This is a genomic window from Kitasatospora cinereorecta, from assembly GCF_024172095.1.
GTDB lineage: Bacteria > Actinomycetota > Actinomycetes > Streptomycetales > Streptomycetaceae > Kitasatospora > Kitasatospora cinereorecta.
On record NZ_JAMZDX010000002.1, the window covers coordinates 909,229 to 1,024,221 of the forward strand.

General features: G+C 74.4%; 94 protein-coding genes and 1 pseudogene (2 of these 95 cut by a window edge). 66 read left to right on the forward strand and 29 right to left on the reverse strand.

Translation table 11 applies throughout. The annotated features are described in order from the left end of the window. A protein-coding gene (locus FHR36_RS11070; protein WP_253796051.1) for a Re/Si-specific NAD(P)(+) transhydrogenase subunit alpha crosses the window boundary here: on the reverse strand, positions 1–799 show its 5' portion. 758 nt of this gene lie to the left of the window's left edge; the window shows 799 of its 1,557 coding nt (coding positions 1–799); the start codon lies at positions 797–799; the stop codon falls past the left edge of the window. A 169-nt stretch (positions 800–968) separates the two neighbouring features. Beyond that, positions 969–3,827, reverse strand: coding sequence for an FAD-binding and (Fe-S)-binding domain-containing protein (locus FHR36_RS11075; protein ID WP_253796053.1), 2,859 nt, complete (start codon positions 3,825–3,827; stop codon positions 969–971). Positions 3,828–3,915: 88 nt separating this feature from the next. Here FHR36_RS11075 and FHR36_RS11080 point away from each other — a divergent pair, with 88 nt between their 5' ends. Then, complete coding sequence (locus FHR36_RS11080; protein WP_253796055.1) at positions 3,916–4,530, forward strand: HIT family protein; 615 nt, start codon at positions 3,916–3,918, stop codon at positions 4,528–4,530. Positions 4,531–4,543: 13 nt separating this feature from the next. Here FHR36_RS11080 and FHR36_RS11085 read toward each other — a convergent pair whose 3' ends face one another. The 3 genes from FHR36_RS11085 to FHR36_RS11095 form a co-directional block, all read right to left on the reverse strand. After that, positions 4,544–5,200: a hypothetical protein gene (locus tag FHR36_RS11085; protein ID WP_253796056.1), complete on the reverse strand. Its 657-nt coding sequence runs from the start codon at positions 5,198–5,200 to the stop codon at positions 4,544–4,546. A gap of 82 nt (positions 5,201–5,282) precedes the next feature. Then, a complete protein-coding gene (locus FHR36_RS11090; protein ID WP_253796057.1) occupies positions 5,283–6,275 on the reverse strand; it encodes a glycosyltransferase family 2 protein in 993 nt (330 codons plus the stop codon). 161 nt (positions 6,276–6,436) lie between these two features. After that, on the reverse strand, positions 6,437–7,231 hold the full coding sequence (locus tag FHR36_RS11095; protein WP_253796058.1) for an aggregation-promoting factor C-terminal-like domain-containing protein: 795 nt from the start codon (positions 7,229–7,231) through the stop codon (positions 6,437–6,439). Positions 7,232–7,923: 692 nt separating this feature from the next. Here FHR36_RS11095 and FHR36_RS11100 point away from each other — a divergent pair. Further along, positions 7,924–9,159, forward strand: coding sequence for a metallophosphoesterase (locus tag FHR36_RS11100; protein WP_253796749.1), 1,236 nt, complete (start codon positions 7,924–7,926; stop codon positions 9,157–9,159). Here FHR36_RS11100 and FHR36_RS11105 read toward each other — a convergent pair. From FHR36_RS11105 to FHR36_RS40275, 3 genes and pseudogenes are all read right to left on the reverse strand, one after another. Continuing rightward, positions 9,125–9,922 (reverse strand): leucyl/phenylalanyl-tRNA--protein transferase, encoded by a 798-nt coding sequence (locus FHR36_RS11105; RefSeq protein WP_253796059.1) that lies wholly within the window; start codon positions 9,920–9,922, stop codon positions 9,125–9,127. The genes FHR36_RS11100 and FHR36_RS11105 overlap by 35 nt on opposite strands. Continuing rightward, positions 9,919–12,972, reverse strand: coding sequence for a non-ribosomal peptide synthetase (locus FHR36_RS39250; RefSeq protein ID WP_308199277.1), 3,054 nt, complete (start codon positions 12,970–12,972; stop codon positions 9,919–9,921). Before FHR36_RS39250 ends, FHR36_RS11105 begins: the two co-directional genes overlap by 4 nt. Before the next feature lie 105 nt (positions 12,973–13,077). Then, positions 13,078–13,302, reverse strand: a pseudogene (locus FHR36_RS40275) (MbtH family NRPS accessory protein); the annotation flags it as partial. A 64-nt stretch (positions 13,303–13,366) separates the two neighbouring features. Between FHR36_RS40275 and FHR36_RS11125 the strand changes: the two are divergent. Then, complete coding sequence (locus tag FHR36_RS11125) at positions 13,367–16,486, forward strand: putative bifunctional diguanylate cyclase/phosphodiesterase (RefSeq protein WP_253796060.1); 3,120 nt, start codon at positions 13,367–13,369, stop codon at positions 16,484–16,486. 95 nt (positions 16,487–16,581) lie between these two features. Further along, positions 16,582–19,245 (forward strand): SpoIIE family protein phosphatase, encoded by a 2,664-nt coding sequence (locus FHR36_RS11130; RefSeq protein ID WP_253796751.1) that lies wholly within the window; start codon positions 16,582–16,584, stop codon positions 19,243–19,245. Here FHR36_RS11130 and FHR36_RS11135 read toward each other — a convergent pair. The 7 genes from FHR36_RS11135 to FHR36_RS11165 all read right to left on the reverse strand — a co-directional run bounded on the left by FHR36_RS11135 (position 19,208) and on the right by FHR36_RS11165 (position 26,755). Continuing rightward, a complete protein-coding gene (locus FHR36_RS11135) occupies positions 19,208–19,648 on the reverse strand; it encodes an SRPBCC family protein (RefSeq protein ID WP_253796061.1) in 441 nt (146 codons plus the stop codon). The genes FHR36_RS11130 and FHR36_RS11135 overlap by 38 nt on opposite strands. Before the next feature lie 116 nt (positions 19,649–19,764). Continuing rightward, a complete protein-coding gene (locus FHR36_RS11140) occupies positions 19,765–20,109 on the reverse strand; it encodes a tetratricopeptide repeat protein (RefSeq protein ID WP_253796062.1) in 345 nt (114 codons plus the stop codon). Between the two features lie 62 nt (positions 20,110–20,171). Next, positions 20,172–21,611, reverse strand: a complete 1,440-nt coding sequence (locus FHR36_RS11145) for a hypothetical protein (protein ID WP_253796064.1) — start codon at positions 21,609–21,611, stop codon at positions 20,172–20,174. 198 nt (positions 21,612–21,809) lie between these two features. After that, the gene (locus FHR36_RS11150; protein ID WP_253796066.1) at positions 21,810–22,220 is read right to left on the reverse strand and encodes a Zn-ribbon domain-containing OB-fold protein; all 411 of its coding nucleotides are present in this window, start codon (positions 22,218–22,220) and stop codon (positions 21,810–21,812) included. Between the two features lie 185 nt (positions 22,221–22,405). Further along, the gene (locus tag FHR36_RS11155) at positions 22,406–23,677 is read right to left on the reverse strand and encodes a hypothetical protein (protein ID WP_253796067.1); all 1,272 of its coding nucleotides are present in this window, start codon (positions 23,675–23,677) and stop codon (positions 22,406–22,408) included. A 106-nt stretch (positions 23,678–23,783) separates the two neighbouring features. Next, positions 23,784–24,542 carry an LmeA family phospholipid-binding protein gene (locus FHR36_RS11160; RefSeq protein WP_253796069.1) on the reverse strand — a complete coding sequence of 253 codons (759 nt, stop codon included), beginning with the start codon at positions 24,540–24,542 and terminating at the stop codon, positions 23,784–23,786. Then, on the reverse strand, positions 24,539–26,755 hold the full coding sequence (locus tag FHR36_RS11165; RefSeq protein WP_253796071.1) for an MMPL family transporter: 2,217 nt from the start codon (positions 26,753–26,755) through the stop codon (positions 24,539–24,541). The genes FHR36_RS11160 and FHR36_RS11165 overlap by 4 nt, the downstream gene beginning before the upstream one ends. 266 nt (positions 26,756–27,021) lie before the next feature. On the opposite strand from FHR36_RS11165, the gene FHR36_RS11170 reads away from it, so the two are divergent. From FHR36_RS11170 to efeU, 5 genes are all read left to right on the forward strand, one after another. Next, positions 27,022–27,708, forward strand: coding sequence for a response regulator transcription factor (locus FHR36_RS11170; RefSeq protein WP_253796073.1), 687 nt, complete (start codon positions 27,022–27,024; stop codon positions 27,706–27,708). Then, positions 27,705–29,075, forward strand: a complete 1,371-nt coding sequence (locus FHR36_RS11175) for a sensor histidine kinase (protein ID WP_253796074.1) — start codon at positions 27,705–27,707, stop codon at positions 29,073–29,075. Before FHR36_RS11170 ends, FHR36_RS11175 begins: the two co-directional genes overlap by 4 nt. A 320-nt stretch (positions 29,076–29,395) precedes the next feature. Next, complete coding sequence (efeO, locus tag FHR36_RS11180; protein WP_253796075.1) at positions 29,396–30,529, forward strand: iron uptake system protein EfeO; 1,134 nt, start codon at positions 29,396–29,398, stop codon at positions 30,527–30,529. 46 nt (positions 30,530–30,575) lie between these two features. Beyond that, positions 30,576–31,889 (forward strand): iron uptake transporter deferrochelatase/peroxidase subunit, encoded by a 1,314-nt coding sequence (gene efeB, locus FHR36_RS11185; RefSeq protein WP_253796077.1) that lies wholly within the window; start codon positions 30,576–30,578, stop codon positions 31,887–31,889. Positions 31,890–31,955: 66 nt separating this feature from the next. Then, positions 31,956–32,810 (forward strand): iron uptake transporter permease EfeU, encoded by an 855-nt coding sequence (gene efeU / locus FHR36_RS11190; RefSeq protein ID WP_253796079.1) that lies wholly within the window; start codon positions 31,956–31,958, stop codon positions 32,808–32,810. Between the two features lie 79 nt (positions 32,811–32,889). On the opposite strand, the gene FHR36_RS11195 is transcribed toward efeU, so the two are convergent. Further along, on the reverse strand, positions 32,890–33,819 hold the full coding sequence (locus FHR36_RS11195; RefSeq protein WP_253796080.1) for an alpha/beta hydrolase: 930 nt from the start codon (positions 33,817–33,819) through the stop codon (positions 32,890–32,892). A 119-nt stretch (positions 33,820–33,938) separates the two neighbouring features. On the opposite strand from FHR36_RS11195, the gene FHR36_RS11200 reads away from it, so the two are divergent. The 6 genes from FHR36_RS11200 to FHR36_RS11225 all read left to right on the forward strand — a co-directional run bounded on the left by FHR36_RS11200 (position 33,939) and on the right by FHR36_RS11225 (position 39,821). Beyond that, a complete protein-coding gene (locus FHR36_RS11200; RefSeq protein WP_253796081.1) occupies positions 33,939–34,385 on the forward strand; it encodes a MarR family winged helix-turn-helix transcriptional regulator in 447 nt (148 codons plus the stop codon). 59 nt (positions 34,386–34,444) lie between these two features. Beyond that, positions 34,445–35,347 (forward strand): pseudouridine-5'-phosphate glycosidase, encoded by a 903-nt coding sequence (locus tag FHR36_RS11205; RefSeq protein ID WP_253796082.1) that lies wholly within the window; start codon positions 34,445–34,447, stop codon positions 35,345–35,347. Next, the gene (locus FHR36_RS11210) at positions 35,344–36,249 is read left to right on the forward strand and encodes a carbohydrate kinase family protein (RefSeq protein WP_253796083.1); all 906 of its coding nucleotides are present in this window, start codon (positions 35,344–35,346) and stop codon (positions 36,247–36,249) included. The genes FHR36_RS11205 and FHR36_RS11210 overlap by 4 nt, the downstream gene beginning before the upstream one ends. Positions 36,250–36,350: 101 nt before the next feature. Next, entirely contained in the window at positions 36,351–37,397 is a 1,047-nt protein-coding gene (locus FHR36_RS11215) for a sulfite oxidase (RefSeq protein ID WP_253796084.1), read from the forward strand. Between the two features lie 62 nt (positions 37,398–37,459). Further along, a complete protein-coding gene (locus FHR36_RS11220) occupies positions 37,460–38,869 on the forward strand; it encodes an MBL fold metallo-hydrolase (protein WP_253796085.1) in 1,410 nt (469 codons plus the stop codon). A gap of 91 nt (positions 38,870–38,960) precedes the next feature. After that, entirely contained in the window at positions 38,961–39,821 is an 861-nt protein-coding gene (locus FHR36_RS11225) for a sulfurtransferase (protein ID WP_253796086.1), read from the forward strand. A gap of 57 nt (positions 39,822–39,878) precedes the next feature. On the opposite strand, the gene FHR36_RS11230 is transcribed toward FHR36_RS11225, so the two are convergent. Then, positions 39,879–40,787, reverse strand: a complete 909-nt coding sequence (locus FHR36_RS11230) for an ABC transporter substrate-binding protein (protein WP_253796087.1) — start codon at positions 40,785–40,787, stop codon at positions 39,879–39,881. A 240-nt stretch (positions 40,788–41,027) separates the two neighbouring features. Beyond that, the gene (locus tag FHR36_RS11235; RefSeq protein WP_253796088.1) at positions 41,028–42,032 is read right to left on the reverse strand and encodes a PucR-like N-terminal domain-containing protein; all 1,005 of its coding nucleotides are present in this window, start codon (positions 42,030–42,032) and stop codon (positions 41,028–41,030) included. A 449-nt stretch (positions 42,033–42,481) separates the two neighbouring features. Here FHR36_RS11235 and FHR36_RS11240 point away from each other — a divergent pair, with 449 nt between their 5' ends. From FHR36_RS11240 to FHR36_RS11260, 5 genes are all read left to right on the forward strand, one after another. Then, the gene (locus FHR36_RS11240; RefSeq protein ID WP_407660814.1) at positions 42,482–43,426 is read left to right on the forward strand and encodes an esterase/lipase family protein; all 945 of its coding nucleotides are present in this window, start codon (positions 42,482–42,484) and stop codon (positions 43,424–43,426) included. A 364-nt stretch (positions 43,427–43,790) separates the two neighbouring features. Continuing rightward, positions 43,791–45,203, forward strand: coding sequence for a family 2B encapsulin nanocompartment shell protein (locus tag FHR36_RS11245; protein WP_253796090.1), 1,413 nt, complete (start codon positions 43,791–43,793; stop codon positions 45,201–45,203). Between the two features lie 111 nt (positions 45,204–45,314). Further along, the gene (locus FHR36_RS11250; protein ID WP_253796091.1) at positions 45,315–46,010 is read left to right on the forward strand and encodes a hypothetical protein; all 696 of its coding nucleotides are present in this window, start codon (positions 45,315–45,317) and stop codon (positions 46,008–46,010) included. A gap of 46 nt (positions 46,011–46,056) precedes the next feature. After that, a complete protein-coding gene (locus FHR36_RS11255; protein WP_253796093.1) occupies positions 46,057–46,821 on the forward strand; it encodes a bestrophin-like domain in 765 nt (254 codons plus the stop codon). Between the two features lie 295 nt (positions 46,822–47,116). Then, the gene (locus FHR36_RS11260; protein WP_253796095.1) at positions 47,117–47,668 is read left to right on the forward strand and encodes a hypothetical protein; all 552 of its coding nucleotides are present in this window, start codon (positions 47,117–47,119) and stop codon (positions 47,666–47,668) included. A gap of 209 nt (positions 47,669–47,877) precedes the next feature. Here the strand turns inward: FHR36_RS11260 and FHR36_RS11265 are convergent, their stop codons facing one another. Both FHR36_RS11265 and FHR36_RS11270 read right to left on the reverse strand, forming a co-directional pair. Further along, the gene (locus tag FHR36_RS11265; protein WP_253796100.1) at positions 47,878–48,906 is read right to left on the reverse strand and encodes a 2-dehydropantoate 2-reductase; all 1,029 of its coding nucleotides are present in this window, start codon (positions 48,904–48,906) and stop codon (positions 47,878–47,880) included. 14 nt (positions 48,907–48,920) lie between these two features. Further along, positions 48,921–49,754 (reverse strand): class II aldolase/adducin family protein, encoded by an 834-nt coding sequence (locus FHR36_RS11270; protein ID WP_253796101.1) that lies wholly within the window; start codon positions 49,752–49,754, stop codon positions 48,921–48,923. A 138-nt stretch (positions 49,755–49,892) separates the two neighbouring features. On the opposite strand from FHR36_RS11270, the gene FHR36_RS11275 reads away from it, so the two are divergent. Beyond that, on the forward strand, positions 49,893–50,510 hold the full coding sequence (locus FHR36_RS11275) for a TetR/AcrR family transcriptional regulator (RefSeq protein WP_253796103.1): 618 nt from the start codon (positions 49,893–49,895) through the stop codon (positions 50,508–50,510). A gap of 168 nt (positions 50,511–50,678) precedes the next feature. Next, positions 50,679–51,812: a TIGR03364 family FAD-dependent oxidoreductase gene (locus tag FHR36_RS11280; protein WP_253796104.1), complete on the forward strand. Its 1,134-nt coding sequence runs from the start codon at positions 50,679–50,681 to the stop codon at positions 51,810–51,812. Positions 51,813–51,897: 85 nt separating this feature from the next. On the opposite strand, the gene FHR36_RS11285 is transcribed toward FHR36_RS11280, so the two are convergent. The 3 genes from FHR36_RS11285 to FHR36_RS11295 form a co-directional block, all read right to left on the reverse strand. Continuing rightward, positions 51,898–53,334, reverse strand: coding sequence for a vWA domain-containing protein (locus FHR36_RS11285; protein ID WP_253796105.1), 1,437 nt, complete (start codon positions 53,332–53,334; stop codon positions 51,898–51,900). Beyond that, entirely contained in the window at positions 53,331–54,203 is an 873-nt protein-coding gene (locus FHR36_RS11290) for an AAA family ATPase (RefSeq protein WP_253796106.1), read from the reverse strand. Before FHR36_RS11290 ends, FHR36_RS11285 begins: the two co-directional genes overlap by 4 nt. A 217-nt stretch (positions 54,204–54,420) precedes the next feature. Next, positions 54,421–55,116 carry a type 1 glutamine amidotransferase domain-containing protein gene (locus tag FHR36_RS11295; RefSeq protein ID WP_253796107.1) on the reverse strand — a complete coding sequence of 232 codons (696 nt, stop codon included), beginning with the start codon at positions 55,114–55,116 and terminating at the stop codon, positions 54,421–54,423. 138 nt (positions 55,117–55,254) lie between these two features. Here FHR36_RS11295 and FHR36_RS11300 point away from each other — a divergent pair, with 138 nt between their 5' ends. From FHR36_RS11300 to FHR36_RS11330, 7 genes are all read left to right on the forward strand, one after another. Next, the gene (locus tag FHR36_RS11300) at positions 55,255–56,163 is read left to right on the forward strand and encodes a LysR family transcriptional regulator (RefSeq protein WP_407660815.1); all 909 of its coding nucleotides are present in this window, start codon (positions 55,255–55,257) and stop codon (positions 56,161–56,163) included. A gap of 113 nt (positions 56,164–56,276) precedes the next feature. Continuing rightward, positions 56,277–57,398 carry a DUF3103 family protein gene (locus tag FHR36_RS11305; RefSeq protein ID WP_253796109.1) on the forward strand — a complete coding sequence of 374 codons (1,122 nt, stop codon included), beginning with the start codon at positions 56,277–56,279 and terminating at the stop codon, positions 57,396–57,398. Positions 57,399–57,770: 372 nt separating this feature from the next. Continuing rightward, a complete protein-coding gene (locus FHR36_RS11310) occupies positions 57,771–59,000 on the forward strand; it encodes a branched-chain amino acid ABC transporter substrate-binding protein (protein WP_253796110.1) in 1,230 nt (409 codons plus the stop codon). Between the two features lie 174 nt (positions 59,001–59,174). Beyond that, a complete protein-coding gene (locus FHR36_RS11315) occupies positions 59,175–60,149 on the forward strand; it encodes a MarR family transcriptional regulator (protein WP_253796112.1) in 975 nt (324 codons plus the stop codon). Further along, positions 60,146–60,613: a roadblock/LC7 domain-containing protein gene (locus tag FHR36_RS11320; RefSeq protein WP_253796114.1), complete on the forward strand. Its 468-nt coding sequence runs from the start codon at positions 60,146–60,148 to the stop codon at positions 60,611–60,613. The genes FHR36_RS11315 and FHR36_RS11320 overlap by 4 nt, the downstream gene beginning before the upstream one ends. Before the next feature lie 29 nt (positions 60,614–60,642). Beyond that, positions 60,643–61,047, forward strand: coding sequence for a hypothetical protein (locus tag FHR36_RS11325; protein WP_253796116.1), 405 nt, complete (start codon positions 60,643–60,645; stop codon positions 61,045–61,047). A 154-nt stretch (positions 61,048–61,201) separates the two neighbouring features. Beyond that, the gene (locus FHR36_RS11330; RefSeq protein WP_253796117.1) at positions 61,202–62,563 is read left to right on the forward strand and encodes a dihydrolipoyl dehydrogenase family protein; all 1,362 of its coding nucleotides are present in this window, start codon (positions 61,202–61,204) and stop codon (positions 62,561–62,563) included. A gap of 43 nt (positions 62,564–62,606) precedes the next feature. On the opposite strand, the gene FHR36_RS11335 is transcribed toward FHR36_RS11330, so the two are convergent. Continuing rightward, positions 62,607–63,893 (reverse strand): COG1470 family protein, encoded by a 1,287-nt coding sequence (locus tag FHR36_RS11335; protein WP_253796118.1) that lies wholly within the window; start codon positions 63,891–63,893, stop codon positions 62,607–62,609. Positions 63,894–64,073: 180 nt separating this feature from the next. Between FHR36_RS11335 and FHR36_RS11340 the strand changes: the two genes are divergently transcribed. The 20 genes from FHR36_RS11340 to FHR36_RS11440 all read left to right on the forward strand — a co-directional run bounded on the left by FHR36_RS11340 (position 64,074) and on the right by FHR36_RS11440 (position 89,249). Next, positions 64,074–64,724, forward strand: a complete 651-nt coding sequence (locus tag FHR36_RS11340) for a response regulator transcription factor (protein WP_253796119.1) — start codon at positions 64,074–64,076, stop codon at positions 64,722–64,724. A gap of 109 nt (positions 64,725–64,833) precedes the next feature. After that, positions 64,834–68,415, forward strand: coding sequence for a hypothetical protein (locus FHR36_RS39255; protein WP_301329982.1), 3,582 nt, complete (start codon positions 64,834–64,836; stop codon positions 68,413–68,415). Between the two features lie 5 nt (positions 68,416–68,420). Continuing rightward, entirely contained in the window at positions 68,421–69,047 is a 627-nt protein-coding gene (locus FHR36_RS11355; RefSeq protein ID WP_253796120.1) for a Pvc16 family protein, read from the forward strand. Between the two features lie 114 nt (positions 69,048–69,161). Beyond that, on the forward strand, positions 69,162–69,794 hold the full coding sequence (locus FHR36_RS11360) for an eCIS core domain-containing protein (RefSeq protein ID WP_308199280.1): 633 nt from the start codon (positions 69,162–69,164) through the stop codon (positions 69,792–69,794). Beyond that, the gene (locus FHR36_RS11365) at positions 69,751–71,880 is read left to right on the forward strand and encodes an ATP-binding protein (RefSeq protein WP_308199281.1); all 2,130 of its coding nucleotides are present in this window, start codon (positions 69,751–69,753) and stop codon (positions 71,878–71,880) included. The genes FHR36_RS11360 and FHR36_RS11365 overlap by 44 nt, the downstream gene beginning before the upstream one ends. Beyond that, positions 71,877–72,686 carry a hypothetical protein gene (locus FHR36_RS11370; RefSeq protein ID WP_253796121.1) on the forward strand — a complete coding sequence of 270 codons (810 nt, stop codon included), beginning with the start codon at positions 71,877–71,879 and terminating at the stop codon, positions 72,684–72,686. Before FHR36_RS11365 ends, FHR36_RS11370 begins: the two co-directional genes overlap by 4 nt. Positions 72,687–72,750: 64 nt before the next feature. Further along, entirely contained in the window at positions 72,751–76,212 is a 3,462-nt protein-coding gene (locus FHR36_RS11375) for a hypothetical protein (protein ID WP_253796122.1), read from the forward strand. Positions 76,213–76,336: 124 nt separating this feature from the next. After that, positions 76,337–77,902 (forward strand): phage tail sheath family protein, encoded by a 1,566-nt coding sequence (locus tag FHR36_RS11380; protein ID WP_253796124.1) that lies wholly within the window; start codon positions 76,337–76,339, stop codon positions 77,900–77,902. Between the two features lie 94 nt (positions 77,903–77,996). Beyond that, positions 77,997–78,440, forward strand: a complete 444-nt coding sequence (locus FHR36_RS11385) for a phage tail protein (protein WP_253796126.1) — start codon at positions 77,997–77,999, stop codon at positions 78,438–78,440. Positions 78,441–78,447: 7 nt separating this feature from the next. Beyond that, positions 78,448–78,912 carry a hypothetical protein gene (locus tag FHR36_RS11390; protein ID WP_380231919.1) on the forward strand — a complete coding sequence of 155 codons (465 nt, stop codon included), beginning with the start codon at positions 78,448–78,450 and terminating at the stop codon, positions 78,910–78,912. Then, positions 78,909–79,064 (forward strand): DUF6760 family protein, encoded by a 156-nt coding sequence (locus FHR36_RS11395; RefSeq protein WP_253796128.1) that lies wholly within the window; start codon positions 78,909–78,911, stop codon positions 79,062–79,064. The genes FHR36_RS11390 and FHR36_RS11395 overlap by 4 nt, the downstream gene beginning before the upstream one ends. 1,225 nt (positions 79,065–80,289) lie before the next feature. Further along, positions 80,290–81,687: a hypothetical protein gene (locus tag FHR36_RS11400; protein WP_253796129.1), complete on the forward strand. Its 1,398-nt coding sequence runs from the start codon at positions 80,290–80,292 to the stop codon at positions 81,685–81,687. A 17-nt stretch (positions 81,688–81,704) separates the two neighbouring features. Further along, a complete protein-coding gene (locus FHR36_RS11405; RefSeq protein ID WP_253796130.1) occupies positions 81,705–82,139 on the forward strand; it encodes a phage tail protein in 435 nt (144 codons plus the stop codon). 17 nt (positions 82,140–82,156) lie between these two features. Further along, the gene (locus FHR36_RS11410) at positions 82,157–82,912 is read left to right on the forward strand and encodes a CIS tube protein (protein ID WP_253796131.1); all 756 of its coding nucleotides are present in this window, start codon (positions 82,157–82,159) and stop codon (positions 82,910–82,912) included. Positions 82,913–82,942: 30 nt separating this feature from the next. Further along, on the forward strand, positions 82,943–84,796 hold the full coding sequence (locus FHR36_RS11415; RefSeq protein ID WP_253796132.1) for a VgrG-related protein: 1,854 nt from the start codon (positions 82,943–82,945) through the stop codon (positions 84,794–84,796). A gap of 81 nt (positions 84,797–84,877) precedes the next feature. Then, the gene (locus tag FHR36_RS11420; protein ID WP_253796133.1) at positions 84,878–85,159 is read left to right on the forward strand and encodes a PAAR domain-containing protein; all 282 of its coding nucleotides are present in this window, start codon (positions 84,878–84,880) and stop codon (positions 85,157–85,159) included. An 8-nt stretch (positions 85,160–85,167) separates the two neighbouring features. Beyond that, entirely contained in the window at positions 85,168–85,593 is a 426-nt protein-coding gene (locus FHR36_RS11425) for a GPW/gp25 family protein (RefSeq protein WP_253796134.1), read from the forward strand. Then, positions 85,593–87,536, forward strand: a complete 1,944-nt coding sequence (locus FHR36_RS11430; RefSeq protein WP_253796135.1) for a putative baseplate assembly protein — start codon at positions 85,593–85,595, stop codon at positions 87,534–87,536. Before FHR36_RS11425 ends, FHR36_RS11430 begins: the two co-directional genes overlap by 1 nt. After that, a complete protein-coding gene (locus tag FHR36_RS11435; protein WP_253796137.1) occupies positions 87,533–88,099 on the forward strand; it encodes a phage tail protein in 567 nt (188 codons plus the stop codon). The genes FHR36_RS11430 and FHR36_RS11435 overlap by 4 nt, the downstream gene beginning before the upstream one ends. Further along, a complete protein-coding gene (locus FHR36_RS11440) occupies positions 88,086–89,249 on the forward strand; it encodes an NADase-type glycan-binding domain-containing protein (RefSeq protein WP_253796139.1) in 1,164 nt (387 codons plus the stop codon). The genes FHR36_RS11435 and FHR36_RS11440 overlap by 14 nt, the downstream gene beginning before the upstream one ends. Here FHR36_RS11440 and FHR36_RS11445 read toward each other — a convergent pair. Continuing rightward, positions 89,236–91,029 (reverse strand): AfsR/SARP family transcriptional regulator, encoded by a 1,794-nt coding sequence (locus tag FHR36_RS11445; protein WP_253796141.1) that lies wholly within the window; start codon positions 91,027–91,029, stop codon positions 89,236–89,238. The two genes, FHR36_RS11440 and FHR36_RS11445, sit on opposite strands and share 14 nt — an antisense overlap. Before the next feature lie 259 nt (positions 91,030–91,288). Here FHR36_RS11445 and FHR36_RS11450 point away from each other — a divergent pair, with 259 nt between their 5' ends. From FHR36_RS11450 to FHR36_RS11460, 3 genes are all read left to right on the forward strand, one after another. Further along, on the forward strand, positions 91,289–91,816 hold the full coding sequence (locus FHR36_RS11450) for an NUDIX hydrolase family protein (RefSeq protein ID WP_253796756.1): 528 nt from the start codon (positions 91,289–91,291) through the stop codon (positions 91,814–91,816). Between the two features lie 21 nt (positions 91,817–91,837). Beyond that, a complete protein-coding gene (locus FHR36_RS11455; RefSeq protein WP_253796143.1) occupies positions 91,838–92,371 on the forward strand; it encodes a TIGR00725 family protein in 534 nt (177 codons plus the stop codon). An 81-nt stretch (positions 92,372–92,452) separates the two neighbouring features. Further along, positions 92,453–94,243, forward strand: a complete 1,791-nt coding sequence (locus FHR36_RS11460; protein WP_253796144.1) for a serine/threonine-protein kinase — start codon at positions 92,453–92,455, stop codon at positions 94,241–94,243. A 65-nt stretch (positions 94,244–94,308) separates the two neighbouring features. Here the strand turns inward: FHR36_RS11460 and FHR36_RS11465 are convergent, their stop codons facing one another. The 3 genes from FHR36_RS11465 to FHR36_RS11475 form a co-directional block, all read right to left on the reverse strand. Further along, positions 94,309–95,691 (reverse strand): MFS transporter, encoded by a 1,383-nt coding sequence (locus FHR36_RS11465; protein ID WP_253796145.1) that lies wholly within the window; start codon positions 95,689–95,691, stop codon positions 94,309–94,311. Between the two features lie 13 nt (positions 95,692–95,704). Further along, a complete protein-coding gene (locus FHR36_RS11470; protein WP_253796146.1) occupies positions 95,705–96,517 on the reverse strand; it encodes a glycerophosphodiester phosphodiesterase family protein in 813 nt (270 codons plus the stop codon). Between the two features lie 152 nt (positions 96,518–96,669). Continuing rightward, positions 96,670–98,334 (reverse strand): serine/threonine-protein kinase, encoded by a 1,665-nt coding sequence (locus tag FHR36_RS11475; RefSeq protein WP_253796147.1) that lies wholly within the window; start codon positions 98,332–98,334, stop codon positions 96,670–96,672. A 193-nt stretch (positions 98,335–98,527) separates the two neighbouring features. Between FHR36_RS11475 and FHR36_RS11480 the strand changes: the two genes are divergently transcribed. The 6 genes from FHR36_RS11480 to FHR36_RS11505 all read left to right on the forward strand — a co-directional run bounded on the left by FHR36_RS11480 (position 98,528) and on the right by FHR36_RS11505 (position 105,427). Continuing rightward, a complete protein-coding gene (locus FHR36_RS11480) occupies positions 98,528–99,106 on the forward strand; it encodes a TetR/AcrR family transcriptional regulator (protein ID WP_253796148.1) in 579 nt (192 codons plus the stop codon). Between the two features lie 145 nt (positions 99,107–99,251). Continuing rightward, complete coding sequence (locus FHR36_RS11485; protein ID WP_253796149.1) at positions 99,252–100,289, forward strand: agmatine deiminase family protein; 1,038 nt, start codon at positions 99,252–99,254, stop codon at positions 100,287–100,289. A 77-nt stretch (positions 100,290–100,366) separates the two neighbouring features. After that, a complete protein-coding gene (locus tag FHR36_RS11490; protein ID WP_253796150.1) occupies positions 100,367–101,521 on the forward strand; it encodes an agmatine deiminase family protein in 1,155 nt (384 codons plus the stop codon). Between the two features lie 7 nt (positions 101,522–101,528). Continuing rightward, complete coding sequence (gene ureA / locus FHR36_RS11495; protein ID WP_253796152.1) at positions 101,529–102,239, forward strand: urease subunit gamma; 711 nt, start codon at positions 101,529–101,531, stop codon at positions 102,237–102,239. Then, the gene (locus FHR36_RS11500) at positions 102,236–103,942 is read left to right on the forward strand and encodes an urease subunit alpha (protein WP_253796153.1); all 1,707 of its coding nucleotides are present in this window, start codon (positions 102,236–102,238) and stop codon (positions 103,940–103,942) included. Before ureA ends, FHR36_RS11500 begins: the two co-directional genes overlap by 4 nt. A 69-nt stretch (positions 103,943–104,011) precedes the next feature. Then, complete coding sequence (locus FHR36_RS11505) at positions 104,012–105,427, forward strand: APC family permease (protein WP_253796154.1); 1,416 nt, start codon at positions 104,012–104,014, stop codon at positions 105,425–105,427. Positions 105,428–105,466: 39 nt separating this feature from the next. Here FHR36_RS11505 and FHR36_RS11510 read toward each other — a convergent pair whose 3' ends face one another. Continuing rightward, a complete protein-coding gene (locus FHR36_RS11510) occupies positions 105,467–106,051 on the reverse strand; it encodes a TetR/AcrR family transcriptional regulator (RefSeq protein ID WP_253796155.1) in 585 nt (194 codons plus the stop codon). Between the two features lie 254 nt (positions 106,052–106,305). On the opposite strand from FHR36_RS11510, the gene FHR36_RS11515 reads away from it, so the two are divergent. From FHR36_RS11515 to FHR36_RS11550, 8 genes are all read left to right on the forward strand, one after another. After that, positions 106,306–107,484, forward strand: a complete 1,179-nt coding sequence (locus tag FHR36_RS11515; RefSeq protein ID WP_253796156.1) for an agmatine deiminase family protein — start codon at positions 106,306–106,308, stop codon at positions 107,482–107,484. 98 nt (positions 107,485–107,582) lie between these two features. Next, entirely contained in the window at positions 107,583–108,590 is a 1,008-nt protein-coding gene (locus tag FHR36_RS11520; RefSeq protein ID WP_253796157.1) for an agmatine deiminase family protein, read from the forward strand. 24 nt (positions 108,591–108,614) lie between these two features. Next, a complete protein-coding gene (locus FHR36_RS11525; protein ID WP_253796158.1) occupies positions 108,615–110,261 on the forward strand; it encodes an ABC transporter substrate-binding protein in 1,647 nt (548 codons plus the stop codon). Next, a complete protein-coding gene (locus FHR36_RS11530; RefSeq protein ID WP_253796159.1) occupies positions 110,258–111,217 on the forward strand; it encodes an ABC transporter permease in 960 nt (319 codons plus the stop codon). Before FHR36_RS11525 ends, FHR36_RS11530 begins: the two co-directional genes overlap by 4 nt. Next, complete coding sequence (locus tag FHR36_RS11535; RefSeq protein WP_253796160.1) at positions 111,214–112,074, forward strand: ABC transporter permease; 861 nt, start codon at positions 111,214–111,216, stop codon at positions 112,072–112,074. The genes FHR36_RS11530 and FHR36_RS11535 overlap by 4 nt, the downstream gene beginning before the upstream one ends. Beyond that, a complete protein-coding gene (locus FHR36_RS11540; protein WP_253796161.1) occupies positions 112,071–113,048 on the forward strand; it encodes an ABC transporter ATP-binding protein in 978 nt (325 codons plus the stop codon). Before FHR36_RS11535 ends, FHR36_RS11540 begins: the two co-directional genes overlap by 4 nt. Next, on the forward strand, positions 113,041–113,874 hold the full coding sequence (locus FHR36_RS11545) for an ABC transporter ATP-binding protein (protein ID WP_253796162.1): 834 nt from the start codon (positions 113,041–113,043) through the stop codon (positions 113,872–113,874). Before FHR36_RS11540 ends, FHR36_RS11545 begins: the two co-directional genes overlap by 8 nt. A gap of 200 nt (positions 113,875–114,074) precedes the next feature. After that, a protein-coding gene (locus tag FHR36_RS11550) for an agmatine deiminase family protein (protein WP_253796163.1) crosses the window boundary here: on the forward strand, positions 114,075–114,993 show its 5' portion. 257 nt of this gene lie beyond the right edge of the window; 919 of the gene's 1,176 nt are visible here — the first part of the coding sequence; the start codon lies at positions 114,075–114,077; the stop codon falls past the right edge of the window.

Sequence of the window (114,993 nt, forward strand, 5' to 3'; positions counted from 1 at the left end):
CGGGGATCAGCGCCGTGGTGACGACGATGTCCACGTCCTTCGCCTGCTCGTGGTAGAGCGCGGCGGCGGCCCGGTCGTAGTCGGCCGAGGTGGCCTTGGCGTAGCCGTCGGTGCTCGCCTCCTGGGCGACGTTGACCGGCAGGTACTCGCCGCCCAGCGACTTGACCTGGTCGGCGACCTCCGGACGGGGGTCGGTCGCCCGGACGATCGCGCCCAGGCTGGAGGCGGCGCCGATGGCGGCGAGGCCGGCCACACCGGCACCGGCCACCAGCACCTTCGCCGGCGGGACCTTGCCGGCCGCCGTCACCTGGCCGGTGAAGAAGCGTCCGAACACGTGGGCCGCCTCGATCACCGCCCGGTAGCCGGCGATGTTGGCCATCGAGCTGAGCACGTCCATCGACTGCGCGCGGGAGATGCGCGGCACCGCGTCCAGCGCGAGCGCGGTCAGCGGACGCTCGGAGAGCGCCTCCAGCAGATCGGGCCGCTGCGCGGGGGAGAGCAGGCCGACCAGGGTCGCGCCGTCGGACAGCCGGGCGATCTCGCCGGTGGACGGGGCGTTGACCTTCAGTACGACGTCGGCGGACCAGGCCTCGCCGATGGTGGCGCCGACCTCGGTGTAGGCCGCGTCGGTGAACCCGGACGCCGAGCCGGCCCCGGACTCGACGACGACCTCGTAGCCGAGGGCGAGCAGCCCACGCACCGTCGACGGGGTCGCCGCGACCCGGGTCTCCCCGGGGGCGGATTCGGTGACCACACCGAGGCGCTGCGGGGGGTGGTGCGTGGAGTCGTCTGCGGACATCTCTGGTGTCTTCTCTCGTCGGGGGAGCGATTGACGGGCGATCTGTCTACTGGGGGTCTCCCCCCTTGGACGCAGGAACCTACACGTCCGGGCCCGACTGGGGGACGGGGAAAAGCCGTGACATGTTTCACCAGTTCGCGTACTGGCGGTGACGGCGCCCGGGTGCCGTTCAGCCCTGGTCCAGGGCGCGCAGCACCACCTCGGCGAGGTGCAGCGGGCGTCGCCCGGGGGCGAGTTGGGCGATCTGGGTCCGGCAGCTGAGGCCGTCGGCCAGCAGCAGGGTGTCGGGGTCGGCGGCCCGGACGGCGGGCATCAGCACCCGTTCGGCGGCGGCCACCGAGACCTCGAAGTGGCCCCGGGTGAAGCCGAAGTCGCCGGCCAGGCCGCAGCAGCCGGAGTCCAGCACCCGGTTGGCCAGGCCGAGCCGGGCCTCGATCCGGCGGTCCGCGTCGGTACCGAGCACGGCGGTGTGGTGGCAGTGCACCTGGGTGAGCGCCCGCCCGCCGAGCCGCGGCAGCGCGACCTGCTCGCCGTCCAGGAACTCGGCGAAGGTCCGTACCCGATCCGGCAGTCCGCGCTCGCCGATCAGCCGGGGCCACTCCTCGCGCAGCGCGGCGGTGCAGCTCGGCTCCAGGCCGATCACCGGCAGCCCCGGCGGGACGGCGCGCAGGCTGCGGCGCATCACCCGCCGGGCGAGGGAGAGTTGACCGGTGGAGACCAGGGTGAGCCCGCAGCAGACCGGCCCGGCGGGCAGCCGGACGGCGTAGCCGAGCCGCTCGAGTGCCCGGACGGCGGCCTGCGCGGGGGCCGGGTCGAGCAGCTCGGCCATCGAGTCCGGCCACAGCAGCACCGGGGTGGCACCGGGCGGCTCGGGGTGTGCCGTCCGGTACTGCCGGAACCACCGGCGGAAGGTCTGCGGCGGCAGCGCCGGCAGCTCGCGGCGCGGGTCGATCCCGCCGAGCCGGCGCAGCACCGCGGACCCGGCCGGGTCGGCGAACAGGCGGTTGACCAGCGCCGGGGCGAGCGCCGCGGCGCGCAGCCACAGCGGCAGCCAGCCGAGCGAGAGGTGGGCGAGCGGGCGCAGCCGCCGCCGGTAGTGCTGGTGCAGGAACTCCGCCTTGTAGGTCGCCATGTCGACCTGGACCGGGCACTCGCCGGCGCAGCCCTTGCAGCCCAGGCACAGGTCGAGCGCCTCGCGGACCTCCGCCGACCGCCAGCCGTCGGTGATCACCTCGCCGCGCAGCATCTCGGCGAGCAGCCGGGCGCGGCCGCGGGTGGAGTGCCGCTCCTCGCCGGTCGCCATGTAGCTGGGGCACATCACGCCGGTCGACGTGTCCACGCACTTGCCGACGCCGACGCAGCGGTGCACCGCCCGCAGCAGGCTGCCGCCGTCGCGCTCGTACGGGAGGGCGAGCGGCAGGTCGCGGCCGGTGAAGCGCAGGTCGGCGTCGAGCGGGCGCGGGTCGACCAGGGCGCCCGGGTTGAGCAGGTTCTCCGGGTCCCAGATCCGCTTGAAGCGGCCGAACAGCTCGATGATCTCCGGCGGGTACATCCGGGGCAGCAGCTCGGCCCTGGCCTGGCCGTCGCCGTGCTCACCGGAGAGCGAACCGCCGTGGGCCACCACCAGGTCGGCCGCCTCCTCCAGGAACGCCCGGAAGGCGCCCGGCCGCCCGGGCAGCGGGAAGTCCAGCCGCAGGTGCACGCAGCCCTCGCCGAAGTGCCCGTACGGCACGCCGCGCAGGTCGTGCCGGGCGAGCAGGGCGCGCAGCTCCCGCAGGTAGTCGCCGAGCCGCTCGACCGGCACCGCCGAGTCCTCCCAGCCGGGCCAGGCCTCGGTGCCGCCGGCCGGGGCGTCGGGGTGCGCGGCGTCCGGGGGCAGCCGGCTGACGATCCCGGCCCCGGCCTCCCGGACCGACCACAGCTGCCGCTGCTCGCCCGGGTCGGTGACCAGGACCGCGGTGGCAGGGCGCTCCCGGCGCACCGCGGCGGCCAGCGTGCCCGCGTGCTCCAGCGCCTCGGCGGCGGTGGCGCCGCCGGCCTCCAGGAACAGCCAGCAGGCCCCGTCCGGCAGCCGGTCCAGGGCGGGTGGGCGGCGACCGGCCGCGACCAGCGCGGCGACCAGGTCGGCGGCCATCCCCTCCACGGTGAGCGGGCGCAGCGGCAGCAGCGCGGGCACCGCGTCGGCCGCCGCCGTCTCGTCCGGGTAGCCCGCCACCACCAGCGCGGTGACCGCCGGCGCCTTGACCAGCCCGACGGTGGCGCCCAGCAGGACGGCGCAGGTGCCCTCGGTGCCGGTGACCGCCCGGGCCAGGTCGTAGCCGTGCTCGGGCAGCAGGGCGTCCAGCGGGTAGCCGGAGGTGCGCCGCGGCAGGTCCGGCATGCCCCGGCGGAGCACGGCCAGGTTGTCGGCGGCCAGCGACTGCAGCGCGCGGTGCAGTTCGCCGACCCGGCCGGGGAGGGCGGCCAGCCGGGTCCGCTCGGCGGCGGGGACCGGGCCGGTCACGGTCAGCCCGGTGCCGTCGGCGAGCAGCAGGTCCAGCGCGCGCAGGTTGTCGCCGGTGCGGCCCCAGACCACCGAGTGCGCCCCGCAGGCGTTGTTGCCGATCATCCCGCCGAGGGTGCAGCGGCTGTGCGTGGACGGGTCGGGCCCGAAGCGCAGCCCGTACGGGCGGGCCGCCCGCTGCAGGTCGTCCAGCACGGTGCCGGGCTCGACCCGGGCGGTCCGGGCGTCCGGGTCGACGGCGAGGACCCGGCCGAGGTGCCGGCGGAAGTCCAGCACCACCGCGCCCGGGCCGATCGCCTGGCCGCCCACGCTGGTGCCGGCCCCGCGCGGCACCACCGGCACCCCGTGCTCGCGGCACAGCGCGACCGCGGCCCGGACGTCGTCCAGGTCGACGGGCTTCACCACCCCGAGCGGCAGCTGCCGGTAGTTGGAGGCGTCGTGGCTGTACACCGTCCGCTCGGCGACACCGAAGCGCACCTCGCCGCGGACGGCTGCGGACAGGGCGCGGGCGAGCTCACTGGCCATGCCTCCGATCATCGCAGCACCGGAGCCGGGCGCGCGCGAACCACCCCGGCGTCGGCTGACCCGGCGTCATCCGGCATGCTTCGGTGGCATGATCGATGAGCACGGCACCACCCCGAGCCCGTACGTCGCGCGCCTGCCGATCGGCGAGCGCATCCCCATGCCCGAGGGCGGCATCCCGTTCTGGGAGGTCTTCCCCTACGAGGGCGACCTCAGGATCCGGGTCCTCGAGGAGCCCGAGGTCCCCGAGCCGCCGCGCGACGGCGAGCACGGGCCCGACACCTGCAGCCAGTGCGCCCGCGCGGACGGCGAGTTCCTGTGGACCGACGAGCACTGGCGGCTCGGCGCCCTCGCCGAGCCCACCGCACTGCCCGCCATGCTGCTGCTCCAGCCGCGCGCCCACCACGACCTGCTCGACCTGCCCGGCGACCTCGCGGCGCAGCTCGGTCCGATGCTGCAGCGGGTCGAGCGGGCCGTGCTGTCGCTCGGCGGGATCGCCCGGGTCCACGTCAACCGGTGGGGCGACGGCGGCGCCCACCTCCACGTGTGGCTGATCGCCCGCCCCGAGGGCATGATGCAGCTGCGCGGCACCTGCCTGCCGCTGTGGGAGGACGTGCTGCCCAAGCTGCCCGAGGGCGAGTGGCGCGAGTACGGCCGCCGGATCGCCGCGGCGATGGCCGCCGGGGGCGGCACCGCACACGTGTAGGGGTGGTTCCTGATCAGGCGGCGGGCGGGACCGCCGGCGTGGAACCGGTGGGCGCGGGGACGGGGGCGGCAGGGCCGGGGATGGTCACGCCGGTCTGCCGCTGTCTCTCCTCGACGGCCTCGTCCTTGGTGCTGAGGATGGTGTCGAACACTTCGCGCAACTTGTCCGTCGCCTGCTTGGAGAAGAGTCCGCACAGCCCGGCGATGCCGGCGAAGCCGTACGGGTTGGTGGCGTTGCCGTCGGTGCCGTTGGCGAACAGGCCGCCGCGCAGCAGGAAGTAGACCAGCACCGCGAGCGCCGCCCCGATGCCCGCCCGCAGCAGGTACCACGGCACCCAGCTGCGGACCAGGCTGCGCTTGCCCGCGTAGCTGGCGAACGAGGTGGCCGCGTGCACGAAGCTGCCCAGCCCGCTGGCGGCGACCACGACGATCAGCAGCGCGGTGTTGGCGTTCACCCGGAACGGGCCGAGGCCGAGCATCCACCAGTCGGCGGTCCGCGGGCCCTGCTGCGCGGTGAGCTCGGTCAGCGGGCCCCAGAGCGAGACCAGCACCGAGAGGCTGACCAAGGCCTCCGCCACCAGGGCGAGGCCGAGGGTGGCGACGGCCGGCCCGGACAGCGGGCGGGACTTCGCGGGGACCGGGTGTGGCTTTTCAACGACCGTTTCGGACATCGCGGTTGCGCCCTCCCCGAGACAAGTTGACCGATTCATGACTGTACCGGTCGCCGGGTGTCCGGGTGGACGGATTCGCCGCTCAGCGGCGGGCGACCGCCCCGCGCGCGATGTGCGAGAGCTTGGCCACCTCGAATGCCGCGTACGCGCCGCTGGCCAGCAGGGAGAACTTGATGCCCTCGCGGCCCTCCGGCTTGCGGTAGCCGTCCGGGACGAAGCGCCGGTAGTGCTCGGCCGCCCGGTGGAAGAAGTGCGGCCGCTCGGCCCGGGGCACGCATCCGGCCAGGTCGAAGACGAACAGGTAGTGCCGGATCATCCGGGTGAACAGGTGCGGCCGGGCCACCTCGGCCCCGGCCCGTTCCCCCAGCAGCTCGAAGCTCTGCTCGTACTGCTCGAACACGTCGAAGTGGCTGCTGCCCGGCGAGCCGGTCGGGTGCAGCGTGTGCCGGCGGCGGATGGTCACGCACTCGCGGGCCAGCACCGCCACCCGCCCGGCCCGCAGCATCGCCTCGTGGACGGCCGGCACCTCCTCGTAGTGCCCGTCCGGGAAGGCCGGCACCACGTCGCGGCGCAGCAGCCGGTCCCAGGCCAGCGGCGGCGCGCCCAGCAACTCGGGATGGTCCAGCGCGGCGAACACCTCGGGCCCGGCCTCGGCCAGCAGGCCCTCGGCGCCGCCCGGCCAGACCCGGCCACCGTGCTCGCGGTTGTGCCCGAAGAGCAGCACGTCCACCTCGCCGGCCTCGGCCAGCCGGTCGGCCATCGCCCGGAACGCGTCCTCGGCCACCACGTGGTCGCTGTCCAGGAACAGCACGTACCGCCCCCGGGCCCGCGCGGCGCCCGCGTTGCGGCTTCGGCCGATCCCCACCGCGGCGTCCAGCCGGAGCACGGTGATCCGCGGGTCGCGCATCTCGTACGCCTCGACCAGACGCTCCGGGCTCTGCGGCGAGCGGTCGACGACCAGCAGGATCTCGAAGTCGCGGAAGCTCTGCGCGAGCAGCGAGTCGAGGCAGTCCTTCAGCTGTTTCTGCTGGTCGTAGGCAGGGAGTACGACGGTGATGAGGGGTTCGTCGGCCATGGCCGGGAGGCTATGGGCGGGTACACGTCCAGGCAAAGGCCGGAAGCCGCGCGAAAAGGAGCAATACCGGACAAGGCGGAGCGGACGTGTGCGGAATCTTCACTCCGCATCCACGTCCGCTCAACGTCCTACCGGCCGGTACGAGTTGGTGCTCCCGGCGATCAGTACCAGTTGTGCGCCTGCCAGAACGACCAGGCCGCGCACGGGCTGCCGTAGGTGTCGTTCATGTACTGCAGACCCCACTTGATCTGGGTGGCCGGGTTGTCCCGCCAGTCCGCGCCGGCCGAGGCCATCTTGGACGCCGGCAGCGCCTGGACCAGGCCGTACGCACCCGAGGACGGGTTGGTGGCGTGCACGTTCCAGCTGCTCTCGCGCTCCACGATGTTGCTGAAGCACTGCAGCTGGCCGGCCGGGACGATCTGCGCGGCGATCTGCTGCGGGGTGCCCGAGTAGGTCGGGGTCAGCGCGGCGCGCTGCTGCGAGCGGGAGGCGGCCTCGGCGGCGGCCGCGGCCTTCGCCTTGGCGTCAGCGTCCGCCTTCGCCTTCGCGGCGGCCGCAGCCGACGCCTTGGCCTTCGCGTCCGCCTCGGCCTTCGCCTTGGCGTCGGCGTCCGCCTTGGCCTGCGCGTCGGCCGCCGCCTGGGCGTCCGCGGCGGCCTTGGCGTCGGCATCGGCCTTCGCCTGCGCCTCGGCCGACGCCTGCGCGGACGCCTCCGCCTGCGCCTGGGCCTCGGCGGCCGCCTGCGCGGCCGCGGCCTGCGGGTCCGGGCTCGGCGTGGCGGCGGTGGTCACGGCCACCGTCTGCGGGGCCGCCGCCTCGGCGGTGGTGGAGTCCTGCGGCAGGGCGACGGCCAGGGTGGCGGTGCCCGCCACCGCCAGGGTGGCGATACCCGTGATGACGGCGTTGCGGCGGTTCTGCAGCTTCGCGCGAAGCTGGTGGGTCTTGCGGTGCTGCATGAAGGCGACCTCTTCCGTCTCGTTCGTCTCGTCCGTCTTCGTCCGTCTCGCTGAGCCGTCACCGGGCACACGGGTGGTGCGAAGCGTGTGCGGGGGAACGGGCCCGCGGCCGTGTCCGACGGCCGTGGCGCCCCGACCGGGGGCCGGTCGGGCGGGGTGGCGCGGCGGGGATGAACCGGCCGAGCCGCCTGGCGACGGGACATTCTTGGCAGAGCCCGGCGAGGTCGGCAACGAGCCCGGAACTACCGCCGGTAGTAGCGACGGCGGTCCGCGGGCGGTCTCCGCAGGGGTTCTTGGGAAGACTTATCGGTCCCTTATGTCCGAATCTGTCCGGAGCGTCCCACCAGCGCGGACGACCGTCCTGACCAGCGGAATTCCGGCGCGTCGCGCGCCGCGGCCGCCCGGCGGGCGGCCGGGTCGTGGGGTGCGGGGGGCGCCCTCGACTATCGAGGGCCGTAGACGGCGGAGGCGGTGTGGGCGGCCTCACAGGGACCGGGCGGAATGGTCACCGCAACGCGACTGCCCGGTGGCTGTGCGCGAACCAAAGGGGCGCGGGGAACTGCGCGACCGGCCATGCACGCCGGTAGAGCGGTGGCTGGTCGCGCAGTTCTCCCCCAGCCTTCGGCCGGGAGGTGCCCCCACGCGCCCCTGGTGGTTGGCCCGAGCTGGGAGGATCCGATACTGGCGGGATGATGATCGTGGTGCTGCTGGTCGTGGGGCTCGGTGTGGTCGGGCTGGTCCACTGGTATGTGTGGCGGCGGATGGTGCGGGACGTGTCCCGGGCCGGGGGCTGGTACCGGCGGGTGGGGACGGGGCTGGCGGTCGTGTTGCCGGTGGTGTCGGTGGCGGCGCTGGTCGGGGGGCGGGCGCTGCCGCTGGCGGCGGAGCGGTGGCTGGCGTGGCCGGGGTACCTGTGGCTGGCGGTGCTGCTCTATCTGGTGCTGGCGCTGCTGGTGGGGGAGCTGGTGCGGCCGCTGCTGCGCCGGTGGGTGCGCCGCCCGGCCGGGCAGCCGGTGCCGGAGCCGGTGGCGGTGACGGTGGGTGGGCCGGTGGGTGGGCCGGTGGCGGTCGCAGTGGAGGAAGAAGCCCCGCCGGTGGTGGAGGCGTCGCGGCGGCTGTTCGTGGCACGGGCGGTGGCGGTGGCGGCGGGCGGGGTGGCCGCGGGGGTGGTGGGCAACGGTGCGTACGGGGTGTTGCGCGGGCCGCGGTTGAAGCAGGTGACGGTGCCGCTGGCGCGGCTGCCGCGGGCGGCGCACGGGTACCGGATCGCGGTGGTGAGCGACATCCACCTGGGGCCGATCCTGGGCCGCTCGCACACCCGGCGGATCGTGGACACCATCAACGGCGCCCAGCCGGACCTGGTCGCGATCGTCGGGGACCTGGTGGACGGGAGCGTGCCGGACCTGGGGCCGGCGGCGGAGCCGCTGGCGGGGCTGCGGTCGCGGGACGGTTCGTTCTTCGTGACCGGCAACCACGAGTACTTCTCGGGTGCGGCGCCGTGGGTGGAGTTCGTCCGGGAGCTGGGGGTGCATCCGCTGGAGAACGCCCGGACCGAGCTGCCGTACTTCGACCTGGCGGGCGTCAACGACATCGCGGGGACGGCGGAGGGCCACGGCCCGGACTACGCGCGGGCGCTGGGCGACCGGGACCGGAGCCGGGCGTCGGTGCTGCTGGCGCACCAGCCGGTGACGATCCACGACAGTGTGCGCTGGGGGGTGGACCTGCAGCTGTCCGGGCACACCCACGGCGGTCAGCTGTGGCCGGGCAACTACGTGGCGGCGCTGGCCAATCCGACGGTGGCGGGGCTGGACCGGTACGGCGACACGCAGTTGTACGTGACGCGTGGCGCGGGGGCGTGGGGCCCGCCGGTGCGGGTGGGCGCGCCGTCGGACATCACGATCGTGACCCTCGCCTCGAAGCAGGCGTAGCGGCGGAGCCGAGCCGGGCGACGGGCAGCGGACCGGGGTCGGGCGGGGCGGCGTCGGGGCCGCGGTGGAGGAGGGCGAGGTAGTCGTCGCGGGGGAGCGGCCGGGCGCCGAGGGTGCGGATGTGGGGGCTGTCCCACTGGGCGTCGAGGTGGCGGCCGCCCGCCCGGGCGAACCGGGCGGCGAGGTCGGCGACGGCGATCCGGGCGGCGTCGGGGCGGCGGTGGAACATGGAGTCCAGGCTGAGGACGGCGCCGACGCGGACGCCGAAGACGCCGCCGACCAGCTCCGGGCCGTCCCACACCTCGGCGCTGTGGGCGTGGCCGGTGGCGTGCAGGTCGGTGAGGGCAGTGCGCAGGTCGGGGGTGAGCCAGCGGGGTTCGCGGTCCTCGGCGCAGAGGTCGACGACGCGGGCGAAGGCGTGGTCGGCGGTGGTGGTCCAGGCGGAGTTGCGCAGCCGACGGGCGAGCCGGCTGCCCAGCCGGGTGCCGTGGACGGGGATGACCGGCCGGGGGTCGGGGGACCACCAGGAGACGGCGTAGGCGTGTTCGCCGTCGCCGGCGGGCAGGGCGATGCTGCCGTCGGTGACCTGCTGTTCGTAGCGGGCCTCGTTGATGAAGCGGCCGTAGTCGTCGGGGGTGGGCAGCGGGAAGAGGCCGCGGCGGTAGGCGCCGAGCAGGCTCTCGGCGGTGAGGTCGGCGCAGAAGGCGGCCGGGGCGTCGGCGGGGGCGGTGGCCGGGTCGACCGTCGTCCACCAGCCGTTCATCGGGCGGGCTCCAGGAAGCCGGAGGTCTCCAGGCGGTCGAGGTAGAAGTCCAGCAGGTGGGCGTCGACGGGCGGGAACTCGATGCCGCTGCCGATGAGTTCGCGTTCGGCGTTGTCGCGGCCGAAGTCGGGGAAGGTGGGCTGGAAGTACATCTCGCTGATCGACATGTCGGCGCCGGAGCAGCGGTCGACGAACAGCGGGACGAACGGGGTGATGGGGTGTTCGGGGTGCCCGGCGGCGTAGCCGATCAGGCGCTGCACCCATTTCTCGTACGGGAGTTGCTCGACCGGGTGGCCGCGGTCGCGGAGCCGGTCGGCGAGGGCGGTGAGCATGGCGGGGTGGGGGTTGGTGAGGTGGTAGACCCGTCCGTCGGCCGGGGTGCGGGTGGCGAGGTGGGCGATGGCGCGGGTGAAGGTGTCGGCGGGCACGAAGTCGAGCGGGAGGTCGACCGCGGGGCAGCTGGCGCTGTCGGCCAGGTAGCGGATCAGGGCGCAGAGTTCGGTGCCGGTGTTCATGGCGCCGGTGGCGAGGTCGCCGGTGACGTCGTTGACCCGGTAGACGGCGACCGGCAGGCCGGCGTAGGCGGCGTTGTGCAGGAGCGCCTCGGCGACCCACTTGCTCTCCACGTAGCCGACCGAGAGGTGGTCGGCGTGGCCGAGCGGGGTGGTCTCGTCGACCCGGTCGACGCCGGCCGGGCCGTAGCCGGCCAGGACCGCCATGCTGGACAGGTAGTGCACCGGGATGCCGCGGGAGTGGCCGGCGAGCCGGATCACCTCGCGGGTGCCACCGACGTTGGCGGCGCGCAACTGCCGGTACGGGTAGAGGAAGTTGACCTGGCCGCCGAGGTGGTGGATGGCGTCGACGCGGTCGGCCAGTTCCTCGAAGCGGGGCCGGGCGAGGCCGAGCAGCGGTTCGGAGAGGTCGCCGAGGAGCGGGACGACCCGTTCGGAGTGCAGGTCGCGGCGCAGGTAGTGCTGGTGGGCGCCGCGGATCCGTTCCAGGCCGTGTTCGGGGTCGGGTGCCCGGACCAGGCAGTGGACGATGGCGTCGGTGGTGGTGAGCAGGGTGTGCAGCAGGTGGGCGCCGCAGAAGCCGGTGGCGCCGGTGAGCAGGATCTCCCGGGGTTCGGTCCAGCGCGGCACGCCGTCGCCGGTGTGGACCGGCACGCCGAGTTCGGCCTCGGCGGTGAAGTCGATCCGTTCGCCCGTGTCGGCACTCTCGGCGGTGCCGGTGCGGGCGGCGTGGACGGCGGCGGTGAAGGAGCCGAGGGTGGGGTCGCCGAGCAGGGCCCGGGTGAGTTCGCGGACCCGGTCGACGCCGATGCCGAACATGATCCGGGTGCGGGCGAGCATCTCCATGGCGAGCAGCGAGTTCCCGCCGAGCTGGAAGAAGTCGTCCTCGGCGGTGACCTCGCCGACGCCGAGCAGCTGGGCCCACAGGTACGCCAGTCCGTGTTCGGCGGCCACGCCGTTGCCGGCGGCTCCGTTCCCTGCAGCTCCGTTGCCGGCCGGGCCGTTGCCGGGAGTGACGCGGACGGCGGGCCGGGCGGTGGTGGCCAGCTCCCGGGTGTCGATCTTGCCGCCCGAGGTGAGCGGCATGGTGGGGACGGCGACGAAGGCGGCCGGGACCATCGGGTCGGGCAGGCGGGTGCCGAGGAATTCCCGCAGTTCCGTGCCCGGGTCCTGGTCGGTGGTGTAGTACGCGGTCAGGGACCGGCTGCCGTCCGGGGCTTCGGAGGAGACCACCCGGGCCTGGCCGACCGCCGGGTGCTCGGTGAGCACCGACTCGATCTCGGCCGGGTCGATCCGGTGGCCGCGCACCTTGACCTGCTCGTCGATCCGGCCGAGCAGCTCCAGGTGGCCGTCGGGCCGCCAGCGCCCGTTGTCGCCGGTGCGGTACATCCGGGCGCCCGGCCGGCCCGCGTACGGGTCGGGCAGGAAGCGCTCGGCGGTCAGCGCCGGGCTGTTCCAGTAGCCGCGGGCGAGAGCCAGCCCGCCGAGGTACACCTCGCCCCGCCGGCCGGGCGGGACGGGGTTCAACTCCTCGTCCAGGACGTGCACATGGGTGCCCAGCAGCGGGTGGCCGACCGGGACCGGGGCGTGGGCGGGGGCCTGCAGCAGCTCGGGGCGGATGTCACAGAGGGTGGAGGTGATGCAGGTCTCGGTGAGCCCGTAGGCGTTGACCAGCCGGGCGTGCGGCAGCCGGCGCAGGCTGGTGCGGCAGTCCTCGGCGTGCACGGCCTCGCCGCCGACGATCAGCAGCCGAAGTCCTGCGGCGGCGCGGCCGTCCGCGGGCAGCAGGTCGAGCAGCCGGTGCCAGTACGTCGGCGTCAGGTCGGCCACCGTGATGCCGAGTTCGGGGATCCGGTGGGTCAGCTCGATGGGTGCCCAGGTCTGCCGGCCGCCCAGCACCAGGGTGGCGCCGCTGAGCAGCGGGGCGAAGATTTGCTCCAGCGAGGTGTCGAAGCCGAGTGCGCCCAGCTGGAGCACCCGGTCGGCGCCGGTCAGGTCGTACGCCTCGGCCACCCGGGAGAGCGCGAAGGCCAGGCTGCAGTGGCTGACCGGTACGCCCTTGGGCACACCGGTGGTGCCCGAGGTGAAGATCAGGTACGCCAGGTCCTCCGGCCGGGCGTCGGGCGCGCCCGCGCCGGTGGGCCCGCTGCCGCCGGGTCCGGTGCGGCCGGCCGCCCTGGCCTCGGCGAGGGTGAGCGCCTGGCCGCCGAACAGCCCGGTGTGCTCGGCGTCGGCCAGCACCGCGAGGGCGCCGGCCTCGGCGGCCAGCCGGCGCAGCCGGGGCGCCGGGTGGGCCGGGTCGAGCGGCAGGAAGGCCCCGCCGCCCTTGAGCACGCCGAGCAGGGCGACCACCAGGTCGGCGGAGCGCTCCAGGCAGACCGCGACGACCGTCTCGGGGCCGACGCCCAGGGCGCGCAGCCCGGCGGCGAGCCGGTCGCTGCGGCGGTCCAGGTCGTCGTAGGTGAGCCGCTCCTCGTCCGAGACCACGGCCAGCGCCTCGGGCCGGAGCCTGGCCTGGCGGCGGAAGAGCGAGGTCACGGTGTGGCCGTGCCCGGGCCGTCCGAGGCCGGTGTGCCCGAACCCGGAGTGGCCGTTCGATCGCAGACTGCTCCACCGGGCGCCGACGGCGCGCCGGCAGCCGGCCCGGGAGTCCGGTCCCCAGACGTGCGTCCAGCCGTCCGGTATCGGTAATGCTGCGGGCCAGATCGCGTACCGACCGTCGCCGTTGACCACGACGACGCCGGGTCCGGAACCTGGCGGCTGGGGGGAGGTGACTTTATCCACCTGCGCTGACCTCGGGGTTCCCACGAAGGAATGCCGACGGAAGTCCGACCGGAAAAGCGCGGCCGGTATTTCGACTATAGGCACGTCGGGCGCGCTGGGTATATTGGGGAAAGCAGTGCCCGGAGCCTCCGTGAGGGAGGTAGCTCGGTTGACTCGCAGTCGACAGCACCTGATGGTCTGTTACCTCGGCTGGATGGCTCTGCTCACCCTGGTCTACTACCTGAATCCGGACGACCGGATCATCTGGTGGACTGCCATGGGGCTGAGCGGAGTCGGGGCCATCGTGGTCGGCACGCGCCTGAACCGCCCGGCGCACCCGACCTACTGGTACGTGCTCGCCGCCGCCAACCTCAGCTTCACCATCGGCGAGGTGATGCAGGTCATCTACACCGAGTACCTGCACGTCCTCAGCTATCCGACCTTCGCCGACGCGTTCTACCTGGCCGAGTACGTGCTGTACGCGATCGGTGTCGCCGGGTTCATCCGCTGGCGCACCGCCCACCAGGACCGCGGCTCGATGCTGGACGCGCTCACCCTGACCGTCGGTCTGGCACTGCTGGTGTGGCTCTACCTGATCGTCCCGTACGAGCGGAACCCGGACCTGACCTGGTTCCAGCGGGCCGTGTCGATCGCGTACCCGCTCGGTGACGTCCTGCTGCTGCTCATGCTGATGCGGCTGCTGGTGCCCCGCGGCGGCAAGAGCAGGGCGCTGCTCCTGTTGACCATCGGATCGATCGGCATGCTGGTCGCCGACGTGCTGTACGGCCTGATCCAGCTGCACGGTGTCTGGCACATCGGCAGCCCGGTCGACCTCGGCTGGGCGCTGTTCTACACCCTGTGGGGCGCGGCCGCGCTGCATCCCTCGATGGTCGAGCTGACCCGGCCGATCCCGACCCAGCCCACCGACATCACCAAGGGGCGGCTGGCCCTGCTCACCGCGGCCTCGCTGATCGCCCCGGGGATGCTGCTGCTCGACGTGCTGAACGGCGACACCAGCCACGCCGGGGTGATCGGCACCTTCTCGGCGGTGCTCTTCCTACTGGTGCTGGCCCGGCTCGCCGGGATCGTGGTGATCCACCGCCACCAGCTCGAGCGCGAACGCGCACTGCGGGTGGCCGGTGCGTCACTCGCCGCCGCGGTGACCTTCACCGAGGTCGCCGAGACGGTGCAGACCGCGGCGGTCTCCCTGATGCGCTCCGGCGACCCCGGCGCCGCCCTGCTCGCGGTCAGCGACGACGGCGTGCTGCGGGCCGGCCAGGGCGCGAACGAGGCGGTGCTGCGCATCCCGCCGATGCACGAGGTGTACAAGACCCGGCTGCTGCCGGTCGAGGACCTCGGCGGCGGCCTGGAGGAGCACTTCGGCGACCTGCCGAGCGCCCTGGTCTGCCCGCTGGCGCTGGAGAAGCGGGCCCTGGGCGAGCCGCTGATCGGCGTGCTGATCGTCGGCGGCACCGAGCACCAGCTGACCGCCTTATGGGGCACCCTCGACATCCTCGCCGCGCAGTCCGCGCTCGCCGTGGAGCGGGTGATGCTCAGCCGTGAGGTCAACCAGCGCAACAGCGAGCTCTACTTCCGCACCCTGGTGCAGAGCGGCTCGGACGTGATCCTGATCCTCGACGAGGACGACGGGATCCGCTACGCCTCCTCCTCCGCCGAGCGGGTGCTCGGCTACCCGAACCTGGTCGGCACCCGGCTCGCCGACCTGGCCCCGCCCGAGGCAAGCCGCGCGGTGAACGAGGCGCTGGCCCGGATGCGCACCCGTGAGCAGGCGGAGCAGCGCGAGCACTGGCGGCTGCTGCGCGAGGACCGCAGCGTGATCGAGGTCGAGGTGCGCTGGAACGACCTGCGGTCCGACTCCACCGTCGGCGGCCTGGTGCTCACCCTGCGTGACGTCACCGACCAGCGGCAGATGGAGCGGGAGCTCACCCACCGGGCCTTCCACGACTCGCTGACCGGCCTGGCCAACCGGGTGCTGTTCCAGGACCGGGTCGGCCACGCGCTCACCCGCAGCGAGCGGCGCGGCACCGTCACCGGCGTGCTCTTCATCGACCTGGACGACTTCAAGGTGGTCAACGACACCCAGGGCCACGCGGTCGGCGACGAGCTGCTGGTCGCCGTCTCGCTGCGGGTCTCCACCGCGTTGCGCACCTCCGACACCGCGGCCCGGCTCGGCGGCGACGAGTTCGCCGTGCTGGTCGAGGACGCGCTCTCGCCCGCCGACGTCGGCCGGACCGCCGACGCGGTGCTCGGCGTCTTCGAGGAGCCGTTCCGGCTCAGCTCCGGCGCCGTCCGGGTGGCCGCCAGCGTGGGCCTGGCCACCACCGAGGACAGCATCGACAGCGCCGAACTGCTCACCCACGCCGACCTGGCGCTCTACTCGGCCAAGGCGGCCGGCAAGCGCCAGTGGTGCGGCTACCAGCCGCAGCTGCAGGCCGGCCTGGTGGAGCGGCACGAGCTGAACGAGAGCCTGGACACCGCCATCGCCGAATCCGCCTTCGCGCTGTACTACCAGCCCATCGTGGACCTGCTGACCGGCGACCTGGTGGCCTTCGAGGCCCTGGTCCGCTGGCCGCACGAGCGGCGCGGCATGGTGCTGCCGGAGGAGTTCATCTCGCTGGCCGAGGAGAGCGGCCAGATCGTCCCGCTCGGCGCCTGGGTGCTGGAGCGGGCCGCCACCGAGGCCACCGCCTGGCAGCGGATGAGCGGCGAGCTGCGCGAGGCGGCGGGCCGGCGCCCGCTGCGGGTGAGCGTCAACGTCTCGGCGCGGCAGTTCCGCGACGCGGGCTTCGTGGACACCGTCCGCAAGACCGTCGAGACCAGCGGCATCGCCCCCGAGTCGCTGATCCTGGAGCTCACCGAGAGCGTGCTGATGCGCCGCGACGAGCGGGTGCGCACCGACATGCAGACCCTCGGCGACCTGGGCGTGCGGATCGCCATCGACGACTTCGGCACCGGCTACTCCTCGCTGAGCTACCTGCGGGAGTTCCCGATCTCCGTCCTGAAGATCGACAAGTCCTTCATCGACGGGCTCGGCCTCTCCCAGCAGCAGTACGCCCTGGTCGAGGGCATCACGCGGATCGCCGACACACTCGGCGTGCAGGTGATCGCCGAGGGCATCGAGAACGTCGACCAGCGCCACCTGCTGGCCGCCATGGGGTGCCCGCTCGGCCAGGGCTACCTGTTCGCCCGTCCGCTGACGGCCGACCAGGCCGGCGCCCTGGTGCAGCAGGACGCCGAGCGGGCCGGCCTGCAGAACGGGCGCCGCTGACCCGCCCCCGGTCGCCGGCCGGAAGCACCCCGGCGGCACCGTCCGACCCATTGGCCCAGGGGGGCACGGGAGTGTAGACATAAGCCATGACCCGGATGGCCCGGTTCCGGGCGACTCTGAGCGTCCGCAGCGTGGCGGGCCAGGTCTTCGTCCTGCAGCTGGTGATCGTGCTGCTGCTGGTGGTCGCCGCCGGCGTGGAGAGCGTGCTGCAGTCCCGGGCGGACACCACCGACGAGGCGCGCAACCGCTCGATCGCGGTCGCCCAGACCTACGCCAGCTCGCCCGGGATCGTCCCGGCGCTGCGCTCACCGGACCCCAGCGCCCTGCTCCAGCCCAGCGCCGAGGAGGCCCGGATCAAGTCCGGCGTCGACTTCGTGGTGGTGCTGAACACCGACGGCATCCGCTACACCCACCCGCTGCCCGACCGGATCGGCAAGAAGTTCGTCGGCACCTACGAGCCCGCCCTGCAGGGCCAAGTGGTCACCGAGACGGTCAACGGCACCATCGGCCGGCTGGTCCAGGCGGTCGTCCCGGTCACCGACAGCGACGGCACGGTGGTCGGCGCGGTGTCCGCGGGCATCCGGATCAGCAAGGTCAGCGCCAGCGCCGACCGGCAGCTGCCGATCCTGCTCGGCGCCGCCGCGGCCGCCCTGCTGCTCGCCACCGGCGGGTCCTTCCTGATCTCCCGGCGCCTGCGCCGGCAGACCCGCGGCCTCGGTCCGACCGAGATGACCCGGATGTACGAGCACCACGACGCGGTGCTGCACACCATCCGCGAGGGCGTGCTGATCGTGGGCGCCGGCGACCGCCTGCTGCTGGCCAACGACGAGGCCCGCCGCCTGCTCGACCTGCCGGTGCAGGCCGAGGGCCGCCCGGTCGCCGACCTCGGACTCGACCGGCCGGTCGCCGAGGTGCTCGCCCCCGGCCGCGAGGTCACCGACGAGGTGGTCACCGCCGGCGACCGGCTGCTCGCGGTGAACGTCCGCCCCACCGACCGGGACGGCGGACCCCCGGGCTACGTGGCCACCTTCCGCGACACCACCGAGCTGCGGGTGCTCACCGGCAAGGCCGAGCAGGCCCGCCGCCGGCTCCAGCTGCTCTACGACGCCAGCGGCCGGATCGGCACCACCCTCGACGTCCGGCGCACCTGCGAGGAACTGGCCGAGGCGCTGGTCCCCGCCCTCGCCGACTACGCCGCCGTCGACCTGCTCGACGAGGTGCTGCGCGGCGACGACCCCGGCCCCGAACCGGTCACCACGATGCGCCGCACCGCACTGACCGGCATCACCACCGAACCCATGCTGCTGCACACCGGCGAGCCGGTGCCGATCGTGCCCGGCACCCCGCGCGCCCAGAGCCTCGCCGAGCGGCGCTCGGTGGTCGAACCCGACCTGGCGTACGCGATCGACCTCTGGGCGGCCGACCACCCGGAGGCCGCCGCCAAGGCCCGCGAACAGGGACTGCACTCGCTGATCGCCGTCCCGCTCAGCGTCGGCGGCGCCGTCCTCGGCATCGCCACCTTCTGGCGCTCCGCCCGGCCCGACTCCTTCGACCAGGAGGACCTCTCGCTCGCCGAGGAACTGGTCGCCCGGGCCGCCGTCTGCATCGAGAACGCCCGCCGCTACACCCGCGAGCACGCCATGGCGGTCACCCTGCAGCACAGCCTGCTCCCGGGCGGCCTGCCCGAGCAGACCGCGCTGGACGTCGCCTTCCGCTACCTGCCCGCCCAGGCCGGGGTCGGCGGCGACTGGTTCGACGTGATCCCGCTGCCCGGCGCCCGGGTCGCCCTGGTGGTCGGCGACGTGGTCGGCCACGGCCTGCACGCCGCCGCCACCATGGGCCGGCTGCGCACCGCCGTGCACAACTTCTCCTCCCTGGACCTGCCCCCCGACGAACTCCTCGGCCACCTGGACGACCTGGTCAACCGGATCGACCAGGACCGGTCCACCGTCGAGGGCGAGGTCCCGATCACCGGCGCCACCTGCCTGTACGCGATCTACGACCCGGTCTCCCGGATGTGCACCATGGCCCGGGCCGGCCACCTGCTGCCCGCACTGGTCCACCCGGACGGCACCGTCGAGTTCCCGGAACTGCCGGCCGGACCGCCGCTCGGCCTGGTCGGGCTGCCGTTCGAGACCGCCGAGATCCCGGTGCCCGAGGGCAGCCGGCTGGTGCTCTACACCGACGGCCTGGTCGAGTCCCGCCGGCGCGACATCGACGAGGGCCTGGAAATGCTGCGCAGCGCCCTCGCCCGGTCCGGCCGCAGCCCGCAGCAGACCTGCGCGGACGTGCTCGCCGCCCTGCTGCCCGCCACCCCCACCGACGACATCGCCCTGCTGGTCGCCCGCACCCTGGCGGTGCCGGCCGAGCGGGTGGTGAGCTGGGACGTCCCCTCCGACCCCGCCGCTGTCGCCGGAATCCGCGCCGCGGTCACCCGGCAGCTGGAGCAGTGGGGCCTGGACGAGCAGACCTTCACCGCCGAGCTGATCCTCAGCGAGCTGATCACCAACTCGATCCGCTACGCGGCCGGACCGATCCGGGTCCGGCTGCTCCTCGACCGGGCGCTGATCTGCGAGGTCTCCGACGGCAGCTCCACCTCGCCGCACCTGCGCTACGCCGCCGACACCGACGAGGGCGGTCGCGGACTGTTCCTGGTCGCCCAGCTGGCCGAGCGCTGGGGCACCCGCTACACGGCCACCGGCAAGGTGATCTGGGCCGAGCTCAACGCCGGGTCGGCGGCCGTTCGACCACTTCCTTGAAGTGCTCCAGGTCGGTGCGGACGGCCTCCTCGACCGTGTGACTCTGGGCGAACCCCCGAGGGCCGCCGATGTCCTCGCGCAGCGTGTCCGGGTCGTACTCCAGGCGCAGCTGCACCTGGGTGCGGGCCCCGTCCAGCGGGCGCAGCGCGAAGGTGCCCCGCAGATGGACGCCGTCCACCAGCTCCCAGGTCATCACCCGGCCGCGGCCGTGGTCGACGATCTCGGCGTCGACCGCGCGCCGGACGCCGCAGATCTCCACGTCCAGCCGGGCCCGGTTGCGCCCGTGCGGGGTCGCCCGGACCACGCCGTCGACGAACCGGGGGTAGTCGGCGAACCGGTGCAGCAGTTCCCAGGTGCGGTCGACCGGGGTGGTGACGTCGATCTGTTCCTCGAGGGTCCTCATGCCGTACCTCCCGTTGCGTCCAGCGTGCCCCCGCGGCCCGGGACCGGCCAACCGGCCCGAGCCGCGGCGGCCCGGCGGGCCCGGCCGGGACGCCGGTCGGCTCCAGGTCGGCCGGTTCAGAGGTCGGCGGGGAGGGTGCCCTCGAAGGCGGCGGCGATCCGCAGGAACGACTCGGCCTCGGCGGCCCGGCCCTGCCGCTGCAGGACCCGGCCGAGCATCAGGTGGGCGTACTGCTCGACCGGGTCGCGGGCGATCACTTCGCGCAGCTGCTCCTCCGCCCGGCGCAGCTGGGCCGAGTGGTAGTAGGCGCGGGCCAGCAGCAGGCGCGGGGCGACCTGCTCCGGCACCTCGGCGACCACCTCGGCCAGGATGACGGCCGCGTCGGCGTAGGCCTTGGAGGCGAAGAACAGCTGGGCCCGGGCCCAGCGGGTGCTGACGGTGTCCGCGCGGGTGGTGCTCACGGGTGGTGCTCCCTTCTCGATGGTTGGTTGAACATTCATCGAAAGGGTGGCATTCCCGGCCGTCAGGGGGCACCGGACAGGTCCAGCAGGCAGTGCATCACGTCGACCGGCAGCCCCGGATTTGCCGCCGCGGACGGGGCGTGCTCGGAGGCGAGCAGATGGCGCAGCACCGGCAGCGGGAGCCGCGGGTGACGGACCGCCGCGTCCGCGACCGCCGGATCGGGATCGCCGGTGAGCCGGGCCACCCGCTCCGAAGCGATCAGCGGATCGTGCAGCGCGGCCAGCCGCCGGCGCGCCTGCGGGTCGCCGGCCAGCCCGGCCAGGCCCGCGAGGGCGAAACCGGGCCGGCCGGCCAGGCCGTCGTACTCCGGCCCGGCCGCGAACAACTCCACCAGCAGCCCGTGCGGCGCCCGGTCGCAGGACTCGGCCAGGGCGATCCGCACCAGCGGGTCCGGATCCTCGGCCAGCGCCGCCGCCACCTCGGCCGGCAGCTCCGGCGCCGCCGCCACACTGCGCCGCACCAGCGGATGGGCGGAGCCGGCGAGCGCCCGCATCCGCACCGGGTCGCCGTGCCGGGCGGCCACCCACGCCAGCACCGGGTGCGGCCCGTCCGGGGACGGGATCGCGATCGCCGCCCGCTGCTCCTCGGTGAGGTCGGCCCGCAGCGACACCGCGAGCCGCACCTGCTCGGCCGGATCGTCGGCCAGGGTCAGCGCCAGGTCGGTCGGCAGGTGCGGGTTGCCGGCCGCGGCCCGGCGGATCCACGGGTCGTCGTCGTACAGCAGCCACTCGCCGAGCCGCCGCTCGATCGGCGCGCCGGCTGCCGCCCGCTCCCGGCGGCGCGGGTCGCTCTCGGCGATGTACTCGGCGAGCGTCCTCGGCAGCGGGCGCTCGGTCTGCCGGGCGAGCAGCACCGCCGTACGGACCGCCGGGTCGCGGTCGGCGCGCAGCGCGGTACGGACCTCCTCCGGCAGCAGCGGCCAGCTGCGGCGGGTGACGGCCGCGGCCCGCACCACCGGCGCGGCGTCGCGCGCCAGCCGCACGAGTAACCCGCCGGGCAGGCCGGGACAACTCAGCGCCCGGCAGCGGTTGACGGTGTCCCGGTCGCCGGCCAGTGCGGCCAGGGCGTCCACGGGCAGCCGCACCCCGCGGTCGGCGGCTGCCACCGCGCAGGCCCGCCGGACCAGCCGGTCGCGGTCGTATGCCAGGCGGGCCAGCTCCTCCGCCGTCAGGTGGGGGTTGTCGGCGAGGCGTCGGCGCACCTGGGCGGCCGGGTGGGCGAGCGCGGCCTCCAGGACCGCCGGCGGCAGCGGGCGTTCGGCCAGCCAGCCGCCGCGGTCGGGCAGCGGGTGCGCCGCGAGCAGCCGGCCCAGCACCTCGGGCGGGGCGGCCGGATTGGCCGCCAGGCCCGCCAGCCAGCCCCGGCGCAGCGACGGCTCCCCACCGTCGGCCGTCAACTCCTCGTTCACCGAAACGTCCTGAGGACGTATCAGATCGATCATGCTCCGTGCACCTTCCCCCGGTCCAGGCAACGGCCACGACAGTACCTGCGGGTGGCTGGTGCGTGCACGAGTTCTCGGGGGCCGGTGCGCCCGGCGGGCCGTCGCGGCCGGGGGAAACCGCAGGTGGGACGGTGTGTCGTGGAGGTTCGCGCCGTCGGTGTGTGCAGACGGTGTACGCGGTCGAGGCGGGGAGCCGGATCAGGTGCGCGGGCAGAGCCGGAAGGTGAGCAGCCGGCCCTCCTCGTCGGCGGCGGCCAGCTCGACGCGGGCGCCGATCGGGATCGCGCCCGGGAGTCCGCCGACCACCGACGCCTGCACCGTGAAGCCCTCGTCCAGCGCCACCAGGTACGGGCGGCCCGGGTGGAGGCCGCGCCGGGTGGGCCGGAGCAGGCGCTGCACCGTGCCGGTGCCCTCACTGCGGGCGGGCAGCAGGTCCGCCGAACCGCAGACCGGGCAGAGCATGCAGGTGGCCGCGGCCGCAGAGTGGCACCAGTGGCAGCGGCGGTAGATCAGCGAGCCGTCGTCGGCGGGGATGGCGGTCTCGGCGGCGAAGGGGGCGAACGGGTCGAAGGTTTCCGTGCCGGGGGCGATCGCGACAAGCGGGGTCATGGCCGTACTCCTCTCTGAGCCGGTGCGCGCCGCCGTACCGCCGCCCGTTGCCGGGCGTGCGGTCGTGGCGCCTGCCGAGACAGGACGGTATGGCACTCAGTGCCTTCTGTAAAGGTACTGAGTGCCGAATTCGACCCGATTGGTCACGCCCGAGGGCACTGAGTGCCACCTGGGGAGGGTGGGGCTCAGGCGCCGACCCGGAAGCCGTACTTGTCGGCCAGCTTCTGCAGCGAGGCCTGTCCCGGGTGGCCGTCGGCGTCGGCGCCGCTGTAACCGAGCCGCTTCTGCCAGTCCGAGTACGCCTTGAGCGTCAGGGTGCCCCAGGAGCCGTCGACGAAGGCGTTGTCCAGCAGCCCCTCGCCCGCCAGTCCCTTCTCCACCAGCAGCACCTGCGGCCAGCAGTACGAGCGGTGCCCGGTCGGGGCCGGGACGTCCGCGGCGATCGCCTGCTCCAGCTGGCCGAGGTAGACCCACGGCCGCGGGTCGGCGCCGTTGGCGGTAGACGTCCCGCTGCTCTGCGGCAGGTCGGTGTAGGCGGCGGAGGTCCGGCCGCCCCAGCGCGGATCCGCGGAGAGCCGGCCCTCGGGGAACGGCGGGCAGCCGTAGCCGTACACCCGGACGCCGCGGCGCGGGATCGGGCCGCGCAGGTAGACGCCGTCGCCCTGGCTGGAACCGGTCAGGTTGGTGTTGCCGCCGATCGTCCAGATGTTGTCCGCGTCGAACTGGTAGACCCGCTCGATGTGGCTGCCACCGGGGCCATCGTGCTCCTGCGCGGTGCCGTAGAAGACCTCCGCGCCGACCATCGGGTACTCCGACCACCAGCCCTTCATGGGGAAGAATTTCACGCCGTCCGGGCAGTAGTTGGACATCAGGCAGTAGTCCTCCAGGCCGGCCTTCCAGGTGCCCCAGGACTGGAAGACGTAGCACCAGGCGTCGTTCTGCCAGGATTGCGGCGCCTTCCCGGCGTCGATCAGTTCCTGTGCGTACTTGTTGTAGTTGTTCGGCCCTTCCCGATAACCGTTCTCGCCCATCAGGAGCTCCAGGCAGCGGCGGATCCGGGAGTCGGTCGCCGGTGTGGTCGGGGTGTCGCCGGTGGAGGAGGTCGCCCCGTTCAGGTACTGCTTGTAAGCGCCGTTGGTGAAGGTCGACCACGCCGACCAGTTGCCGGCCTGCTGCTCGATGGCCCTGGCGGCCTTGGTGTTGTACTCCGGGTCGGAGAGCGACTGCTCGACCCGGAGGTTGTCCGGATAGCCGAAGTCCTGCGGACGGCGGAGCGAGCGGATCTGGAACAACCCGATGCTCGGTCCCCACTTCGCGTCGACCAGGCCGGTGTCGCCGATCGCGTCCGGTCGTCCGCCGGACTCCGCCATGGCGACCGCTCCGGCGATCCGGATGTCGTCACCGGTGAATCCCGCGTCCTTTGCCAGATCACAGAGTTGGTTGATTGTCAGCGCCATTGTGTCACACCTCTTTGCGACGGCCCTTTCCCATACTCCGCCGACCGGATTCAACTCGCAATGTCCGTAAGGAAATACGGTCGGAGAACGGTCAAGAATTGATCGGTCAACCGTCGGTCGGAGGTGACGGTGGGTGAGCCGCGGACGCGAGGTCGGCCCGGGGGAGGTCGGTGGGGCCGCCGGTGAGGGTGAGGTGGAGGCCGGTGGTGGTGACGGTGAGTGAGGTCGGGGTGAGGGCGAGCGGGTAGGCGGGGGCGGGGGTGGCGAGGCGGGAGGTGAGGGCGGCGGTCTGCTCGGGCGGGGCGGGGCGGCCGAGGGCGTAGAGGGAGACCACGGAGAAGGTCACGCGGCTGTCGGCGATCGAGGGTCGCAGGGTCAGTTCGACCATCCCGCCGGGGCCGAGGTCGAGCACCAGGGTGCCGGCCGCCGGGTCGGTGCGGGCCTCGTCGAGGGTCAGGGCCGGGGCGGCGTCGGCGACCACGGCGGCGATCGACGCGGTCGGGACGTCCACCTCGGCCCTGGACCCGGTGAGCGAGGGGGCCGGGCCGAGCCGGACGCCGTCCAGGTGGAGCCGCAGGACGGCGTGCGGGATCCGGCCGAGCCGGGCGTCGGCGGTGGTCAGGTCGACTCCGGGGAGGCGGTGGTCGAGGAGGTCCAGCAGGGCCGGACGGCCGCCCAGCGAGACGTCCGGGGTCGCGCCGAACCGGTCGGCGACGGCCCGCGCGATGCGGTCGGCGACCAGGTGGCGGGCGGTCAGTTCGGCTCCGGCGGGCAGCAGCAGGGTGAGCACGGCGAGGCCGAGGAGCAGGCGGCGTCGAGGCATCGCGCGGCCGCTCATCGGGCGGGTCAGCGGGCGGCGGGTCATCGGGCGGTCCCCTCCGGGTCGAGGCGGGGGAGCAGCCGGTCCAGCCAGGCCGGCATCCACCAGTTGGCCCGGCCGAGCAGGTACATGGTGGCGGGCACCAGCAGCAGCCGGACCACGGTCGCGTCCAGCACCACGCTGACGCCGAGCCCGAGCGCCATCATCTTGATCACCACGTCGGTGGAGAGCAGGAAGGCCAGGAACACGGACGTCATGATCAGCGCGGCGCAGCCGATCACCCGGGCCGTGGAGGCCAGTCCGGCGGCGACCGCCCGGTGGTTGTCGCGGTGCTCCAACCAGTGCTCGCGGATCCGGGAGAGCAGGAAGACCTCGTAGTCCATGGACAGGCCGAAGACGATCGCGAACATCATCATCGGTACGTACGACTCCACCGGCACCGGCCGGGCCACCCCCAGCAGCCGGCCGCCCAGTCCCCACTGGAACACCGCCACCACCACGCCGTAGGCGGCGCCGATGGAGAGCAGGTTGAGCAGCGCGGCCTTGACCGCGATCACCGGGCTGCGGAAGACGGTGAGCAGCAGCAGGAAGGCGGCGCCGACCACCACGGCGACGATCAGCGGGAGCCGCCGGGCGAGGACGTCCCGGAAGGCGAGCTGGGCGGCGGTGGTGCCGGTGACGTACCCGGTGGTGCCGGTGCCGGCGAGCGTCGTCGGGAGGGTGTCGTCCTGGAGGCGGTGCAGCAGGTCGGAGGTGGCCCGCTCCTGCGGGCCGGTGGCGGGTGTGACGGTGGAGACCAGCAGGGCGCCGTCGGAGCTGGGCCGGGGCGGTCCGGCCGAGGCCGCGCCGGGGGTGGCGGCCAGTGCCGACCCGAGCGCCGAGGCCAGTTCGGCGCGCCGGTCCGGGTTCTGGGCGTGGGCCGCGTCCAGCTGCACCACCACGGTGAGCCGGCCGTTGGCGCCGGCGCCGAAACCGTCGGTGACCAGGTCGTACGCCCGGCGCTCGGTGCGGGAGGCGGGCTGCGCGCCGGCATCGACGTGGCCGAGGCGCAGCCCGGCGGCGGGCACGCACAGCGCGCCGAGCAGCAGCACGCCGGCGGTCAGGCATCGCCAGGGGTGGCGGCCGACCACGGCGGCCCAGCGGTGCCAGGGGTCGGCGCCCTCGACGCGGGACTCGCTGTCGCCGTGGGCGTTGTCCGCCCCGGCCGGGCCCTCGGCGACCGGGCGGCGGACGTACCAGCAGTCGACGCGCCGGCCGAACAGGCCGAGCAGCGCCGGGGTCAGGGTCAGCGCCGAGGTCGCCGCGACCACCACCGTGACACCGGCGGCGGCGCCCAGACTGCCGATGAAGGAGACGCCCGAGGCGTAGAGGCCCGCCAGGGCCATCGCCACGGTCGCTGCGGCGACCAGCACGGCGCGCCCGCTGGTGGCCACCGCCCGGCCGGCCGCCTCGGCCGGGTCCGGCTCGCCGGGCAGCAGCGCGCGGTGGCGGGTGGTGAGGAAGAGCGCGTAGTCGACGCCCACGCCCAGGCCCATCATCACGGCCAGGGTCGGCGCGGCCCGGCCGAAGTCGACGCCGGTGGCGAGCAGTCCGAGCGCCGAGAGGCCGGCGGCCACCCCGAGCACCCCGGTGACCAGCGGCAGGCCGGTGGCCACCACACTGCCGAAGCCGATCAGCAGCACCAGCACGGCGGTGCCCAGACCGATCAGCTCCGAGGTCCGGTCCGCGCCCTTGGGCTTGGCGAGCTGGCCGAGCGGGTCCGCGTACTCCACCGCCACGCCGTCGGCCCGCAGCGGGGCCACCGCCCGGTCCAGCCCGGCCAGGTAGGAGGGGTCGAAGGTGGCCGGGTTGCGGGTGAAGCGGACGGCCACCGTGGCGGTGGCGCCGTCGGCGGACAGCGCGCCCGGAGCGGTCAGCGGGTCCGCCGCGTCGAGCACGTCCGGCAGGGCGCGCAGGCCGGCCAGCGCGGCGTCCAGCGGCGCCCGGTGGTCGGCGAGCGGGCCGTGCCCGGTGTGCAGCACCACGTTGGCGGTGGTGCCCGGGCTGCCGTGGGCGGCGAGCAGGTCGGCGCCGGTCTGGGCGGAGGTGCCGGGCAGCGCGAAGTCGTCGGCGAAGGTGCCGCCCCAGGCGCGGTTCCCGGCGGCCAGGGCCGCCAGCGCGAGCAGCCAGAGCGTCAGTACCAGGACGCCGCGGCGGGCGCACCAGCGTCCCGTACGGTGCAGCAGGCCCGGGGCGGGCGGGTCGGTGGGCGTGGTCATCCGGTGGGGTCCTTCACGGAGGCGGGGCTCGGGTCGGGACCACCCTGGCCGCCGTACCGCAGCCGGACGTCGGCGCAGTGTTGGGGGATTGTAAGGAGCCCTCGCCGGGCCCGGTCGGCGCGCGGGGCCCGGTTAGCATCGACGGGACCCGACGGGCACCGCCCCCGGACGCGGCACACCGACCGGCGGCACGCCGACTGGCGGCACGTCGACCAGCGGAACACACCGACCACCAGCACACCGACCAGCAGCCCCGGGAGCGCACCATGCCGGAGACCAGGGGCCTCGTGCTGGTCGTCGAGGACGAACCGCACATCGCCGACCTCCAGCGCCGCTACCTGACCCGCGAGGGCTTCGGCGTGCACACCGAGAGCGACGGCGCGGCCGGGCTGGCCGCCGCCCGACGGCTGCACCCGGCGGCGATCGTGCTGGACATCGGCCTGCCCGGCCTGGACGGCATCTCCTTCTGCCGGGCGCTGCGCGAGGCCGACGACTGGACCCCGGTCCTGTTGGTCACCGCCCGCGACGAGGAGGCCGACCGCATCCTCGGCCTGGAACTCGGCGCCGACGACTACCTCACCAAGCCGTTCTCCCCGCGCGAGCTGGTCGCCCGGGTCAAGACCGTGCTGCGCCGCGCCGCCGGTCCGCCCGGCGAACCCGTCCTCACCCTGGGCCGGCTGGTGCTCGACCCGCAGCGCCGCACCGTGCTGCGCGACGGCGCGCCGGTCGAGCTGACCGGCACCGAGTTCAACCTGCTCGCCCGGCTGATGCGCCACCCGGGCCGGATCTTCACCCGGGAGCAGCTGATGTCCCAGGTCTGGGGGTACGCGGGCTACCGGGACGGCCGGGTGGTCGACGTCTGCGTCTCCCAGCTGCGCGCCAAGCTCGGCGACGCCAGCCCGATCCGCACCGTCCGCGGCGTCGGCTACGGCGCGACGGACCGCCCGGCATGAGCCGCCGCCCGCCCGGCACCCCCCGGCGCCGCCCGCTCCGCCGCTCCATCGCCCTGGTGACCACCGCGGTCGCCGCACTCGCCGTCCTGCTCACCGGACTGGTCGCCTGGCGGATGGCCGGCGCCACCGCCGAGGCACAGGAACGCGAACAGCTCGGCCGGCACGTCGAGGTGCTCAGCCGCGTCCCGGCCCTCTCCGGCCTGCTGCACACCGGCGAGCAGCTGCTCAACGGCCGCAACGGCGTCCAACTGGCGGTGATCGCCCCGAACGGAGCCGCCACCGGACCGGCCGGGCCCGCGGTCGGCGTCGACCAGGCCCGCGACCTGCTCGCCGGACGGGACGTCTCCTCCACCGCGCTGCTCGGCGGTCAGCAGGTGATCCTGGTCGGCCGCCCCGCGCGCGGCGGCGGCGCGGTCGTGCTCACCGAGCCGTACACCGCCGTCGACCGGGCCCGCGACCGGATGCGGCACGGGCTGCTGCTGCCGCTCGGCGTCGGCATGGCCGGCGCCGCGATCGCCGGCGCGCTGCTCGCCCGGCGGATCGCCCGCCCGCTGGCGTCCGCCGCCGCCACCGCCCACCGGCTCGCCGCCGGGGAGCGCGGCCTGCGCTGCGCCCCGGACGGCCCGGCGGAGGCCGCCGAGGTGGCCGCCGCACTCAACCGGCTGGACGAGGCGCTGGCCCGCAGCGAGAACCGCCAGCGTGAGTTCCTGCTCTCCGTCTCGCACGAGCTGCGCACCCCGCTCACCGCGCTGCAGGGCTACGCCGAGGCGCTGGCCGACGGGGTGGTCACGGCCGAGGAGGCGCCGGAGGTCGGCCGGGTGCTGCAGAGCGAGACCCGGCGCCTGGAGCGCTTCCTCGGCGACCTGCTCGACCTGGCCCGGCTGGAGGCCGACGACTTCCGGCTGGAGCGGGCCCCGACCGACCTGACCGCGCTGGTCGCGGACGCCGCCGCGCTCTGGGCACCGCGCTGCGCCCGGCACGGCGTCGAGCTGACCGTCGAGGCCCCGGCGGGCGCGGTGCCGGTGGACACCGACGGGTTCCGGGTGCGCCAACTGATCGACGGGCTGCTGGAGAACGCCCTGCGGGTGGCCCCCGCCGGGCGGCCCCTGGTGCTCGCCCTGACCGCCGGTCCGGACCGGGCCGAACTCCAGGTCCGCGACAGCGGCCCCGGGCTGACCGAGGAGGACCTCGCGGTCGCCTTCGAACGCGGCACCCTGCACGCTCGCTACCGGGAGACCCGTCCGGTCGGCAGCGGCCTGGGTCTCGCCATCGCGCACCGCCTGGCCGGCCGGCTCGGCGGGCGGATCACCGCCTCGGCGGCCCCCGAGGGCGGGGCCTGCTTCACCGTGGCGCTGCCGATCGGCTGAGCCGGGGCGCCCCCGGGTTCGTACCCGTAGCAGTGGTGGCCGTCACACGGCGTGACGGTCGGGGCGGGTGCGGTGGGGGTGCCGGAGGGGCGGACGGTACGTCAGGTGCGCCCGGGGACAAGGGGGTTGGGCAGGAGGACGGCCCCCGCCGATCGGGGTGGGGCGACCCGCCGGGTGGCGGGTGCCGCTTTCATGGCTGCCCCGATATCGACGGGGTGTCTCGCTCCCTCTAAGGTATGCCTTAGCTTACTGAGCGGCGCGCGGTGGGATCACCGCTCGCCGTTCCCACGTCCCGTCTGACCCTCGCCCGTGGAGTGTGCATGTCCGCCCGTCGCTCGACCGCCGTGACGCTGCTGTCCATCGCCGTGGCCGGAGCCGCGCTGGCCGGCTGCTCGTCCAAGAAGGACTCCGCCTCGGCCGACGCCGTCCAGGTCAACGCCTCGGACTCGGCCTGCGAGCTGTCCAAGACCACCTTCCCGGCCGGTCACGTCGAGCTCGCCATCGCCAACAAGGGCTCCAAGACCACCGAGGTGTACGTCTACGCCGCCGGCGACAAGATCGTGACCGAGCGCGAGAACATCGGCCCCGGCACCAAGGCCACCATCACCGCCGAGATCAAGGCCGGCAGCTACGAGGTCGCCTGCAAGCCGGGCATGACCGGCGACGGCATCCGCCAGAAGATCACCGTGACCGGTGACGGCGCCGCCGCCAAGAGCGACCCGCGCCTGGAGGCGGCGGTCACCGCGTACCGCACCTACGCCCAGGAGCAGGCCGACGCCACCATCCCGGCCGTCCAGGCGTTCGCCGACGCGGTCAAGGCCGGTGACCTGGAGAAGGCCAAGGCCCTGTTCGCCCCCTCCCGGGTCGGCTGGGAGCGCACCGAGCCGGTCGCCGAGAGCTTCGGCGACATCGACCCGAAGACCGACACCCGCGAGGACGGCCTGGAGGCCGGCCAGGAGTGGACCGGCTGGCACAAGCTGGAGAAGTCGATCTGGGCCGACAGCAAGATCGACGACGGCGACAAGAAGCTCGCCGACCAGCTGGTCGCCGACCTGAAGGACTGGCAGAAGCGCATCCCGGCCGCCGAGATCACCGCCACCGGCATGGCCAACGGCGCCAAGGAGCTGCTGGACGAGGTCTCCAAGAACAAGATCACCGGTGAGGAGGACCGCTACTCCCACACCGACCTGTCCGACTTCGCCGCCAACGTCGAGGGCGCCCGCAAGGCCTACGACCTGCTCAAGCCGGTCGCCGCCGAGAAGGACGCCGACCTCGCCAAGACCCTCGACGGCGAGTTCGACTCGATCCAGGCGCTGCTCGCCAAGTACAAGCAGGGCGACGTCTACACCTCGTACGACAAGGTCACCGAGGCCGAGCGCAAGACCTTCTCGGACGCGGTCAACTCGCTCGGCGAGCCGCTGTCCAAGCTCGCGGCCGCCGTCGTCGTCCAGTAACCTCCGGCAGTCTCCACACCCCACCCAGCACGCGAAGGACATCGAGATGGCCGCCGAGAGCGCCGAGAACGCACAGCCGAACCAGGAAGCCGGGACCGACGCGGCGACCGACGCCGCCGACCAGCGCGGCGGGCTGAGCCGACGCGCCGTCATCGGCTGGGCGGGCGCCGGCGTGGCGCTCGGCGCCGCGAGCGTCGGCACGGTCGCCGCCGCCACCCGGCACTCCGAGGACCCGGTGCCCGCCAAGCAGGCCGTGGACATCCCGTTCTACGGCGACCACCAGTCCGGCATCGCCACCCCGGTGCAGGACCGGCTGCACTTCGCCGCCTTCGACGTCATCACCACCAACCGCGACGCGCTGGTGAAGATGCTCAAGGAGTGGACCAAGGCCGCCGCCGCGATGACCGCCGGCCGCGAGGTCGGCGCCGGAGCGACCGGCGGCCTGCCGGAGGCTCCGCCGGACGACACCGGCGAGGCCCTCGGCCTCCCCGCCTCCCGACTCACCCTCACCATCGGCTTCGGCCCCACCCTGTTCGAGAAGGACGGCGTGGACCGCTTCGGCCTCAAGGCCAAGCGCCCCGACGCCCTGGTCGACCTGCCGCAGTTCCGCGGGGACCGGCTGGAGGCCGGCCGGGTCGGCGGCGACCTCTGCATCCAGGCCTGCGCCGACGACCCGCAGATCGCCGTCCACGCCATCCGCAACCTGGCCCGTATCGGCATGGGCGTGGTCAACGTCCGCTGGTCGCAGCTCGGCTTCGGCAAGACCTCCTCCACCACCCCGGACGCCCAGACCCCGCGCAACCTGATGGGCTTCAAGGACGGCACCCACAACATCGCCGGTACCGACGAGGCCGCCCTCGCCAAGCACGTCTGGGTCGCCCCCGGCGACGGCCAGGACTGGATGACCGGCGGCTCCTACCTGGTCGCCCGCCGGATCCGGATGACCATCGAGACCTGGGACCGCACCTCGCTCAAGGAGCAGGAGGACGTCTTCGGCCGCACCAAGCTCGAAGGCGCCCCGCTCGGCAAGCAGAAGGAGCGCGACACCCCGGACCTCAAGGCCATGAAGGACACCGCGCACGTCCGCCTCGCCCACCCGGACAGCAACGAGGGCCTGACGATCCTGCGCCGCGGCTTCTCCTTCACGGACGGCTCCGACGGCCTCGGCCGCCTGGACGCCGGCCTGTTCTTCCTCGCCTACCAGCGGGACACCCGCAAGCAGTTCGTCCCGCTGCAGACCAAGCTGGCCGCCAACGACGCGCTGAACGAGTACATCACCCACGTCGGGTCCGGACACTTCGCCTGCCCCGCCGGCGTCCGCAAGCCCGGCGAGTGGTGGGGCCAGGCCCTGTTCGGCTGACGCCACCGACGCCACCGACGGCAGCGGCCACCAGCAGGCCACCCGTACAACCCCGAGGAGAGCGCCGTGTTCGGCAACTACCTGATCGGCCTGCGCGAAGGCCTCGAAGCCAGCCTGGTCGTCTGCATCCTGATCGCCTACCTGGTGAAGACCGGCCGCAAGGACCGGCTCGGCCCGGTCTGGCTCGGCATCGGCTCCGCCGTCGCCCTGTCGATGGCGTTCGGCGCAATGCTGCAGTTCGGCTCCTCGCAGCTGTCCTTCGAGGCCCAGGAGGCCCTCGGTGGCACGCTGTCGATCGTCGCCGTCGGCCTGGTCACCTGGATGGTCTTCTGGATGCGACGCACCGCGCGCCACCTGAAGAGCGAACTCCACGGCAAGCTGGACGCCGCCCTCGCCATGGGCACCGTCGCGCTGGTCGTCACCTCCTTCCTCGCCGTCGGCCGGGAGGGACTGGAGACCGCGCTGTTCATCTGGACCGCCGTCCAGGCCACCGGCGACGGGTGGAACCCGCTGGTCGGCGCGATCCTCGGACTGCTCACCTCGGTGGTCCTCGGGTGGCTCTTCTACCGCGGCGCGCTCAAGATCAACCTGGCGAAGTTCTTCACCTGGACCGGCGCGATGCTGGTCGTCGTCGCGGCCGGCGTCCTCGCCTACGGCGTGCACGACCTCCAGGAGGCCGGCTGGATCCCCGGCCTGCACCAGCTCGCCTTCGACATCTCCTCCACCATCCCGAAGGAGAGCTGGTACGGCACCCTGCTCAAGGGCGTCTTCAACTTCCAGCCCGACCCCACCTGGCTCCAGATCGGCGTCTGGCTCGCCTACCTGGTGCCCACCCTGGCCGTCTTCCTCGGCAACACCGGCGGCAGCCGGCCCGCCAAGCCCGTCGCCCAGGCCCAGGCCGACGCGACCCGCACCGCCTGAGACCGGCTCCGCCGGCAGCACGCCCCGCCTCCCTGCGAAGGGAACGCGGGGCGTTCGGCATTCCGGCGCGGCCCGTCTGTCAGTGGACCGGTTCGAGGCGGCCGGCGTTGTGGTGGTCGGCGTTCAGGTGGGCGGTGAGGAAGCGGGCGGCGCGGTCGAGTGCGGCGTCCGCCTCGTCGAGGCGGCCGTAGTGGTGCTGGAAGACGTGGGGGAGGCCGGGGCCGACTTCGAGCGTGACCTCGACGCCGTCGGCGCCCGCGCGGCCGGCCAGCCGGACCGCGTCGTCGAGGAGCACCTCGTTCGCCCCGACCTGCACGAGGAGCGGGGGCAGTCCGGTGAGGTCGGCGAACACCGGGCTGGCCAGGGGATGCGCCCGGTCGCCCGCACCGACGTAGAGATCGGCGTAGGCGCGCACGTCGGCCGCGGTGAAAATGGGGTCGGCGCTCTCCTTGGAGGTGATGCTTCCTCCGGCGAGGGTGAGGTCGGCCCACGGCGAAAAGACGACCACGGCGGCCGGTTGCGGCAGTCCGGCCTCCCGGGCGGCGAGCAGCGTGGCGATGCTCAATCCGCCACCGGCGGAGTCACCGGCCAGCACGAGGTCCTGCGGGTCGGTGCCCGACGCCAGCAGCTCGCGGTAGGCCGCGAGCCCGTCGTCGACAGCCGCGGGGAACGGGTGCTCGGGCGCCAGCCGGTAGTCCACCGAGGTCGCGCGCAGCCCGGCGCGGCGGGCCAGTTCACCGACCAGCCCGGCGTGGGTGTCCGGTGAGCCGATGACGTAGCCACCGCCGTGCAGGTAGAGCAGCCGGCCGCGGCCGGAGGCTCCGGCCGGCTCCAGCTCCAGGGCCGGCCGCCCGCCGAGGACGGTGGTGCGGGTGGCCACGCCGTCCGGCGCGGGGCGGGTGAGGGCCGCGGCGAAACCGCTGCGCTGCTCCTCAGGAGTGAGTGGCTGCTCGCTGCGAGGGGCGGAACGGAGTATGGCGTCCAGGGCGTCGCGCTGCTGTCGGGACATGCGGGGCCTCCATGGGGCGGGGTGCTCGGGATGCGAGGATGGATTCCTGGGAATCCACCTGTCCGCTCCCAACCGGATTCCACGGAAGATGATTCCCGAGAATCTACTGGAAGGCCAATGTGAGTCACATCACTCCGATCTTCATCGACCTGGTCCGCGTCGAGACCCGGCTCTACAACGCGGTGAGCGCCCGGTTGCGTGCCGAACAAGGGCTGGGGCTGGGGCAGTTCGAGTTCCTGGAGATCATCGACCGGGTGCCGGGGTGCCGCGTGCTCGACATCGTCGGCGAAGTGGCGATCACCGTGGGGGCCGTCAGCAAGGCGGTCGACCGGCTGGTGGCTGCGGGCTGGTGCGAGCGGGTCGCGCACCCCCAGGACCGTCGCTCGTCCGTCCTCCGCCTCACCTCCGCGGGCGAGGAGCGGTTGTCCGCCTCCCGCCCCATCGTCGAAAGCGAACTCGCCGCACTGGCCGCGGCGGTTCCCCCCGACGGCCTGGCCCGCATCGCCTCGACCCTGGCCGACCTGCGCGCAACCCTCGAGGCGGGCGCCCACGGCCGGCCGGGGTGAGGGGACGAGTCTGCAGGGGTGGAGGTTTGGCGGGGGGACGGGGGTGTCAGGTATTCGGAATGGAGATCTCGGAGGAGGTGCGGGACGCCCTCGGGCGGGGCGGGCCCGTGGTGGCGCTGGAGTCGACGATCATCGCGCACGGGCTGCCGCGGCCCCGGAACCTGGCGGTGGCGCGGGAGTTGGAGGAGCTGGTGCGGGCCGGCGGGGCGGTGCCGGCGACGATCGCGGTGCTGGACGGGGTGCCGAGGATCGGGCTCGGGAAGGCGGAGTTGGAGCGGGTGGCGTCCGAGGACGGCCTGCGCAAGCTCGGCCACCGCGACCTGGCGCCCGCCCTCGCGGCGGGGGCCAGCGGGGCGACGACGGTCTCCGGGACGGCGTTCCTCGCTGCCCGGGCGGGGATCCGGGTGTTCGCCACCGGCGGTCTCGGCGGGGTGCACCGGGGTTGGGCGAGCACCATGGACGAATCCGCCGACCTCGGCCTGCTGGCCCGGACCAGGATCACCGTGGTGTGCGCCGGGGTGAAGTCCATCCTGGACGTCCCGGCCACCCTGGAACGGCTGGAGACGCTCGGCGTCGGCGTGCTCGGGCACCGGACCGCCGAGTTCCCGGGCTTCTACCTGACCCGCTCCGGGCAGCCGGTCGACTGGACGGTGGACTCCCCGGCCGGCGTCGCGGCTGCGATGCGTGCCCAGGACGCGCTCGGCGGGCTGGACTCGGCGCTGGTGGTGGCCAATCCGGTCGCCGAGCGCGAGCAGTTGGACCCGGCGCTGCACGACCGGGTGCTGGCGGCGGGCCTGGCGGCGGCCGAGCAGGCGGGGGTGAGCGGTCAGGCGATCACGCCGTACCTGCTGGCGTACCTCACCGAGCACACCGCGGGCGCCTCGCTGGAGGCGAACCTGGCGGCGGTCCGCGGCAACGTCCGGCTGGCGGCGGAGATCGCGGGGGAGTGGGCCCGGGGGTGAGCGGCGCGCTGCTGGTGGTGGGGGACGTGGTCACCGACGTGGTGGCTCGGCACGGGCGGCCGCTGGCGCCGGGTACGGACACGGCGGCCCGGATCAGCGTGCGGCCCGGCGGGGCCGGGGCCAACGCGGCGGCGTGGGCGGCCCGGGCGGGCGCCGAGGTCCGGCTGCTGGGCCGGGTCGGCACCGACTCGGCGGACTGGCACCGGGAGGAGCTGCTGGCCGCAGGCGTCCGGCCGAGTCTGGTGGTCGATCCGGACACACCCACCGCGGTGGTGATCGCGCTGGTGGACGCGGAGGCGGAGCGCACCTTCGTCACCGACAGCGGGGCGACGGCGCTGCTCGGCCCGGCGGACTGGGACCCCGGGCTGCTGGCCGGCGCCGGCCGGGTGCACCTGTCCGGCTACCTCTACTTCACCGAGCCTGGGCGACGGCTGGCGGCGCTCGTGGCCCTGGAGGCGGGCCGGCGGGGGCTGCCGGTGAGCGTCGATCCGGCGTCCACCGGCTTCATCGAGCGGATGGGACGGGAGGCGTTCCTGGCGGCGCTGGGCGGAGTCGGCACCCTGCTGCCCAACCTGTCGGAGGCGCTGCTGCTGAGCGGCGAGACGGAGCCCGGGACGGCCGCCCGGGTGCTCGGGGAGCGGTACGGCGAGGCGGTGGTGACGCTGGGCTGCGAGGGCGCACTGGTCGCCCGGGCGGGCGAGCCGGTGGCCCGGGTGGCGGGCGTCCCGGCGACGGCGGTGGACACCACGGGCGCCGGGGACGCCTTCGCGGGCGCGTACCTGGCGGGGCGGCTGCGCGGGGAGAGTCCGGTCGAGGCGGCCCGCTCCGGCTGCGCGGCGGGTGCGGAGGCGGTCGCCCGGGTCGGCGGCCGGCCGGCGGCGGGCGGTCCGGGGCGGCGCTAGACCGGTCGGGTGCCGGTGGATCGGTCGGGTGCCGGTGGACCGGGCGGGCGGCGGCCGGCGGCCGGGTGGGTGGGGGTGGGGAAGCGGCGTAGATTCGAGGTATGGGCCCGCCCGAGACGGTGACGGTGGAGCCGTACAACGCGCAGACGCCCGCGGATGCCCTTGGGCCGCATCTGACGGCCGCGGACGCGCTGTTCGTGCGCTCGCACTTCGAGGTGGCGCGGATCCCGGCGGACCGGTGGCGGCTGCGGGTGGGGGAGCACGCCGAGTTCGGGTACCGGGAGCTGCTGGCGATGGGCCGGCACGAGGTGGAGACGGTGCTGGAGTGCGCCGGCAACGGCCGGAGCCTGATGAGCCCGGTGCCGCCCGGGCTGCCGTGGGGCGAGCGGGCGGTGGGTTGCGCCCGGTTCGCCGGGGTGCCGTTCCGCGCGGTGGCCGAGCGGGCGGGGCTGACCGGGGACGCGGTGGAGTACGTGTTCACCGGCGCCGACCGGGGTGAGGTGGACGGCCGGTCCGTGCCGTTCGAACGCAGCCTGCCGGTGGCGGCGGCGCTGGACGGGGACACCCTGCTGGCCACCGAGCTCAACGGCCGCCCGCTGACCCCCGAGCACGGCGCGCCGGTCCGGCTGGTGGCGCCCGGCCGCTACGGGGTGGCGGACGTGAAGTGGCTGGTCGCCGTCCGGGCGGTGGACGAGCCGTTCGACGGGCCGTTCCAGGGCGGCTCGTACGTGTACCGGGAGGCGGTCGGCACGCCCGAGGGGCCGGTGGGCGCCGTCCGGGTGCGCTCGCTGGTGACCGACCCGGCGCCCGGTGCGGAGCTGGCGGCCGGCCGGGAGGCGGTGCTGCGCGGCCACGCCTGGTCGGGCGGTCCGCCGGTGCGGCTGGTGGAGGTCCGGGTGGACGAGGGCCCGTGGGCGGCGGCCGAGCTGGTGCCCGGGGACGGGCGGTACGCGTGGAGCGACTGGTCGCACCGGTGGACCCCGCCGGAGCCGGGCCGCTACCGGATCACCGTCCGGGCCACCGACGCCGAGGGCGCGGTCCAGCCGCTGGCGGCGCCGTGGAACGCGGACGGCTACGGCTGCAACCCGGCCGCGGTGGTCGAGGTCGTCGCGGTCGAGGTCGCGGTGGGCGACGCCGCAGTGGGCTGAGCGGCGACCCCGGGCCGGGCGCCGGCGGCGGAGAGAGAGGGTGAGCGCGAGTGGACAGGGCCGTGATCGAGCCGATCGTCACCACCTCCCTGGGCGACTCCAGCTACCTGCTGGTCAGCGGTGACGAGGCGGTGATCGTGGATCCGCAGCGGGACTGCTGGGAGGTGCTGGCGGACTGCCACCGGCGCGGCCTGCACGTGCGGTACGTGCTGGAGACGCACGTCCACAACGACTACCTGTCCGGCGCGCTCGAGGTGCGGGAGGCGACCGGCGCGACGGTCGCCGGGCCGGCCGCCGCCGGGTACGGCTTCGCCCACCTGCCGCTGGTGGAGGACGACGAACTGGCCGTCGGCGACACGCTGATCCGGGCGCTGGCCACCCCGGGCCACACCGCCGAGCACACCGCGTACCTGGTGCTCGACCGGGAGCACCCCGAGGCGCCGCCCGGCGCGGTGTTCACCGGCGGCAGCCTGATGGTCGGCGCCTCCGGCCGCACCGACCTGCTGGGGCCAGGGCGCACCGAGGAGCTGACCCGGGCCCAGTTCCACTCGCTGCGGCGGCTGGCCGCGCTTCCGGACGACACCCGGGTGCTGCCCACCCACGGCGCCGGCAGCTCCTGCGCCGCCGCCCCCGGCTCGGTGGAGCGGACCAGCACGGTCGGGCTGCAGCGCTTCGCCAACCCGGCGCTGACCGTCGCCGACGAGGAGGAGTTCCTGGCCCGCCGGCTGGTGGGGCTGCCGCCGGCGCCCGCGTACTACCGGCACATGGCGCCGATCAACCGGTCCGGGCCGCAGGTGCTGGGCCACCTGCCGGTGATCGGTCCGCTCACCCCCGGGCAGGTGGAGCACCTGGCCGCCACCGGCAGCACGGTGGTCGACGCGCGGGGGCGCCGGGCGTACGCCGCCGGGCACCTGCCGGGCTCGCTCGGCATCGAGCTGGACGCGTCCTTCGCGTCGCTGGTCGGCGAGGTGGTGCCGTTCGCCACCCCGCTGGCGCTGGTGCTGCCGGAACCGGCCGCCGACGCGGCCGCCGAGGCCGTCCGCCAGCTGCTGCGGATCGGCTACCGGGCGACCGGCTGGCTGGACGGCGGCATCGAGGCGTGGACCGCCACCGGCCGCCCGACCGCCTCCTTCGCCACCGCCACCACCCTGGACCTGGCCGCCCGCGGCACCGGGACCGTCACCCTGCTGGACGTGCGCACCCGGCCGGAGCCCGCGGTGCCCGGCGCGCACGCCGTCCCGCTCGGCGAAGTCGCCTCCCGCGCCCATGAGTTCACCGGCGAGGTGTGGACCGTCTGCGGGCGCGGCCGGCGGGCCACCGTGGCGGCCGGCCTGCTGGACCGGGCCGGGATCCCGGTCACCGCGGTGGTCAGCGGCGGCGCGACCGACCTGATCGGCCCGGACCGGAGCCCGGGCACGACCGCCGGACCGCCGCCGGGACCGGACCACGGACGACGACCGGCCGAGGGATGAACGGCCCGCAGATGACCGACCCACGTACCACCGACCGAGAGACGACCGACCGAGACACGACCGATCCGGGGGGAGGAAGAAGAGACGGGTGATGAGCACCGACGGGTACGCCCACCCCGAGCGACTGGTCTCCACCGACTGGCTGGCCGCCCACCTGTCCGACGGCACCATCCGGGTCGTGGACGTGGACGAGGACACCACCGCGTACGACCAGGGACACATCCCCGGGGCGGTCGGCTGGAACTGGGCCACCGACCTGCACGCCGAGGTCGGCCGCGACTACCTCGACCGGGCCGCGCTCGGCCACCTGCTGTCCGCGGCCGGCGTGGAGGAGGACACCACGGTCGTGCTGTACGGCGGCAACGACAACTGGTTCGCGGCGTACGCGTACTGGATCCTGCGGCTGCGCGGCTTCGACCGGGTCAAACTGCTCGACGGCGGCCGCAAGAAGTGGGTGCTGGAGGACCGCGAGCTCACCGAGGAGGTGATGGACTACCAGCACACCGGCTACACCGTCACCGGCGAGGAGCACCCGGAGATCCGCGCCCTGCGGTACGAGATGCTGGCCCGCACCGGCGGCGAGATCGGCCTGGTCGACGTCCGCTCGCCGGAGGAGTACCGGGGCGAGCGGCTGGCGCCGCCGCACCTGCCGCAGGAGCAGGCCCAGGTCCCCGGACACATCCCCGGCGCGGTGAACATCCCCTGGTCGCAGGCGGCCAACGAGGACGGCACCTTCAAGTCCGCCGCCGAGCTGCGCGCCCTCTACGCGGGGCAGGGCATCACCGGCGAGCGCGAGACGGTCGCCTACTGCCGGATCGGGGAGCGCTCCTCGCACACCTGGTTCGCGCTGACCGAGCTGCTCGGCTACCCGCAGGTCAAGAACTACGACGGCTCCTGGACCGAGTACGGGTCGCTGGTGGGCGCCCCCGTGGAGCTGGGAACCGCCTCCTGAACCCTCCGCCCCGGGCCCGCGGCCGACGCGCATGCGCCGCCGCGGGCCCGGTCGCGGTCAGAGCCCGCCGTTGACCACGGCGCTGGTCACCGCGCCGCGCTCGATCCCCCACTTGGTGAGGATCTTGTCGTACTCGCCGTTGCGGATCAGCTGGTCCAGCGCGTGCGCCAGCACGTCCCGCAGCCCGGTGTTCTCCTTGTTCACCGTGATCCCGTACGGGCTGGACTGCACGTACGCGCCGATCATCCGGAACCGGCCGCCGCGCTCCGGTGCCGTGTTGTACACCGCGACCGGGAAGTCGTTCAGGTCGGCGGCGGCGGTGCCCGCCAGCACCTCGGCCTGCGCGTCGGCGTCGGTGCCCAGCTCGTGGACCTGCAGCGGCTTGTTGAGCTTCTGGCAGGCGTTGATCTGCCGCTGCGCCACCTCGTCCTGGATGGTGCCGCGTTGCACGGCGACGGTGCGGCCGCACAGGCTGTCCAGCGTGCTGATGCCCAGCGGGTTGGCGCCCTTCACCAGGATCGAGGTGCCGGTCATGAAGTAGTCGATGAAGTCGACCCCGGGGTCGACCTGCTGGTTGCGGTCGTCGGTGCCCAGCTGGCGGCGCTGGGTGTCGATCACGGCAGACATCGCCAGATCGACCTTCTTCGCCTGGACGGCCGGGATCAGCTTGTCGAACGGCATGTCGACGAACTCGACCTTGAGGCCGAGGTAGCTGCCCAGCGCCGCGGCCAGGTCCGGATCGAGGCCGGACCAGGGAGCGTCGGGGGTCTTGAAGTCGACCGGCGGGTAGTTGAGGTCGGAACCGATCTTGAGGACGCCCGCGTCGCGCACCGCCTGCGGGACCCGGGCACGGAGGTCGGCGCTGGTGCGGTCGGCGGGGGAGGAGGGACCGCCGCAGGCGCCCAGCAGCAGGGTGCTGGTACCGGCGGCGGCCAGGGCTCGGACGGGAATGAGGGTATGGCGCATGGCACTCTTCTTGAGGGAGGGAGAAAGAGAGCACCGCCGGGGTCTGCCGGGGTGACGCAGTCGGACCCGCGTCGCGTGCCCTGTGGCCGCGGGGGGATGGGGGCGGCCTGTCGACGGGGGTCCGCCACCGGGGGCGGAAGAGGCCATCCTCGCACCCCGCCCGCGCCTCCCGGCCGCCGGGGCAGCCTTAAGGCGGGCTCAAGCCGGTCTTAAGGGCTGCAGGTCACGGGCGTGGTCACGTCACGCCGGTACGGCGGCGCCGGCGCGGAGGGCGATCTCCAGCTCGAACCGGGCGTCCGGACCGGTCAGGGCCGGGCCGAAGAGCTGCTGGACGCGGTGCAGGCGCCGGCGGGCGGTCTGCGGATGGATGCCGAGGCGGGCCGCCACCTCGGGGGCGGTGCCGCGGTCGGTCTGCAGCCAGGCCAGCAGGGTGGCCGCCGTCCGTTCGCGCTGCTTGGCGGTCAGCCCGGCGAGCGGGGCCAGCCGGCGTTCGGCGATCAGCCGGACCAGCGGCCGGTCGGCGAGCAGCAGCAGGTCGGCCAGCTTGTCCCGGCAGTCCAGCGGGGCGTCCGGCGGCTCGGCCAGCCGCGCCCGGACCAGTCGGGCCCAGCGCAGCGAGTCGGCGGCCCGGCCGACGGGCACCGCCGGACCGATCACCGCGCCGCGGCCGCGGACCGCCTGCACCACCCGGCAGTCCCCGAGGTACAGCTCCGGTTCGGGGACCAGCAGGTGGGGTTCGGGGTGGTCCAGGTCGGCGAGCACCGGGTCGGGCAGCCGCTCGGCGCGCGGCAGGGCGGTCGGCGGGGCGTCCAGTGCCACGCACACCACCCGCTCGGGCAGGGCCCAGTCGGCGGCGTCCGCGGCTTGCCGGACCTCCTCGGCCGACGCGCCCGCCAGCAGCAGGCCGAGCAACTGGTGGCGGGAGCGGCCGAGCACACCGGCCCGGTCGGCGCGGGCCTCCACGTACCCCTGCACGCTGGCCGCGGCGATCTCGTCGATGTGGGCGAACACCGCCTCGGCCAGGGTGACCAGCTGTTCCGGGCCGAGGCCGCCGCGCCGGGCCACCCGGGCGTAGCGGCGCCACGCGACCCGGGCACCCAGCCGGTACGCGGCCTGCAGTGCGTCCAGGCTCCGGCCCTCGGCCAGTTCGCCGCGCCCCAGCGAGCGGTAGACCCGCAGCCGGGAGGGGTCGGGCTCGGCGACCCGGGCGATCAGGTCGGTGAACTCCGCCAGGGCGGTCTCCACACCCTGTTGGATTCCCGCACCGAAATTCCCCGCGAGCGGTCGGGAGAATTCCGGAACGGCAGCTCTGATCTCCCGGATGATCTCGGCCGCGAGGGTCTTGTTCTCCGCTCTGAGTTCCGCCGAGAAATGGCGTGGAAGAGCATCCCACGGACCGGTCAATTCGACTCCTTCACGGTGCGGGCGGGTGGGGCCGCAGGGTGGAGTATGCGGCGATGTTACCGACCGGTCAATAGGTCTGACGCGCTGTTGGGACGGTACGGAGGCAGTCGCCGCGGCGGAAGCGCTCGTCGGGGTGACATCTTTCGTCGGGGCCGCGGTGAATTCCTGGCACCCGTCGCCGAAGTTTCCGTGGATTGCCGCGCGGCCCGTTGACCCGGTTCGCGGCCGCTCCTAGCTTCATGGCCGTCCGGATGTCGAGGAATTCCGGCCGAGCCGCGGAGGTGCGGAATATGAGAACGAAGAGAGTAGGCGGGGTGGGGGTTGCGGTGCTCGCCGCGGCGGGGCTGCTGGCGGGCGGCGCCCAGCCGGCGGCGGCGGGCTCGGCCCTTCCGGTCGAGTACCACTTCTCCACCGGCTTCCTGAAGGGCTTCGCCGCGCCGGACCGCGCCCCGGACGGCGCCAACGACTGGTCCTGCCGGCCCACCGCCGAGCACCCCCGTCCGGTGGTGCTGGTGCACGGGACGCTGGAGAACATGAACGACAACTGGGGCGGCGCCGCGCCCCTGCTGGCCAATGCCGGCTACTGCGTCTACGCGTTCGACTACGGCGGGGCGTTCGCCGGCGCGCCGATCCAGGGCGCCACCGCGCTGGAGGGCGGCTCGGCCACGCTGGCCGCCTTCGTCGACCGGGTGCTCGGCGCCACCGGGGCGTCCAGGGTGGACCTGGTCGGCCACTCCCAGGGCGGCATGATGGCCCGCCACTACCTGAAGGACCGGGGCGGCGCCGGCAAGGTCGGCCGGCTGGTCGGCCTGGCCCCCAGCAACAACGGCACCACGCTGGACGGCATCACCGAGCTCGGCCGCCAACTGCACCTGCTCGCCCCGGCCAACGACTTCCTGGCCGGCCCCTGCGAGGCCTGCGTGCAGCAGGAGGTCGGCTCGGACTTCCTCACCGCGCTCAACGCCGGCGGCGAGACCGTCCCCGGCGTCGAGTACACCGTGATCGCCACCCGGTACGACGAGGTGGTCACCCCCTACACCAACGCCTTCCTGCCGGAGGGCCCCCACGTCACCAACGTCACCGTGCAGGACCAGTGCCCGCTGGACGCGACCGACCACCTGGAGATCTCCTACGACCCGGTCGCGCTCACCGACGTGCTCAACGCACTGGACCCGGCCCACCCCCGGCCGGTGCCCTGCCAGGTGGTGCTTCCGGTCACCGGACCGCTGCTCTGACCGGACCATTGATTCGGCCGGACCGCTGACCCGACGAATCACCGCCGCCCGGTGCGCCCCCTCGCCGCACCGGGCGGCTCGTCGTATGGTCCGGGCGGTGTCAACCCGTACGGCCGGAGTTCAGCCGTACGGCCGCGAAGGGCTCGGCGCGGCGACGCCGATCGCCAACCCTCCAACTGCCAAGGTTCACCTGATCGGGTGCAGGCGATGTCTCCGGACGGCTCCGGGGGTGCTGAACGATCTAGTGTTTCCGCCCGGGGCGGGATCGATTCTTCAGAGCCTGTCCGACCGTCAGTTGCCTATCGCAGCAGGTGTTCTGACATTCCGTCAGATCCACCGCCTTCACGAAGGAGAGCCCTGCCCGATGCCCGTGGACACCAGCCCGGAGACACAGCAGGCGCAGAGCCAGCAGACCAGCCTCACCACGGCGGCTGCCCGCAACCTTGCCACCACGACCAAGTCCGCCCCCCAGATGCAGGAGATCACCTCCCGCTGGCTGCTGAGGATGCTCCCCTGGGTGCAGACCTCCGGTGGCACCTACCGGGTGAACCGCCGACTTGTGTACACGGTCGGTGACGGCCGGATCGAGTTCGTCCAGACCGGTGCCGCCGTCCGGGTGATCCCCCGGGAGCTCGGCGAGCTCGCGCTGCTGCGCGGTTTCGAGGACGTGGACGTGCTGACCGCCATCGCGGACCGCTGCATCCAGCGCGACTTCCGCGCCGGGGAGGTGCTGGTCGAGCGCGGCAACCCGTCCGAGCAGATCCACCTGATCGCGCACGGCCGGATCAACCAGATCTCCACCGGCAAGTACGGCGACGAGACGGTGATCGGCGTCCTGGCCGACGGCGACCGCTTCGGCGAGAACGCCCTGCTGGACACCGACGCCACCTGGGACTACACCGCCACCGCCACGACCTCCGGCACCCTGCTCATCCTCTCCCGGGCCGACTTCGCCGCGGTGCTGGCCAACTCGCCCGGTCTGCAGGCCCACATCCAGGAGTTCAGCTCGCTCCCGCTGCAGCGGCAGAACGAACTCGGCGAGGCCGAGATCGCGATGTCCTCCGGCCACCACGGCGAGGTCGAGCTGCCCGGCGCCTTCGTCGACTACGAGCTGAAGCCGCGCGAGTACGAGCTCTCCATCGCACAGACCGTGCTGCGGGTGCACACCCGTGTCGCGGACCTCTACAACCAGCCGATGAACCAGATCGAGCAGCAGTTGAAGCTCACCGTGGAGGCGCTGCGCGAGCGCCAGGAGCACGAGCTGATCAACAACCGCGAGTTCGGCCTGCTCCACAACGCGGCCTTCGACCAGCGGATCCAGACCCACTCCGGTCCGCCCACCCCGGACGACCTGGACGAGCTGCTGAGCCGCCGCCGCGACTCCGAGTTCTTCCTGGCGCACCCCAAGGCCATCGCCGCGATCGGCCGCGAGTTCAACAGCCGGGGCCTCTACCCGGACCACGTGGACGTCCAGGGCCACAAGGTGCCGGCCTGGCGCGGCGTCCCGATCCTGCCGTGCAACAAGATCCCGATCAGCAAGGAGAACACCAGCTCGATCCTGGTGCTCCGCACCGGCGAGGACAACCAGGGCGTCATCGGCCTGCACCAGACCGGCATCCCGGACGAGTTCCAGCCCAGCCTGTCGGTCCGCTTCATGGGTATCGACGAGAAGGCGATCATCTCGTACCTGGTGACCGCCTACTACTCCGCCGCGATCATGGTGCCGGACGCGCTCGGCGTCCTGGAGAACGTCGAAATCGCGCACGGCCGTAACTAGTCGGCACGGTCGAAAGTTGAGGGTGCGTCAGTTGGATCAAGGTCCGGTGGGCCGCGATCCGGTTGGCGCACCCTCGTTTCGGGTCGAGACCAGGAAGGCCGTCCCACACCCATGCAGCGCACACTCAGACCGTCCGCCGGACCGCCCGCCCGGATAGCCGGAGCCCTCGCGGGCGCGGCCGTGATCTGCGCGGTGCTCTCCGGCGCGGCCGGGACACCCGCGCGGGCCGGCAGCGGCATCGAGGTCTGCGTCGAGACCGGGACCGCGGTCTCGGTCGGCGGGATCTCGGTCGACCTCGGCAGCGCCGTGGACGTCCAGGTCGGCGGCGACGGGCATCCGCCGCACCCCACCCACCCCACGCATCCCAGCCACCCGCCGCACCCGAGCCATCCCCCGCACCCGCCGCACCCCTGCCCGCGGCCGCCGGAACCCAGCCCCACCCCCACCCCCCGGCCGACACCCACCCCCGTGCCGACGCCGAGCCCCACGCCCACCCCGGCACCCCCGGCCGCCCCGCGCCCGGCGCAGACCCCGCCGCCCGCCCCGCAGCCCACCCCGACCCGGCCGGCCCCCGCGCGCAGCGCCGTACCCGCGCCGCCGGCCCCGCCGCCCGGTCCGCGGCCGCCCGCCCCGAAGGCCGCGGTCGTGCACTACCCGCCGCCCCTGGCCCACGCGGACCCGCCGCGGCGCCGGTCGCTCTCACCGACCACCACCCTGATGGTCGTCACCGTGCCGGCGGTGCTCGCCGCCGCCGCGCTCCGTCCCCGCTCCCGCACCGGCGGTGCCGGCCGGAGCTCCCGGTCCTGACCCGGCGTCGGCCGGACATCTCATCAACACGTGAACAGGAGTTGCCATGTCCGAGTGGCTGGCGCTCGCCATCGCCATGTCCGCGGCCTGCGTCGTGGTCATCGCCGTGGTGGTGCTCAGGCAGCGGCGGGTCGCCGCCGACGACGACCCGTCCGAGACGCCCGACGTCATCGAATACATCACGATGATGATCGGCGTGGTCTACGCGATCGTCCTCGGCCTCGCCATCGCCGGCGTGTGGGAGGCCCGCAGCTCCGCCCAGGACGACACCCTGCGCGAGGCCCAGGCGTTGCACGAGGTCAGCGCCCGCGCCGAGGTCTTCCCGGCCGACTACCGCGACCAGGTCCGCAAGGACGTCGACGCCTACGTCTCGTACGTCGTCAACACCGAGTGGGACTACATGCGCACCCACGGCGAGATCTCGCCGGAGGGTACGGCGCTGCTGGCCAAGGTGCGCACCGACGTCGCCGAACGGGCCCCGCAGAACGACCTGGAGGCGCAGGCCTACCAGCCGATGATGGACCGGATCTCCACCGCGGACGAGGCACGCAACGCCCGTGGCCAGAACGTCGGGCCGACCATGCCCGGGGTGGTCTGGTTCGGCCTGATCGTCGGTGCGGTGGTCACCGTCGGCATGGTGTTCGCGCTGCAGATCCGCCGGTCGATGCGCGAGCTGGTGCTGGCCGGCACCTTCAGCGCCCTGATCGGCTTCCTGCTCTTCCTGATCTGGGACTTCGACGACCCCTTCGGCCGGGGCATCTCGGTGACCACCCAGCCCTTCACCGACCTGTTCCCCACCATCGGCTCCTGACCGTCGCGGGCCCGTGGCGCGCTCCCGCGCCGCGGGCCTCGTCCTGCTCGCGCGAGACCAGGCCGCCGGTCAGGATGTGCACCGACGGCCAGGCCAGGAACGCGCGCGGGGTGAAGAGGCGCAGGCGCTGCCCACGCGCTCGCGGGGGGACCGAGGTCGGCCTCACGGTTGGGTACGGTCCGGGCGCCAGGCCACCCCCTTTGTGACGAGTTGGTTCTACCCCCGAGTAGAGCTGCACTGATCTCTCATCGCGTGCCACGATCGGATGCGCCAAATCCCCATCCTGGGAGCGGATGTGACTGATCGACACTTTTGGAATCTGAGCGCTGCGGAGCGAGTGCGCATCATGGCAGCTCGGGCCGAGGCGTTCGTGGTGCTCGGCGCGGCTGCGGGCGGCAATGCTCTTGCCTCGGGGAAGGCCGCGTCGAAGCCCGACGAACGCGACACCCGCCTCATGGCCAACCTCAAGGCGGCGACGTCCGGGTTGGCCATGATGGGAGCGTGTCGGACAATCGCGAAGTCGTACTTCCCGCAGGAGAAGGCAGACAGCAGGAACTGGGCTCAAGCAGCCCTTGCAGCCCTCGCCTCCGTGGCGAGTTCCGAGTTCCTGAAGGACCAGAAGCTGAGCGAGGTGGAGGCTGCATCGCTCGGCGCACTGTCGTCCGCCCTTCCGCTTGTCTGGTTCTGGGGGGTGTACGACTACGCCGCTGTCACCGGTACCAGCGTCTTTGCCGTGCCCGGGACTGCAGCGTTCGAAGCGATCATCAACATCATCCGGGACCTGGCCAGCCCGCCGCCCATGCTGGGTGAATCCGAGAAGCCTGAGCTAGGTGAATCCGAAGCGTAGGGCGCTCGCCCCCACGTCAGCACAGGCCGTCGGTCAGGAAGTGCACCGACAGCCAGGCGCGATGAACGCGAGCAGGGCGAAGCGGCGCAGCCGGAGCCAGCCGTAGGGCTGGTCCTGGGGCCGGCCGTCGCAGGCGGCGCCGAACCACTTCCAGACGTGCTCGGAGAGCGTGTCGCCCCGGTCCTGTTGAAGAGGGCCGGCGGACGCGGTCAGGCGGTGTGGGCGCGGAGGTCGGCGAGGAGGGTGGGGGCGGGCCAGGGGGTGGGGGCGGATTCGGCCTGGTGGACGAGGGTGGTGAGGCGGGCGTTGGCGGGGGCGGGGAGGTGGTGGCGGGCGGCGAGGGTGACGATCTCGCCCTGGAGGGTGTCGATCTCGGTGGGGCGGGAGCGCTGGAGGTCCTCCCACATGGAGGAGCGGGCGTGGGCGTCGATGCGCAGGCTCGCGGCGGCGAGGCGGCGGAACAGGGCGTCGGGCAGGCCGAGGACGGCGGGCATCAGGCGCGGTGGGACGGGGCCGAGGCGGGCGGGGGTGATGCCCTCGGCCCGGAATGCGGCGAGGGCTTCGCGCTGGCACAGGGCGAGACAGGCCCGGTACTCGTGCCGGCCGAGCTGCTCGCGCAGCGGCAGCCCGGAGAGTGCGTTGATCGCGTTGTTGAGGTTCATCAGGAGCTTGGCGGCCTGGACGGCGGCCATGTCCCGCCGGAGGTCGAGCCGCAGGCCGGCGCCGCGGGCGGCGGTGGCGAGCTCGGCGGCGTCGGGGGTGTCGTCGAGCATCAGTCGGCCGCCGCTGCCCTGGTGGAAGGCGGCGGGGTCGGTGCGGACGACGTTGTAGGGGACCATGCCGGCGAGGACGGTGCGGCCGGGGAGTTCGCGGCGCAGCACGTCCGGGTTGTGCAGGCCGTTCTGGAAGCTGACGACGACGGTGTCGGGGTCGAGGTGGTCGGCGAGTTGGCGGCCGGCGGTGGCGGTGTCGGCGGATTTGACGGTGACCAGGACGTAGTCGGCGCCGCGGGCGGCGTCCGGTTCGGTGGCGAGGTGCAGGTCGTGGACGGTGCGCCGGGCGTCGCCGGGGCCGGTGAGGGTGAGGCCGTCGCGGACGGCGGCCGCCATCGCGGCGGGCCGGCCGATGAGGGTGACGTCGGCGGTGGCGGCGAGCATGCCGCCGAGGTGGCAGCCGATGGAGCCGGCGCCGAGGACGGCGATCCGGGGGCGGCGGGGGAGGGGTGCGGCGGTGGGCACGGGCGGGCGGGTCCTCAGTCGAAGAGGTCGGGGTCGGAGGCGGTGATCTGGTCCCAGAGCGGGCGGGCCTGGAACCAGCCTGCCAGGTGGCTGCCGATCTGGGCCCGGGTGGTGAGCGCGGTGTCGTGGTCGATCAGCTTGGGGGTGCCGGCGGCCATCGCGAGCAGCTGGGCCTGGCAGGAGCGTTCCATGGTGATGAACCACCAGACCGCCTCGGCGACGGACTCACCGACGGTGAGCAGGCCGTGGTTCTGCAGGATGACGGCCTTGCAGGCGCCGAGCGCCTCGGCGATCCGCTTGCCCTCCTCCAGTTCGTTGGCGACGCCGCGGTAGTCGCTGTACAGGGCGTGGTCCTCGTAGAAGGCGCAGGCGTCCTGGGTGATCGGGTCGAGCGGGATGCCGAGGCTGGAGAAGGCCTTGCCGTACAGCGAGTGGGAGTGGGCGGCGGCGACGGCGTCCGGGCGGGCGGCGTGGACCTGGGAGTGGATGACGAAGGCGGCCTTGTTCACCGGGCGCTCGCCGTGCAGCAGGTTGCCCTCGTGGTCGACCAGGATCAGGTCGGAGGCCTTGATCTGGTTGAAGCTCATGCCGAACGGGTTGACCCAGAACCGGTCCGGGTGCTCCGGGTCGCGGACGGTGATGTGGCCGGCGACCCCCTCGGAGAAGCCGAAGCGGCCGAAGAGCCGGAATCCGGCGGCGAGTTGTTCCTTGCGGTAGCGGCGTTCCGCCTCGACCGAGTCAAAGGTCGGCGGCAGCGGGATGGTGACGCCGGCCGGGACCGGTCCGACGGCGGCGGACAGGGCGGAGGGAAGGGCGGAGGAAAGGGCGGAGTGCAGGGGGGTGCTCATGGCGGCTCCAGCGGTCTGCGGCGGGTGCGGCGGGTGCAGCGACAGGTGCGGACAGGGAGAACATACAGAGCTGTATCCGATACGTCGATGGATCGGATCCGGAAAGGTATGGTGATCTCGGACCGGAGGGAGGGCGCGATGCCCAAGGGTGTGACCAAGCGGCGGCCGCGGACCAGGGCGGCCCTGCTGGGCGCGGCGCTGGCGACCTTCGCCGAGCACGGCTTCCGGGCGGCGTCGATCGAGCAGATCTGCGAGCGCGCCGGGTACACCCGCGGCGCCTTCTACTCCAACTTCAGCAGCAAGGAAGAGCTCTTCCTCGCCCTCTTCGACGAGCACAGCGAGCGGACCGTCGCCCGGATCGCCGAGCGGATCGACGCCATCGCGGACGAGCAGCTCACCCTGCAGGGCGTGGCGGACGTGCTCGCCGAGATCGAGCCCGCCGAGCGGGACTGGTACCTGGTCACCACCGAGTTCACCCTGCACGCGATCCGCGACCCGCAGGCGGCCTGGGTGCTGGCGCAGCACGACGCCCGACTGCGGGCGGAGATCGCCCGCTGCCTGACCGGGTACCTGGCCCGGGCCGGCCGCACCCTCACCGCCGACCCGGAGGAGGTGGCGCGGCTGCTGATCGCGGTCCGGGAGGGCGGGCTGGCGCAGAGCTACGTCGAGCCCGAGCAGCTGCCGCCGGGGCGGCTGGAGCGGCGGTTCCTCGCCCCGCTGCTGGCGGCGCTCAGCACGGAGGCGGAGGGCGCCTGACGCGCAGGGCCGCCGGCGGTGCGCGGGCATCGGGGTGGCCGGTGGAGTTCACCGGGTGTTCATGATCCGTCTCTCGGCCGGGTGCGAAGGCCGCCGTAGGTTGTCCGAGCAAGCCCAGAGTTGTCCATACAACTCGGGAACATCCTCTCGGATCGGAGACCCCAGGCCATGCTCGACACGCTCGGTTCCGCGGACGTCGTCGTCATCGGCGCCGGCATCGTCGGCCTCGCCCACGCGCACGAGGCGCTGGAGCGCGGCCTGTCGGTGGCCGTCGTGGAACGCGCCGACCGGGCCACCGGGGCCTCGGTGCGCAACTTCGGCCACGCCTGTGCCACCGCCCAGGCCGGCGACGCCCTCCGCTACGGCATGGCCGCCCGCGCCACCTGGACGGAGCTGGCCGACGAAGCCGGCTTCTGGCTGCGCCGCACCGGCACGGTGATGGTCGCCCGGGCCGAGGACGAGCTCGCCGTCCTCGCCGAGTTCGCCGAGCTGCGCGGCGAGGACCAGGCACGGATGCTGACGGCCGGACAGGTCGCCGAGCGGGTGCCGGTCGGCCCCGACGTCGTCGGCGGCGCCTGGCTGCCCGGCGACCTGCGCGTCGACCCGCGCGCCGCCGCACCCGCCATCGCCCGCCACCTCGCCGCACGCGGCGTCGCCTTCCACTTCGCCACCACCGCGCACACCGTCGAGCCGGGCGCCGTCCGCACCAGCCGCGGCGTGCTCAAGGCCGGCGCGATCGTCCTCGCCACCGGCCACGACCTGGACCGGCACTACCCGGAGCTGGCCGCCGAACACGCCGTCCGCCGCTGCGCCCTGCGGATGCTGCGGGTCGACGCCCCCGGCGGCGCGGTCATCGAGCCGGCCGTCCAGACCGGCTACTCGCTGCTGCGCTACGCCGGGTTCGAGGCCTGCCCCAGCCTGTCCGAGGTGCGGGAGCGGCTCACCCGCGAGCACCCGGAGCTGATCGGGATGGGCCTCAACCTGATGTACACCCAGCGCCCCGACGGGACCCTCACCATCGGCGACACCCACGCGTACGACACCACCCACGACCCCTTCGACGACGAGGAGCTCGACCGGGCGGTGCTGGCCGAGACGGCGAAGCTGCTCGGCGCCGGCGAACTGACGGTGCGGGAGCGCTGGCGCGGGGTCTACGCGGCCGGCCGGGAGCCGTTCCTGGTCGCGGCTCCGGCGGAGGGCGTCCGGGTGGCGGCGGTCACCTCCGGCATCGGCATGACCACCGCCTTCGGCCTCGCCCCCGAGGTGCTGGACGGCCTCGGCCTCGGCGCCGCCGGACGCTGAACCGGCCGTCCGGTCGGTGCCTTCCGTCTCGCGCAGTTCCCCGCGCCCCTGTTGTGGTTGCTCCACTGCCTACTGGCGGAGCCACTTACACCGGCAGCAGGTGCGCGACCACCTCGGCCAGCCGGCGCGCGTTGCGGCACGGCAGCATCCGCACCACCTGGGCGTACACCGGCGCGGCGGAGTCGCCGGACCCCCACTGGGACGGCGGCTCCGGGTTCAGCCAGAGCACCTGGCGGGCCCGGTCGGCGATCCGGGCGAGCGCGGCCGGGTTCGGGTCGAAGCCGTTGGTCCGGGCGTCCCCGAGGACCAGCACGGAGGTGCGCGGGCCGACCGCGTCCAGGTGCTCGTCGGCGAACTGGCCGAGCGCCGCGCCGTAGTCGCTGCTGCCGTGGAAGCCCGCCACCCTGGCCTCGGTCAGCACCCGCCGGGCCAGCTCCGCCGGTTCCACCGCACCGCCGGTCACCAGCCGGGTGACCTCGGCGGTCCGGTTGACGAAGGCGAACACCCGCACCCGGCTGAACTGGTCGCGCATCGCCTGCACCAGCAGCATGGTGAAGTCCGAGAACCCGGCCACCGACCCCGAGATGTCGCACAGCAGCACGATCTCCGGGCGGCCCGGCCGGCGCCGCCGGTACGCCGGGCGCATCGGCACCCCGCCGGTCGACAGCGAGCGGCGCAGCGTCCGGCGCAGGTCGATCTGCCCGCGGGCCGCCTTCCGCCGTCGGGCGGCCAGCCGGGTCGCCAGCTTGCGGGCCAACGGCTGCACGGTGCGGCGCAGTTCGGCCAGCTGCTCGCGGCCCGCCGAGAGGAAGTCGACCTGGTCGGCGGTCGGGGCGATCGCCCGGGCGGCGATCCGCTCGGTGCCGCGCAGCTCGGCCACCCGGCGGCGCGCCTCGGTGCCCACCAGCGCGCGGAACTCCCGGATCCGGCGGCGGATCTCGTCCGCCTCCACCCGGTCGGTGAACTCCGGCCCGCCGCGGCCCGCCCGCAACCCCGCGAGCACCCGCGCCAGCAGGGTCTCCGGCTGCATCCGGCCCAGCGTCTGGTACGCCGACCAGCCGTCCGTACCGGGAGCGGTGCCGTAGCGGCCGAGCGCGTCCACCGCCTCGCCCGCCAGCCGGGCGAGCGCGGCCCGGTCACCGGCGGTCAGCGCCTCGGCGAGGCGCTCGCGCAGCTCGTCGACCGTGGGCGGGGCAGCCGGGTCGGGGCCGTCGGGTTGCGGGTCCTCGGCCGGCGGTGTCCGGGTGGCCTCCGGGCGGCCCACGCCGAGCGGGAAGAACAGGTCGAAGGCCGGGTCGAACACCGCCCGCTGACCGGTCGAGCGCAGCAGCGCGGCGGCCAGGCCCTCGCGCAGCCGCTCGCGGTCCGCCAGGCCCAGCACCTCCGCGACGGCGGCCGCGTCGACCGTCTCGGCCGGGCCGACCGGGACGCCGTGGCCGCGCAGCGCCTGCACCAGACCGGTGAGGCGGCCGGACAGCCGGGTGGAGGGGGCTGCGGCGGGGGCCGCCGGGCTGCCGGTCATGCCAGGGTGAGCTTCTCGGTCGCCCGGCAGATGTCCTCCTGGTGCTTGAGGATCACGCCCAGGCTGGTGCGGACCACCGCGTCGTCCAGGGAGTCCGCGCCGAGGGCGAGCAGGGTGCGGGCCCAGTCGATGGTCTCGGCCACCGACGGGGACTTGCGCAGGTCCATCGCCCGCAGCGCGTTCACCACCCGGACCACGGAGGCGGCCAGCGCCGCGTCCAGCCCGGGGACGCGGAGCCGGACGATCCGCTCCTCCAGCTCCGGGTCCGGGAAGTCCAGGTGCAGGAAGAGGCAGCGGCGGCGCAACGCCTCGGAGAGCTCGCGGGTCGCGTTCGAGGTGAGCAGGGTGAACGGGCGGCGGGTCGCGGCGATCGTGCCCAGCTCCGGGACGGTCACCTGGAAGTCGCTCAGCACCTCCAGCAGCAGGCCCTCGACCTCCAGGTCGGCCTTGTCCGTCTCGTCGATCAGCAGGACCGTCGGCTCCTCGCCGCGGATCGCGGTCAGCAGCGGGCGGGGCAGCAGGAACTCCTCGCCGAAGACGTCCGTGCGGGCGTCCTCCCACGACTCGCCCCGGCCCGCGGTGATCCGCAGCAACTGCTTGGCGTGGTTCCACTCGTACAGGGCGCGGGACTCGTCGATGCCCTCGTAGCACTGCAACCTCACCAGCCGGGCCCCGCCCACCCGGGCCACCGCCTTCGCCAGCTCGGTCTTGCCCACCCCGGCCGGGCCCTCCACCAGCAGCGGCTTGCCGAGCCGGTCCGCCAGGAACACCGTGGTGGCCACCGCCGTCGACGCCAGGTACCCGACGGCGGCAAGCCGCTCGGTCACCTCGTCCACCGAGCCGAAGAAGCCCGAGGTCTGGTCGCGCATACCGCCAACTCCCGTCCGTACGAACCGTCCGGCCGCCACCTTACTGGCCGGTCACATCCGCGCGGGAGCCCCTGCGAGGGCCGGCACGCGGTCGTGGGGCGTGAGGTGCGGGGGAGTCGGAGCGGTCCAGGTGGCCGGTGGCGAGGCGTGGCCGGGTGCGGCGGAGCCGCCACGCGGTGGGGGCCGGTGGCGGCTGGGCCGGGGGTGGGGGTGGGCGTCAGGCGAGCTGGGCGAGGAGGGCGGCGGCGGTGTCGGCGGAGGAGCCGGGGTTCTGGCCGGTGATCAGGTTGCGGTCGACGACGACGTGGGACTCCCAGGGGCGGCCCTCCTGGACGTCGATGCCGGCGGCGGTGAGGCGGTCCTGGAGGAGCCACTTGGCGCGCTCGGCGAGGCCGGCCAGGGTCTCCTCGGTGTTGGTGAAGGCGGTGGCGCGGTAGCCGGCGAAGACGTTGGTGCCGTCGGTGAGGGTGGCGGCGAGCAGGGCGGCGGAGCCGTGGCAGACGACGGCGAGCGGCTTGCCGGAGGCGAGGGCGGCGACCAGGAGGCGGCCGGAGGTCGGGTCGACGGCGAGATCCTCCATCGGGCCGTGGCCGCCGGGGTAGTAGACGGCGTCGAACTCGGCGAGGTCGACGTCGGCGAGCGCGAGCGGGTTCTTCAGCTCGGTGAAGGCGTCGAGCGCGGCGGCGACCTTGTCGGCGTTCTCCTGGCCGCCGTTGGCGTCGGCGCCGAGGCTGCCGCGGTCGGCGGTGGGCAGGACGCCGCCGGGGGTGGCGACGGCGACCTCGTGGCCGGCGCCGGTGAGGGCCAGGTACGGGACGGCGACCTCCTCCGCCCAGTAGCCGGTGGGGTGCTCGGTGCCGTCGGCCAGGGTCCAGTGGGTGGCGCCGGTGAGGACGAAGAGGATCTTCGACATGGGGTTCTGCTCCTGTGGGTCTTCCGGGCGGAGGGGTGGAGGTGCGGAGGGTCGGACGTCGGAGTGGACGGTTCGACAGTAGGGCGCTCTGCCATCGGCAGACCAATGACGCGGCCGATGACTGCCATCGGTGTTTCAATGAGTGGCATGGATCTGAACCTGCTGCGCACCTTTCTGGCCGTCCACCGGGCCGGTTCGTTCACCGCGGCGGCCCAGGTGCTGGGCCTGTCGCAGTCGACGGTGACCGCGCAGATCCGGACCCTGGAGCGGCAGCACGGGCGGGAGCTGTTCGAGCGGTTGCCGCGCGGGGTGGCGCCGACCCCGGTGGCGGACGAGCTGGCGGCGCGGGTCGCCGGGCCGCTCGACGCGCTGGCGGCCGCGACGGGCGGCGGCGGTACGGGCGGCGACGCGGAGGCACCGCCGGAGCCGGTCCATCTGGCCGGGCCGGCGGAGCTGCTGTGCACCTCCGTGCTGCCGGCGCTCGCGCCGCTGGTGGCGGACGGGTTGCGGCTGCGGGTGGCGACCGGGCTGACCGATCCGCTGCTGGAGGAGCTGCGGGCGGGGCGGCACGATCTGGTGGTGGCGACCCGCCGGCCGCCGGGCCGGACGCTGTCCGCCGTCCCGCTGGCGGACGAGGAGTTCGTGCTGGTGGCGGCGCCGGTGTGGGCGGAGCGGCTGGGCGGGCGGCTCGCGGCCGAGGGGCCGGCCGCGCTGCACCGGGTGCCGCTGGTCTCGTACGCGGAGGACCTGCCGATCGTCCGCCGCTACTGGCGGCATGTGTTCGACCGGCGGCTGGTCTGCCGGGCTGCGCTCACCGTGCCGGACCTGCGGGGCGTGGTGGCGGCGGTGGCGGCCGGGGCCGGGTTCGCGGTGGTGCCGCGCTACCTGTGCGAGGGCGAACTCGCCTCCGGGGCGCTGGTGCTGCTGCACGAGCCGGCGGACGTACCGATCAACACCGGGTACCTGGTGCAGCGGCCGGGCGCGGCCGCCAACCCGCAGGTGGCGCTGGTCCGCGAGCGGCTGCTGACGGCGGCGCGGTCCTGGTGAACTGAAGGGCTACCGCCTGGTATTGATGCATCGTCGGGTCTTCCCTTTACTTGTCATGGCGCCGTCGCCGACGGGGTCGTACCGGCACGCCCACTCGCCTCGGGAGAACCCTCATGCCGCTCCTCCGCCCACGCCGTGCCGCGGTGGCCGCCGCGGTCCTCGCTCTGACCGGCCTGGCGGCCGGCCAAGCCGCCGCCGTCCCTGCCGCCACCGCCCCCGCCTCTGCCCGGCCGACCCCGCTCAAGGGCCAGGTGGCCGCGGCCGAGGACCGGGTCGCCCGTGACCTGGCCGTCTCGCTCGCCGACGCCGGCTGGAGCGCCCGGGTGCGCTCCGCGGTCGGCACCGGGCCCGCCGGCCTCGCCCCGCTGGCCGCCGGATCGACCGCGCGGGCGGCCGGCGCGCTCGCCAGATCCGTGGCCGACGGCGACCGCTCGATAGCCGCCGCCAAGGGTCTGGACGCCGGAGTCGGTCCGCTGCTGCGGGTCCAGCTGGCCGACCCCTCGATGCGGGCCGCGCTGGACGCCGGCGCCGCCCCGCTGGTGGCCGTCGCCGTGGCCGACGAGCACGCCCGCACTATCCGCGCGTACGACTCCGCGGGCCGGGTCCACACCCTGGACGCCGCGCGCGTCCCGGCGCAGCCCGTCTACCTGGTCGACCTCGACGGAGCGAAGGCGCTGGCGGCCGGAACGGCCGTGCTGCAGAAGGAGTTCGCCGACCGCGGGCTGACCGGCGCGCAGGCGGCCGGCGGCTGGTGGGGCACCAAGATCGACGGCATCGAGGTCAACGACGACCAGGAGCCCTGGTTCAAGGGCGCCGCCGAGATGTTCAGCCTGGTCAGCGGCTTCGGCCAGGACGGCAAGGTCCGGGTCGACTCGGTCGCCATGCCCTACCTGCAGTACGACAAGACCGTGTACTACCCCAACCAGATCCTGGTGAACTGGTCGAACTACAAGTACAACCTGGCCGATGTCGTACTGATGGAGGACGACGGCGACACCAACTACCTCGCCCTCGCCCAGGCCGTCGCCGCCGCCCTGCTCACCATCGCCGACCAGGGCGCCTACATCCCCCTGGTCAATGCCGTGCTGGGTGCCATGCCCAGCAGTTGGTGGACCGACGACCCGGACTACGTCGAGTCCTGGTACACCCTCGCCCGCACCAGCACGGGCCGGCTGAACGGCGCCAGCGGCAACGGCTGGATGACCGTCGAGCCGTACTTCGTCGGGCAGTTCTGAGCCGTCCGGCGAGGGGCGGCGGGCCGCGGGGCGGACCGCCCGGGAGGGTCAATCGGGCCGGTGGGCAGGCGTTTTGCGCCAGGGCACCGGTTTGGTCGAATCCGTTGACGCTCCTGGCGGCAGGTCGTAGGGTCACGCCCCATGGACGCCGGTCGGTGATCCGGACCGGGTGCGCGGCACGCTCCCGGCCCCGGCCCACCGCCCCTCGCCGGACCGTCCAACGAGGCGCCAACCATGCCGTCCCTGTGCCGAGTTCACCGGACGGCAGTGGTCGATCGCGCCTTTTTCCCGCACGCCTCGGGCCGCCCTGCGGCCGTGGGCGGGCACGGTCCGGCGTCCCCTGATCCGCTCCAACGTCGCAAGGGATGCACGGTGACCGGTTCTACGCTGCCCAGAGCCTCCGCGCTCGGTCTGGTCTGCGCGCTGCTGCTGTCCGGCTGCGGCTCCGTCGGACTCGGGTCCGGCTCCACCATCACGGTCACCATCGGCGTGGACGGCCCGCTGACCGGCAAACTCGCCGACCTGGGCCTCGGTATCCGGTACTCGGCCGAGCTGGCGGTCGCCAAGGCCAACGCCAAGAACACCGTTCCCGGCGTGAAGTTCGTCCTGGACGCCAAGGACGACCAGGCCGACGAGCAGATCGCCCGCACCAACGGGGAGGCGTTCGCCGCCGATCCGAAGGTGATGGGCGTGGTCGGCCCGCTGACCTCGTCCGGCGCGCTCGAGATGGCCCCGGTGCTGTCGAAGGCCGGCCTCGCCGAGATCTCCCCGTCCAACACCGCACCCGCGCTGACCTGGGGCGCCGACTACCGGGCGAGCGGCAAGAAGCGCCAGTACGCCACCTACTTCCGCACCGTCACCACCGACGCCGTCCAGGGCCCGCTGCTCGCCCGGTACGCGCACAGCAAGCTCGGCTCCACCCGGGCCGCGGTGGTCAACGACACCAAGGCGTACGGCACCGACCTGGCCGCCGAGTTCGCCGGCGCCTTCGAGGAGGCCGGCGGCAAGGTCGCCTTCCGCGCCACCATCCAGGACGGCACCACCGACTTCACCAAGCTGGCCGCCCAGATCGCCGCCGCCAAGCCCGACATCGTGTACTACGGCGGCGAGCACCCCGAGGGCGGCCCGCTCTCCGCCGCGCTCAAGGCGGCCGGGGTCAAGGCGCCGATGGCCGGCGGCGACGGCCTGCACACCGACGGCTACCTCAAGGCGGCGGGAGCGGCGGCCAACGGCGACCTGGCCAGCCAGCCGGGCATCTCGGTGGAGGGGCTCGCCTCGGCCTTCACCTACCTCGACGCCTACCACGCGGCGGGCCACAAGGAGGAGGCCGGGCCGTTCGGCCCGTACGCCTACGACTCCACCTGGGCGCTGATCCAGGCCGTCGGACGGGCCCGCCAGGGCAAGAACGGCACCGAGCTGACCGGCGCGGCGCTGCGCAAGGCGGTCGCCGACGCGCTCCAGGAGGTCTCCTTCTTCGGTGTCACCGGCGACGTCGCCTTCGACGAGTTCGGGGACACCACCAACCAGGTGGCGTCGATCTACCAGGTCCAGAAGGGCGCCTGGACGGCGATCGTGCCGTTCGGCCGGCTGCGCGACTTCTGATCGCGGATGAAGCGAATCCGTCGCCGCAATCGCCCCTCGCTGTCAGAAACGCCCCGGTTGTGTGCATTTCCCGTCGTCCGGGTCATATGACCATCCTGCTCGACTAGCGTGCGAGCACCGGGCCGGCGTTCGACCGCCGCGACATCCCGGGTCGGCACGACGGATTGCAGGGGCATGTCGGAGATCGCCGTACCGGGGCGCGCGGGCCTGGGCTTCGCCCGGATCCTGACCGGCACCCCGCGCGAGCTGATCTCCGGGACGCTGCTGGTGGCGGGCGACCCCGGCGGCGCCATCCACCTCAGGAACGGCGCCATCGCCGAGGTGGCGTCACCCGGCGCGCCCGGGGTGGACACCCTGCTGCTGCGCTCGGGCCGGATCGGTGAGGCGGACTGGGCGGCGGCACTCCGGCGCGGCGCCGACGCGGAGGGCGTCGGCGCCGAGCTGGTCTCCCGGGACCTGGTCGGCGTGGCCGAACTGCAACTGCTCTGCGAGATGGCGGCGCTGGACGGCGCACTCGCGGTCGGCCTCGGCCGGATCGACGGCGTCACCCTCGACCCCGAGGTCTGCGCCGCCCGCCTGGCCGCACCGCACGGCATCGAACCGGAGTGGCTGCTCCAGGAGGCCGAGCGGCGGATCCGCGCGCTCGGCTCCCGGGGCCCCGCGCTCTCCCCGTTCCGCGACCGGCCCGTCCGGACCGCCGCCGCGACCGCACTGCTCGAGGGGGCAGGCGCGGTCACCGGCGAACGGCGGGAGATCCTGCTGCGGACCGACGGCCGGCGCAGCGCCCGGGACATCGCCTTCCTGCTCGGCCGGAGCCTGTACGCCGTCACGGTGGAACTCTCCCGGCTGCTCGCCGAAGGGCTGCTCGAACGGGCCGCCGCCGCGGGCGCCGAACCCGCCGGGAACGAAGGCACGTCGCCGGAGGCTCCGCCGGACCGGCCTGCGCCGCCGGACCGGCCCGCGGGGCTGCCGCACCGGCGGCCCGGCGCGAGTGGGATCACCGACGTCCTGCCCGTGCCGCCGGTGGCCGGCCACTGGCGGCCGTCCGCCGCACTGATCGCCCGCTACCGGGCACGGCACGAAGCCCGGGTCGGCACCCACGACGCCCCGGACGGCACCCATGGAACACCTGGAACTGGAGGGCTGTGACTACCACCGATGCGCAGCTGATCGCCGAGCTGCGGGACCTGCGCGACCGGGTCGTCGGGGTCACCGACGTCCTGGTGGCGTCCGCCGACGGACTGCTGATCACGGCGGAGACCGACCGGGCGGTGGACGCGGAGGCGCTGGCCGCGCTCACCGCGGCGGCGCTCGGCGTCGCCCGACGGACCGGCGCCCTGGCCGGGCGGGGTCTGCTCGACCACGCCTCGGCCCGGTTCACCGGCGGCTGCCTGACCGCCCACGCGATCGGCGAGACGGCCCTGATCGGCGTCCTCGGCGACGCGGGCACCGACCTGGGCCGGTTGAACACCGAGGCGCGGGCCTCGGCGGAGCGGATCGGCGGCCTGCTCACCGGCGCGCCCGCCGCACCCGTCGTACCCGCACCCGTCGTACCCGCACCCCCGGCCCACCCCACCACCACCCACGCGCCAGCACCTGAAGGAGCACGATGAGCCTGCCCGAGACGCGGAGCCTGCAGAGCATGTCCGATCGGATCACCAGCCTGGTCAAGGGCCTGCGCTCCGAGGTGCCGGACTGTGTGGCCGCGGGCGTCATCGACATGTCGACCGGCATGCTGCTGTCGGTGGAGACCGTCGACTCGCACCCGCCGGAGGTGCTCGACATGCTCGCCGCGGCCACGCTCGACCTGTTCCAGGGCCGCAACGTGGTGATCATCGAGGGGATCTTCAAGGAGCGGCGCGGGGTCGTCAGCGACCGCCACTACTTCCAGGAGATCCTGGTCAACAGCGACAACCTCACCCACCTGTTCCTGCGGGTGGACAGCACCGACGAGGTGGTTGCGGTGGTGGTCTGCCGCAAGACGGTGAATGTCGGCATGCTGTTCGCGCAGTCCCGTCGGGTGCTGAAGGACCACGGGCCGCTCTGACCGGGGCGGGGGCGGGGGCGGGGGTCGGCGTGAAGTCGCCGACAACTCGCCCGACTTCCCGCGATGTCCGGCCGGCCGGCGGGCGGAGTGGCAGGCTGGACCTGCCCAGCCTGCCGTCCCGCCCGGCGGCCCGACCACGCGAGGAGCACCGGCCGTGACCGAACAGCAGACCGACGTGATCGTGATCGGCCTCGGCCCCGGTGGCGAGCACGTCGCCGGCCGGCTCGCCGAAGCCGGCCTGGACGTCGTCGGCATCGAGGCCGAACTCGTCGGCGGGGAGTGCCCCTACTGGGGCTGCGTCCCCAGCAAGATGATGATCCGGGCCGGCAACCTGCTCGCCGAGGCCCGGCGGATCCCCGGCCTGGCCGGTGACTCGCGGGTCGCCCCCGACTGGGCGCCGGTCGCCGCCCGGATCCGCGACGAGGCCACCGACGACTGGAACGACCAGGTCGCCGTCGACCGCCTCACCGGCAAGGGCGGCCGCTTCGTCCGCGGCCGGGCCCGGCTCACCGGACCCGGCCGGGTCGCGGTGGACGACCTCGCCCTGCACGCCCGCCGCGGCATCGTCCTGGCCACCGGCGCCCGCCCCACGGCCCCGCCCGTCCCCGGCCTCGCCGACATCCCGTACTGGACCAACCGGGACGCGGTCGCCACCAAGGAGCTCCCCGAATCGCTGCTGGTCCTCGGCGGCGGCGCGATCGGCCTCGAACTCGCCCAGGTCTTCGCCCGGTTCGGCACCACCGTCACCGTCGTCGAAGCCCTCGACCACCTGCTGCCCGCCGAGGAGCCCGAAGCCGGCCGGCTCGCCGCCGAGGTCCTCGAACGCGAGGGCGTCGGCCTGCGCACCGGCGCCCGGGCGGTCCGCGCCGAACACGACGGCGTCACCTTCACCCTCCGGCTGGAGGGCGGCGAACTCCTCTCCGCCGAACGGCTCCTGGTCGCCACCGGCCGCCGCGCCGAACTCGCCGGACTCGGTGTGGAGACGGTCGGACTCGACCCGACCGCGCACGCCGTCCCCACCGACGGACGGATGCGGGCCGCCGACGGGGTTTGGGCGATCGGCGACGTCACCGGGCACGGCGCCTTCACCCATGTCGCCATGTACGAGGCCGGGATCGCCGTTCGCGACATCCTCGGCGAGGACGGCCCCGAGGCCGACTACCGCGCCCTGCCCCGGGTCACCTTCACCGACCCCGAGGTCGGAGCCGTCGGCATGACCGAGCGCCAGGCCCGCGCGGCCGGCCTGCGGGTGCGCACCGGCAGCGCGCCGATCCCCTCCTCCGCCCGCGGCTGGATCCACAAGGCGGGCAACGACGGCTTCGTCAAACTCGTCGAGGACGCCGACCGCGGCGTGCTGGTCGGCGCGACCAGCGCCGGACCGGCCGGCGGCGAGATGCTGTACGGCCTCGCCGTGGCGGTCCAGGCCGAGGTGGCGACCGCGCGCCTGCGGCACATGATCTACGCCTACCCGACCTTCCACCGCGCGATCGAGGCCGCCCTGGCGGACCTGGGCTGAGCCCGCAGCAGGCTCCGCCGGGTCGGGGGAGGCTGTGGCGCTGCTATTCGAGGGCGCCGGAGAGGAGGCCCGCGGCGTTGCAGCTGGTGGGGGCGGGGGCGGTGGGGGGCTGGCCGATCTGGCGGCAGGTGACGGTGAGCGTGATGTGCTGGCCGCCGGTGACGATCAGGGCGGAGGACCAGTGGAAGTCCTGTTCGCGGAAGTTCTCCAGGGCGGGTGACAGCAGCGGCTTGTCGTCGACCGCGATGGTGATGGTGCCGGTGTCGCCCTGCGGGTTCTCCAGGACCAGGTCGGTCAGCCGCAGGGTCTTGCCCGCCGGCACCGGGAAGGTGTCGGTGGCCTGCTTGTCCTGCTTGGGCGCGACCGTCAACCGGTGGGAGAACAGGGCCGCGCCGGCACCGGGTTCGGGCCCGGTCCCGGGGGTGGCGGGGCCGGACGCGCCGGGGGAGGGTGTCATCCCGGCCGCCTTCTGGGCCGCCGCGGCGGCGTTCTGCGCGCCCGCCGCCTTCTGGGCGGCCTCCGCCGCCTGCGACTGCGCGGCCTGGACGGGGTCCTTGACCGCCTCCTTCGCAGCGCTGCGCACCGCCGGCCGCAGCAGCCCGAACCACACCCCGGCCAGCGCCGCGGCCACCGCGACCACGGCGACCAGGGCCTTCAACAGCCCCTTGCCGAGCACGGGTTGCTGCAGGTAGGTGCCGTCCAGGGTGATCGGTGCGCCGCCCTCCGGGGTGACCTGCACCTGGAAGGCGTGGGGGACGGCCTGGCCGCGCCAGATCCGCCGCTTCGGCTTGACGCCGGCCCGGACGAACGCGGCCCGGCCGGGCTCGGTGACGGTGGGGACCTGCGGCAGGGAGAAGGTGAGCAGTTCCCCCCGGTCGGAGCCGGAGAGGGTGGCGGCGACCGGCCGGTTGCCGCGGTTGTCGATGGCGATGCGGTGCCGGGCACCGCCGCGTCCCTGGGACATCCGGGGCAGCAGTTCGGCGTCGAGCCGTTCGACCGGCAGCACCTCCAGCACGCCCTCGGGGACGAGGGTGTGGTCCGGCCGGTCCACCGACACCACCCGGACCGCGTACGGCACGGTGCCGGCCGGCGGCGCGGGTTCGGCCGGCGGGCGGAGCACCAGGATCGCCTGCGCGGTCCGCCCGGGATAGACGGAGACCGACTCGGGCTCGACGACGGCCCAGCCGGCGGGAGCACCGACCACCTCGAACCGGAACGCCTCCACGATCTCGCCGGCCCCGCCGGCGGAGCGCAGCTCGAGGCCGACCCGGGTCTCCTCGCCGGGGCGCACGGACGTCGCGGACGGTTCCAGGCGCGCGGTAGTGGTCATGCGGCGAGCGTACGGAGCGACCGTCGCGACGACAGGTGTCCCGGGGCCACACTTCCGGGCACCGATGCTGCCCGTTGAGTCCTTGTGGACTGCCTGCTGACTGCCCGAGGGTTCACTGGCCACACGGACCGGACGACCTGCGCGGCGGACACCGCGCACCCAGGGCATCGGGGGGACACCATGCGCTATCACGGGAGCAACGGCGCCGAGCGGATCCGGGTACGGCTCAGTGCCCAGGACCCGATCTCGTACGCGGGACTCGCCGGACAGCTCAGACCCTGCCCGGAGCTTCGGCTCCTGGGCGAACAGGAGGAGACGGACCAGGCGACGGTGGTCGTGGTCGCACTGGACCGGGTGGGCGAGGAGGAGGTGCAGACGCTCCGTCAGCTGCGGCGCGGACCGTCCGGGCGGATCGTGCTGGTCGGCACCGACCTGGACGACGCGGGCCTGGTGGCCGCCGTCGAGTGCGGGGTGGTCGGAGTGGTGCGGCGGACCGAGGCGACGGCCGACCGGCTGGTACAGACGATCCTGGCCGCCGCCCGAGGGGAGGGAACGGTGCCCGCCGACCTGCTCGGCCGGCTGCTGGAACAGGTCGGCCGACTGCAGCGGCAGGTGCTCGACCCGCGCGGGCTCGCCTTCTCCGGGCTGTCCACCCGGGAGGTCGAGGTGCTCCGGCTGGTCGCCGCCGGGCACGACACCGCCGAGATCGCCGAGGCGCTCTCCTTCTCCGAACGGACCGTCAAGAACGTCCTGCACGAGATCACCACCCGGCTCCAGCTGCGCAACCGCTCCCACGCGGTGGCGTACGCGATGCGCGAGGGGTTCATCTGACCCCTGCTCCCGCCCGATCGGGCAGGGACCTGTTCCCGCGGTGCTGCCCTCCGGCCCCGGGACCCCCCGGTGGCGGCACGCCAGGGTAGCGGCGAGGAGGGAGAGCCGGATGCCGTCGACCCGCCCGGGTGCGCGGGGGACCCGTCCGGACGACACGGTGCGACGAGGCGCGCTCACCCCTGGCCGGACCCGCCGGACGCCGGCGGTCGCGGTCTCCACGGCCCTGGTGGCCGCTCTCCTGGCGGCGGTGGCCCTGACCATCGGCCGCGGCGGGCCGCTGCCCGTCCGCCCGGCCGCCGCCGAGCCCGCCCCCGGCCGGCTCGCGTACAGCGCCGGGTACGAGAACCGCAGCCTGATGCTGCTCCGGGGGCCGGACGCCATGGCCCCGTTGCTCGGCGCCGGCGAGGCCGCGGACGACTGCCAGCCGGCCGTGCACGGCGACACCGTGGTGTGGGTGAGCGACCGCAACGGCGGCGGCGAGGACCTGATGGTGCGTTCGGCCGGTCGGCCCGCGTCCGTCCTGCTCGACCTGCCCGGCTGGCGGATCAAACACCCGGCGATCTCGCCCGACGGTGCCTGGGTGGCCTTCACCGCCTGGCACGACGCCTCCGAGTGGGACTGGTGCCGGCAGGACCCGTCGGTCGAGAACTACCCGGCGGCCGGCGCCGACCCGGACGCCACGCCCGCGGTGTGGATGATGCGGCTCGACGGCACCGAGCGCCAACGCGTGGTGGCCGGCGGTGGATGGCCCAGCTGGTCGCCGGACGGCCGCGAGATCGCGTTCGAGCGCAACCGGCGGATCCACCGCGTCACCGTGCCCACCCTCGGCCCGGTGACCGAGAGCGAGGTCGACACCGGACCCGGCGAGGCGCGCAGCCCCGCCTGGGAACCCGTCGGCGGCCCCGGGCACGGCCGGATCGCCTACGTCACCCTGGTCGACCAGGTACAGGCCCTCGCCGTCGTCCCCACCTCCGGGGCCGACCGGCGGGCGGAGGTGCTCGCCCGCGGGTCCGGCGAGAGCGCGGCCGAGGACGTCGCCTGGTCACCGGACGGCACCGCGCTCGCCTTCCTCAGCGGCCTCGTCCTCCGGGTCGATTCGGCCACCGGCTGCCCGACCTGCACCGGCACCCGGCTCACCACCGACCCGGACCAGCGACTGGAGTCGGTCGCCTGGTACAGCCCGCCCGGCGGCCCGTCGACCGTGCTGCTCACCCGGCTGAACATCGACTACAGCCACCTGGAGAGCGCCCGCCCGGCCGACCCGCTCGACCGGCACGACCTGCTGCCCCAGGACCAGAGCGGCAGCTTCTCCGACGACACCCCGGCCTGGTCCCCGGACGGGCAACGGGTGGCCTTCGTCCGCACCACCTACCACTCCGACGCGCCATCGACCTCGCGTGTGCTGGTCGGCGACCCGAACGACCTCGGCCGGGCCGAGCAGCTCACCGGCACCGGGATCGAGGACCGCCTCGACCAGCTGCGCCCCGCCTGGTCCCCGGACGGCAGCCGGCTGGTCCTCGCCCAGGCCGAGCCGGAGAGCGGGACCACCTTCGGGGCCTCGCGGATCACCGTCGCCGACGTCTCCGGCGGGGTGAGGAACGTACCGACGTACGACGTGCCGACCCCCGACGACGGCTGCACCCGGGCCGACACCGACCCGACCTGGTCGGCGGACGGGACCAGGATCGCCTTCAGCCGGGGCGTCTCCTGCCCGGTGCCCGTGGTCGGACTCGCGCCCGGGCTCGCGGCCGCCGTCCGCCACGTCTGGAGCGTCCGGGCCGCCGACGGGGCCGACCCGCGCGACCTCACCGCCGCCCAGTGCGGTGCCGACTGCCCGGTGGCCGACCAGCGCCCCGCCTACGCCCCGGTGGGCGACCGACTCGCCCTCCGCCGCACGCTGTTGACCGTCGAACCGGATCCCTCGCCCAGCCCCGGCAGCCCCTCCCCGGCACAGCCCCGGATCGCCGCCGCAGCCCCCACCGCCCCCGGGCTGCGCGCCGACGGCCCGTACGGGGTGCTGCTCACCATGGGCGGCGGCGGGCAGGGCTGCCGGATCGTGGTGCCCTGGACCGGGGCCTGCCCGAGCGTCCGCCCACGCGGCGGCCCGCCGTCCACCGGCTCGCCGTTCCGCGATCCCGGCAGCCCGGCGTGGTCGCCCGACGCCCGGCAACTCGCCTTCGACACCGAGGTCCAGGCCGGCGACGGCAACAGCACCGCGATCGGCGTCGCCGACGCCGACACCGGCGCCGGCCGGGTCCTGCCCGCGAAGGTCGGCACCAGCCAGTCCGCCGCCACCTGGCAGCCCACCGCCGACCTGGACGTCGCCCTGACCGCCGACCGGGCCCAGCCCGTCCAGGGCGAGACCACCGTCCTCACCCTCACCGTCACCAACCTCGGACCGGCCGTCAGCAGCCTCACCGGCACCCACGTTGTGCTGCCGGCCGGCCTGGAGGCCGTCGGCGCCGCCCGGCCCTCCCAGGGCGGCTGCACCGCCGGCGCGCTCGACTGCGACCTCGGCCGGCTCGCCGCCGGCGCCGCCGCGACCGTCCAGGTCACCGCCCGGGCGAACGGCCTCGGCCCGCAACAGGCCACCGGACGGGCCGACAGCCGGCTGCCCGACCCCCGGGCCGACAACAATCAGGCCCAGGCCGCCGTCACCGTCGCGGCGGCCAAACTGCCCGACCCCGCCGTCACCGCCCAGGCCACCCCTGCCACCGTCCGGGTCGGCGAGCCGGCCGCCGTCGCCTTCACCGTCCGCAACCAGGGCGCCGCCACCGCCTACGGCGTCGGCCTCGCCGTCACCGTGCCGCCCGGCCTGCACGTCGTCTCCACCACGCCCGCCTGCGACCCGGCTGCCTGCTCGATCGGCACCCTCACCGCAGGAGCCCAGACCACCGTGACCCTGGTGGTCACCGCCGACACCCCGCTCACCGCCACCCTGACCGGCCGGGTCGGCAGCGAGCGGGGCGACGCCGACCCCGCCAACGACCAGGCCACCGCCACCCTCACCGTCCTCGGCCGCGACGCCCCGCTGCGGGCCGACCCCGCGGTCTCGGTCATCGTCGACCCCGCCTCCGCGTACGTCGGCGGCACCGTCACCGCCCGTTACACCGTCCGCAACCTCGGCCCGGCACCCGCCACCGGCGTCACCCTCACCACCGCCGGGCCGCCCGGCGCCACCACGCTCTCCGCACCGCCCGACTGCACCGCGGCCGGCTGCCCGATCCCCGTCCTGGCACCCGGCGCCGCCACCACCGTCACCGTGCTGCTGCGCCCCGGCGCGCCGTTCGCCGGAACGGTCACCGGCACCCTCACCACCACCGGCGACGACGCCCAGACCGCCAACGACACCGCCACCGCGCCGCTGACGGTGCTCCAACCCGCCGTCCGGCTCGACCCGGTGCTCGGCCCGCCCGGCATCGTCACCCTCGCCCACGGCAGCTCCTTCCCGCCCGGCACCGCGCTGCGGCTGCGCTGGAGCACCGGCGTGACCGCGGCCGCGGCACCCGTCACCGTGGCGGCCGACGGCACCTTCACCGCGCCCGTGCTCGCTCTGGTCCAGGACACCCTCGGCCCCCGCGAACTGATCGTCACCCCGGCCGCCGACCCGCCCGCCTTCGGCGAGGTCAGGACCGGCTTCCGGGTCGTCCCCGGCGTGCTGCAGCCCGCCCCGTACCAGCGGCGGCGGTGACACCGGTGATCCACGAGATCGACGAGGCGCTGCGCGCCCTGATCCGCGCCGAGGTCCTGGCCGGCACCGAGGTCGACCTGGTTCTCGACGCCCCCACCCGCGACTGGGCCGCCCGGCGCAACGCCCCCACCGTCAACCTCTACCTCTACGACATCCGGGAGGACCTGCGCCGGGCCTCCCGCGGCCGGCAGAACGTGTACGACGACGAGGGCACCGTAGTGGCGCGCACCCTCCCGCCGCGCTGGTTCAAGCTCTCCTACCTGGTCAGCGCCTGGACCCAGCGCCCCGAGGACGAACACCGCCTGCTGTCGGCGCTGCTCACCTGCTTCCTGCGGCACCCGGCCCTGCCCGCCGACGGACTCGGCCCCGAACTTGCCGCCACCGGCCTGCCGATCCCCCTCGGCATCGCCCTGCCACCGCCCGAGGACCGGGCCTTCGCCGACGTCTGGTCCGCCCTCGGCGGCGAGCTCAAACCCTCGCTCGACCTGGTGCTCAGCGCCCCCGTCGCCGCGGCGCCCGTCTACGGGGCCGGCAAGCCCGTCGACGAGGGCCTGCGGATCCGCACCGGCGAACTCCCGCCCCCGGCCCGCCCGACCCCCGAGCCCCGCCTGCGCCGCCCGGGGCGCCGATGACCCGACTGCCCGGACGGGCAGCGGACCCTGCCCGTTCCGCGCGGCCGGCGCCCATGGCGGTGGGCCGGAGCAGCTGCGATGGTCCAACTCCCGACGACCCGACCTGGGGGAGCGATGCGCGACCGCGAGCAGCAGGCCGACGAGGACGCCAGGTCCCCCGCGGTCCGGCGTCCCACGGAGGGGCCGGGCCCGCTGCCGCTGCGGGCGGCGCTCGAGGGACGGCCCGAACTCCTCGGCCCGGCCGGTCTCCGTCACCTCCAGCGGACGGTCGGCAACAGCGGGCTCGGACAGCTCCTCGGTGAGCGGGACGGTCCGCCGGACCCGGTCCGCGCCGTGCTCGACTCCCCGGGACAGCCCCTGGACGCCGGGGTGCGGACCGACCTGGAGCAGCGCTTCGGACAGGACTTCGGCGACGTCCGGGTGCACCACGACGCGGCGGCGCACGAGTCCGCGAGGACGCTCGACGCCCACGCGTACACGGTCGGCTCCCACCTGGTCTTCCAACGCGACGCCTACGACCCCGGCTCGCGCCAGGGGTTCACCACGCTCGCCCATGAACTCACCCACGTCGTCCAGCAGCGCTCGGGCCCCGTCGACGGGACGCCGGCCCCGGGCGGGCTCAGCGTGAGCGATCCGGGCGACCGGTTCGAACGCGAGGCCGTGGAGCACGCCGGACGGCTGACCGACGAGGCGGAGACCGAAGGTGCGATCGGCACGCCGGACCACCGGTCCGGAGACCATGGTTGACGGCCGGACGGGAGCGGCCGCCGCCGGCCCGCCCGCCCCTGGCGAGCCTTCGCTGCGCCATCTGCTCGGCCGCTTGGCGGTCGTCCACGCCAGGGTGCGGGCCGCCGTCGCGAGCCGGCGCGCGGAGGACGGCGGACCCGACCCGTTCCGGGGCCTCTACCTCGCCGAGGACCAGGTCGACCGGCTGCTGGCCCCGCCCGGGCCGAACGGTCCGCCCGACCCGGCCGCCCGGACCCTGCTCACCGAGGTCGAGCAGGCGGCGCAGGAGGCCGAGGAGGGCGGCGCGGTGCTGCGCCTGCGCGCGCTGAGCCGCGCCTTCGGCCTGACCCCCCTGGACGTGGACCTGCTGATCGTCGCTCTCGCCCCCGACACCGACCGGCGCTTCGAGGGCCTCTACGGCTACCTGCACGACGACGTGACCCGGCGCCGGGCCAGCGTCGGACTCGCGCTCGAACTGGCCGGCGCACCCGCGCTGTCGGCGGCCGCCCGGGCCCGGCTGATGCCCGGGGGACCACTGATCGACGGCGGGCTGATCGAGATGACCGACCTCGACCGGCCCTTCCTCACCCGCGCACTCACCGTTCCGGACCGCGTGCTGGTCCACCTGCTCGGCGGCGAGACCACCGACCCGGAGCTTGGCCCGCTCGTCCGGCCCGGCCTGCCCTGCCCCTCGGACGGCGCCCGCGCGCTCGCCGCCTCGCTCCGAGGCGGTGCGGCCCTCTGCTACCTGCAGGAACGGCGCGGCGGATCGGCGGCGCCCCTGGCCGCCGCCGCGCTCGCCGACGCGGGTCTGCCGGCCCTGGTCATCGACCTGGACGGGCTCGGTGCCCGCGATCCCGCGGCCGTCGCCGCCGCGGCGGGCCGGGAGGCCAGGCTGCGCGGCGCGGGGCTGGTGGTCGGTCCGCTGGAGGCCCTCGGCGACAGGGCGGCGGAGGCGGTCGGCGCGCTGTCCGGGCCGGCCTGGCCCGTGCTCCTGTACGGGCGCCGGGCGTGGGACCCGGCCTGGTCCACCCGGGTGCCGCTGTGCCTGAACGCCCCCGCACCGGCCGCCGCCGACTCGGCGGCGCTGTGGGCCACCCTGCTCGACGGCGAGGTGGAACCCGGTCTCGACCTCACCGCGGCGGTCGCCCCGGTCGGACTGTCGCCGCTGCAGATCACCCGGGCAGCCGACGCGGCATGGTGGCAGGCCCGCCACGCCGGCCGGCCGGTGGGCCTCGCGGAACTCAGGACCGGTGCCCGCTCGCAGAACGCGGTCGGCCTGGAGCGCCTCGCCCGGCGGACCGAGCCGCGGGTTGGCTGGGCCGACCTCGTCCTGCCCGACCGGCAGCGGCGTCACCTGAGGGAACTGGAGAGCCGCGCCCGGTTCCGGCGCCGGGTGCTCGAGGACTGGGGCATGGCCGAGGGCGGCGGTCGCGGTGGAGGCATCGCCGCCCTCTTCGCCGGCCCATCGGGCACCGGCAAGACGATGGCGGCGGAGGTCCTCGCCCACGAACTGGGCTGCGACCTCTACACCGTCGACCTGTCGACCGTGGTCGACAAGTACATCGGTGAGACGGAGAAGAACCTGGAACGGATCTTCGGCGAGGCGGAACGCGTCAACGGCGTGCTGTTCTTCGACGAGGCCGACGCGCTGTTCGGCAAGCGGAGCGACGTCAGGGACGCCCACGACCGGTACGCCAACGTCGAGACCGCGTACCTGTTGCAACGGATGGAGGCCTTCGACGGCGTCGCCATCCTCGCCACCAACCTCGGCGGCAACCTCGACGAGGCCTTCTCCCGGCGGCTGGACGCGATCATCGACTTCCCGGTACCGGACGCGGAGCACCGGCTGCGGATCTGGGAGCGGGCGCTGCGGCCCGGAGTCCCGCGCGGCGAGGACCTCGACCTCGGCCTGCTCGCCGACCGGTTCGACCTGTCCGGCGGCAACATCCGCAACGTGGCGCTCGCCGCCTCCTACTTCGCCGCGGCCGAGGACCGCCCCGTCTCGATGGCCGACCTGATGCGCGGCGTCAACCGGGAGTTCCTCAAACTCGGGCGGCTGTTCCAGGAGTCGGACTTCGAGCCGTACCAGAGGTGGGCGGTATGACCGTCGAGGAACGGGCTGCGGACCTGCTGCGCCAGGCGCGGTCGCGGCTGCTGAGCGGTGACGTGGCCGCGGCCCGCACCCTGCTGGAACGGGCCGGCGAGGAGTGGCTCGCCGCCGGCGACGCCGCCGAGCAGGCACGCTGCAACGCCCTCGCCGCGACGCTGGCTCGCTACCAGCAGCGCTCGGCCGAGCGCGCCGACCAGCCCGCCCCGGAGCAACGGCAGGCTCGGCTGCTGGTGGCGGCCGGGCGCGCCGACGAGGCGACCGAGGTGCTGCTGCGCGCGTCGGCCGCGCTGGCGGCCGGTGGCGCCGTCGCCGAGGGCGCCCGCCTGTTGGCCGAGGGCGTGGTGCTGCTGCAGGCCACCGGGCAGGGCGACGCCGCGCAGCGGCTGAGCGCCGAGGCCGAGATTCTGGCGGCAGCCGCCCGGAACCACGCGGTGTCGGCCGAACTCGCCCTGCTGGCGGCCGGACGCGCAATCGAGGAGCGGGACCTCGAGGCCGCCGTGGCCCATGCCGAGCGGAGCCGTGTCGAGTCGCTCGCCGGACGATCCGTCGGCGGTTACACCGCCGCCGTGATCGCGCTCGCCGAACTCGCCGACGCACGCGGCGACCTGAAGGGTTCGTACGGCGTCCTCGCCACGGGCTGGGTGACGACGGCCGACCTGGTCGGCGCCGACCTGGCCAGGACCGCCTTCGAACCTTTGCTGCTGGCGATGCGCCGACGCTGGGGCGGCGCGCGCTTCGACGCGGCGCGGGCGGCGTACGAGACCGAACGGCGCGCGATCCTCCGCGGGGAGGCGCCATGACGCCCGGCCCCGGCCCCGGCGGCCGGCGTCGGGACCGGCGGGGGAGGGCTCAGCCGTGGCGGGAGTGACCGATCGTCAGAGTGCCGGTGCCGAGGAGGCGCCGAGCAGGCGCCAGGCCCCCTCGACGGACGGGCCTGCCGCACGGAGCCCGGAGGCGGCCCTGCACGAGCTGCAGAGCGCGGTCGGAAACTCCGGCATGGCGGCCGTCGCCCGCGGCCACGACCCCGCCGGGGTCGCAGCCGCCCTGGGGGCCGCTCCGGGAGCGACCACGGCGGCCGGGCCGGTCCCCGGTCCCGGTGCGCCGGCGCCCGGCGGGGCCGGGCCGGATCTGATCGACGCCGAACTGGCGGAGCACCAGCAGTGGGGCGCGGCCGCCGCGCAGGTCGGAGCCGCCGGCTCCGGGGACCGGGCCGCTTTCATCGCCACCGCGGTCGGGGCGGGTGCCGTCGAGGGCTTCGACAGCGGCTTCGTCACCGGGCTGGTGCTGGCCATCGGGACACACGCGGCCGAGCAGGGGCTCGCCGAACTCGCCGGAGTCGCCATCCCCGGCGTCGGACAGGTGATCGGCGGCGCCATGTCGGCCTACGCACTGGTCACCGGCTGGGACCGGAACGCGGCTGCGATCTCCCATGCGGGTGAGGGCCGGTCCGGCTACGAGGTGGCGGCCAACGACATCGAGGCGATCTGTGCCGTCCTCGACATCGAGTCCAACCTGATCAACGTGATGGCCGGCCTGGTCGGCCTGGTCGCGGTCGGGGCCGCCGCCGCCACCCTGCTCACGCTCGGCGCCTTCGCCCCGCTCGCCGCGGCGGCCGGGTCCATCGCCCTCGAACTCGGCGTCGTCGGGGGGATCATCGGGCTGGTCAAGATGGCGCTCCAGCCGCTCGTCCTGCTCTTCCGGTCCCTGCACACCTTCACCAGCCAGGCCGACCCGCGAGAGATCGAGGGCCAGGGCGCCGCGCTCGAGGAGAGCGGGAAGGAACTTGGCGGAGCGCTCGGCGGACTGGCCGGTGCGGCGGTGGCGGGCCCCGGACACGCCGAGACCGAGGAACACGTACCGGTCGGCGAGGAGCCGCCCGTCCCCGGACACTCCGAGGCGCCCGTCGAGCCGCTCGTCATCGAGGCCGAGCCGATCCCGGCGACCGCCGAGGAGCCCGTGGTCGGCATCGGCGAGGAACCCTCGACCGGGGTGAGCGGGGAGCCCGGCACGGAGGCGCTGCCCGGTGAGGCAGGCGGCGCGGCGGCCGAGCTGCCGGCCGCTGCGGAGGCGGCGCCCGAGCCGGTGTCGGAACCCCTCCCCGAGCCCGTCCCCGAGCCCGTCCCCGAGCCGGTGTCGGAGCCGGTGACCGCCGAAGCCCCGGCCGAGGAGCCCGCAGCCCCCGGTACGTCCGAGGCCGAGGCCGCGCCGAACGAAGGAGCCACGCCGAGCGAGGAAGCCGCACCGGTTGAGGAGCCCGCACCGGCGGCGGAGGAGAACGCCAGCGGCTCAGCGACCGATGACGACATCTGGCCGGAGGAGTACAACGTTCCGAGCGCACCGGAACCGCCGGTGGAGATCACCCTCTCCCGCGAGCGGGCCGACGCCATGCTGGCGCTGGCGGAGAGCGGCGACGCGCGGGGCCTCGCCACCGACCCGGAACTCTTCGGGCTGTACGAGGACGCGATGGCCCGTCGCCGCCCGGGCCCGATGGGCGATCCGCGGCCGGAGTTCAACAACCTGCGGAACCGGCTGGACCTGCCGTCCGGGTGGGAAGGCCCGATCCACCACGAGCAGTTCCCGATCCACGAGAACGCCGACCTGGCGACCGACGCCTCCAACCTCTACGCCACCCGCACCGGTTCGACAGCCCACCGCGACTTCCACCGCGCGTTCGGCGCCGAGGGCCGCCCGTACTCGCAGATGCATCCGGGCTTCGAGGAACCGGGCATCCAGAACCTGTTCGACTTCGCGAACACGGCGGCGCCGCCAGGTACGGCGGGTGCCCCGGCCGGGGCGACGACGGCCTCGGGCAGCGGATCGGCGACCGCGTCCGGTACCGCTGCGGTTCCCGTGGAGGTGCCGGTGTCGGAGCCTCTGGCTCCGGTGGAACCGGCGGTGCCGGAGGCCGGGGTCACTGTGCCGGAACCGGCCGCCGAGAGCACGGCGACGGACGCTGCGGCTCCCTCGGAGGTGCCTGCAACCGACCCGGCGCCTCCTGCGGAGGTGCCGGAGTCGGAGGCCGCGATGCCTGCGGAAGCGCCGGTCGTCGCCGAGCTGCCGGAGGCCGGTGCGGCCGCGCCGGAGCCGGTGGCCGAGTCCACGCCCGCCGACGCTACGGGTCCGGCCGGGAGCACCGCCGCGGAGCCCGCACCGCCCGCCCGGGTCCGGGTGGCGGTGGATCCCGGCGAGGCGGCGGCGCCACCGCGCATCCGGGTGGCGGTGGACCCGGAGGACGGCGGTCCACCTGTGCGGATCCGGGTGGCGGTCGAGCCGTCGGAGGTTCCGTCGGAGCTCCCGCCCGAGCCGGCCGCACCGGGTCATCCCGCGCCCAGGGTCCGGGTCGACGTCACCCCGAGGCTGCGGGTCGATCCAGGCCTGGCCGGCGAGAGTGCGGAGGCGGCCGAGGCGGCGGAGCGGCCGCCCGGCCTCCTGCGGATGCGGCTGCCGCTGCCGGGAGCCGGCTCCCCGGTCGTGGAGTCGGTCGATCCGCACTACCAGCCGCCCCCGGGCAGCCGGGAGCAGCTCGACCGGATGACCCGTGACATCGACCGCCTCGAGGGCGCGAGCCGGCAGGCCTCGCAGCGCCAGGCCGAGGCCCGCCACGTGGGCCAGGCGGCCCAGGCGCAGACCCAGCAGGTGCAGCAGACCCAGCAGCACATCGCCGAGGGAACGGCGACGACCCAGGGACACCAGGACCAGGTGCGGGAGCGTGAGCAGGCGAACCAGCAGCGCGTCCAGCAGCACGAGCAGGGCGGGGAGCACGTGGACCAGGCGAGTTCCCAACTCGCCGGGATCGCCACGCTGGAGACCCTGCTCGCCGGATGGACCGGGTTCACGGGTGTGGTGCTGCAGTTCTCGGACGTCATGCCCGACAGCGCGGTCACCGCGTTCCAGGGCATGAACCGGGACTCCCGGCAGTTCATGGCGAGGCTGGTGGAGACCCGGGCGGCGGTCTCCGGCCAGCAGGCCCAGCGACCGGCCCAGGGACAGGAGATCGCCCGGACCGGGGAGCGGATCGCCGGGGTCGGCGAACGGGCGACCGCGACACAGGACCGGTTCGCCCAGGCCGGGCAGGACGGTGCCCGCCTGGCGGACGAGAACCGGCGGCACCTCGCACTCGCCACCCAGGACGAGCAGCGGGCGGCCGCCCAGGCGGGCCGGGCGGGCGACTCCGCGGCCGGGCTGCGGGAGCGGCGTGACGCCCTCCAGGAACGGATGACCGCCTGGGCGGTCCAGCACCGCGAGGACCGGGCGCGGGCGGTCGACGAGGCCGCGCGCGGCCTGGAGGAGCGGGGGCTGCGGGTGACGCGCCGGCCGCAGCGCTGACCGGGTCGGCCCGGCTGCCTCTTCGGGCAGGCCGGGCTACCCGAAGCGCCGTACGTCCGGTCATGACCTTGGTCCGCGGCCACGGCAGGCTGGGCCTGACCGGACGGGCCGAAGGGGGATGCGCATGCCGTCGTACAAGTCGCCGGGCGTCTACGTCGAAGAGGTCGAGGCGGGTTCGCGACCGATCGAGGGCGTGGGGACGGCGGTGGCCGCCTTCGTCGGGCTGGCCGAGAACGGGCCGTACAACGCGCCGACGCTGGTGACCAACTGGAGCCAGTACACGCGGGAGTTCGGCGACTTCATCGACGGCTCGTACCTGGCGCACGCGGTGTACGCGTACTTCCTGAACGGTGGCGGCGCCTGCTACGTGGTGCGGATCGGGGCGCCGGCCGGGGCCGAGTCCGGGGTGTCGGCCGTCGAGGGCGGCAGGCGCGGGGCGAAGGCCGCGCTGCCGGCCGGACCGCGGGTGGCTCTGGACGGCTTCCGGGTCGCCGCGCTGGAGGGATCGGGCGAGGGCCTGGTCGTCGAAGTGGCCGACGCGGGCGGGGAGTCGCCGGCGGAGGAGGCGTTCACGCTGCGGGTCCGGCGGGGCGAACAGGTCGAGGAGACCTTCGACGTCTCGGCCAAGCGCAGCCAGCGCAGCTACGTGGTGACGGTGGTCCGGGAGCGCTCGCGGCTGATCGTGGTCGAGGAGGCGGCCCCGGCGGGCGCGCTCGCCAGGCCCGGCAACCAGACGGTCGCGGTGCCGCCCGCCCCGGCCCCGGCGGCCGCGCAGAGCGAGCCGACCCCGGGCGAGTACGTCGGCAGCGCGCAGGACCGGACCGGTTTCGCGGGCCTGGAGGCGATCGACGAGATCACCATGCTGGCCGTCCCGGACCTGATGAGCGCGTACGAGCGGGGCGCGCTGGACGCCGAGCAGGTCAAGGCGGTGCAGCTCGCGATGATCGCCCACTGCGAGCTGATGGGCAATCGGATCGCGATCCTCGACCCGCTGCCGGACCTGAGTCCGCAGCAGGTGAAGGAGTGGCGCCAGGTCGGGGCCGGCTACGACTCCAAGTACGCGGCGCTGTACTACCCGTGGATCAAGGTCGCGGACCCGGCGACCAAGCGCAACCGCTTCGTGCCGCCGAGCGGTGCGATGGCCGGGGTCTGGGCGCGCAACGACGACACCCGCGGGGTGCACAAGGCGCCCGCCAACGAGGTGGTGCGCGGTGCGATCGAGCTGCCGGTCAACCTGACCAAGATCGAGCACGACCAGCTCAACCCGATCGGGGTGAACTGCATCCGGTTCTTCCCCGGCCGCGGCATCCGGGTGTGGGGAGCGCGGACGCTGTCCTCCGACGCGAGCTGGCGCTACCTGAACGTCCGGCGGCTCTTCAACTACCTGGAGGAGTCCATCCTGATGGGCACCCAGTGGGTGGTGTTCGAGCCCAACGACGACGCGCTGTGGGCCAGGATCCGGCGGACCATCTCGGCGTTCCTGGTCAACGAGTGGCGCAAGGGCGCACTGTTCGGGCTCACCCCGGACGAGGCGTTCTACGTCAAGTGCGACCGGGAGACCAACCCGGCGGAGGGGATCGACGCGGGCGAGGTGGTCTGCGAGATCGGCATCGCGCCGGTGAAGCCGGCCGAGTTCGTCATCTTCCGGCTTTCCCAGTTCTCCGGCGGCAACAGTCTGGTCGACGAGTGACCGGCCGCGCCGGCTTCCGATCCGGCTTCCGATTCGGCTCCCGATCCGTTCCCCGTCCGTGAGCCGCAGGGCGGCAGAAGGCGAGTAGGTGGTCATGGCACTGCCCGACATGGATTCCTCCGTCGGCCACTCCTTCGGCCTGGAGTTCGACGGAGTGGTGATCAAGCAGATCAACGAGGTCAGCGGCCTGAAGATGGAACAGGACGTGATCGAGCTCAAGCAGAACACCGCCGACGGCAAGTACGTGCTGAAGAAGCTTCCCGGCCGCCCCAAGGCCGGCGAGGTCACCCTCACCCGGGGCCTGACCGCGGACAACAGCTTCGAGAAGTGGATCAAGGACTCCCGGTTCGGCAAGATGGGACAGGTCCGCAAGGGCGGCGCGATCATCGTCTTCGACTACGAGGGCCGGCCGATCAAGCGCTACACCCTGGTCAACGCCTGGCCCAAGAGCCTGGAGATCGGCTCGCTCAAGGCCGGTGACACCAACGTGCTCACGGAGAAGATCGTGATCACGTACGAGCAGATGGACGTCAGCTGAGGCCGGGATGCGTCGACGGATCACCGCCTCCGCGGAGGCCGAGGCCGCCCCGGCGGCCCCACCGAAACCAGCCGCCACCACCGACCGGGACACCGGGGACCGGATGCGCACCGAGTTCACCTTCGAGCTGCCGCGAGGCTACGTCGACGACTCCGGGCAGGTGCACCGGGCCGGCGTGATGCGTCTCGCCACCGCGCGGGACGAACTGGTGCCGCTGCGCGACGACCGGGTCCGCGAGAACCCGGCCTACCTCTCGGTCGTGCTTCTGGGCCGGGTGGTCACCAGGATCGGAACCGTGACGGACGTGCACGCCGGCGTCATCGAGGACCTGTTCGCCTCCGACCTGGCCTTCCTTCAGGACTTCTACCGGCGCATCAACGCCGAGGGCCACACCCGGGCCCAGGTCACCTGCCCGTCCTGCGCCTGCGACTTCGCCGTCGACCTCTCCGGCGGCCGCCTGGGGGAATCGTGACGTACGCGACCGAGCGCCTGTACGAGGAGGTCGCGTACGTCGCCTACCACTTCCACTGGGGGCTGGACTCCATCCTCGACCTGGAACACCCGGAACGGCTCCGCTACGTGGCACAAATCGCCAGGCTGAACAGCCTCGCCCCGGGGCGGTGAGGACACGGTGGGGTTCTGGGCCCGGCTGACCGGCCGGCCGGCCGTCGACACGTCGGACGATCCGGCGCCCGCCGCCTCGGCGGAGGGGAGGGGTGCTCCGGGCGGACCGGCGGAGCCGGGCTGGCGCGACCTCCCCGTCCAGCGGCTGACCTTCGGCGCGCCCGCCCTCGTCGCCGACCCGGACGGCTTCCGGGCGACGCTGACCACCTGGCAGGACCCGTCCTTCCTCGCCCCGCTCGGCCACCTCGTCACCGCCGACGCCCCCGGCGGCACCGCCCACGGCGTGGTGGAACCGGCGGAGTCGTGGCGCCGGGAGGAGCGGCCGGGAGCGGGGGCTGCCGAAGGGCGCGTAAGCCCTGTGACGATGGGGGCGGGAGCGGTGGGCATCGGTCCGTCGTCGGCGCTCGGGACCGGCGGGCCGGTGGGCCGGCCGCCGGTGGTGCAGCGGGCTCGGACCGAGTCGACTGACGATCCGTCGACGGGTCGTGCGCCGGCTGTGCTTCGGGCGTGGCAACCGCCTTCGAACGGGGCGACGGGTGCTGACGGGTGGTCGGAGCCGGGGTCGCCGATGACGAGGCAGTCGATGTCGGATACCGATGGCGGGTCGGAGCGAGGGCTTCCGTCGGTGGTGCGGCCGGTCTCGTCGGATCTCGCGGGCGAGGTGGCAGGGCATTCGACGGTCGACCTTCCGGTGGCCCGGCGCGCGGCGGCAGAACGGCCCGTGGTGCAGCGCAGCCGGCAGTTGCCGCCGGGTGCTGACGGGTGGTCGGAGTTGCCGCCGGCGATGCGGTCGGCGCCGTCGGCGCCGTCGGGCGAGTCGGTGAGCGTGGGCGGCCGGGCGGAGTCGGGCTCGGCGGAGGCGCTGGTCCGTTCCGATGGTGGGGTGGGGACGGAACCGGTGGCCGCCCGGGCGGAGGGGCCGACGATGCTACCGCTGGTCGGCGAACGCGGCCCGACTCCGGCGGAGGTGCCCCTGTCGTCCGGCGTCGACCGGTCGGGCGGCCGCGGCGCGACGGATCTTCCGACGGTTCAGCGAGCAGGTGGCGAGGGAAAGCCAACGCCTTCGGTACCTGCGGAGGCGGGCAGCTCAGGGACGACGGCATCGCCGACCGGGTACGGCGAGTACCGTTCGGCGTCCTCGGGGACGGACGCCGCGCGCGCGGCGTCAGGGTCCGAGCGGGCGCCGGCCATCGGACGCGGCGAGTACCGGCCGACGGTGGGGGAGGTGCCGCTGCGCCCCGCGGTCCGGACCGGCGGGCCCGAGCGCGGTACGGCTGTGCCGGTCCAGCGGCAGGGGCCCGAGTTGACGCTCGCTTCGTCGGCGGACCTGCCGGTACGGGCGCTGGCGGCGGTGCCGTTGGTGCCGGGCGGCTCCGTGCCACCTGCGGGCGGGCCGGACGCCGGGGTCCGGCCGTCGACGGTCGAAGAGTTGGATTCCCCGCAGGTGGGCCCGCGCACCGCTCCCGAGACGTTCAGCCTGCCGCAGCCGTCCGCGGGCACGCTTCCGCTGCTCGGGGACCGGGCGCCCCTGGGTGAGCAGCCGGTCGAGCCGCTGTCGCCGGCCCCGGAGCCGCCTCGGCGCTTGGGCCTGGGTGCCCCGCTGCCCGCGCCGCCGCCGAGCGTCCAGCGCAGCGCGTCCCCGTCGGCTCGGGTGCGCGGGCGGATCGGTGAGCCGCTCCGAGAGGTGCCGACCGCGCCGCCGTACGAGGACACTGCACCGGCCACCGAACCGCCGGCCGGTCGGCCCGTACCGCTCCGAGAGGGTCCGACCACCACCGCGCCCCCGTACGAGGACAGCGTGTCGACCGCCGTGCGACCGGTGGTGCCGAACGCCCTCGCCCCGCGCACAGGGGACGCCGTACCGGCCCCGGCCCCCGTGCAGCGGACGGCGGCCGGGTCGGAGCTTCCGGTCGTGCGGCCGGTACCGCTGCCGCCGGGGCCGGGCGTTCGGGGTGCTGTCGATCCGGCCGTCGGGGCCGCGGACGGGGGCGTTCGGGCGGACGGGGCGGTGCTGGTCGGAGAGCGTGGGCTGGAGCTCCGCTCGGCGCCGATGCCGGTGCAGCGGGACGCGGCGGAGTCGGCTGCGTCCGAACCGGTCGTGGTGCCCGTCCGTCCGCTCGCCTCGGACCGGCCGAGGACCGTCCGCGTCCGGCCCGTGCCGGCACCGGATGCCCACAGCGCCCCCGCCGCACTGCCGGTGCAGCGGGCTGCCGCCGGTGACCCGGGGGCCGTGGCGGTGGCGGCGGGGATCGGCCAGCGGATGCCGGACGGCTCGGTGGTGTTCGCACCCCCGGCCGCGCCCGCCACCCACCCCACCGCCACCCACCCCACTGCCCCGGTCCCGTCGGCCACGGTCCAACGCAGCGAGGACGCGAACCTCGCCGGCCCGACCGACCCCCCGCCCCCGCCGCCGGCCCCCGACCCGCCGCCCGCCCCCGCCCCGCCGCCCGTCGGCGACGCAGCAGCGGCAGCCGCCGCGACGGCACCGGCCCCGCCCTCCGGCGGAGCCGAGAGCACCGACGAACTGGTCCGCCGCCTGATCGACCCGCTCAGCCGGCTGCTGCGCGCCGAGCTTCGGCTCGACCGCGAACGGGCCGGGCTCCGCCTCGACAACCGCTACTGAGCAGAGGAGTTGGACAGATGGCCGACGACGACCCCGCGGTGAGCGTGTGCTTCATCGTGAAGATCGACGACTTCAGCCTCGGTGCCTTCAACAGCTGCGAGGGGCTCGGCTGCGAGGTGGTGATGGAGCAGCGTGAGGAAGGCGGCAACAACGGCTTCGTCTGGCAACTGCCGTCCAGGATCAAGTACTCGAACATCAAGCTCACCCGCCCGGTCACCCGGGACACCGAGAAGGTCACCCGGTGGATCGCCGGAATGGTGTCGGGGGTGACCCGGAAGACGGGGCAGATCAGTGCGATGACCGCGGACGGCCGGGTGGTGGCGCACTGGAACCTGCTGGACGTGGTGCCGGTCCGCTGGCAGGGCCCGTCGCTGAGCCCGGAGACCGCCAAGGTGGCCATCGAGACGCTGGAGATCGCACACCACGGTTTCCTCGATCCCGGTCGCGGCTGAGGGGCGGGGCGGCAGCGATGTCCTCGTCCCCCGTCGCGTTCAGTGCGGCGTCCACCGGTCCGGGCGGCGGTGGCCGGCCGAAGCTGGAGCGCGCGTACCTGGAGCTGCGGCACCCGCCGGCCGACGGCGGCAGCAGCGCGCCCGGACCGCACCTGGGGAAGATCGACTTCCAGTTCAACCCCAAGGAGCTGAGCCTGGCCAAGTCGGCCACCTGGGAGCGGAAGACGGCCCGGGGCGCGCGGACGGCCGGCCCGGCGGAGTTCAAGGGGCCGCAGCCGAGCAAGCTCACCCTGGAGATGTTCTTCGACGCGACGGCCCGGCAGGACGACCGGGTGGTACGGGCGGTGGAGCAGCTGTTCTCCTGCTGCGTGCCGACCGATCAGACGCACAGCCAGTCCCAGGGCGTCCCGCCGTGGGTCGTCTTCCACTGGGGCGGGCTGACCGGCTTCGTCGGCTACATCAGCCAGGTGCAGGCGAAGTACACCCTGTTCACGGCCGGCGGGCTGCCGATCAGGGCGGTCTGCCAGGTCACCCTGGAGGAGCTGAACGGCGAGGCGCCGGGCCAGAACCCGACGTCCGGGGCGCTGGCCGCGCGCCGGGTGCACCGGGTGGTGGCGGGGGACACCCTGGCGCTGCTCGCCTGGCGTGAGTACGGCGACCCGACCGCCTGGCGGGAGATCGCCGAGGCGAACGGCATCGACGATCCGATGCGGCTTCGGCCCGGCAGCGAGTTGCTGCTGCCGGGCGCGGAGGAACTGACCGGCCGCTCCTGAGCGCGGACCGGACGAGACCTGGGAGGGGACATGGCGGGAGAGACCTTCGCCAACAGCCTGGCCGTGGAGGCGGACGGGACCGCGCTGCCGGCCGGGGTGGCCGAGCTGCTGGTCTCCGCGTACGTGGACGACAGCCGCCGCCTCCCGGACCTGTTCGTGCTGCGCTTCCGCGACCCCGACCACCTGGTGCTGCGCAGGACGGGCATCACCATCGGCACCCCGCTGCGGCTGTTCGCCCGCTCGGCGGACGACCCGGAGCGCCGACTGCTGGTCTCCGGCGAGGTGACCGCCCTGGAGGTCGATCTCGACACCACCGGCACCTTCACCGTCGTCCGGGGGCTCGACCACTCGCACCGGCTGTTCCGCGGGCGGCGGGTGACCGGCTACCGGCAGATGACCGCCTCCGACATCGCCGGCGCGGTGGCCCGCCGGGCCGGCCTGACCCTCGGCACCGTCGACGCGACCACCACGGTGCACCCGTACGTGACCCAACCCGGCCTGACCGACTGGGAGTTCCTGGAGCGGCTGGCCACCGGGTGCGGGCGCGAGGTGGCGGTGGTGGACGGCAGGTTCGAGTTCCGGCGGCCCGCCGAGGCGGCCGCGGCGCCGGCGACCTCGACCCCGGTCCGCTCCAGCGCCTTCGTCCTGGAGCTGGGCCGCAATCTGCTGCGCTGCCACACCATGGTGACCTCCGCCGACCAGGTGAGCGACGTGGAGGTCCGCGGCTGGGACGTGCGGGCCAAGCGCGCTGTTGTCGGCCACGCCCCGGCGGACCGCACCGACCGGCTGAGCCTCGGGCTGACCCCGGGACAGGTCGCCCGCCCCTTCGGCGAGTCCGTGCTGCTCGCCACCGACGTGCCGTACGGCAGCCAGGCCGAGGCGGACCAGGCGGCCCGTTCGCTCGCCGCCGACGTGGCGTCCTCGTTCGCGGAGCTGGAGGCGGTGGCGATGGGGATACCCCGGCTGCGGGCCGGTGCGGCGGTGGCGCTGACCAACATCGGCGCGCCGTTCGAGGGCCGCTACACCGTCACCTCCACCCGGCACGTCTTCGACCCCGCGGTCGGGTACCAGACGTGGATCACCGTCAGCGGGCGGGCCGACCGGTCGCTGTTCGGCCTGTCCTCGGGCCGGGCCGACGAGCGGCGGCGCGAGCGGGTCGGCGGGCTGGCCACCGCCACCGTCACCGACACCCGGGACCCGCTGTCCCAGGGCCGGGTGCGGCTGTCGTTCCCGTGGCTGTCCGACGACTACGTCAGCGACTGGGCGCGCACCAGCCAGCTGGGCGGGAAGGACGGCGGCGGGGTGTTCGGCCCCGAGGTCGGTGACGAGGTCCTGGTCGGCTTCGAGCAGGGCCTGATCGACCACCCGTACGTGCTCGGCGGGCTGTACAACGGCGTGGACCACCCGAGCGGTCACGACACCGACCTGATCGACTCCACCAACGGCGCGGTCAACCGCCGCTCCCTGGTCTCCCGCAGCGGTAACCGGGTGGAGCTGCTGGACGCCGCCGCCGGTCCAACCGGGGTGCGGCTCTCCACCGGGGACGGCAAGCTCACCCTCCACCTGGACCGGCAGCAGGCCGCCGTCGTGGTGCTCAGCGACGGCACGGTGGAGATCCGGGCCAAGCAGCAGGTCACCGTCCGCGCCGAGCAGGGGATCAGCATGGACGCGGGCACCGGGAAGCTCGAACTCAGCGGCCAGTCCGTCCAGGTGACGGCCCGCTCGGGCTTCCAGGTGGACGGCGGCGCGGGCGCGGTCAAGCTGCAGACCCAGGGCCAGGTGGACGTCCAGGGCGCCACAGTCGGTGTCAGCGGACAGGCGAGCACCGAGATCAAGGGCGGGGCCAGCTGCTCGATCAGCGCCGCCCTGGTGCGGATCAACTAGCGGCACGACCAACAGCATCAACCAGCGGCACGTCACCCCGAACGGCCCACGACCAGCGACGAGAACAGGAAGGACCCCGACATGCCTCCAGCCGCCAGGGTCGGCGACCCGACCGGACACCCCGGCGTGATCGGGCCGCCCGGCGTGCCCACCGTGCTGATCGGCGGACTGCCCGCCGCCGTGGTCGGCACCCCGCACGTCTGCTCCTTCCCGCCGCCGGCCGTCCACCCGCCGAGCGCCATCGCCCCGCCGGGCTGTCCGACCGTGCTGATCGGCGGGCTGCCCGCCGCCCGGATGGGCGACCTGGCGGCGTGCGGTGCCCCGGTGGTGACGGGCTGTCCGACCGTGCTGATCGGCGGGTGAGGGCGGCGATGGGAGAGCAGTTCACCGGCGCCGGCTGGGCCTTCCCGGTCCGCACCGACCGCACCGGGTCGATCGCCCTGGTGACCCGGGAGCGGGAGATCGAGGAGAGCATCCGGCTGATCCTCGGCACCGCGCCCGGCGAGCGGCCGATGCGGCCGATGTTCGGATGTGCCATCCACGAGCACGTCTTCGCCCCCGCCGACACCGCGACCGCCGGGCTGATCGCGTACGAGGTGCGGCTGTCCCTGGAGCGCTGGGAACCGCGGATCGACCTGGTCGACGTCGCGGTCGCCTTCGACCAGGTCGACCGGGGCAAGCTCTACATCGACATCCGGTACGCCGTCCGGGGGACCAACGACCCGCGCAACCTGGTCTTCCCGTTCTACGTGATCCCCGAGCACGACGGCCCCGCCGCGACGGGGAGTGAGGGCTGATGGCGCTGGAGCGGCCCAACCTCGACGACCGCCGCTTCCAGGGGCTGGTGGACGAGGCCAAGCGGATGGTGCAGCAGAACTGCCCCGAGTGGACCGACCACAACGTCTCGGACCCCGGCGTCACGCTGATCGAGGCTTTCGCGCACATGGTCGACCAGTTGCTCTACCGGCTCAACCGGGTGCCGGACAAGAACCATCTGGCCTTCCTCGACCTGATCGGCGTCCGGCTGTTCCCGCCGGCCGCCGCCCGGACCGAGCTCACCTTCTGGCTCTCCGCGCCGCAGTCCCAGCCGGTCCTGGTCCGCGAGGGCGCCGAGGTGGCCACCGAGCGCACCGAGGCCGAGGAGGCGGTGGTCTTCCTGACCGACCGTCATCTCGCCATCCTGCCCTGCACCCTGGCCCACCTGGCGACCACCGCCGGGGCCGCCGCCACCGGCCGGGACACCGAGTTGGCGGACGGCCGCGGCATCCCCTGCTTCGCCGCCCTCCCGCAGCCGGACGACACCCTGCTGTTCGGGCTCTCCCAGGCCGTACCGCACTGCGCGGTGGCCCTGCGGCTGGCCTTCCCGGTCGAGGGACACGGCATCGATCCGGCCCGGCCGCCGCTGGTCTGGGAGGCCTGGACCGGCGAGGAGTGGACCGCCTGCGAGGTGGAGAAGGACACCACCGGCGGCTTCAACCAGCCCGGCGACGTGGTCCTGCACGTCCCGGCCGGCCACACGGCCTCGCTGGAGGCCGGGCACCGGGCCGGCTGGCTGCGCTGCCGGGTCGTACCGCCCGTGGCCGGCCAGTCCCCGTACGCGGCGACCCCCGTGCTGCGCTCCGCCCGGGCCTTCACCACAGGCGGCACGACCACCGCACTGCACGCCGAAACCGTGCACGGCGAGCAGCTCGGCCACGCCGAGGGAGTGCCCGGCCAGTGCTTCGTCCTGGCCCGGACGCCCGTGGTGGCGGGCGGCGACCCGGTGGTCCTGGAGACGACCGGCCGCGACGGCCCCGAGGAGTGGACCGAGGTCGAGGACTTCGCCGGCTCCGGCGAGCACGACCGGCATTTCCGGCTGGACCGCACCACCGGCGAACTCACCCTCGGCCCGGCCCTGCGCGACCCCGACGGCACGCTGCGCCGCCACGGCGCGGTCCCGCCCAAGGGCACCCCGCTGCGGGTCCGCGCCTACCGCACCGGCGGCGGGCGGCGGGGCAACGTCGCCCGCGGCAAGCTCAACGTGCCGCGCAGCTCCATCCCGTACGTCGCCCGGGTGGAGAACCGCCGCGCGGCCGGCGGCGGCGTCGACGGCGAGGACGTCGAGCACGCCCGGGTACGCGGCCCGATCACCCTGCGCACCGGCGGCCGCGCGGTCACCGCCGAGGACTACGAGCAACTCGCCCACGAGGCCTCGCCCGAGGTCGGCCGGGTCCGCTGCCTGGCCGCCGAGAGCGGCCCGGACGCGGGCGGCGTTCGCGTCCTGCTGGTGCCGAGGGTGCCGGACGACGGCCGGGGGCGGCTGGAGTTCGCCCGGCTCGCCTTCTCGGACGAGCTGCTGGCCGAGGTCACCGGCTACCTGGACCGGCGGCGGATGCTGGGCACCCGGCTGCTGGTCACCCCGCCGCACTACCAGGGCGTCACCGTGGTCGCCGAGGTGCGGGCCCGCCCCGGCCGCTCGGGCGAGGACCTGCAGGAGGCCGCGCTCGGCGCGCTCCACCGCCACCTCGACCCGCTCGACGGCGGACCGGACGGCACCGGCTGGCCGTTCGGGCGGCCGGTGCAGGCGGGCGAGGTCCACGCGGTGCTCCAGCACCTCCCGGACGTCGAACTGGTCGAACGGGTCCGGCTGTTCCCGGCCGACCCGCGGACCGGACGGCGCGGCCCGGCCACCGACCGGATCGAACTCGGCCCCGACGCGCTGGTCTTCTCCTACGAACACCAGGTGAGGGTGCTCGGATGAGCGGCGGACGGGCACTGATCCCGGGGCTGGCCAGCCCGCACCCGATCGGCGCGGGACTGCCCGCCGTCTACGAGGAGAACGAGTTCGTCCACCGCTTCACCGCCGCCTTCGACGAGGTCCTCGCCCCCGTCCTGTGCACCCTGGACAACCTCGCCGCCTACTTCGACCCGGGCCTGGCCCCGAGCGACTTCGTCGAGTACCTGGCGGGCTGGGTCGGCGCGGAACGCCTCGCCCCGAACCGGCGGGAGGCCGTCGCCGGAGCGGTCGGGCTGCACGCCCTGCGCGGCACCTGCGCGGGGCTCGCCGCCCAGCTCCGGCTCGCCCTCGGCGTCGAGCCGGAGATCGAGGAGAGCGGCGGCGCGGCCTGGTCGACCGAGCCCGGCGGACCGCTCCCCGGTTCGGCCGAGCCGCGGCTGCTGGTCCGTCTGCGGGTCCCCGATCCGGCGGCGGTCGACCGGCGGGCGCTGGCGGAACTGGTCCGGGCCGTGGTCCCGGTCCACCTGGCGGTACGGACCGAGGTGGTCGGCACACACGGAGAGGGTGGCGGCGATGGTGATCTGTGAGCACTGCGGGCTGGCGGGCGTACCGGGCGAGTTCTGCGGCGGGTGCGGCAACTTCGTGCCCTGGGACGCCCGTCCGGCTCCGGCGCCGCCCGCCGGGGGGACCGTCCCCGCGGCGGGTTCCGCGGTCGGTCCCGCGGCGGCGGGCGGCGCCGATCGCGGTCGGCGCGGGGAGGGGACGGGCGGAGCGTCGTCCGGCCCCGGCCCCTTCGCCGGCCCGAGCACGGAGCCGCCGGCCACCGCCACGCCGACCGCTGCACCGACCACCGCCTCGGCCACCGCCGTCGAGGTGCCCGCCGCCGCAGGACCGACCCCGGCGCCCGGGGTCGGGGCGGTCCGCCCGGACCAGCCGGCCGAACCCGTGGCGCCGCCCGCGGCGCCCGTCCGGCCCGCCGAGGAACCCCCGGAGCCCGGCGACCTCATCTGCGGAAACTGCGGCGCGGGCAACCTCCCCGCGCGGAAGTTCTGCCGCCGCTGCGCGCAGTCGTTGCAGGACGCCCGGGTGGTGCCCCGGCCGCCCTGGTGGCGACGACTGACCACGCGCCGCCGCCGGCCGCAGCCGGCGGCCGGCGACCGGCCCAGGGCCGTGCGGTCATGGCGCCGCCCCCGCCTGCTGGTGGTGCTCCTGCTGGTGGTCGCCCTGCCGCTGACCGCCTGCTGGCTGCTGCGCGACCAGTTGGCCGCCGGGGTGGAGACCGTCCGCGACCGCGTGGCCACCCCGCAGCAGATCCACGCGGTCACTCTGAAGGCGTCCAGCGAGTCGCCCGACCACCCGGCCCGGCTGGCGGCCGACGGCACCACCGACCGCTACTGGGCCCCGGCGCGGCCCGGTGACGGGCGCGGCGAGTACCTGGAGGCGGAGTTCGCCGGACCGTTCCGGCTGCTGGACGTGGTGGTCCATCCCGGCGCCTCCGCCAACGCCGAGCAGTTCCTCGCCGCGGCGCGCCCGCAGGCCCTGCTGCTCACCATGACCGCCCCCGACGGCCGGGTCACCACCCGGACGCTCACCCTGGCCGACACCCCGGGCCCGCAGCGCTTCCACGTGGCCGTCGGCGCCGTGCTGAGGATCCGGCTGACGGTCGACGCCGCGTACGGCACCGGCCAGGACCGGCGGGTGGCGGTCGCGGAAGTGGAGTTCTTCAAACGGCCGTGACCTCGCCCGCCCCGCCCGGCGGCCGCCCGTCCGTCCGGTCGCCGTCCCGCGCGGGCAGACGGACCGCCGGCAGCCCGAGCGAATGCAGCATCCGGGCATACCCGGCCCGGCTGCGCTGCGCGGCGGCGGCGTCGCCGTAGCGCTGCTGGGCGGCGATCAGGGTGTGCCAGGCGTCGTCACGGAAGGCGTCGATCGTCAGGCTGCGGGAGGCCGCCCGGGCCGCGGCCAGCGGGCGGCCGCCCGCCAACTCCAGCTTGGCCAGCGCCAGGGCCGCCTCGGCCGCCTCCCGGCGGTAGTGCTCGCGCCGCTCCACCACCCACTCCGCCGGACCGTCCTCCGGCAGCAGCTCGCCGGTGTAGGCCTCGAGCGCGGCCCGCAGCGCGCGGGCCGCGGGACCGGTCCGCCCGGCCCCGCGGGCCCGCCACCCTTCGGCGAGCGCGGTCTCGAACCGCAGCAGGTCGCAGTCGGCCGGGACGGCGATCCGCAGCAGATAGGCCTCGCCGCTGCGCACCAGCAGCCGGGCCCCGCCCCGGGCCACGCCCGGCTCCAGGAAGGTGCGCAGGGCCGAGACCGCCACCTGCAGCGCCCGGGCGGCGGTCGCCGCCGGACGGTCCGGCCAGAGCGCCTCCATCAGCAGCTCGCGGTGGACCGGCCGTCCGGCGTGGACGGCCAGCACCCGCAGCAGGGCGCGGGCCCTCGGCCGGACCCGGCTCCAGTCCGGTGAGCGTCCGTCCAGGGTGAGTTCGAACCCGCCGAAGCACCGTACGCTCACCCCTGGCCCGGCCGCCGTGCGGGCCCGCGCGGACCGGCCGCCGGGTCCGACCGGGTCGACGGGTCCGTCCTGGCCGACCGGTCGGTGGCGGTCGTACGGCCCGTCGTGGTCCACCGGCTCCGTCCCGTCCCACCGGCGCAGCAGGTGCTCGCGCAGCAGCGGCAGCCAGCGGTACGTCCCGACCGTCCGCTCGGATTCCACCAGGGCGTACTCGGTGGCCAGTTCGTCCAGCAGCCAGGCGCTGTCCCGGCCCCCGGTCAGCCGGTCGCAGCGCTCGGCGTCGAGCACTGGCAGCGGGCAGACCTGCCGCAGGAAGGCGGCCAGCCGCTCCGGCAGCGCACCGAACACCTCGCGCTCGATGTAACTGCCGGTCAGCGGGCCGACCGCCCGCGCGGCGCCGGCCGGCGGAGCCGCCGCGCTCTCGCGGACCAGGGCCGGGCGCAGCAGGTGCAGGGCGGCCGGCCAACCGCCGGTCAGCTCCGTCGCTGCGGGAGCGGTCTCGGCGTCGCCGACCAGCAGCTCGACCTCCGGCAGCCCCAGGCGCAGGTCGCGCGGGAGCAGCACGGTGGTCCCGGCGAGTTCACGCCGGGTCAGGTTGAACGAGGGCAGCCGGCGGCCCGCCGCCACCACCCGCAGACCGGGCGGGGCGAGCAGGGCGATCTCCTCCACCGCGGCCTCGGCCGCGGTCCCCCGGGCCAGGTGGAGATCGTCGACCAGGAGCAGCACGGGCCCGGCCAGCCGCTCCACGGCGAGCAGGCACGCCTCGAGCGTCGGCTGCTCCGGTGCGCCGGGCAGGCGGCGGGCCAGCGCGCTCAGCAGGGCGCCCGCATCGCCGGTGCCCCGGTGCGGGCGCCAGCGGACCACGGGGCCCGGGAAGCGCTCGGCGTACTGCGTCAGCACGGTGGTCTTGCCGAACCCGGCCGGTGCGACGAGCAGCGCGAGCGGCCCGGCCTGCCCGGTCAGCCGCTCCAGCAGGTGCTCGCGGACCAGCGTGGGGATTTCGCGCATGCGCAGTGCTCCCACCTGCCTCGTGAGGAGACATCGGTTGCCACGGAGGGAAGAGCAGCGATCACTGTAGGTGATCCTCTGGTGGCGCATCCAGGGGCGTGCGAAACCGTGACAGGGCGCACGGCGAACGGTGACCGACCCCGGAACCCGCCCGGGACCGGCCGCCGCGCACCGTCCTCGCCGTCCGCCCAGGCCTGCCCGCCCGGCGGGGTGCTCGGTGCGGGGGAGGCCGGGAACGTACGATCAGCCAATGTCTGACATGACGGAAACCACGCCTGGTTGGCTCGCTCCGGACGAGCTGGAGAGCACCCGGGCCCGGATGCCCATCCTGTACGTCGAGGCCGTCCCGGTGCGGGTCGACGACGCCGGCGAGGTCACCCAGGTGGGCCTGCTGCTGCGGATGGGGCCGGACGGGACGGTCAGCCGCACGCTGGTCTCCGGCCGGGTGCTGCACCACGAGCGGATCCGCGACGCGCTGCTGCGCCACCTGGAGAAGGACCTCGGCCCGGTGGCACTGCCCCGGATCCCCGCCTCGCTGCAGCCGTTCACCGTCGCCGAGTACTTCCCGACCCTCGGCATCACCCAGTTCCACGACCCGCGGCAGCACGCCGTCTCGCTGGCCTACATCGTGCCGGTGTCCGGCGACTGCCGGCCGCGGCAGGACGCCCTCGACCTGGTGTGGTTCACTCCGGAGGAGGCGGCCTCACCGATGGTCCAGCAGGAGATGCCGGGCGGTCAGGGCGTGCTGCTCAAGCGCGCCCTCGCGCATGTCGGCCGGCTGGACTGAGTCCCGCCGTACGCCGCCACCGTGACCGCAGCCGAGCCATCCGCCGGGCCCTCGGCCCCGCCCTACGTCGCCGTCGTCGGACCGGGTGACGCAGGGCCCGAGCAGTGCGCCGCGGCCGAGGCGGTCGGCCGGCTGCTGGCCGGGCGCGGTGCGGTAGTGGTCTGCGGCGGGCTCGGCGGGGTGATGGCCGCGGCCGCCCGCGGCGCGCGGGACGGCGGCGGGATGTCGGTCGGCCTGCTCCCGGGCCGGGACCGCTCGGCCGCGAACCCGTACCTCACCCTCGCCCTGCCGACCGGCATGGGGCAGCTGCGCAACGGCCTGGTGGTGGCCGCCGCCGACGCGGTCATCGCGGTCGGCGGCAGCTGGGGCACGCTGAGCGAGATCGCCCTCGCCCTGCGGGCGGGCCTGCCGGTGATCGCCCTCGGCGGCTGGCGCGTGGACGGCCCGCAGCCGCAGCGGCCGTCCGGTTCGCCCGGCCCGGCCCCGGCCGACACCCCGGAGGCCGCGGTGGCGGACGCCCTCGCGGCGGTTTCCGATCGTACGCAGGACTCCTGACGACCGATCGGATTCATGATCTGGCAGACTGAGCCGCGGATTGACGACTTGTCTCATACAGGTCATGGCGAAGGAGCCGGAATGTGGGGTCGGGGGACCGTACTCGGTAAGCGGTACACGCTCACCGAACGGGTCGGCAGCGGTGGCATGGGGGAGGTCTGGAGCGCCGACGACGGCGTCCTCAAGCGCCGCGTCGCGGTCAAGATCATGCAGCCGGGACTGCTGGAGGACCGCCGGTTCACCGAGCGGTTCCGGCGCGAGGCGCGGCTGCTCGCCACCCTCAAGCACCCGGGCATCGTGCACGTCCACGACTACGCCGAGCCGGGCGAGGACTCGGACCAGCGGATCGCCTACATCGTCATGGAGTTCATCGACGGCAAGCCGCTCAACACGGTGCTGGCCGCCGAGGGCCCGATGGTGCCCGCACGCGCGCTCGGCCTGATGGCGGAGGCCCTGGACGCGCTGGACGTGGCGCACAGGCAGCAGATCGTGCACCGCGACCTGAAGCCGTCCAACCTGATGCTGCGCAGCGACGGCGGGCTGACCGTGACCGACTTCGGCATCGCCCACGCGATGGCCGGGACGGAGATGACCACCACCAACTCGGTGCTCGGCACCGCCCTCTACATCGCCCCCGAGCAGGCCGACGGCAAGCCCACCACCCCGCTGTGCGACCTGTACTCGCTCGGCGTGGTCTGCTTCGAACTGCTCACCGGCCAGGTGCCGTTCATGGGCGCGACGGTGCTGGAGATCGTGCTCAAGCACATCCAGCAGCCGCCGCCGCAGCTGTCGGACGCCTTCCCGCAGGCCGTCCGCGACTTCGTCGCCACCGCGCTCGCCAAGGACCCGGCGGCGCGCTTCGCGGACGCCGCGGCGATGGCGGCCGCCGCGCGGGCCGCCGCCGAGCGGCCGGGCGCCGGGGTGGCCGTGCCGGAGCCGACCGTGTTCGCCACCGTGCCCGCGCCGGTGCGGCCCGAGCCGGCGGCGGCCGAGACCCCGCGGACGGTGCCCACCGAGCAGCCGCCCCGGCGGCGCAGCCGGGTGCTGGTACCGGTCGTGATTCCAGTGGTGATCTCGGCCGGGGTGGGGACGGCCGTGCTGGTCGAGCAGGCGCCGTGGCAGTCGCACGCCCAGGCGGCCGGTCCGCAGTCGCCGGGCGCCTCGGCGCCGGTCACCCCCGGGGCGGTGCCGGCCGCGGCGAGCGGTACGCCCGGCGCGTCCACGCCGTCGCCCTCGCCGACGCCGGGCGACCCGAACAGCCCGCAGAGCGCCCCGGGCCAGCAGCCGGGCAGCCCGGTGCCGGGCCAGGGCGGCGCCGCCCCGGCCGGCGGAGGCAACGCGGGTGGCGGCAGCGGCGGCGGTACGGGAGCGGGCGGTACCACCACCCGGGCCGGCCAGCCGCCCGCCACCACCCCGACCACCCCGCCGCCCGCGACCACCCCCGCCGACTCGGGCCCGCCGCAGGGGTGCGGCGGCGCCAGTTGGGGCTGGATCACCGGTGTGGGCAGCGGCCAGAAGCTGGGCCTGGCGGCGCCGGGCCTGGCCGGCGGCACCGCCGCGGTGATGGGCCGCAACACCTCGTACGGCTGGGTGCGTTCGGCCCCCGACCCCGGCGGCTGGTACACCCTCTACCCGTGCAACATGAGCAAGCCGCAACTGGTGCAGAGCAACAACGCGGTCGTGCTCTCCTCGGGCTTCAGCGTCACCGTCAACTGGACGGTGGTCGGCGCCCCCACCAAGGGCGCGGTCTACCTCAAGGACTACTCGAGCTCGACCTGCCTGACCGACAACGGCACGGGCAGCGCCGCGACCATGCAGACCTGCACGCCGGGCAACACCTCGCAGCAGTGGTACGTCCCGCCGTCGGGCTGACCGTCGGCCGGGCATGCGACGGCCCCGTCACCGCAGGACGCGCGGTGACGGGGCCGGAGGGTCGATCAGAGGCGCTCGGGGACGGGGTTGCCGACCGCCTCGATGGCGCGCTTGACCGGGACCTTCGCCAGGACGGCGAACCCGATGACGAAGAAGACCAGCAGCGAGATGATCGCCGACCGGTAGCTGCCGGTGAGCTCGTACGCCAGGCCGAAGACCAGCGGGCCCATCCAGCTGGTGCCGCGGTCGCTGACCTTGTACACGCTGAAGTACTCGGCCTCCTTGCCGGCCGGGATCAGGTGCGAGAACAGCGAGCGGGACAGCGCCTGGCTGCCACCGAGCACCAGGCCGATCATGCAGGCCAGCGCGAAGAACCAGATCGGCTTGTGGGCGGGCATCACGTACCCGAGGGCGAGGGTGATCACCCAGCCGACCAGCGAGCCGAGGACGGTCCGCTTGGCGCCGTAGCGGCGGGCGATGCGGCCGAGCAGCAGCGCGCCGCCGATCGCGACGATCTGCACCAGCAGGACGGCGGCGACCAGCGAGGTCTGGTCCATGCCGAGTTCCTCGCTGCCGAACAGCGAGGCCTGGGAGACGACGGTCTGGATGCCGTCGTTGTAGCAGAGGAAGGCGGCCAGGTAGAGCAGGGTGAGCGGGTACCGGCGCATGCCGCGCAGGGTGCGGCCGAGCTCGCGCAGGCTGCCCTCGGCGGGGCGGTCGCCCTCCCCGCCCTCGGTCCGGGCGGGCTTCACCCCGGCGCGCGACGGCAGCCGCAGCAGCGGGACGACGGTGAACAGCGCCCACCACAGTCCGGCCGAGGCCAGGCAGATCCGCACCGCGGTGCCGGAGGACACCCCGAGCGCCTCGTGGCCCTCGAACAGCGCCAGGTTGGCGACCAGCAGCAGCCCGCCGCCCGCGTAGCCGTACGCCCAGCCCTTGGAGGAGACCGCGTCGCGCTCGTCCGGCGAGGCCAGGCCCGGCAGGTAGGCGTAGGAGAGCGCGACCGACACCGCGTACGCGATGTTGGCGATCACCAGCAGCCCGCCGCCGAGCAGGTAGCGGTTGCCGCCGAGGAAGAACATGCCCATGGTGGCGGTCGCGCCGAGGTAGGCGAAGCCACACATCATTTCCTTGTGCCGCCCGGTGCGGTCCGCGATCGTGCCGGCCAGCAGCATCGCGCCGACCGACAGCAGCACCGAGAAGGAGACCGTGTACGGGAAGTACGACCCGGCGCGGATGGAGAGGCCGAGCGGGTGGACGTTCCCCGACGCGTCGGCGGCGTCCTTGGCGATCGAGGTCAGGTACGGGCCGAGGAACACCGTCAGGACGGTGGCCGAGAAGGCGGCGTTGGCCCAGTCGTTGATGTACCAGCCGAACTGCATCCGGCGCAGTGCGTCACGGTCGCTGGTGGCCGCCGCACTGTCCGGCGGGTGGGTCGCGGTGTTCATGGGGATCCCCCGTTCACTCTGCTGGAACTGTGCTGGAGCCGTTGCCGGCGTCGTTGCCGGCGTCGGACCACGAGCCGCGCTCGCCGAGGACGTCCTTCAGGACGTCGATGCGGTCGGCCATGATGCCGTCCACGCCGAGGTCCAGGAGCGCCCTGATCCGGTCGGGGTCGTCGACCGTCCAGACGTGCACCTGGAGGCCGGACCGGTGGGCGGCGCGGACGAAGGCCCGGTCGACCACCGGGATGCCGCGGTGCCGCTCCGGCACCTGCGCGCACACCCCGGCCCACGGCGCCCCGGCGCCGCGCAGCAGCGGCCCGGCCAGCGAGCGCAGGCGCAGCCGGGCGACCTCGCGCGGGCCGAGCGAGGTGGCGAGCCGGGGGCCGGCCGCGGCGCGGACGGCGGCGATCCGGGAGTCGGAGAAGCCGCCGACGCAGACCCGGTCCCAGGCGTCGGTGCGGCGGACCACCTCGACCAGCGGCTCGACGGCCGCCGGCGCCTTGACGTCCACGTTGAAGCGGACGTCGGGGAAGGCGTCGAGCAGCTCCTCCAGCAGCGGGATCGGCTCGGTGCCGCCGATGCGGGCCTCGCGGACGGTCTGCCAGGGCAGTTCGGCCACCGCGCCGGTCCGGTCGGTGACCCGGTCGAGGAGCGTGTCGTGGAAGGCCACCAGGACCCCGTCGGCGGTGGCGTGCACGTCCGTCTCGAGGTAGCGGTAGCCCAGGGCGACGGCGGCCTCGAACGCGGCGAGCGAGTTCTCCGGGTGGCCCAGGTCACCGCCCCGGTGCGCGAAGGCGAGTGGCCCCCGGTGGTCGAGGAATGGGTGCATGCGTGCTCCGAGAATGCCGGGAGGGGGACGGGCGGCAGGGGGAATGCGAAGGGTGGCGCTGCCCGTTCCGGTGGCGTCTCGGGTGGCCTGCGTTACAGTATTGCGCGCTGTGTCAAGCTCTCCTACGCGCCGGTAGCTTAGCGGGCCGCCGGTCAGCTCCCGTCCTGCCGGTAGTAGTCGACCGAGACCCGCACCGGGCCGTCGCCCGGCGCGGCGGCGAGCAGGCGGACCACTGCCAGGTCCCGGCCGTCCTGGCCGCGCACGCAGAACGCCTTCCCCTGCAGGCCGGCGAAGTCCAGGCGCGTCGCGGGCCGGTCCGCCAGGCCGGTGAGGCAGTCGGCCGGACCCGGGCGGTCGTCGGGGGCGAGGTAGGTGTCGTTGGTGTCCGCGACCAGGAACTCGGCCGCCGTCCGGCCGACGAACCAGCTGGCCGTCTCCTCCGCGGCGACGGTGCCCGTCTTGAGGTCGAACTCGTAGCTGTGGTCGGGCGAGACCAGCTCCCGTCCGGTGTACACCGCCGTGTAGCCGGCCACGGTGGCGGGGGACGGGCGGGCGCTTGCCGGGGACGACGGGGTCGGGGTGCCGCTGACGGCCGGGGCGTCCGCCTGCGGGCCGGGGTCGTCCTGCTGGTCGTCGGGGCCGTCGACCAGCAGGACGTAGGTGCCCACCGCGCCGAGGAGCAGCGCGATCGCGGCGACGGCGGCGGTGCGGCGGCGCGACCCCGGGCGGGCGGCTGGGCGGGCGGAGCGTCGGTCCGCGGCGGGCGGTGCGGCTTCCGGGCGCGGTGCGGGGGCGGCCGGCGCCGGCGCGGTCGGGGCCTCGTGCAGGGAGGGCGCCGGGACCTGCAAGGTCGGTGCGGGGACGTGGACGGTGCGGGCCTCGGCGGGGGCCTGGGGGAGGTCGGCGCGTCTGCGGATCTCGGTGGCCACCGGCCGGGGCAGCCAGCCGTCGGTGAACCGGAGCCCGCCGCCGAGCGCGGGGTGCCGGTGGACGGCCTCGATCAGCTGGGCGGGAGTGGGGCGCAGCTCGGGGCGCTTCGCCAGGCAGTGCCGGACGAGGTCCACCAGGCCCGGCGGGACGGCGCCGAGGTCGGGCTCCTCGTGCACCACCCGGTAGAGGGCGCCGGACTCCGGCCCGTGGCCGAAGGGCGGGGTGCCGCCGGCGGCGCAGGCCGCCAGCGCGCCGAGGGCGAAGACGTCGGTGGCGGGCGTGGCCGGGGCGCCGAGCGCCTGCTCGGGGGCCATGAACCCGGGGGAGCCGATGCGCAGGCCGGTGCCGGTGAGGCCGACGGCGTCGGCGGCGCGGGCGATGCCGAAGTCGATCACCCGCGGTCCGTCGGTGGCCAGCAGGACGTTGGCGGGCTTGAGGTCGCGGTGGACCACGCCGACGGCGTGGATGGCCTGCAGTGCCTCGGCGATGCCCGCGACGAGCAGCAGCACCGTCGGCTCGGGCAGCGGCCCGGTGCGGTGGACGACCTGCTGGAGCGAGGGGCCGGGGACGTAGGCGGTGGCCAGCCAGGGCGTGGCGTCGTCCGGTCCGGCGTCGACGACCTGGGCGGTGTACAGGCCGTGGATGAGCCGGGCGCTGGCCACCTCCTGGGCGAACCGGTGCCGGAACTCGGGGTCCTCGGCGAGCTCGGGCCGGACGACCTTGAGCGCCACCGGACGGCCGCCGCGGGTGTACGAGAGGTAGACGCGCCCCATCCCGCCCACGCCGAGGCGCGCGTACAGCCGGTATCCGCCGACCTCGGCGGGGTCGTCGTCGGTCAGCGGCCGGAAGGTGGGGGCGGGCGCGGCGGCGGCTCTGTGGTCGTGCATCCGGGCAGTTTATAGATACTTTCAGGATTTGCCGCCGGTGGGCCGGGTCGGAGCCGTTGGCCGCGGACGTGCAGATACGGAGCGAGCCGTGTGGTTCAGGTCACCGGCGTCGAGGCGGCCGGATTGACCGCTGAGTGAGTGGTCAGGGCAAAGGGCTGATCATCGCGGGCGGCTCCGAGTAGGGTGGTGCACCGTGGCCAGTCGTAAAACATCAATCCTGGAAGCGGCGGCGCGGGTGATCGCCAGGCGCGGGGTCCGCGGCCTGCGCGTCGAGGAACTCGCCGCCGAGGCCGGCGTGTCCACCGCGCTGATCTACTACCACTTCAAGGACCGCACCGGGATCCTCCGCCAGACGCTCGAGTTCATCAACGACCGGGCCGAGCGCTACACGACGGAGCGCGACCCGGACGCGCCGCCGCTCACCCCGCGCGAGGAACTCGACCGGACGCTGCTGCTGGAGCTGCAGGACGCCCCGGAGGTCCGGGAGAACAGCACCGCCTGGGGCGAGCTGCGGGCCAGCGCGGTCTTCGACGACGCGCTGCGCGAGGACCTGGCCCGGGCGACGCTGGTCTGGGCCCAGGAGATCGCCGAACTGCTGGGGCGGGTCCAGCCGATGACCTCGGCGACCGCGCTGGCCGCCGCCGCCGAGCGGCTGACCGCGCTGCTGGAGGGCCTCAGCATGCGCTGGCTGAGCGGCACGCTGCCGCTGACGCATGCGCGGGCGCTGATGGCCGAGGCGATCCAGGTGGAGGTCGAGCGGCTCGGCCGCTGACCGGACGGGATGCCCGGGACGCCGACCAGGGGTCGGCGGCCCGGGCATCGTGCTGTTCGGGTGGCTTCGGCAGTTCCACAAGCTTGACTGATTTTTCAGTCAGTGTCAGGGTGGGGCCATCGGCGACACTTGATCTGGAGATCCGATGACCGAACACCCCGACTCCTCCTCGGGCGGCGTACGGCCCCGGGTGCCGGCGGACGACGTTCCGCACGCCCGCACCTGGATGTCCTGGCCGTCCCGCAGATCGGTGTGGGGACGGCACCTGTCCGGCGTGCAGGACGACATCGCCCTGATCGCCCGCACCGTCGCCGCGTACGAGCCCGTGGTGATGTGCGCCCCCGACGACTGGAGCGCCCGGCAGGCCCGGGAGCGGTGCGGCCCCGCCGTCGAGGTGATCACCGACATCCCCACCGACGACCTGTGGATGCGCGACATCGCCCCCGTCTTCCGCCGCGACGGCCATGGCGGCCTGGACGCCGTCGGCCTCAACTTCAACGGCTGGGGCCGCAAGCAGGTCCACACCGACGACGCGTACGCCGCCGAACTGGTCGCCGCCCGCCGCGGACTGCGGTTCTCCTACGCGGACTTCGTCGGCGAGGGCGGCGCGGTGGAGACCGACGGCGACGGCACCGTGATGGCCACCGAGAGCAGCCTGGTCAACAAGAACCGCAACCGGGGGATGAGCCGCGACGAGATCGAGGACGCCGCCCTCGACGCGTACGGCGCCGACCGGATGATCTGGCTGCCCGGCATCAAGGGCAAGGACATCACCGACGACCACGTGGACGTCACCTCGCGGTTCGTCCGCCCCGGCGTGGTGATGGTCCAACTGCCGCCCCCGGGCCGCGACGACGTGTGGGCGCGCGACGCCCGCGAACAGTTCACCCTGCTGTCCGGCGCGACCGACGCCCGCGGCCGGCGCCTTCAGGTGGTCCGGGTGGACGGCCCCGACACCGTGCGCTCCCGGAAGTCGACCTTCGTCGACTCCTACCTCAACTTCCACGTCGTCAACGGCGCCGTGATCACCGCCCAGTTCGGCGACCCGGCCAAGGACGAGGCCGCCCGGCAGACCCTGGCCGCGGTCTTCCCCGGCCGCCACGTCGTCCAGCTCGACGTCGACCGCCTGATGGGCGGAGGCGGCGGCATCCACTGCTCGACCATGCAGGAACCGCTGCCCTGACCCGGCCGGCCGCCCCACGTCGCCCGCTCACCGCCGGCCGCCGTACCAGCCCACCCTCTTCCCCCCGGAGGACCCCCGTGTCGATCTCCGCCCTGTCGCGGCGCACCCTGCTGCGCTCCCTCGCGGGCGCCGGCGTGCTCGCGCTCGGCCTCACCGCCTGCACCGACGACCCCGACGCGCAACCCGGCGACGGGCCCCCGACGCCCGGCTCCGGCAGCGCCGGCGGGCGCCGCTTCGGCGCGGAGTGGGAGAAGCACACCCGGACGTACCTGGCCTGGCCCTCCTCCGCGAACATCTGGGGCGGGCAACTGCACGACGTCCAGAAGGACATCGCCGCCCTCGCCGCCGCCATCGGTGCGCACGAGCCGGTGGTGCTGCTGGCCCGGCCCGACCAGGAGGACACCGCCCAGCAGGCCTGCGGCCGCGACGTCGACGTGATCCCGCTCGCCGTGGACGACCTGTGGGCCCGCGACACCCTGCCGGTCTTCGTCGAGGAGGACGGCAAGGTCAAGGGCGTCGACTTCAACTTCAGCGGCTGGGGCAACAAGCAGGAGCACAGCAACGACGGCAAGGTCGCCCGGGCGCTGCTGGAGCGCTACTCCCTCGACCGGATCGAGACGCCGGTCGTCGCCGAGGGCGGCTCCTTCGAGACCGACGGGCTCGGCACCCTGGTCCTCACCGAGAGCTCGGTCGTCAACGCCAACCGGAACCCCGGGATGAGCCGCGAGCGCATCGAGGACGAGCTGAAGAAGGCCCTCGGGGTGACCAAGGTGATCTGGCTCGCCGGCGTCCGCGGCAAGGACATCACCGACGCGCACGTCGACTGCCTGATGCGCTTCGTCGCCCCCGGCACCGTCCTGCTCGACCAGGCCTTCCCCGGCTCCCCGGCGGACTCCTGGTCGCGCTCGGCCGACCAGGCGAAGTCCGTCCTGCGGGACGCCACCGACGCGCGCGGCAAGCCGATCGAGGTGATCGAGCTGCCGCAGCCCGACCCCGACCGGATCACCGGGCGCGGCGACGCCTTCGTCTCCTCGTACCTGAACTTCTACATCGGCAGCAAGGGCGTCTACCTGCCCCGGTTCGGCGACGCCCGGGCCGACGACCGCGCCCAGCAGGTCATGAAGGAGCACTTCCCCGACCGCGAGATCGTCCCGGTGAGGATCGACGCGATCGCGGCCGGCGGCGGCGGGATCCACTGCGCCACCCACGACCTGCCCGCCCTCGGCGGGTGACCCGGCGATGCAGCTGACCCCCACCGAACGCGACCGCCTGCTGCTCTTCACCGCGGCCGAACTCGCCCGCGCCCGGCGCGCCCGCGGCCTGCGGCTCAACCTGCCCGAGGCGACAGCGCTGATCGCCGACACCGTCTGCGAGGCGGCCCGCGACGGACTCCGCCTCGCCGAGGCCGTCGAGCGCGGCCGGACCCTGCTCGGACCGGACGACGTCCTGCCCGGCGTGGTCGACGTGCTCACCGACCTCAGCGTGGAAGCCGTCTTCGAGGACGGCACCCGACTCGCCGTCATCAGCGAACCCTTCGGCGCCACCGGCCCGCTCGGCGACGACGCACCCGGCGCGGTGCTCGCCGGACCGGAAACCGCCCATGTCCCCGCGCCCGTCCGCACCCTGACGGTCCGCAACACCGCCGCCGTCCCCGTCTCGGTGACCTCGCACTTCCACTTCTTCGAGGCCAACCCGCGCCTCGACTTCGACCGCGCCGCCGCGTACGGCACCCGGTTGGCGGTGCCGGCCGGCTCCTCGGTCCGCTTCGACCCCGGCGAGCGCGTCGAGGTCGGCCTGGTCCCGATCGGCGGCGCCCGGATCGCCATCGGCTTCGCCGGCCTGGTCGACGGACCGCTCGACGCCCCCGGCGCACAGCAGGAGGCGCTGCGCCGCGCCGCCGCCTGCGGCTACCTGGGCGCCGACCACCATGGACAGGAGGACCCGCAGTGAGCAGCACCGTCGAACCGCACGAGTACGCGGCCGTCCACGGCCCCCGGGCCGGCGACCGGATCCGGCTCGGCGACAGCGGCCTGGTGGTCCGGGTGGAGTCCGACTCGCAGGAGCCGGGCAACGAGTTCCTGGTCGGCTTCGGCAAGACCGCCCGCGACGGCCTGCACCTCAAGGCCGCCGCCGTCCGCGACACCTGCGACCTGGTGGTGTCCAACGTGGTGGTGATCGACGCGGTCCAGGGCATCCGGAAGACCTCGATCGGCATCCGGGAGGGCCGGATCACGGCGATCGGCCGGGCCGGCAACCCGGACACCATGGACGGCGTCGAGGTGGTTGTCGGCACCGGGACCACCATCGTCTCCGGCGAGGGCATGATCGCCACCGCGGGCGCCATCGACACCCACGTCCACCTGATGTCTCCCCGGATCATGGAGGCCTCGCTCGCCTCCGGTGTCACCACCATCATCGGCCAGGAGATCGGTCCGGCCTGGGGCGTCGGCGTCAACTCGCCCTGGGCGCTGCGGCACGGCTTCAACGCCTTCGACGCCTGGCCGGTCAACATCGGCTTCCTGGGCCGCGGTTCGTCCTCCGACCCGGCCCCGCTGGTGGAGGCGCTGGCCGAGGGCGGCGCCTGCGGCTTCAAGGTGCACGAGGACATGGGCGCCCACACCCGGGCGCTCGACACCGCGCTGCGGGTCGCCGAGGAACACGACGTCCAAGTGGCGCTGCACACCGACGGGTTGAACGAGTGCCTGTCGGTGGAGGACACCCTGAAGGTGCTGGAGGGGCGGACCATCCACGCCTTCCACATCGAGGGCTGCGGCGGCGGACACGTGCCCAACGTGCTCAAGATGGCCGGTCTGGAGAACGTCATCGGCTCCTCCACCAACCCCACCCTGCCGTTCGGCCGGGACGCCGTTGCCGAGCACTACGGGATGATCGTCTCGGTCCACGCGCTGAAGACGGACCTGCCCGGCGACGCCGCCATGGCCCGCGACCGGATCCGGGCCGGCACCATGGGCGCCGAGGACGTGCTGCACGACCTCGGGGTCATCGGCATCACCAGCTCCGACGCCCAGGGCATGGGCCGCGCGGGGGAGACCGTCCGCCGCACCTTCGCCGTCGCCGGGAAGATGAAGGCCGAACTCGGCCCGATGGACGGCGACGGCGAGCGCGACGACAACCAGCGCGTGCTGCGCTACATCGCCAAACTCACCCTCAACCCGGCCATCGCGCACGGCCTCTCGCACGAGGTCGGCTCCATCGAGGTCGGCAAGCTCGCCGACCTGGTGCTCTGGTGGCCCGCGTACTTCGGCGCCAAACCGCAGCTGGTGCTGAAGGCCGGCTTCCCCGCGTACGGCGTCACCGGCGACCCCAACGCCGCCACCGAGAGCTGCCAACCGCTGGTGATGGGGCCGCTGTTCGGCGCGCACGGGGCGACCGCGGCCGACCTGTCGGTGGCGTTCGTCAGCCGGGCCGCCGCCGAGTCCGGCTCGGCCGGGCAGCCGTACGACGCCATGACCACCCGCCGCCGCCGGGTCGCCGTCCGCGGCACCCGCGGCATCGGCCCCCGCGACCTGGTGCGCAACGCCCGCATCGGCCGCGTCGACGTCTCCGAGACCGGACTGGTCTCGCTCGACGGCGAGCCGCTGCGCTCCGAACCGGCGGCCTCGGTGCCGCTCAGCCGCCTCTACTTCCTGTGACCCGGGGTGCGGACGGGCCGCCGTCCGCGCCCCGAAAATCCCTTCCCCCACAGACCGTTGGGATGTCCGATGACCAGTTCCCCCGGCGGCGGCGTCACCGCGCTGCCCCGCTCGCTCGGCGTCTTCGGCGCCGTCCTGCTGACCCTCTCCTGCCTGACCCCCGCCTCCTCGCTGTTCATCGTGGTGCCGCCGCTGCTGCGCACCCAGGGCAGCGGCACCGTCATCACCCTGCTCACCGCCGCGCTGGTCTCGCTCGGCGTCGGCCTGTGCTACGCCGAACTCGGCACCCTGCTGCCCACCGCCGGCGGCGAGTACTCCATCGTCGGACAGCTGCTCGGCCGCTTCACCGGCTGGCTGGTGTTCGTGATCTCGGTGGTCGCGCTGCTCGTCGTGCCGCCGATCATCGCGCTCGGCACCGCCGAGTACCTCGGCTCGGTGGTCTCCCTCGACCCGGCGGTGACCGGCGCGGTGGTGATGACGATCGCGGTCGCCGTCGGCGTGCTCGACATCAAGGCCAACGCCCTGATCACCGGCCTGTTCCTCGGACTCGAGGTGCTCGCCGCGGCGGTCGTCAGCGTCCTCGGCTTCACCCACGCCCAGCGGCCGCTCTCCGCCCTCACCCACGCGACCGTCCCGGACGGCAGCGGCGGCACCGGCCCGTTCACCGCCGGCGTGCTGATCTCCGGGCTGGCCGTGGCGCTGTTCACGTACAACGGCTTCGGCACGGCTGTGTACCTCTCCGAGGACCTGCGCGACCCTCGGCGGACCGTCGCCCGGACCGTGCTGTGGTCGCTGCTGGCCGGCGTCGTGCTGATCACCGTGCCGGTCGCCGCGATCTGCGTCGGCGTCGCCTCCCCGGACCGGCTCGCCGAGGGCGACCTCACCGCCGTCGTCGCCGACTGGGCGGGCGGCACCGTCGCCACCTTCGTCAGCCTCTGCGTGGCCCTCGCCATCCTCAACGCCGTCATCGTCATGGTGCTGCAGAACGGCCGCGTTCTGTACGCCTCCGCCCGCGACCGCACCTGGCCCGAACCGGTCAACCGGCTGATCGGCTCGGTCTCCGCCCGCTGGGGCTCGCCCTGGGCCGCCACCCTGGCCGTCGGCCTGCCCGGCATCGTCCTCGCCCTCGCGGTGCCGATCGACGCCCTGCTCGGCTTCACCGGCGTCGCCGTGACGGTGGTGTACCTGCTGCTCGGCTGCGCCGCCCTGGTGGCCCGCCGGGCCCGGCACCGAACGGCCCGCAACTGGCGGATGCCGCTGTGGCCGCTGGCCCCGCTCGCCACCATCGCGGTGCTGGGCTACGCGCTGACCCGGCAGAGCGTCCGTGACCTGGCCGTCGCCGGCGGCGTACTGCTGGTCGGGGCCGCGTACTGGGCCGTGTACCTGCGGCCGCGCAGCGCCACCCACTGGGTGCTGAGCCTGCCCGCGGACCTGGCCGAGCCGGACACCGCGGCGGACACCTTGGTGCCGACCGCTGTGCACTGACCGCGGCTGGGCCGGCCGGGACCCTGTCTGAAACTCCGGTCAGACCGCAGGGCGGCCGGGTGCGAGCTCCACCGCGATCGCCTCCCGGAGCAGACGGCGGGCGTGCTCGAGCGGCAGCGAGCCGCTGAGCCAGCGGACGCTGAGCCCTTCCAGCAGGGCGGTCAGCCGCTCGGCGGCGGCCGCGTGGGCCGGCGCGGTGCCAGCCGGGTCGGCGCGGCCGAGCAGCTCGGCGATCTCGTGGACCCAGGTGTGGGTGGCCCTGGCCAGCTCCTCCCGCAGCTCCGGGTCGAACACCGCACTGGCCCTCAACTCGCCCCAGGCCGTGCTGTTCTCGCGAACCTCGGCCAGGTCCTGGAGCTCCAGCAGCAGGACCTGCTCCAGGTCGCCGCGGGCGTCGTCCGGATCGCCGTCCGGGAGGCGTTCGGCGGTGTACCGGTCGGCCCGGTCGTTGATGAACTCGAGCGTCCGGCGCAGCACCCCGGCGCGGTCGCCGAAGTGGTAGTAGATCAGCGAGGTGGAGACCCCGGCCTCGACGGCCAGCTCCTCCACGCGCAGGCCCCGGACGCCGCGTCGGACGATGACGCGGGTGGCGGCCTTGAGTATCTCTGTTCGACGGTCCGACATGGGCGCTCACTCTACCCGCCCGGGGCCCGTTGCGGACACTTTCCTGATCCGATTCTCAGTATGCGGTCGAGGCTGCAATGGCCGGATATCCGCTGCTCGTAGCCGGTCATGTCGCCGGCCTCGCCTGTCGGCCTGGCTGTCGTGCGGGCCGCCGAGCGGCGGACCCTCGAACAAGCCTTGACTGAAATTTCAGTTCGATGGAGGATGTGGGCCACACCACACCCCTCCCACCCCCCAGCACAAGGGAGACCTCGATGAACCTGCCGGAGACCTCCAGGCGCAACCTGCTGAAGTTCGGCGCCTCGGCCGTCCCCGCCCTGGCCCTCGGCGCCGTCCTGCCCGCCGCGGCCCGCGCCGCCACCGGTGCCACCGCCGCCACCGGCTCCGCCGCGCCGACGCTGCGGATGCCCGCCGAGGACGGCGCGCACGTCCGCACCTTCATGGCCTGGCCGGCGCTCTCGTCGGTGTGGGGCAACGCCCTGTGGGGTGTACGCAACGACATCGCCCGGCTCGCGTACCAGATCTCGCGCTACGAACCGGTGGTTCTGCTGGCCCGCCCCGAGCAGGCCGCCGACGCCCGCTACACCTGTGGCTCCGGCGCGTACTACAGCATCACCGTGGTCGAGATCGCCAACGACGACCTGTGGATCCGCGACTTCGGGCCGACCTTCCTCACCGGCCCCGGGACGGTCGCCGGCCTCGACACCAACTTCAACGGCTGGGGCAAGACCGGCACCCCGTACTACCAGCCGTTCGGCCACGACGCCGCGGCCGCCGCGACGCTGCTCGGCCAGTACGGCATCGACCGGATCCGGGCGCCGTTCACCGGCGAGGGCGGCTCGCTGGAGACCGACGGCCAAGGCACGCTGCTGGCCTCCGTCAGCTCGCTGGTCAACGCCAACCGCAACCCGGGGATGTCCCAGGACCAGGTGGAGCAGGCGCTGAAGTCCTCGCTCGGCCTGGACAAGGTGATCTGGGTGCCCGGCCTGGCCGGGCAGGACATCACCGACTGCCACATCGACTGCCTGGCCCGGTTCATCGCCCCGGGCAAGGTCATGCTCGACAAGCCGGGCCCGGGCACCAGCGCCCAGTGGGTCGCGGTGTACGACGAGACCAAGCGCATCCTGCAGAGCGCCACCGACGCCCAGGGCCGCCCGCTGACCGTCACCGAACTCCCGGGCCCGGACCGCCGGCTGATCCGCGGCACCGGCAAGGACTTCCTGTCCAGCTACACCAACTACTACACCGCCAACGGCGCCGTGTTCATGCCCCAGTTCGGCGACAGTTACGCCGACGCCACGGCCTACGCCGTCCTCCAGGCCGCCTACCCGGCGCGCGACATCGTCCAGGTGAACATCGACAACATCGCGAGCGGCGGCGGTGGCATCCACTGCTCCACCCAGTCGCAGCCGGTCGTCCCGCCCGCGCTCTGACCGGCCCCCGCACCCGGGCGGACCGCCCCCGGTCGCCGGCGGTCCGCCCGCACCGCACCACCAACCCCCGTGCACGTGAACGACCGAAGGGATCCGTTGTGACTTTCCGTATGCCCGCCGAGTGGACCGACCACGAGGGCTGCCTGATGGCCTGGCCCGTCCGCGCCGAACTGTGGGGCAACGTCCTCGACCGGGCCAAGCAGGAGTACGCCCAGGTGGCCCGCGCCATCGCCGAGTTCGAGCCGGTGACCATGGTCGCCCCGCCCGGCCACGGCGAGGAGGCCCGGGCGATGTGCGGCGAGGAGGGCATCACCGTCCTGGAGCTGCCGACGGACGACTCCTGGTTCCGCGACTCGGCCCCGATCTTCGTGGTGGACGAGGTGGGCCGCCGGGCCGGCGTGGACTTCCGATTCAACTCCTGGGGCCGCAAGCACCACCCGTGGGACGCCGACGACCGGATCAGCGCCCTGCTGCTGGAGCGGCTCGGCGTCCCGGCGATCCGCTCCGAGATGATCCTCGAGGGCGGCGCGATCACCGTCGACGGCGAGGGCACCCTGATCACCACCGAGCAGTGCCTGCTGCACCCCAACCGCAACCCCGACCTGAGCCGCGAGGAGATCGAGGCCGAGCTGAAGGCCCGGCTCGGCGTCACCAAGGTGATCTGGCTGCCGTACGGCGGTCTGCTGGACACCGAGACCGACGGCCACGTGGACGGTGTGTGCGCCTTCGCCGCGCCCGGCAAGGTGATCGTCCAGCTGCCGTCCGACCCCGAGCACCCCGACTACGTGCGGATGCGCGCCAACCGCACCGTCCTGGAGCACAGCACCGACGCCCAGGGCCGCCCGTTCGAGATCGTCGACGTCCCGCAGGCCGCCTTCGTCGAGGTCGACGGCAAGGAGATCGAGGTCGGCTACCTCAACCACTACCTCGCCAACGGCGGCGTGGTGGTGCCGATCGCCGGCCACCCCGAGGACGCCGGCGCGCTCGCCGTGATCGCCGCCGCCCACCCCGACCGCAAGGTCGTCGGCGTCCCCACCCCGGTCGTCGCCTTCGGCGGCGGCGGCGTTCACTGCATCACCCAGCAGATCCCCTCCGCCCGCGCCTGACCCCCCGTCGGAAGAGGAACTCCCATGCCCCCCACCACGCTCCCGCGGCTCAGACGCACCGCGCTGACGGCCGCCGCCGCGTTCACCTCCTTCGGCCTGATCGCGGCCTGCTCCGGCCCGCCCGCCGGCTCCGGCTCCGCCGACGGCGCCGCCTTCCGGCTGTCGGCCGGCACCCCGCCGGCCGCCGGCCCGCTCGACTCGTTCACCTGGGCGCTGTACGCCGAACCGCCCACGCTGGACTACACCGTGGCGTTCGACTACCCGCAGAACACCATCCTCTCCAACGTGTGCGAGAGCCTGATGCGGTGGACGCCGCAGCTCACCCTGGCCCCCGGCCTGGCGGAGAAGGCGAGCAACCCCGACCCCACCACCTGGGTGTACGACCTGCGTGCGGGCGTGCACTTCCACGACGGCTCGGTGCTGACCGCCGACGACGTGGTCTTCAGCCTCGGCCGGCAGATGAACCCGGACAACGCCGCCGCCTGGGCCCAGGTGTTCCAGAACGTGGACACCGTCACCGCGACCGGCCCGCTGCAGGTCACCGTCAAGCTCAAGCAGCCCGACTCCCAGTTCCCGCAGTACATGGCGACGGCGGCCGGCGCGGTGGCCGCGAAGGCGGGCGTCGAGGCCGCCGGCAAGGACTACGGCACCTCCGGCGGCCTCGACTGCACCGGCCCGTACCAGCTCTCCACCTGGAACAAGGGCCAGTCCATCGAACTGCGGCGCTTCGACAGCTACTGGGGCACCAGGGCCAAGTCCGCCAAGGTCGTCTTCAGCTTCCTCACCGACCCCTCGGCGCGCACCAACGCGATGCTCAGCGGCGAGGCCGACGGCGGGTACCTGATCCCCACCGAGAGCTACGACCGACTCTCCAGGAGCGGCGCCGGCACGCTGTACTTCGGCGAGGGCCTGAGCACCGTCAACGTCAACGTCACCAGCACCCAGGGCGCGCTCGGCGACGTCCGGGTCCGTAAGGCGCTGTCGCTGGCCCTCGACCGCTCCGGCTTCGTCAAGGCCGGCCTCGGCGGAGCCGGCACCGTCACCGGCTCGCTCACCACCAAGGCGGTCTGGGCCGGCTACCCCGACGGCGTGCGCACAGACGCCTTCGCCCACCTCACCCCGACCGTGCAGGACATCGAGCAGGCCAAGGCCCTGGTACGGGACGCCGGCGCCACCGGCAAGACCCTCACCATCGCCACCAGCACCATCGGCCAGGACGTCTCCCTGCTCGCCACCGCCGTCCAGAACGCCGGCGCGCGGATCGGCCTGGACGTCCGGCTGAAGACGATCGCCCCGAACGCCTTCACCTCGCTGTTCACCGACCCCAAGGCGCGCGAGGGCCTGGACATGTTCCCGGAGACGTACTACGACTCCGTCACCGACCCGCTCGACCTGCTGGTCAACTTCCGCACCGGCGCCTACCAGAACTACGCCGGCTTCAGCGACAAGACCTACGACGACCTGGTCGACCGGGCCACCGCCGAGTACGACCCGGGCAGGCGCGGCGCGATCGAGGCCCAGCTGCAGCGGACCGCCTCCGAGCAACTGCTGTGGATCCCGGTCGCCGAATGGCCCACCGCGATGTTCCTCAACAAGCGGATCACCGGCGCCCCCACCACCATCTCCTACCTGTACTACCCGTGGGCGGCCGACGTGGGGGCCGCACGGTGAACTTCCTGAGATTCGCCGCCCGGCGGCTGCTGGAGATGGCCGCCACCCTGCTCGGCGCCTCCTTCGTGGTCTACGGCGCGATGTACCTGGCGCCGGGCAGTCCGGCGAGTTTCCTCCTGTCGGGACGGTCGGCCTCGCCGGCCGCCCTGCAGGCGATCAACCAGCAGTACCACCTGGACGACCCGTTCCTGGTCCGGTACCTGCGCTGGCTGGGCCAGGTGGTGCGGGGCGACTTCGGACGCTCCATCACCTACCGCACCGACGTCTCCACCGTGCTCGCCGACCGGCTGCCGGCCACCCTGCTGCTGGTCGCGATGGCCCTGGTGATCGTCCTCGCCGCCGGCCTGGTGCTGGGCTGGATCGGCGCGGTCCGCGGCGGCGCCACCGACTCGACGATCCTGGTCACCACCACCCTGGCCATCGGCACCCCGTCGTTCGTCGCCGCCGTGCTGCTGCAGGGCGTGTTCGCGGTCGGGCTCGGCTGGTTCCCCAGCAGCGGCGCGGGGGAGGGCCTCGGCGACATGCTGTGGCACCTGACGCTGCCCGCGATCGCCCTCGCCCTCTACCTGATCGGCATGCTCGCCCGGGTCACCCGCTCCGCGATGCTGGAGGCCCTGGACGGCGACCACGTCACGGTCGCCCGCAGCCGGGGCGTCCCCGAACGGCAGGTGATCGGCCGGCACGTGTTCCGCAACTCGCTGGGCACCGTGCTCACCACCAGCGGCCTGATCGTCTCCACCCTGCTGGTCTGCACGATCCTGGTGGAGTCCGCGTTCAGCATCGGCGGCATCGGGCAGCTCCTCGAACTGTCCACCACCACCAAGGACTTCCCGACCGTCCAAGCCGTCTCGCTGATCATCGTCGCCCTGTTCATGGTCGTGAACCTGGTCGTCGACCTGCTCCACCCGCTGGTCGACCCCCGGGTCACGCTCGGATCGCGGAGGAACGACGCATGAGCGCCACCGCCCTCACCCGCCGGCCCGGATTCGGCCGCCTCGCAGCCGCCCGCGCCCCGCTCCACCTGATCAGCCTCGCCGTCGTCGCCCTCGTCGTCGCGGCCGCCCTGCTCGCCCCCTGGCTCGCCCCGTACGACCCCAACCAGGTCGACCTTGGCGCCGCCCTGGCCGGCCCCTCCGCCGACCACCTGCTGGGCGTCGACGCCGCCGGCCGCGACACCCTCGCCCGGCTGCTCCTCGGTGCCCGCACCTCCCTGCTCGGCCCGCTCGGCGTCGTCGCCTTCTCCACCCTCGCCGGCATCGCCGTCGGCGTCGTCGCCGGCTGGCGCGGCGGCTGGCTCGACTCCGCGCTCTCCCGCTCCACCGAACTGGTCTTCGCCTTCCCCGGGATGCTGCTCGCCGTCCTCATCGTCGCGGTGAGCGGCGAGGGCCTGCTCGCCCCGGTGATCGCCCTGGCCGTCGCCTACCTCCCGTACGTCAGCCGGCTCACCCGCTCCCTGGTGCTCGCCGAACGCGAGCGCCCGTACGTCGCCGCCCACCGGGTGCAGGGGCACTCCGCCCTGCAGATCTGCCTGCGGCACGTCGTCCCCAACATCGCACCCGTCGTCCTCGCCCAGTCCGCCGTCAACTTCGGCTACGCCCTGATGGACCTGGCCGGCCTCTCCTTCCTCGGACTCGGCGTCCCCGCGCTGACCCCCGACTGGGGCCGCATGGTCTTCGACGGCCAGACCGCGATCCAGCACGGCTACCCGCTCTCCGCGATCCTGCCCTGCCTCGCCATCGTGCTCACCGTCGTCGCCTTCAACGTCGTCGGCGAACGCTGGGCCGACCAGGTCGCCCGGAGGGACCCCCGATGAACGCACTCGAGATCCGGGGCCTGCGGCTGCGCCTGCCCGGTACCGCCCGCCCCGTCCTGGACGGCGTCGACCTCACCGTCGCCGCCGGCGAGACCGTCGCCCTGGTCGGCGAGTCCGGCTCCGGCAAGACCCTCACCTCCCGCAGCGCCCTGCGCCTGCTGCCCACCGGCGCCACCACCGAGGGCCGGGTGCTGGTCGACGGCCAGGACGTCCTCACCATGGACGCCGCACACCTGCGCACCCTGCGCACCCGCAAGGCCGCCATGATCTTCCAGGACCCGCGCGCCGCCACCAACCCGCTGCGCCGGATCGGCGACTTCCTCACCGAGAGCGTCACCCTCACCAAGGTGATGACCCGCGCCGCGGCGACCGAGCGGGCCACCGAACTGCTCGACGCCGTCGGCCTCCCCGCCACCGTCCTCGACCGCTACCCCGGCCAATTGTCGGGCGGCCAGCTCCAGCGCGTCATGATCGCCGCCGCGCTGATGGGCGACCCCACCCTGCTACTTGCCGACGAACCCACCACCGCCCTCGACGTCACCTCCCAGGCCGAGGTGGTCGCCCTCCTCGACCGGCTGCGGGAACGCTTCGGCACCGGCCTGCTGTTCGTCACCCACGACCTCGGGCTCGCCGCCGCCATCAGCGACCGGGTCTGCGTGATGTACGTCGGCCGGATCGCCGAGACCGGCCCCGCCGACACTCTCTTCGCCCACCCCCGCCACCCGTACACCGCCGCCCTGCTCGCCGCCCCCCCGCGGCTGGACGCCCCGGCCGGCCGACTCGCCGCCATCGACGGCCAACCACCGGACCTGCGCCAGGAACTGACCGGCTGCGCGTTCGCCGCCCGGTGCCGCCTCGCCACCGACCTGTGCCGCACCCGGGCACCCGAGCCGGTCGCGGCGCCCGCCGACCCCGGACACCTCGCCGCCTGCCACCACAGCGAGCTGCTCGAAGGGAGCGCCGCCCATGCCTGACCGACCCACCGGGAGCGCCGAGCCCGGGAACGTCCTGGCGGTCACCGGCCTGAGCCGGGCCTTCGGCGCCGTCCGCGCCGTCGACGACGTCTCCTTCACCCTCAGTGCGGGCGGCTCGCTCGGCATCGTCGGCGAGTCCGGCTCCGGCAAGACCACCACCGCGCGGATCGTCGTCGGCCTGGAACAGGCCGACACCGGCGAGGTCACCGTCCGCGGCCGCCCCCGGCACGGCCGCGCCCGGGGCAGGGCCGAACGCCTCGCCCGCGCCCGCGAGATCCAGATGGTCTTCCAGGACCCGTACCTCTCCCTCGACCCGCGGATCACCGTCGAGGCGGCCCTGCGCGAAACCCTGCGCCTGCACTTCCCGCACCTCGACCACGCCCGCCGGATCGCCGAACTCCTCGACCAGGTCGGCCTCGGCACCCGCGCGGCCGACGCCCTGCCCCGCCACCTCTCCGGCGGCCAGCGCCAGCGCGTCGCCATCGCCCGCGCCCTCGCCGTCGAACCCGCCGTGATGGTCCTGGACGAGGCGGTCGCCGCCCTCGACGTCTCGGTCCAGGCCCAGGTGCTCAACCTGCTCGCCGACATCCGCGCCGACACCGGCATCGGGTACCTGTTCATCACCCACGACCTGGGCGTGGTCCGCAGCGTCACCGACGAGGTGGTCGTCATGCGGCACGGACGGATCGTCGAGGCCGGCCCCACCGCGGAGGTCCTCGCCGCACCGGACCACCCGTACACCCGGCTGCTGCTGGAGTCCGTCCCGCGGCCCGGCTGGGACCCCGACCGGATCGCCGCCGCGCGGCGGGCCCTGGCGGCGGGGTGACGACCGCCGCGCCCCCGGGAGGCGGTCGGGTCCTCCCCGGGGCGCGGCGGTCGCTGTCGGGCGCGAATCGCCCGGACGGCGGCGTGCGCCGTCCCTGATCCCGCCCGCCGCGTCCGTATCGTCCGTATCGTCCGTGTCTCTCGAACCGTCCGTGCGGTCCGGACGGACGCCAACCGCCGCCGACCGGAACGAGGCCGCCCGTGGTCCGTACGCCCGCCCGCCGTACGCCCTCCCGCCGCTCCGTGCTGCGCTCGGGCGCGGCGCTGGCGGCGCTCGCGCTGCTCGACGGCTGCTCCTCGTCCGGGGCGGCGGACGACACGCCAGGACCGTCCAGGGAGGGCCCGTCGGCAGGTACGTCGGCCGCGGCGCCGCGCGCGATGCCCGCGGAGGGCGCCCCGCACACCCGCACCTTCATGGCCTGGCCCGCCCTGGAGGAGGTGTGGGGCGACCAACTGCCGGGCGTACGACAGGACATCGCTGGCCTGGCCCAGGCCGTCGCCGCGTTCGAACCGGTGGTCCTGATGGCCCGGCCCGACCAGGCCGAACAGGCCCGGCAGAGCTGCGGATCCGGCGTCGAGGTGATCGAACTGCCGGTCGACGACCTGTGGGCCCGGGACACCGGCCCGACCTTCCTCACCGGCCCCGGCGGCCTCGCCGGAGTCGACCTGAACTTCAACGGCTGGGGCAACCGGCAGACCCACACCGAGGACAGCCAGGTCGCCCGCACGCTCCTCGACCGCTACGGCATCACCCGCATCGAGGCGCCGCTCACCGGCGAGGGCGGCGCGATCGAGGTCGACGGCGAAGGCACCCTGATGGCCACCGAGAGCGCCTGGGTCAACGACAACCGCAACCCCGGCAGGTCCCGCGACCAGATCGAGGCGAGCCTCAAGGAACTTCTGGGCGTCCGCAAGGTCCTGTGGATCAAGGGCGTCGCCGGACAGGACATCACCGACTGCCACATCGACGCCCTCGCCCGCTTCGCCCAGCCCGGCACCGTGGTCCTGCACCGGCCCGCGCCCGACACCCCGCCGGACATCTGGACCACCGCCTCCGACCAGGCCCTGCAGGTCCTCCACGAGGCCACCGACGTCACCGGCCGGGCGCTCACCGTCGTCG

What these genes read in the sequence shown, in the direction of transcription:
- FHR36_RS11075 (WP_253796053.1), bottom strand. Translation starts at nt 3,827, where the DNA reads ATGGCCAGTGAGCTCGCCCGCGCCCTGTCCGCAGCCGTCCGCGGCGAG.
- FHR36_RS11080 (WP_253796055.1), top strand. Translation starts at nt 3,916, where the DNA reads ATGATCGATGAGCACGGCACCACCCCGAGCCCGTACGTCGCGCGCCTG.
- FHR36_RS11085 (WP_253796056.1), bottom strand. Translation starts at nt 5,200, where the DNA reads ATGTCCGAAACGGTCGTTGAAAAGCCACACCCGGTCCCCGCGAAGTCC.
- FHR36_RS11090 (WP_253796057.1), bottom strand. Translation starts at nt 6,275, where the DNA reads ATGGCCGACGAACCCCTCATCACCGTCGTACTCCCTGCCTACGACCAG.
- FHR36_RS11095 (WP_253796058.1), bottom strand. Translation starts at nt 7,231, where the DNA reads ATGCAGCACCGCAAGACCCACCAGCTTCGCGCGAAGCTGCAGAACCGC.
- FHR36_RS11100 (WP_253796749.1), top strand. Translation starts at nt 7,924, where the DNA reads ATGATCGTGGTGCTGCTGGTCGTGGGGCTCGGTGTGGTCGGGCTGGTC.
- FHR36_RS11105 (WP_253796059.1), bottom strand. Translation starts at nt 9,922, where the DNA reads ATGAACGGCTGGTGGACGACGGTCGACCCGGCCACCGCCCCCGCCGAC.
- FHR36_RS11130 (WP_253796751.1), top strand. Translation starts at nt 16,582, where the DNA reads ATGGCCCGGTTCCGGGCGACTCTGAGCGTCCGCAGCGTGGCGGGCCAG.
- FHR36_RS11135 (WP_253796061.1), bottom strand. Translation starts at nt 19,648, where the DNA reads ATGAGGACCCTCGAGGAACAGATCGACGTCACCACCCCGGTCGACCGC.
- FHR36_RS11145 (WP_253796064.1), bottom strand. Translation starts at nt 21,611, where the DNA reads ATGATCGATCTGATACGTCCTCAGGACGTTTCGGTGAACGAGGAGTTG.
- FHR36_RS11150 (WP_253796066.1), bottom strand. Translation starts at nt 22,220, where the DNA reads ATGACCCCGCTTGTCGCGATCGCCCCCGGCACGGAAACCTTCGACCCG.
- FHR36_RS11155 (WP_253796067.1), bottom strand. Translation starts at nt 23,677, where the DNA reads ATGGCGCTGACAATCAACCAACTCTGTGATCTGGCAAAGGACGCGGGA.
- FHR36_RS11160 (WP_253796069.1), bottom strand. Translation starts at nt 24,542, where the DNA reads ATGACCCGCCGCCCGCTGACCCGCCCGATGAGCGGCCGCGCGATGCCT.
- FHR36_RS11165 (WP_253796071.1), bottom strand. Translation starts at nt 26,755, where the DNA reads ATGACCACGCCCACCGACCCGCCCGCCCCGGGCCTGCTGCACCGTACG.
- FHR36_RS11170 (WP_253796073.1), top strand. Translation starts at nt 27,022, where the DNA reads ATGCCGGAGACCAGGGGCCTCGTGCTGGTCGTCGAGGACGAACCGCAC.
- FHR36_RS11175 (WP_253796074.1), top strand. Translation starts at nt 27,705, where the DNA reads ATGAGCCGCCGCCCGCCCGGCACCCCCCGGCGCCGCCCGCTCCGCCGC.
- efeO (WP_253796075.1), top strand. Translation starts at nt 29,396, where the DNA reads ATGTCCGCCCGTCGCTCGACCGCCGTGACGCTGCTGTCCATCGCCGTG.
- efeB (WP_253796077.1), top strand. Translation starts at nt 30,576, where the DNA reads ATGGCCGCCGAGAGCGCCGAGAACGCACAGCCGAACCAGGAAGCCGGG.
- FHR36_RS11195 (WP_253796080.1), bottom strand. Translation starts at nt 33,819, where the DNA reads ATGTCCCGACAGCAGCGCGACGCCCTGGACGCCATACTCCGTTCCGCC.
- FHR36_RS11205 (WP_253796082.1), top strand. Translation starts at nt 34,445, where the DNA reads ATGGAGATCTCGGAGGAGGTGCGGGACGCCCTCGGGCGGGGCGGGCCC.
- FHR36_RS11215 (WP_253796084.1), top strand. Translation starts at nt 36,351, where the DNA reads ATGGGCCCGCCCGAGACGGTGACGGTGGAGCCGTACAACGCGCAGACG.
- FHR36_RS11225 (WP_253796086.1), top strand. Translation starts at nt 38,961, where the DNA reads ATGAGCACCGACGGGTACGCCCACCCCGAGCGACTGGTCTCCACCGAC.
- FHR36_RS11230 (WP_253796087.1), bottom strand. Translation starts at nt 40,787, where the DNA reads ATGCGCCATACCCTCATTCCCGTCCGAGCCCTGGCCGCCGCCGGTACC.
- FHR36_RS11240 (WP_407660814.1), top strand. Translation starts at nt 42,482, where the DNA reads ATGAGAACGAAGAGAGTAGGCGGGGTGGGGGTTGCGGTGCTCGCCGCG.
- FHR36_RS11245 (WP_253796090.1), top strand. Translation starts at nt 43,791, where the DNA reads ATGCCCGTGGACACCAGCCCGGAGACACAGCAGGCGCAGAGCCAGCAG.
- FHR36_RS11250 (WP_253796091.1), top strand. Translation starts at nt 45,315, where the DNA reads ATGCAGCGCACACTCAGACCGTCCGCCGGACCGCCCGCCCGGATAGCC.
- FHR36_RS11255 (WP_253796093.1), top strand. Translation starts at nt 46,057, where the DNA reads ATGTCCGAGTGGCTGGCGCTCGCCATCGCCATGTCCGCGGCCTGCGTC.
- FHR36_RS11270 (WP_253796101.1), bottom strand. Translation starts at nt 49,754, where the DNA reads ATGAGCACCCCCCTGCACTCCGCCCTTTCCTCCGCCCTTCCCTCCGCC.
- FHR36_RS11275 (WP_253796103.1), top strand. Translation starts at nt 49,893, where the DNA reads ATGCCCAAGGGTGTGACCAAGCGGCGGCCGCGGACCAGGGCGGCCCTG.
- FHR36_RS11280 (WP_253796104.1), top strand. Translation starts at nt 50,679, where the DNA reads ATGCTCGACACGCTCGGTTCCGCGGACGTCGTCGTCATCGGCGCCGGC.
- FHR36_RS11285 (WP_253796105.1), bottom strand. Translation starts at nt 53,334, where the DNA reads ATGACCGGCAGCCCGGCGGCCCCCGCCGCAGCCCCCTCCACCCGGCTG.
- FHR36_RS11290 (WP_253796106.1), bottom strand. Translation starts at nt 54,203, where the DNA reads ATGCGCGACCAGACCTCGGGCTTCTTCGGCTCGGTGGACGAGGTGACC.
- FHR36_RS11295 (WP_253796107.1), bottom strand. Translation starts at nt 55,116, where the DNA reads ATGTCGAAGATCCTCTTCGTCCTCACCGGCGCCACCCACTGGACCCTG.
- FHR36_RS11300 (WP_407660815.1), top strand. Translation starts at nt 55,255, where the DNA reads ATGAGTGGCATGGATCTGAACCTGCTGCGCACCTTTCTGGCCGTCCAC.
- FHR36_RS11305 (WP_253796109.1), top strand. Translation starts at nt 56,277, where the DNA reads ATGCCGCTCCTCCGCCCACGCCGTGCCGCGGTGGCCGCCGCGGTCCTC.
- FHR36_RS11315 (WP_253796112.1), top strand. Translation starts at nt 59,175, where the DNA reads ATGTCGGAGATCGCCGTACCGGGGCGCGCGGGCCTGGGCTTCGCCCGG.
- FHR36_RS11325 (WP_253796116.1), top strand. Translation starts at nt 60,643, where the DNA reads ATGTCCGATCGGATCACCAGCCTGGTCAAGGGCCTGCGCTCCGAGGTG.
- FHR36_RS11335 (WP_253796118.1), bottom strand. Translation starts at nt 63,893, where the DNA reads ATGACCACTACCGCGCGCCTGGAACCGTCCGCGACGTCCGTGCGCCCC.
- FHR36_RS11340 (WP_253796119.1), top strand. Translation starts at nt 64,074, where the DNA reads ATGCGCTATCACGGGAGCAACGGCGCCGAGCGGATCCGGGTACGGCTC.
- FHR36_RS39255 (WP_301329982.1), top strand. Translation starts at nt 64,834, where the DNA reads ATGCCGTCGACCCGCCCGGGTGCGCGGGGGACCCGTCCGGACGACACG.
- FHR36_RS11360 (WP_308199280.1), top strand. Translation starts at nt 69,162, where the DNA reads ATGCGCGACCGCGAGCAGCAGGCCGACGAGGACGCCAGGTCCCCCGCG.
- FHR36_RS11370 (WP_253796121.1), top strand. Translation starts at nt 71,877, where the DNA reads ATGACCGTCGAGGAACGGGCTGCGGACCTGCTGCGCCAGGCGCGGTCG.
- FHR36_RS11380 (WP_253796124.1), top strand. Translation starts at nt 76,337, where the DNA reads ATGCCGTCGTACAAGTCGCCGGGCGTCTACGTCGAAGAGGTCGAGGCG.
- FHR36_RS11385 (WP_253796126.1), top strand. Translation starts at nt 77,997, where the DNA reads ATGGCACTGCCCGACATGGATTCCTCCGTCGGCCACTCCTTCGGCCTG.
- FHR36_RS11390 (WP_380231919.1), top strand. Translation starts at nt 78,448, where the DNA reads ATGCGTCGACGGATCACCGCCTCCGCGGAGGCCGAGGCCGCCCCGGCG.
- FHR36_RS11405 (WP_253796130.1), top strand. Translation starts at nt 81,705, where the DNA reads ATGGCCGACGACGACCCCGCGGTGAGCGTGTGCTTCATCGTGAAGATC.
- FHR36_RS11410 (WP_253796131.1), top strand. Translation starts at nt 82,157, where the DNA reads ATGTCCTCGTCCCCCGTCGCGTTCAGTGCGGCGTCCACCGGTCCGGGC.
- FHR36_RS11415 (WP_253796132.1), top strand. Translation starts at nt 82,943, where the DNA reads ATGGCGGGAGAGACCTTCGCCAACAGCCTGGCCGTGGAGGCGGACGGG.
- FHR36_RS11420 (WP_253796133.1), top strand. Translation starts at nt 84,878, where the DNA reads ATGCCTCCAGCCGCCAGGGTCGGCGACCCGACCGGACACCCCGGCGTG.
- FHR36_RS11425 (WP_253796134.1), top strand. Translation starts at nt 85,168, where the DNA reads ATGGGAGAGCAGTTCACCGGCGCCGGCTGGGCCTTCCCGGTCCGCACC.
- FHR36_RS11430 (WP_253796135.1), top strand. Translation starts at nt 85,593, where the DNA reads ATGGCGCTGGAGCGGCCCAACCTCGACGACCGCCGCTTCCAGGGGCTG.
- FHR36_RS11435 (WP_253796137.1), top strand. Translation starts at nt 87,533, where the DNA reads ATGAGCGGCGGACGGGCACTGATCCCGGGGCTGGCCAGCCCGCACCCG.
- FHR36_RS11440 (WP_253796139.1), top strand. Translation starts at nt 88,086, where the DNA reads ATGGTGATCTGTGAGCACTGCGGGCTGGCGGGCGTACCGGGCGAGTTC.
- FHR36_RS11445 (WP_253796141.1), bottom strand. Translation starts at nt 91,029, where the DNA reads ATGCGCGAAATCCCCACGCTGGTCCGCGAGCACCTGCTGGAGCGGCTG.
- FHR36_RS11450 (WP_253796756.1), top strand. Translation starts at nt 91,289, where the DNA reads ATGACGGAAACCACGCCTGGTTGGCTCGCTCCGGACGAGCTGGAGAGC.
- FHR36_RS11460 (WP_253796144.1), top strand. Translation starts at nt 92,453, where the DNA reads ATGTGGGGTCGGGGGACCGTACTCGGTAAGCGGTACACGCTCACCGAA.
- FHR36_RS11465 (WP_253796145.1), bottom strand. Translation starts at nt 95,691, where the DNA reads ATGAACACCGCGACCCACCCGCCGGACAGTGCGGCGGCCACCAGCGAC.
- FHR36_RS11470 (WP_253796146.1), bottom strand. Translation starts at nt 96,517, where the DNA reads ATGCACCCATTCCTCGACCACCGGGGGCCACTCGCCTTCGCGCACCGG.
- FHR36_RS11475 (WP_253796147.1), bottom strand. Translation starts at nt 98,334, where the DNA reads ATGCACGACCACAGAGCCGCCGCCGCGCCCGCCCCCACCTTCCGGCCG.
- FHR36_RS11485 (WP_253796149.1), top strand. Translation starts at nt 99,252, where the DNA reads ATGACCGAACACCCCGACTCCTCCTCGGGCGGCGTACGGCCCCGGGTG.
- ureA (WP_253796152.1), top strand. Translation starts at nt 101,529, where the DNA reads ATGCAGCTGACCCCCACCGAACGCGACCGCCTGCTGCTCTTCACCGCG.
- FHR36_RS11505 (WP_253796154.1), top strand. Translation starts at nt 104,012, where the DNA reads ATGACCAGTTCCCCCGGCGGCGGCGTCACCGCGCTGCCCCGCTCGCTC.
- FHR36_RS11510 (WP_253796155.1), bottom strand. Translation starts at nt 106,051, where the DNA reads ATGTCGGACCGTCGAACAGAGATACTCAAGGCCGCCACCCGCGTCATC.
- FHR36_RS11515 (WP_253796156.1), top strand. Translation starts at nt 106,306, where the DNA reads ATGAACCTGCCGGAGACCTCCAGGCGCAACCTGCTGAAGTTCGGCGCC.
- FHR36_RS11525 (WP_253796158.1), top strand. Translation starts at nt 108,615, where the DNA reads ATGCCCCCCACCACGCTCCCGCGGCTCAGACGCACCGCGCTGACGGCC.
- FHR36_RS11535 (WP_253796160.1), top strand. Translation starts at nt 111,214, where the DNA reads ATGAGCGCCACCGCCCTCACCCGCCGGCCCGGATTCGGCCGCCTCGCA.
- FHR36_RS11540 (WP_253796161.1), top strand. Translation starts at nt 112,071, where the DNA reads ATGAACGCACTCGAGATCCGGGGCCTGCGGCTGCGCCTGCCCGGTACC.
- FHR36_RS11545 (WP_253796162.1), top strand. Translation starts at nt 113,041, where the DNA reads ATGCCTGACCGACCCACCGGGAGCGCCGAGCCCGGGAACGTCCTGGCG.